Below are 100622 nucleotides of genomic sequence, written 5' to 3'. Positions count from 1 at the left end.
CCCCCCCCCCCCCCCCCCCCCCCCCCCCCCCCCCCCCCCCCCCCGCCCCCCCCCCGCCCCCCCCCCCCCCCCCGGCCGCGCCCCCCCCCCCCCCCCCCCCCCCCCGGCCGGTTTTCAAACCGGGGACAAATGGGAGCGCTCTCCCGACATATCGGGCAACGAGCCCGATGACGACGTTGGCGGAAGCGGATATGCTCCGGGACCAAATGATCACCATTTCGACCGGAGGTCCTGAATGCCCGACGCGACGGCACCACCTCCCCCAGGGCCGTCCCGGCGGTCGGAGATCAACACGAGCGTCGCGCATCCCGCGCGGATCTACGACTACTACCTGGGCGGCAAGGACAACTTCGCCGCCGACCGGGTCGCCGGCGAGGCGATGATCGCCGCCACCCGGGGTGGAGTGCGCGCCGGTGCGCGGCAGAACCGCGCGTTCCTGGTGCGCGCTGTGCGCGAGCTCGCCGAGGCGGGCGTCGAGCAGTTCCTCGACATCGGCACCGGCATCCCGACATCGCCGAACGTGCACGAGGTGGCGCGCGCCGTCCGGCCGGGGGCCAGGGTCGCCTATGTGGACAACGACCCGATCGTCCTGGTCCATGCCCGCGCGCTGATGAGCGGCGGGGGCGCGGCGAGCATCATCCAGGCCGATCTCCGGCGGCCCGAGACGATCCTGGACGACACACGGGTGCGCGACACCATCGACTTCCGCAAGCCGGTCGCGGTGCTGTTCGTCGCGGTTCTGCAGTTCTGCACGGACGCCGAGGATCCGCACGGCGTGGTCGCCCGGCTGATGGACGCGGTGCCGTCCGGCAGCCACCTGGCACTCTCCCACTTCACCGCCGACTTCAACCCCGAGGCGGCGGCCAAGGGGGCCTCCTCCGCGTACGACAAGGCGACGGCCCCACTGATCGCCCGCGACCACGCGGAGGTCTCCCGGTTCTTCGACGGCCTGGACCTGCTTCCCCCGGGCGTGGTGCAGGCGTCCCACTGGCGGCCTGACGGCGAGGTGCCCGAGATCCCCGGCGGTCACCCGTGGGTGTGGGCGGGCATCGGCGTCAAACCCTGAGCGCGGCGCGATCCCCTCGGGCGCTCAGCCGGGATCGGCGACGCGCGCCAGCACGACGCCCCCGACGATGAGGGACAGCGCGGCCACTCTGACCAGGGCGACCGGGTCACGGTGGACGACGATGCCCAGCGCGATCGCGCCCACCGCGCCGATCCCGGTGAAGACCGCGTACGCGGTGCCCACCGGCAGCGTCCGCATCGACAGCGACAGCAGGTAGACCGCGGCGGCGGCCAGCGCGAAGCACAGCAGCGTGGGCAGCGGGCGGGTGAAGTTCTCCGTCGGCTTGATGCTCTGCGACCAGGCGATCTCCACGATCCCGGCCAGCACCAGCAGCACCCAGTTCACGACGGTTCACCCCCCAGTTCGGCCGCGACGCGCAGGGCCGCCGCGTAGGACGCGTCGTGGGCCTCGCGCAGGTGCGCCAGCAGGGGGTCGATCCGCGAGTTGGCCAGCTCCGCGTTGACGAAGACGGTGTCCTCGACGGCGAAGTGGCCCGCGAAGAAGTCGCGCAGGAAGCTCTCCTGGTGGTCGAAGCGCTCCTTGGGCGTGCCCGGGCCGTACGCGCCGCCCCTGGCCGAGGCGACCACGAAGCGGCGGCCCGCCAGCGACATCTTGGGGAACGTGACCTGGTCGATCCACGCCTTCACGGTCGCCGGGACGCCGTAGTTGTACATGGGCGTGGCGATCAGCACCACGTCGGCGGCGACCAGCTCGGCCAGCAGCGGCTCGACGATCGCCCAGGCCGCCGCCTGCTCCGGGGTGCGCACCGCCTCCTTCAGGCGGTCGATCTCGGTGATGCCGTGTTCCATCACGTAGTCGCACAGTTCGGTCCACGCCTCCCCGATGAAGGGCACGGGGTTCTCCCCCAGGTCGCGGTAGGTGTACGCGCCGCCGGGGTTCGCGGCCTTCCACGCGTCGGCGAACGCCTGTCCCAATCGGCGGCTGACCGAGCGACGGCGGGCGCTCGCGTCCAGGTGCAGCAGTGCGGCCATGCGACTCACTCCCAAGGGATAAGTGGACATTCTGTCCGCTTAATTGGAGCATACAGTTAAGCGGACATAGCGTCCACTTAGCTCATTCGGTTACAGTCACCGGCATGGATCGCCGTACCGACCTGCTGACGGGACGCCCCGCGAGCGAGGACGACAGGCCGCCCGAGCGCGCCGACGCCGCCCGCAACCGGGCCAAGGTGCTGCGCGCCGCCGCGGGCCTGTTCGCCACCCGCGACCCGCGCACGGTCACCATGGACGACATCGCCCGGGCCGCCGGGGTGGGCCGGGGCACGCTCTACCGCCGCTACCCCGACACGGGCTCGATCGCCGTCGCGCTGCTCGACGAGCACGAGCGCGACCTTCAGGAACGGCTGCTGCGCGGCGAACCGCCGCTGGGCCCCGGCGCTCCGCCCGGGGAGCGGCTGGCCGCCTTCTACGCCGCCATGGTCGCCCTGCTGGAGGCCCACGGTCACCTGCTCCTCGGGGCGGAATCCGGCAGCTCCCGGTTCACCACGGGCGCCTACGGCTTCTGGCGTGCCCACCTGCGCGCACTCCTGGTCGCCGGCGACGTGCCCGACCCCGACGCGATGACGGACGCGCTGCTCGCCCCCCTGTCGGCGGAGGTCTACGCGCACCAGCGCGAACGCGGTCTCTCGCCGGAGCGGATCGCCGCCGCGCTCGCGGAGCTGACCCGCCGTACCCTGCCCGGCGCGACCCCCGAGGCGTAAAGTCGGAAGTGTTGACCAACGCTGTCAGAAAGCGGGGGATTTCACGATGCTGACGGTTGTGGGTGCGGGCTTTCCCCGCACCGGAACCACATCGCTCAAGGCCGCGCTGGAACGACTCGGCTTCGGCCCCTGCTTCCACATGTGGGAGCTGCTCGCCCACACCGACCAGGTGGACCACTGGCTCCCGCTGGCCTCCGGCGAGGCGGTGAACTGGGACGACCTGTTCACCGGCTACCGCTCGGCGGTGGACTATCCGGCCAGCCACTACTGGTGGGAACTCGCGGCCCGGTATCCCGACTCCAAGGTCATCCTCACGATCCGCGACCCCCATCGGTGGTACACCAGCTTCCGGGCCATGGTGCCCACGGAGGAGCCCGAGCGGTTTCCCCCCGGCTGGGAGACCATGAGCAGGCTGTTCCCCCTGCTGCAGCGGATCGGCCGCGAGACCTTCGGCACCTTCGGCCGGAATGAGGGCTTCCCCTCAGAGGAGCTGGCGGTGCGGGTGTTCGGCGAGCACATCGAGACCGTACGGCGGAGCCTCCCCGCCGACCGCCTGCTGATCTTCGAGGCCCGGCAGGGCTGGGAACCGCTGTGCGACTTCCTCGGCGCCGAGGTCCCAGACGAGCCCTTCCCCCACCTGAACGACGGCGGGTCCTTCCCCGCCAACCTGGAACGGGCGCTGCGCCACGGCGACATTCCCTCGTGAACCTGGCCCTCGCGTGTCGAGAACGCGGTCTCTGATCCGACCGACGGGTGAGGGACCGCACCACGACGGAGGCCAGGATGGCAAAAGTGATCACCGGAATGACCGTCTCCCTGGACGGCTTCATCGCGGACGCGAGCGGCAGCGCGTCGCCCGTCTACCCCGACTTCGCCGAGATGGTCCGGGACCCGTGGATGGCACGCACGATCAGGGAGACCGGCGCGGTAATCATGGGCCGGCGCACCTTCCAGATGGGCGACTCCGACTCCTACCTCGGCCAGTACGAGTTCCAGGTGCCCATCTTCGTCCTCACCCACCAGCCGCCCCAGATCCCCCCGAAGCAGGACGACCGGCTGACCTTCACCTTCCTTGAGGGCGACATCCACGAGGCGGTCACCCGCGCCAAGGCCGCCGCAGGCGACCTGGACGTCCAGGTCGTCGGCGGAGCAGACGTCTCCCGCCAGATCCTCACGGCAGGCCTCGCCGACGAACTACGCCTCGACATCGTCCCCGTCGTCCTCGGCACCGGCCTCCCCTTCTTCAACGGCCCCCTCCCGGGCATCACCCTCCGCAAAACCACCGTCCGCGAAAGAGGCATCCGCACCTCCCTCACCTTCGCCGTACAGCGCACCACCCCCTAACCCCCTCTCTGCGCGGAGCACACGCCGCCGCGTCCTCCCCACCGCCGAAACCCCCCGGCCGTGTTCGGCATCGCCTCCACGCCCGGCCGGGCAGTGGGTGCGCCATCGCACGCAGGCGCAGGCGCAGTCCTCCCGGGCACGTCGGTCACGCCGACGATGGAGATGGACTGCGGCCCGTCGGCGTACGTCGCGACGATCTTCCAGACGTCCTCCTCGGCGCCGACCAGCGCGGGCAGGCCGACCAGGCCAAGCGCGACCCGCGCCTGCTGGCCGACCTGCGCGCCCGCTGGGAGAAGATCGACAAGACCCTGCCGCCCTACCCGGGGTGATCCCGGCGGCGGCTCACCGCCCGGGGCGGGGCCGGGGCCTCAGTCTCTCGTCTGATCACTGGAGGAGGGCGCGTCGATGCGCAACCACGGTGGCAGCAGCCGCTGCACACTGCTCAGTGCCATCACCCGGGAGAGGACCCCGGCCACCGCCAGGGCGAGGGAGCCCGCCAGCCACGGAATCGACTCCCTGACGCCGACCGCGTCGAAGATGCCGGGCAGCGCGACGGCGACGCCGATGAAGGTCTGAAAGGCGGTGCGGATCGCGCGTTTGTTGTCGTCGCTCAAAATGATCACCTCGGGGTCTTGGGCGACGACGGCCCGGCGTCGCGGCCCATCGAATACGGGGTTGCTGGTTACTTACATACCGTAACCTTAAGTAGCGACGCTCGCACGATTAGTAGTCGATCGATCCCTTGAGACGGCCATAACAACAGGCCAGCGCCGCCGCCTGGAAGGGCGCGAGGAGCACGCCCCCGGCCAGCCGGATGAGGTCGCCGAGCGACAGGCCGAGCACGAGGGGCCATGACCCGGCCAGGGCCCACAGCCCGAGGTGGATCAGCGTCGGCAGCAGGACGAACCCCAGGCCCGGGTTCATGAACGCCGAGGAGGCGTCGCCCCGCGCCATCCGCAGCGCGGTGCGCAGCGGCGGCTCGCCGTCGGCCAGCGCGGCCCAGGAGGTCAGCGCGGGCAGCAGCAGCACCCCGCCGCACAGCGCCAGCACGGCTCCGGCCGCGAACGAGTCCAGCGCCACCGCGACCGCGACCGCGAGGCCGGCGATCAGGGTGATCGCCAGCGTGAACTGCCCGGCGAGCAGGGCCAGCGCGGGCCATCGGCGCAGTGCGCACCGCAGTGCCCGAGCGGGTGAGACGGGCCCGCCGTCCAGGTCGTCCAGCACGATCCGGCAGCCCGCGACCAGGCCCACCATCTGGATCAGGCCGGAGACCACCGGGGTCAGCACCGGGACCACGGGGATCGCCACGAGAGGGAGGCCGTCGATGCCGATGGTCCGGTCGTCCAGCCACGTCTCAAGGGCCGACGAGGCGACCGCGCCGGGGATCATCGTCACGGCGGCGACCAGCAGCAGGCGGCGGTAGAGGCGTCCCGCCATGCCGTAGGCGGCGAGCACCGCGTCGGCGTGCTCCCGCGTCCGCCGCGTCCAGGAGGGACGTGGAGCGGGCGCGGGCCTCGGCGCTCCCGCCGATGCCGCCGGCTTGCGGGGACGGCGGCGCGGCAGGCCCCGCGACGGGGACCGCCGCGAGACGCCCGGCAGGCCGCGGTCGCGGACAGTGCCCTCAATGGCCTCGATGGCCTCGATGCCCTCGATGGCCTCAATGCCCTTGACGTCCTCGATCGACATCCACCCCTCCTCAAGACGGGCCACACGGTGGGATCGGCCGCCGGGCATGCCGAGGACAGCGGCCTGAACTGGGTGTTCTCTCCCAGACAAGCATCGGGGCCCCTAGTTGAGAACCCCTATCTGCCCGGCGGCGCCGCCATGGGGATGTGCCACCGTTGCGGCCTGGCCCCCGTGCGGCGAGGGGCGCACGCTTACGGAGGAGACGGCGATGGACGACCGGCCGAGGCGGATCAAGGCGGTGATCATCGGTGACGGCCTGGACGACGGCGAGCTGGACGAGCTGACCGGCCGGCTGCGTAGCGAGCTGCTGAACCTGGACGTGCGGGCGGACGTCGCGGCGGCGAGCGCGGCGCCGTCCGGCGCCAAGGCGGTGGAGGGCGCGCCGCTGGGGACGCTGTTCATCACCCTGTGGCAGTCGCCGGTGATGGCCGCGACGCAGGACCTCAGCCGGCGGGCGGCGGATCGGCCAGCAGCGCGTAGGCGAGTTGGCCGGTCGTCCACGCCGCCCACTCCCCGGTCTTCCAGCCGCACTCGCGGGTCAGCACCAGGAACAGGTCGGGTGAGAGCAGGCCGACGGTGACGTCGGTGGCCCGTTCGACGCCGAGCCTGGGGCGCAGGGCGCCCAGGCCGGTGAGGATCGCCACGAAGGCCCCGTGCGCGCTGCGGCGCTGGCCGCCGTTGACCTCCCACTGCGCGGCCATGTCGGCGTCGCCGGGCGCGGCGTCGCGGACGACGGCCAGGATCGGGGCCACCCGATCGAGGATGACCCCGCTGGCGGTGACCCAGCCCGCGACCACCTCGCGGGGGTCGCTCGACTCCCGCAGCGCGGTGAACCAGTCGCGTTCGAGCAGCGGGACGGGGGCGTCGTCGCCCGCCGACGCGACGTCCATCACGTGCTTGAGCAGCCCGCTCTTGTTCCCGAAGTGGAAGTAGACGGTCTGCACGGAGACCCCCGCGGCGTCGGCCACCTGCTGGAAGGTCGTCGCGGCGTAGCCGTGCTCGACGAAGAGCCCGTGGGCGGCGGCGATGACGCGCCGCCTGGTCGGGGCGGACCTTCGATTCGATCCCTTGACGTCCGGCATGTATTTAGAGTATCACTCTAGAGTAAAGCTACAAAAACTGGAGGGGCGATGACCGCGCTGGGCGGTTTCCACCACGTCAAGCTCCCCGTATCCGACGTGCGCAAGAGCGTCGAATGGTACGGCAGGGCGCTGCGCCTGGACGTGGCGATCGAATTCAACGAGGACGGCGTGCTGCGCGGCGTGGCACTGCGCGACCCCGGCCGCACACTGATGCTCGCGTTACGCGAGGAGCCCGGCGTCGCCGCCGGGCTGCACGGTTTCGACCCGGTCGCGCTGGGCGTCCCGACCCTTGCCGACCTGCGGATGTGGGCCGATCACCTGGACACCCAGCAGGTCGCGCACTCGGGAGTCACCGAGGGCTCGATCGGCTGGCTGATCGCCGGGGTGACCGACCCGGACGGCATCGAGATCCGCCTCTACACGCTGCAGGAGCGCGCGGACGGAGACGCCGGATGAGGCCCCGCACCGCCGCCGCGCGGGCCGCCGCCGTCCTCGTTCCCGCCCTGGCGCTGCTCGTGTCCGCGCCGCAGGCCCAGGCCATGACGGCCGAGCGCGCCTGGGGCCCCTACCGCGCCCCGGCGGGCAAGGCCGTGGTCTCGGGCGACCTGCGGGTCTCACGGCTGGACACCGGCACGATCCCGCCCGTGGCGACCGTCCGGATCCGGGGCGTGCTGCGGGACCGCGTCGCCGGGCCCGCCTGCGGATACGCGGTCTTCCGGATCACCTACCTGAAGTCCGACGGCTCGCTGCCCTTCGTGCATCGGACGATCCGCGCGTGCGGCGGCCCGCCGAAGAGATTCGCGTTCACCGGGAACCGGGTCCATCTGGTCGGACTGAAGGTGTGCGGCGAGGCCAGGCGCGCCACGCCGTCCCTCACCTGCCTGTACTCCGGCACCTGGAAGTCCCTGCACATCACCCGCTGAAGCGGCGTCGCGCGGGGACGAGCCAGCCTCGCTCACGCGCCGGCCGTGAGCCGGCGGCCCGCCGTCTCGGCCAGGACGAGCCTGGCCAGGGCGTCCGCGTGGCGGAAGAGGGGCGCGTCGAAGCGGGGGCGGGCGAAGCCCGCGGCGGCGCGGCCCGCGACCGTCCAGGCGTTGCAGCCCGGCGGAGTCGCCGAACCGGATCCCGCGCAGCGGGCGGTCGAGCCGGTCGAGGTCGAGCCGGTCGGCGAACCGGGGGGACGGCCCGCCTGATCAGCGCGCGCCCGGGCCGGCCGGCCCGCCAGATCCGGTCCCCGCCGGGCGGGTGCGGGTCGATCACGTGCACGTCGAGGTCCCCGGCCGCGCCGTCGCCGAGGACCTCGGACGCGTTGGCGCAGATCCGCTCGACCAGGCACGTACCCGTGGGGCCCGCACCGATGACCGCGATGGCTCCGCTGCCCATGCGGTCAACCTACGACCGTTCGATCACTAAGTCAATTTTTCCTACTTGTTATACATGGAAGCCGTTCAGGCTACGCGGACGCAGGTCGGTCCAGTTGGCCGTGACGTAGTCCAGGCAGGCGGCGCGGTTCTCCGGGCCGAACACGCTCGCCCACCCGTCGGGCACTCCGGCGAACGACGGCCACAGCGAGTACTGACCCTCGTCGTTGACCAGCACCCGGAAGTCGGCCGCCGTGTCGTCGAAGGGGTTGGTCACCGGACTGCTCACTGCTGTGCTCCCTCGGGTACGCGTGCGGAACGGCGGGCGATCGACTGCACGATCTCCCCGGTTCGCACGGCGGTCATGGACAACAGCGACGAGGCGATGCCGTGCGTGTCCTCGGTCGCGCCCTGGAGGTAGATGCCCCAGGTGTGGTCGGAGTCGGTGGCGATCCGGTAGTCGCGCTCCACCACCGGGCCGCCGCCCTCGCGGACCCGGCAGTGCGCCCGCGCCTCGCCGAGCAGGTCGAGCGGGTCGCGCTCGCGGTAGCCGGTGGCGTAGACGACGGCGTCGGCCTCGATGGCGGTGACCTCGCCGGTGGGCAGGAAGTGGACCTTGACCCGGACGGCGTCCGCGTCGGCCCGCACGTCGAGCAGGCGGGAGGCGTTCAGGATGCGCAGCCGCTCGCGGCCCGCGACCTTCTCGGCGTAGGAGCGCCGGTACAGCTCGTCGATCAGGTCGAGGTCCACCACCGAGTAGTTGGTGTTGCGCGAGTAGGCGAACAGCATCCGCTTGACCTCGTCGGGGGCGGCGTAGAAGTGGTCCACCGCCAGCGGGTCGAAGATGCGGTTGGCGAAGGAGCTGTCATCGGCGGGCGAGTAGCCGTACCTGGTGAACACCGCGCAGACCTCCGCCGAGGCGTAGGTGCGGTGCAGGTGCTCGACGGCCTCGGCGGCGCTCTGGCCCGCCCCGACCACGATGAACCGGCGCGGGTCGGGCCCCCGCAGGGCCGACAGGCGGGTCAGCAGGTCCTCGGTGTGCCAGATCCGTTCGCCCGCGCGCACGCCGTCCGGCAGCACCGGCTCCAGCCCCACGGCCACCACGATGTTGCGGGTCAGGCAGGTGTGCAGCTCGCCGTCGCGCTGCACGACGACCTCCAGCGTGTCGTCATCCGCCGGGCGCACCGACACGACCTCGGAGCCGTAGCGGACCAGCCCCTCGAATGAGGCGGCGACCCATTCCAGGTAGTCGTGGAACTCAAGGCGGGTGGGGAACATCGTCTTGTGGTTGATGAAGTCCACCAACCGGCCGCGTTCGCGCAGGTAGGAGAGGAACGAGTAGCCGCTGGCCGGGTTGCGCAGGGTCACCAGGTCCTTCAGGAAGTGCACCTGCATGGTCGCGCCGTCGATGAGCATGCCACGATGCCAGCCGAACCCGGGCTGCCGCTCGAAGAAGACCGCGTTCACGCCGGAGCCGTACTCCTCCTCAAGCGCCACCGCCAGCGCCAGGTTGGAGGGGCCGAAGCCGATGCCCACGACATCATGGACCGGGCCGTGCACAGGTATCGACATGTTCGCCTTTCGATGCTGCCGGAGCGGGGGATTGTCAGGAGGCGGACGAGGAGGCCGCCTTGGCGACCTTCGGGACGATCTGGTCGATCACGTACGGCACGGCCAGCGGCGTCGGCGTGCGCAGCGGCCAGAACGACTTCAGGTCCAGCGGCACGTAGGAGCCCCGCTTGACCACGTCGAGCCCGGCGAACAGCTTGTTCGCCTCGATCTTCCGCTGGGTGGCCGGATCGTCGTTGTAGTGGCTGAGCAGCACGTCGACGTCGAGGATCTTGACCTTCTCCATGCTCAGCTCGGCGGCGAAGCCCTCCCCCGGCAGCGCCTTGACCTGCTCGGGGAGCACCAGCCCGAATTCGCCGAACAGCTTGACGCTGGTGTCGGCCGCGGACTTCAGCACGCCGATGTTGCCCGAGGGGAACACACTGGTCAGCGCGAACGACTTGCCGGCCAGCTCGGGGTACTCCTCCTTGACCGCGCCGATCCGCCCCTCCACGTCGGCGACCAGCTTGTCGCCCTCGGCCGGCTTGCCGACCGCCTTGGCGACCTGGCGGGCCACCGACTGCCAGGTGTCCTCGGCCGGGCCGGTCTCGTACGCGACGGTCGGGGCGAGCTTGCTGAGGTTGGCGTACTCCTTGTCGATGTAGTAGTCGCCGGCGGCGAGGATCAGGTCGGGCCGCAGCGCGGCGATCTCCTCGATCGAGAACCCGGCCTCCCCGGCCTTCAGCAGCTTCGGCGGGGTGCCGCTGATCTTGGGGGCGCTCCAGGGGGTGAGGCCGTCCGGCTGGATCCCGGTCAGCTCGGCCATCCCGACCGGCTGCACACCCAGGGCCAGGAGCGTGTCCTGGTCGGTCTCGCCGAGCGCGACGACGCGCTTGGGCGGCGCGGGGACCGTGGTGGTGCCGAGCTTGTGCGTGATCGTCACGGGGAAGCCGGAGGCGGGGGAAGCGGCGGCCTGGGAGGAGGCGGGCGCGTCGGCGGGCTGTCCCCCGCCGCCGCAGGCGGCCGTCAGGCCGAGGCCGAGGGCGACCACGGCGTACGCGGCCAGCCGGCGCTTCAGGTTGGACATACTGTTCCTCTCTTAGGTAAGGCTCACCTAACTTAGCAGTGCTTTTGCCTCCCCGTGAAGCTCCCTGGGAACCGGCTCGCCACGCCCGCCGGGGTGGGGGCCGTCATCAGCGCCGCGATCTTCAGGTCCGCGCAGCCGGGCACCTGCCTGATCCGCCGCACCAGGCGCATGGCCAGCAGCGAGTGGCCGCCGAGGTCGAAGAAGTCGTCGTGCGGCCCGACCGCGTCCACCCCGAGCACGTCGGCGAAGATGCGGCACAGCAGCGCCTCGCGGTCCCCGTCGCCCGCCGGACCCGGCTCCGTCTCCACCCCCGTGCCCGTGCCCGTGCCGGTCACGGGCCTGGCCGTGAGCCCGGCGGGCAGTTCGCGCATCCGGATCGACGGGTCGGCGGCCACGGTCTCCAGCAGCGCGGCCAGCGCGGCGATCACGCGTTCCACGGTGCCCGCGTCGAACAGCTCGGCCGAGTAGTCCACGATGAGCCGCAGGCCCTCGCCCTGCTCGCGGAAGATGAAGTCCAGGTCGAACTTGGCGGCCGGCGGGCTGAACAGCGCCGCGCGCTGTTCCAGGCCCGGGAAGACGACCTCGCCGGCGTCCTGGTTCTCATAGCCCACCATGACCTGGAACAGCGGGTTGCGGCCGGGCACCCGGCGCGGGCGCAACGCCTCCACCAGCGCCTCGAACGGCAGGTCCTGGTTGGCCAGGCCGTGCAGCACGGTGTCGCGCACCCGGGCCAGCAGCTCGGTGAACGCCGGGTCGCCCGACACGTCCGCGCGCAGCACCAGGGTGTTGACGAAGAAGCCGATCAGGTCGGCGGCGGCCTCGTCGGTGCGCCCGGCGACCGGGCTGCCGAGCGGGATGTCCTCGCCCGCGCCCGACCTGTGCAGCAGCGCCGCGACGGCCGCCTGGCAGACCATGAACAGGCTGGCCCCGGACCCCCTGCCCACCGCCCGCAGCCGGGTGACGAGCGACGGCGGCAGGTCCCGGCCCATCGTCCCGCCCCGCTGCCCGACCGTGCCCGGCCGGGGACGGTCCACCGGCAGCGGGATCTCCTCGGGGACGCCGGCCAGCGCGGTCGCCCAGTAGGCGAGCGCGCGGGCATGCGCGCTGCCCGGGTCCAGCGGGTCGCCGAGCAGCTCGCGCTGCCACAGCGTGTGGTCGGCGTACTGGACGGCGAGCGGCTCCCAGCCGGGGGCGGCGCCGTCCAGGCGGGCGGTGTAGGCGCGCGCCACGTCCCTGGCGAAGGGGCCGAAAGACCACTCGTCGAACGCGATGTGGTGGAAGACCGCCAGCAGCAGGTGCTCGTCCGGCCCCTCTGTGTTCTCCTTGAAGACCGCGACCCGCAGCGGCGGTTCCGCCGCCAGGTCGAACGGCCGCGCGACGACCTCCTCGGGACCGCTCGCGGTGGTCTCCACCTCGGGACGCGCCTGCCCGGGCGGCAGGATCCGCTGGTAGGGCCTGCCGTCCTCCTCAGAGAACGGGAAGACCGTGCGCAGGCTCTCGTGGCGGGCCACCACGTCGTGGATCGCGGCCCGCAGCGCGGCCAGGTCCAGCGGCCCGCGCAGCCGGACGGCCAGCGGCAGGTGATACGCCTCGCGCGGGCCGTCGTCCTCGCGCAGGATCTGGTCCAGCAGCCACAGCCGGTTCTGCGCGTGCGACAGCGGCACGCGCTCGGGCCGCGCCGCCGCCGCCAGGGCCGGGCGCAGTTCCGCCTTGGCCCGCTGGTGCACCCGCGTGGCCAGCTGGGCGACCGTCGGCGCCTCGAACAGGTCGCGGATGGCCAGCTCGGTCCGCAGCGCCGCGCGCGCCCTGCCCACCAGCCGGGTGGCGAGCAGCGAGTGGCCGCCCAGGTCGAAGAAGTCGTCCTCGACACCCACCCCCGGCACGTCGAGGACCTCGCCGAACAGCGTGCACAGCACCCGCTCCACGGGGGTGCGCGGCGGGCTGCCCGCGCCGCGCGGGCCCTCCTCGCCCGGGGCGGGCAGCGCCCGCCGGTCCAGCTTGCCGTTGACCGTCAGCGGCAGCGCGTCCAGGGTGACGATCGCGCCGGGCACCATGTAGCCGGGCAGGCGCGACTTGAGTCCTTCGCGGACGCGCGCGGCGAGCCCGCTCCGGTCGCGGGCCGCCGCCGGGTTGCTCGCGTAGGCGGCGGGCGGGCGGCCCGGTTCGGCCGCCAGGCAGGCGGCCCCGCCGCCGAAGACCGCGTCGTAGTGGCCGGGAAGGTCGGACGGCGTGGTCACCACGGCGGGGTCGAGCGCATAGAGCAGTTCCGGTTCGACGCCGGTCGGGGCCGCGTCGAGCAGCGCCCGCGCCTCGGCGGGGCTCGCGCCGTCCTCCAGCGCGCGCAGCGCGGCCAGCTCGCCGGACAGGCGCGGGTCGGGGATGCCGCGCACCCGCAGCGGGCCGGGGAGCCGCGCGGCCAGGTCGCCGAGCCCGGCCCACTCGATCACCTCCGGGTCGGCGGCGGGGACGGCGGCCGGGTGCTTCCAGAGCGTCACGTCGTAGCGGTGCCTGGTCAGCTCGTTGTGCCCGGCGCCGCGCTTGGTCCGGATCTCGACGCGCGCCGGGCCGGGCAGGGCGGTGAAGAAGGCCGGGTGCACGAGCAGTTCCTTCTCCATCCGCACCGCGCGGTCGATCTCGGCGAGGTCGCCGCCGCCGCGCCCGAGCTGGATCGCCGCGTGCAGCGCGCGCACCGTGCGCAGGTCGCGGATGTCGCCGAGGAACAGCGCGCCGCCGGGGGCGAGCAGGTCCATCGCCTTGCCGATCACGTCGAGCAGGTAGCCCGCGCCGGGGAAGTACTGCGCCACCGAGTTGATCACGATGGTGTCGAAGTGGCCCTCCGGCAGGCCGGTGGTGTCGTGCGCGGCGCGGTGGTTCAGCCGTACGGCGGGCGTTCCCCCCTCGGGCAGGTCCGCGGCGAGCTTGGCGATGACCGGGGCGGCGAAGTCGGTGCCCCAGTATTCCTCGACGGCCGAGCCAGGCCCGTAGGCGAGCCCGGACAGCAGCAGGCCGGTGCCGACGCCGATCTCCAGGACGCGGCGGGGCGACAGCGCCGCGACGCGGGCCAGCGTGGTCTCCCGCCACTCGCGCATCTCGGGCAGCGGGATCGGCCGCCCGTCGTAGCTGCTGTTCCAGCCCGCGAAGTCCTCGGTGTGGACGGCGGTGCCGATCTCGGTGTACTCGGCGTCGTAGATCTGCCTCCACTCGGCCACGTGCTCGTCGTCGGCGCCGGTCCTGGCGGTGCCGTCCGGCACGACGTACCCGATCAGACGGCGGATCCCCGGGACCTCGGTGTCGGCCGCGATCACGGCGGCCTGCCCGACGCCCGGCTCGGCGGCCAGCGCCTTCTCCACCTCCTCCAGCTCCACCCGGTAGCCGCGGATCTTCACCTGGTCGTCGGTGCGCCCCAGGAAGTCGATGTTGCCGTCGGGGCGGACCCGGACGAGGTCGCCGGTGCGGTACATCCGGCCGCCGCCGAAGGGGTCGGCCACGAAGCGTTCGGCGGTCAGGTCGGGGCGTCCCAGGTAGCCCCGGGCCAGGCCCGCGCCCGCGATGTACAGCTCGCCGGGGGTGCCCGGCGGGACCGGGCGCAGCCAGCCGTCCAGCACGTAGCCCCGGGTGTTCCAGATGGGTTTGCCGACGGTGGGGGTGGCGCTGTCCTCGGTGCCGCCGCCCAGGGTGTTGATGGTGTACTCGGTCGGGCCGTACAGGTTGTAGCCGAGCACGCCCTCGGCCTCGGCCAGGCGGTCCCACACGGAGGCCGGCACCGCCTCGCCGCCGAGCAGCACCAGCGGGGGCCGGTGCCCGCCGTCGAGCAGGCCCTCCTCCAGCAGTTGCTGGGCGTAGGTGGGGGTGACGTTGATGACGTCGATCCGGTGCTCGCGCAGGTACCTGGTCAGCGCCTCGGCGTCGCGCCGCAGCTCCTCGTCGCAGACGTGCACCTCGTGGCCCTCGATGAGCCACAGCAGTTCCTCCCACGACATGTCGAAGGAGAAGGACACGGTGTGCGCGATCCGCAGCCGCCGCCCGGCGGTGGCCACGACCGGGTCGAAGATGTTGGCCCGGTGGTTGTACTGCATGTTCGTCAGGCCCCGGTATGGTGTGACCACGCCCTTCGGCAGTCCCGTCGAACCGGAGGTGTAGATCACGTAGGCCGGGTGGTCCATCCGGTCCGGCCCGGTGAAGGCGGGCGGCCCGGTGTCGGGCCGCCCGGCCAGCGCGTCCTGCACGGCCGGGTCGTCGAGCAGGATCGCCGTCGCGCCGCCGTGGTCCAGGCCCTCGGCGATCGCGCGGTGCGAGACCAGGCACCGGGGGGCGGCGTCGGCCAGCATGTAGTTCAGCCGGTCGGCGGGGTAGTCCAGTTCCAGCGGCAGGTAGGCGGCGCCGGTCCGCAGCACCGCGAACAGCGCCACCACCATCTCCGCCGAGCGGGGCAGCGCCAGCGCGACGACCTGTTCCGGTCCGGCCCCGTGCTCGGCGAGCAGCGCGGCCAGCCGGTTCACCCGGGTGTTCAGCTCGGCGTAGGTGAGGCGCACGCCAGGGTGGGAGACCAGCGCGATCTCATCGGGGATGCGCCCGGCCTGCTCTGCCAGCAGTTCGGCGATGGTCAGATCGGGCACCGGCCGTTCGGCGGCGGCCCACTCGGCGCGCAGCGCCTCGTGCTCGGCGGGCAGCAGCGGGTCGAGCCGGTGGCAGGGGGTGTCCGGGGCGTCGGCGAGCGCGGCCAGGATCGCCACGTACCGGTCGGTGAGGCGTTCGATCTCGGCGGTGGTGAAGGCGTCGCCCCGGTGCATGACGCGCAGGCCCGCGCCCGGGTCCACGACCATGGTGACCGGGTAGTGCGTGGCGTCGCGCACCTCGCGGCCGAGCACCCGCAGGTCGCCGTCCGGGCCGAAGGCGCGATCGGTGGGCATGCCGGGAAAGTTCTGGTAGACGAACAGCGTGTCGAACAGGGTTCCCGCGCCGGTGGCCCGTTGCAGGTCGGCCAGCGCCACGTAGGAGTGGTCGAACAGCTCGGCGGTGGTGTCCTGGACCTTCCCGAGCACGGCCCCGAGCGGGTCGGCGGGGCCGGCGGTGACCCGCAGCGGGATGGTGTTGAACAGCAGGCCAACGATCGACTCCACGCCCTCGACGTCCGGGTGGCGGCCCGACACCGACACCCCGAAGACGACGTCGTCGCGGCCGGTCAGGGCCATCAGCAGCAGGCCCCAGGCGGTCTCGTAGAAGGTGGCCGCGGTGGTCCCGCCGGATCTGGCGGCCCGGTCGATCCGGGCGGCGAGGTCGCCGGGCAGGGCACGGTGGATCTCCCCCGCAGTGGCCAGGTCGGCGGGGCGGTCGGCCAGTTCGGGCCGCAGCAGGGCGGGCTCCTCGAACCCGTCCAGACGGCGGCGCCACGCCTTCAGCGCGGCCTCGCGGTCCTGGGCGCCGACCCAGTCCAGATAGGCGCGGAACGGCGTGACCGGGCGGGCGCGCTCGGCGGCGGGGTCGGTGTAGAAGCCGAGCAGGGAGGTGACGAGCAGGCCGCCGGACCAGCCGTCCAGCAGGATCAGCTCGGAGGTCAGCACCAGCCGGTGGTCCTCCGGCCCCAGCCTGGCCAGCCCGAACCGGATCAGCGGCGGCTCGTCCGGCGAGAACGGGCGGGCGCGCTGCGCCTCGGCGAACGCCTCCAGGTCGTCCACCTCGGCGAAGGTCCAGTCCACGTCCCACTCATCGGGGACGAACTGCGTGGTCCGCGCGCCGTCGGAGCGGAACCCGGCCCGCAGGTTGGGGTACTTGCCCAGCACGTCACGCGCGGCGGCGGCCATCCGGCCGGGGTCCACGGGCCCGGCGAGGGTGACGACGGCCTGCTGCACGTACACGTCGCGGCCGTCGCCCGCGAGCAGCAGGTGGAAGAGCAGCCCCTCCTGTAGCGGGGAGAGCGGCAGTTCGGCGGGCTCGCCGGCGGGCTCGGTCACGGGCGCGGGCGCGTCCTGGCGGACGGCGGCGCGGGCGAGCGCGGCGACCGTGCGCAGCCGGAACACGTCACGGACGCCCAGCGCGAACCCGGCGCGGCGGGCGCGGGCCACCAGCAGGGCCGCGCCGATGCTGTCGCCGCCCGAGCGGAAGAAGTCGTCGTCGGCGCCGAACTCGCGGTGCCCGGTGATCTCGGCGGCCAGCGCGGCGAGTTCCCGCTCGGCGAGGGTGCGCGGCGCACGGCCCGCGCGGATCTCCGGCTCCGGCAGCGCCCGCCGGTCGAGCTTGCCGTTCGGGTTGCGCGGCAGCTCGTCCAGCGCGACCAGGACGGAGGGGACCAGGTGCGCGGGCAGGACCTCGCCGAGGGCGTCGCGCAGCGCGTCGAGGTCGAGCCCGGCCTCGCCGGTGACGTAGCCGACCAGGCGCGGGCCGGAGCGCAGGGCCACGGCGGCTCGCCGTACCCCGGGGAGGGCGGCGAGCGCGGCCTCGACCTCGCCGGGCTCGACCCGGAAGCCACGGATCTTGATCTGGTCGTCGGCCCGGCCCAGGAAGTCCAGCGCGCCGTCACGTCGGCGGCGCACCCGGTCGCCGGTGCGGTAGAGGCGTCCGCCGGGCGGCCCGAACGGGTCGGCGACGAACCGTTCGGCGGTGCGGGCCGGATCGCCCAGGTAGCCCCGGGCGACGCCTTCGCCCCCCAGGTACAGCTCGCCGACGGTGGACTCGCGCAGCGAGGCGTCCAGCACGTACGCGGTGGTGCCGGTGATCGGCACGAGCCCGCCGTTCTCGGCGATGAGGCTGTCCCCCGCCGCCTCCGAGCAGCCGTACAGGTCGACCAGCCGGGCCGGGACCCGTTCGGCGAGCCCGGCGGGCAGCGCCTCGCCGCTGCTGATCCAGGTGGTCACCGACGCGAGGGGGCCGGTCTCCAGCAGGGCGGTGAGCAGGCTCGGCACGACGGTCACCAGGTTGACGCCGTGACGGTCGATCAGGGCGGCCAGGGCGACGGCGTCGGTGGCCGTGTCGTCGTCGGCGACCACGACCGTGTCGCCCGCCACGAGCCCGCCGAGCAGTTCGGTGGTGCCGTCGATGAAGGACGGCGAGCTCTTGGCGACCCGCACGCCCGGCGCCGCCAGCCCCCTCCCCCAGGCCAGCCGGTTGGCCAGCGCCCGCTGGGTACCCGCCACGGCCTTGGGCGTCCCGGTGGACCCGGAGGTGAAGATCACGTAGGCGAGGTTCCCCGGGAGGACCAGCGGACGGGGACGCGGCGCGGACGGCGCGGCGGGCAGCTCGTCGCGCCCGATCACCAGCAGCGGCCCGGCCACTGCGAGCATCAGGTCCACCCGCGCGGGCGGGTAGGTCACGTCGATCGGCAGGCAGGCCGCGCCTGTCTTGAGCACGGCCAGCAGCGCCACGACGAAGTCCGCCGAGCGGGGCAGGGCGATGCCGACGACCCGTTCGGGACCGGCTCCGGCGGCGGCGAGCCGGGCGGCCATCGCCTCGGCCAGGCCGTTCAGCTCGGCGTAGGTCAGCGCGGTGTCGCCGAAGATCACGGCGGTGGCGTCCGGGGTGCGCGCCACCTGGGCCTCGACCTGCGCGGCCACCGTGGGCAGGTCGGCCGCCGCGACGGCGGCGCGGGCCGAGGACGGCGCGGTGAGCGCCGACAGCCTGGTCGCAGGGTCGCCGGTCACCCGCCCGAGCAGGTCGGCGAGGTCGCCGAGCAGCCCCGTGACGGTCTCGGCGTCGAACAGGTCCGTGGCGTAGGCGGCGAACCCCTCGATGTGCTGCTCGCCCTCGGCGAAGTAGAGGTCGAGGTCGAACTTGACGCCGCCGGTCTCCGGCAGGAACGGCTCGGCGCGCACGCCGGGCAGGCTCAGCCGCACGTCGTCGAGCCGCTGGTGGACGATCATCACCTGGAACAGCGGGCCGCGCGCCAGCGTCCGCTCGGGGGCGAGGCGTTCCACCACCCGCTCGAACGGCACGTCGGCGTTGGCGAACGCGGCCAGGTCGGTGCGCCGGACGCGCTCCAGCAGCTCGGCGAAGGTCGGGTCGCCGGACAGGTCGGCCCGCAGCACCAGCAGGTTGACGAAGACGCCCACCAGGTCGGCCAGGTCGTCGTCGGCGCGCCCGGCGATGGGGGTGCCGAGCGCCACGTCGTCGCCCGCGCCCGCGCGTCCGATCACCGCCGCGACGGCGGCGTGCAGGACCATGAACACGCTCGTGCCGGTCCGCCGGGCCAGGTCGCGGATCCCGCCGAGGGGCAGCCGGAACGGCACGAGCCCGCCGCGATGGGTCGCCTCCGGCGGCCGTGGGCGGTCGAGCGGGAGCGTCGTCTCCTCGGGCAGCCCGGCCAGCGCGCGTTCCCAGTACGCCAGGCGGTCGGCGGCGACGCCCTCCTCCCGCTGCCACACGGCGTAGTCGGCGTACTGCACGGGCAACGGCGGCCAGGCCGGTGCGGTGCCCGCGAGCCGCGCGGCGTAGGCACGGGACAGGTCGGCGAGCAGCGGGGTGAAGGACCACTCGTCGGCGGCGGCGTGGTGCAGCAGGAGTACCAGGACCGACTCGTCCTCGCCCGCGCGCAGCAGGGTCGCCCGGATGGGTACGTCGGCGCCGATGTCGAAGACGTGCGAGGCTGCGCGGGTCTCGGCCGTGCGCCGCTCCTGGGGGGACATATCCGAGGTGTCCACCTCGGTGAAGGTGACGGCGGGGTCGGTGAGCACGCGTTGCGCGGGCAGGCCGTCCGGGTCCTCGACCAGCAAGGTGCGCAGCGCCTCGTGCCTGGCGACCACGTCGGACAACGCGGCGCGCAGCGCGGCGGCGTCCACGGGGCCGGCCAGCCGCAGGCCGAGCGGCAGGGAGTAGGAGGCCGACGGGCCGCGCAGGCGCTCCTCGAACCACAGTCCGCGCTGGGCGGGCGAGGCCGGGACGGTGTCCGGCCTGGTCACTTCGCGGACCCGTTTCCGGGCGGGCCCGGTGACGAGGCGGGGCGCGAGGGCGGCCACGGTGGGGGCCTCGAACACGTCGGCGATGGTGAGGTCCGCGCCGAGTACTGCGCGGATCCGCCCGGCGAGCCTGGTGGCCAGCAGCGAGTGCCCGCCGAGCGCGAAGAAGTCGTCGTGGACGCCGACCCCCGGCAGGCCGAGCGTCTCGGCGAACACCGAGCACAGCGCCTCCTCCCGCGCGTCCCGAGGCTCCCCGCCGGCCGCGCCGGCCTCCGCCTCGGGCGCGGGCAACGCGGCCCGGTCCAGCTTCCCGTTGACGGTCCTCGGCAACGCGGGAACGACCACCAACGCCGCCGGAATCATGTACTCCGGCAACGCCGCGGCCAACGCCGCCCGACAAGCCGCCGAATCCGGCCCCACCCCACCCTTGTCCTCGGGGGTGGATGGGACCAGGTAGGCGACGAGGCGGGGGTCGCCGGGACGGTCTTCGCGGACCACCACGGCGGCCTGGGCCACATCGGGGCGGGCGGCGAGGATGGCCTGGGCCTCACCGGGCTCGATCCGGAAACCGCGGATCTTCACCTGGTCGTCGGTTCTGCCCAGGTATTCGAGCGTGCCGTCGCGGCGCCACCTGGCGAGGTCGCCGGTGCGGTACATGCGGGTCCCGGGCGGGCCGTAGGGGTCGGCGACGAACCGCTCGGCGGTCAGGCCGGGCCTGCCGGTGTAGCCACGGGCGAGTTGCACGCCCGCGAGGTACAGCTCGCCGGGCACGCCGGGCGGCACGGGACGCAGCCGGGCGTCGAGCACGTGGGCGCGCGTGTTGGGAAAGGGACGGCCGATCCCGGTGGAGGGCAGCGGGGCGTCGGTCGCCCAGACGGTGACCTCGGTCGGGCCGTACATGTTGACGGCGCTCGCCGCCGTGGCGGCCAGGGCGTCGCCGAGCGCCGGGGGCAGCGCCTCGCCGCCGACCAGGACGCGCAGCCCCCGGAACGCCTCCGGGTCGAGGGTGCCCAGCAGCGAGGGGGTGCCCTGCACGGCGGTGGCGCCCTTCAGCAGCCCGGCCAGGACGGCGGGCTCGCGGACGGCCTCCCGCCCGGCGAGCACCACGGTCGCGCCGCAGGTCAGCGGTGCGAGTAGTTCCAGCGCGGCGATGTCGAAGGCGATCGTGGTGACCGCGACGAGCCGGTCGCCTGGCGCGAGCGCGAGCCGGTCACGCGCCGTGCCCAGAAACGCGGCCAGCGCCGAGTGCGGCACGCCGACCCCCTTGGGCCGCCCGGTCGATCCCGACGTGTAGATCACATAGGCGAGGTCGCCCTCCGAGGGCCGCGCCATGCTCTCCGCCCCCTGATCCCCGGGATCGACGACGGGCGTCCCTGGTGGGAGCAGGGTGGCGGTGGCCGGGGTGGCGATGGCGCACAGGGGGGCGGCGTCGGTCATGGTGTAGGCGAGGCGGTCCGCCGGGTGGTCCAGGTCGAGGGGCAGGTAGGCGGCTCCGGACTTCAGGACCGCGAGCAGGGCCACGAGCAGGTCGGGGGTGCGTGGCAGGGCGATCGCGACGACCTGGTCCGGACCCGCGCCCCGGGCGCGGAGCACACCCGCGAGTCCCGAGGCGCGGCGGTCCAGCTCGGCGTAGGTGAGGGTGCCGGAGTCCCCGGTCACCGCCACCTCGCCAGGGGTGCGGGCGGCCTGCTCGGCGAGCATGGCCACCGCCGTCGTGTCCGGTAGGGGCTGGTGGGTGGCGTTCCACTCGCTCAGCCGCGCCTCCTCCCCCGCGGACAGCAGGGGCAGGTCGCCGATCGGGGTGTCCGGGTGGGCCGCCGCCGAGGCCAGCAGCGTCTCCAGGTGGCCGAGCAGGGCGTCGATCCGCTCGTCGTCGAACAGTTCGCGGCGGAAGGTGGCCTCCACCACCATGCCGTCCGGGCGGGCGAACGCCTCAAGCGACAGGTCGAAGTGCGTGGTGCCGTTGTGCACGTGGGTCCAGTTGGTCCGGACGCCCGGCAGGTCCAGCTCGCCGATCTCCTGGGCGAGGAACAGCAGCATGGTGTCGAAGTACGGCGAGCGCCCCCGCCCCCGGGCGGGCCGCAGCTCCCGCACGATCGCGTCGTAGGGCAGCGCCTGGTGCGCGAACGCCTCCGCGCAGGTCTCCGCCGCGCGGCGCAGCGCCTCGCGGAACGTCGGCGAGCCGGACAGGTCGGTGCGCAGCGCGAGCGTGTTGCCGAAGTTGCCGGCCAGCCGCTCGACCTCGGCGTGCCCCCGGTTCATCACCGAGGAGCCGATGGAGACGTCGGTGGCTCCGGTGTAGCGGTGCAGCAGCACGGCGTGGGCCGCGAGCATGACCGTGAAGGGGGTCACGTTCTCGCGGGCCGCCAGGTCGCGCATCGCGCGGGTGACGTCGTCGTCGAACCGGCGGGCGCGCCGCCCGCCCCGCTCGGACGGCGTGCCCGCGCGCGGCCGGTCGGCGGGCAGGTCCAGGGGCGCGGGCGGCGGGTCGAGGCGGCGCCGCCAGTGCGCGAGGTCCTCGGCGTCCAGCGGTCTGGCCTGTTCCCAGGCGGCGAAGTCGGCGTACTGCGCGGGCGGGGCGGGCAGCTCCGGGGGCTCCCCGTTCACGGCGGCGCGGTAGAGCGCCGACAGGTCCCGGGAGAGGGAGCCCCAGGTCATGCCGTCCCAGGCGATGTGGTGGACGACGACGACCAGGGCGTGTTCGCCGGGGCCGGTGCTCAGCAGTTCCAGCCGGATCGGGCGGTCCACCCGCAGGTCGAACGGGGTGGCGGCGAGTTCGGCGGCCCGCCGCGCGGGGTCGGGGTGCGCCAGCGGGGGCAGGTCGAGGGAGTCGTCGCCGCTCACCCGCTGCACGGGACCGGCGTCGGTGTCGGCGTAGACGGTGCGCAGCACGGCGTGGCGGCGCAGCAGTCCGCGCAGCGCCTCGCGCAGCGCGTCGGTGTCGAGCGGGCCGGACATGCGGACCAGCAGGCACACGTTGTAGGCGGGGCTCTCCGGGAAGGATCGGTGGTGCAGCCACATGCTCTGCTGGGCGTACGAGAGGGGTGCGTCGCCAGGAGGTCGGGGGGTTATCCGGTCTTCGCGGTCGCCGGAGCCGAGGCCCGCTTCCGCCATCATCCGCCGGATCAGTTCGCGCCGCGCTGCCGTCTGCTCCTGCACCCTCAACTCTTCCGTTGTGGCCCGGATCGGGCGTGATGACCGCAAACGGAACTTAGGTTAGCCTTGCCTAATTCTATATGCAAGGTTAGCCTAACCTAAATTCCTTTATCCCGGATTTTGCGGCTCTTGTCAGCATCCTGGAGGTTTCCTTGTCGCTCGGTGTCCGCGCAGTCACGGATCTGACAGTCGAAGTCACAGCGGATCCACTGCATGTGGTCGCCCGCCTGGCGGCGTCCGGGCCGTTCGAGGACTACGTGGTCTATGAACGGCCGGGGCGCTGGACGTACGCCGGTGGCACGCTCGGGGAGGTCGTGCTTGAGGGCGATTCGGTGATCCGCCGGTGGGGCGGTGAGCCCGAGACGCGGACCCCGTGGTCGGGCCGTCCGGCCGCGGCGCTGCGGGCCGCGTTCGCCACCGCGCCCTGGCCCGCCTGGAACGCCTACGGCTGGATCGCGTTCGAGTTCGCGGCGGCGTCGGCCGCGCCCGCGCCGTCCTCGGCGCGCCTGGCCCACCTGCTGGTCCCCCGCGCCGAGGTGACCGTCCAGGACGGCAGGGCGCGGGTCACGGCGGTGGACGCCGACCACGCCGCCCAGATCGTCAAACTCCTGTCGGACCCGGTGATCGGGCGGGTCCCCCCGTCCTCCCCCGTGGACGTGCGCCCGGGCGGCGAGCCCTACCGGGAGCGGGTCGCCCGCGCGGTCGCCGAGATCGGGGCCGGCCTCTACCAGAAGGTGATCGTCTCCCGCCGCCTGCCGATCCCCTACCCCGTGGACGTGGTCTCCACGTTCGTGCGGGGCCGCGCGGCCAACACCCCGGCCCGCTCGTTCCTGCTCGGCCTGCGCGGGTTCCAGGCCGCGGGGTTCAGCCCGGAGGTGCTGGTCGGCGTGGACGGGTCCGGCACGGTGCTGACCCAGCCGCTGGCGGGCACCCGCGCCTTCGGCAGGGGCGCGGACGCCGACGCCGCGACCCGCCGGGAGCTGGAGAGCGACCCGAAGGAGATCTTCGAGCACGCGGTCTCGGTGCGCGCCGCCCAAGACGAGCTGTCCGGCGTGTGCGCGCCCGGCTCCGTCAGGGTCGCGGGGTTCATGACCGTCAAGGAGCGCGGCAGCGTGCAGCACCTGGGGTCCAGCGTGAGCGGGGTGCTGGCGGCGGGCCGTACGAGCTGGGACGCGCTGGACGCGCTGTTCCCCGGCGTGACCGCCTCCGGCATCCCCAAGGCCGGGGCGGTCGAGGCCATCGCCCGGCTGGAGGAGCCGCGCGGCCTGTACGCGGGGGCGGTGCTGTCGGTCTCCCACGACGGCGAGCTGGACGCCGCGCTGGTGCTGCGCGCCATCTACAGCGACCGCGACGGCGCCTGGCTGCGCGCCGGGGCCGGGATCGTGCCCGGCTCCACCCCCGAGCGGGAGTACGAGGAGACCTGCGAGAAGCTGTCCAGCATCGCCCCCCACGTGGTGCCCCTGGGCTGAGCCGGGGGCACCGGCCCGGCTCATCCGAGCCGGGCCGCGAGATCCTTCTTGCTCACCTTCCCGACCGGGGTCCGGGGAAAGGAGTCCACCACCTCGGCCCGGTCGGGGAACTTGTAGGCGGCCACGCCCCGCTGCCGCAGGAACTCCTTGATCTCCCGCAGCTTCGGCGCCTCCCCCCTGACGACCAGGAAGGCGCAGGTCCGCTCGCCCATCACCGGATCGGGCAGGCCGACCACGGCGGCGTCGTGGATCGCCGGATGGGCCAGCAGGTGGTTCTCCAGCTCCTCCGCCGAGATCTTGTCGCCGCCCCGGTTGATCTGGTCCTTCTCCCGGCCCTCGACCACCAGGTGGCCGGAGGGCAGCACGCGCACCAGGTCGCCGGTGCGGTAGAAGCCGTCCGGGGTGAAGGACCGCGAGTTGTGCTCCGGCGCGCGGTAGTAGCCGCGCAGCGTGTACGGCCCCCGGGTGAGCAGCTCCCCCACCTCGCCTGGCGCCACGTCGAGCCCGTCCGCGCCGACCACCCGGATCTCGTCCGCCGGGGACAGCGGCCTGCCCTGGCTGATCGCCACGATCTCCGGCGGGTCGTCCGTCCGGGTGTAGTTGAGCAGCCCCTCGGCCATGCCGAACACCTGCTGGACGGCGCAGCCCAGCACCTCGGGCACCTGCGCGGCCCGCTCGGCGGCGAACTTGGCGCCCCCCACCTGAAGCAGTTCCAGCGACGAGAGGTCTTCGGAAGACCAGGTCGCGGCGTCCAGCCAGAGCAGCGCGATCGGCGGCACCGCCGCGCACACCGTGACGCGTTCCCGCTCGATCAGCGGGAACGCCTCGTCGGGCGAGCCGGAGGGGGCCAGCACGACCGTGCCGCCGCACGCGAAGACGCCGAGGACCCCCGGGCAGGCCAGCGCGAAGTTGTGCGCCACCGGCAGCACCACCAGGTAGACGGTGTCGCGGGTGAAGCCGCAGACGCGGGCGCTGGCCTCCAGGTTGTAGACGTAGTCGCGGTGCGTGCGCGGGATCAGCTTGGGCAGCCCGGTGGTGCCGCCGGACAGCAGGAACACCCCGATGTCGGCGGGTTCCGGCCGGTCGTGCTCGACCGGCTCGGCGTCGAGCACGACCGCGAGGGGGGTGAACTCCTGGGCGTCGCCGTCCACGACGACGTGCTCGACCGCGAGGCCCCGCGCCAGTTCGCGGTGGTCGAAGCCGCCGTGGACGGCAGGGATCACGTAGGCGCGGGCCTCGGACAGCTCGCACAGGTAGCCGATCTCGCTGGCCCGGTGCGCGGGGAGGGCCAGGACGGGCGCGACGCCGATCCGGGTCAGCGCCAGGAACACCACGACGAAGGAGACCGTGTTCGGCAGTTGCACCACGACGCGGTCCCCGCGCCGCAGGCCCAGTCGCAGGAATCCGGCGGCGGCGCGCTCGGCGCGGTGGTCCAGCTCGGCGTAGCTCAGCCGCTCGTCGCCGACGACCAGCGCCGTCGCGGCGGGGTCTCCGCCGCGCGGCACGTCACCGAGCAGCCGGTCGCTCCAGTAGCCCTCGCGGACGTATCGCTCGGCCAGGTCGTCCGGCCAGGGGGTGAAGCCGTCCGGCATGGTTCACCGCCCCGCGAGCTGGGACGGCGCGCCGGGCACCGGCTCGGCCGGGTCGCCGCCGAGCGCGACGATCCGGTTGGCGGCGTCCACGTGGACGACCCTGGGCAGGTGGCCGTCCACCTCCGACTCGTCCAGCGCCGCGTAGGTGATGATGATGACCAGGTGGCCGGGGTGGACCAGGTGGGCCGCCGCCCCGTTGACGCCGATCACCCCGCTGCCCGCCGGGCCGGTGATCGCGTAGGTGATCAGCCGTTCACCGTTGTCGATGTCGACCACGTGGACCTGCTCGCCGTCGGCGATGCCGGCCGCGGCCATCAGGTCGGCGTCGATGGTGAGCGACCCCACGTAGTGCAGGTCCGCCTGCGTCACCGTGGCACGGTGGATCTTTCCGTTCATCAGCGTCCGCTGCACGGAGGTACCTTCCACTCGGGATTGACTTGAGTTCGCCAAAGAAGCTTGCGAATGTGCGTCCGGGAGAGTCCCCGCGTCTCATCCGGCCGGCGGGCCGAGCCGGGCGGCCACCTCGCCGTCCGACATGCCCTCTACCGCGACCCAGATCCCCGCGACCGCCTCCAGCCTGCCGGGGACCGGCTCGGCGGCGGCGAAGGCGGTGGCCGCACCCGCCGGGGTGCGGCCGGTGAACAGCGCCCGCAGCGGCAGCGACGCGGTGTCCAGCGCCCCGCGCAGCCGCGCGAGCACGGTGGTCGCCAGCACCGAGTCACCGCCCAGGGCGAAGAAGTCGTCGTGCGCGCCCACCCGTTCCAGGCCGAGCACGTCGCCCACGACGCGGGCGATCACGGTCTCCAGCGCGCTGCCGGGCGCGGTGTACCGGCCCGCGCCCCGGTCGAGCTCCACGAGCGCGGCCAGGGCCTTGCGGTCCACCTTGCCGTTGCCGGTGAGCGGGAGCTCGGCCAGCGGCAGCAGCGTCTCGGGCACCATGTACTCGGGCAGCAGGGCCCGCGCGTGCTCCGGCAGGCCCTCGACGCCGCCGCCGTCGAGCACCAGCGCGGCGGCCAGCCCGCCGCCGACGGGCAGGACGACCGCCCGGCGCACCCGGGGGTGGATCTCCAGCGCGGCCTCGACCTCGCCCGGCTCCACGCGGAAGCCGCGCACCTTCACCTGGTGGTCGCGACGGCCGAGGAACTCCAGCGTGCCGTCCGGGCGGTAGCGGGCCAGGTCGCCGGTCCGGTACCAGCGGACGCCGCCGTGCACCACGAACCGGTCGGCGGTGCGCGCGGGATCGCCCGCGTAGCCGTCGGCGACGCCGTGGCCGCCGATCCACAGCTCGCCCTCGGCCCAGTCGGGGCGGTCGCGGCCCGCCTCGTCCACGACGCGGCAGGCGACGCCGCGCAACGGCACGCCGTAGGGGACGGCGGTCCAGTCGCCGGGGACCTCATCGCCGACCTCCATGACGGTGGAGTGGATGGCGGTCTCCGTGGTGCCGCCGAGCGCCACGAAGCGGCATCCGGGCACCCGCTCGCGCAGCAGGCCGGGCAGGTGCACGCCCACCCAGTCGCCGCCGAGCAGCACCAGCCGCAGGTGCGGGGCGTTCCCCCCGGCGAGCAGCATCTCCAGCACCGAGGGTACGCAGTTCAGCACGGTCACCCGCCACCGCGTGGCCAGCTCCGCCCAGCGGGCGGCGTCGCGGCGCTCGTCGTCGGCGGGCAGCACGACCGCTCCGCCCGCCGACCAGAGGGCGAACAGGTCGAACACCGACAGGTCGAAGTCGAGCGCGGAGATCCCGAGCGAGACGTCGTCCGCGCCGATCGAGAACCGCTCGATCAGGTCGGTGATCGTGTTCATGGCCGCGCGGTGGGAGACCTCCACGCCCTTGGGCTCGCCGGTGGAGCCGGAGGTGAACAGCACGTAGGCGACCTGGCCAGGGGTGACGGGCAGCGGCGCGCGGAGCGGCTCGGGGTGGGTCACGGCGGAGGTCAGCGAGGTCACCACGCCCGCCGCCTTGAGGATCTTCTCCCGGCGCGCGGCGGGCTGGGCGGGGCCGACCGGCACGTAGGCGGCGCCCGCCGCCAGCACACCGAGCACGGCGGCGGCCTGGTCCGGGCCCTTGGGCAGCTCGACGGCCACGCGGTCGCCCGGCTCCACCCCTTGCGCGGCCAGGTGGGCGGCGGTGGCCAGGGCGCGAGCGGCCAGCTCGCCGTACGTGAGGACGCCGTCGTCGCCCCAGTGCAGCGCGGGCCGGTCCGGTTCGCGCCGGGCGCGGGCGAAGAACTCCTCGTGCAGGGTCCGCGGGGACGGCGGGGGCGTGGCGTTCAGCCGGTGGCGCAGCCGCAGGCTCTCGGCTGAGGCCCCGATCCGAAGCGGCGCGGACCAGTCGGCCCCCTCCGCGCCGAGCCGGGTGATCGCGCCGGTGTAGGCGGCGAACATGTCCCTGGCCACCCCTTCGGGGAAGGCCGGGTCGCGGACGTCCCAGTTCAGCAGCAGCCCGCCGGACACCTCGGTCACCTGGGCGTCGAGCAGCACCTGCGGGCCCTGGGAGACGATCCACCCGGGTTCGCCGAACACCCGGCGCACCCGCTCGCCGAACAGCTCGCCCAGGTTGAGCGCGCTGGTGTAGACGATCGGCGCGAGCACCTGCTCGCCCCTGAAACGCGACAGGTCGCGCAGCACCTCCACGCCGGAGTAGTCGGCGTGCGCCCCGGCGGCGTGCATCCGCGCCTGGACGTCCCTGGCCCGCTCGGTGAACGGCGCCTCGCGCGAGACGTCGGCGTCCAGCATGATCGAGCCGGTGAAGTCGCCGACCAGCGCGTCCACGTCGGGGTGCACCGGCTCGCGGTTGAACAGCGGCAGGTTCAGCAGGAAGCGCGGGGTCGCGGACCAGCCGCCGATCACCTCGGCGAAGATCGCGGCCAGCGCCATGGCCGGGGTGACACCCTCGCGGTGCGCCCTGGAGATCAGCCGTTCCCGCTCGCGCGGGTCCAGCCAGTGGTGCAGGCGGACGACCCGGCCGCCCGGCCGGGGCACCACCGGCAGCTCCGGCGGCCCCGGGAGGTCGCCGAGCCGGTCGGCCCACCACGCGCGTTCCCGTTCGCGGGCGGCGGCCCGCGGGTCGGCCGCCAGGTAGCGGGCGAAGCAGTAGCCGATCGGGGGCGGGGTGTCCCCCTCGTAGAGCGCGGCGAGGTCGGCCAGCATGGTGCGGTAGCTCATCGCGTCGGCGGCCACCATGTCCACGTCCAGGTGCAGCCGGGCGGATCCACCGGGCAGCAGACTCAGCCGCAGGTCGAAGACCCTGCCGGTGTCGATCGGGAGCCGCTGGGTCGACATCTCCTCGCGGACGCGCAGCAGCGCGGCCTCGGCGTCCGGGACGGATCGCAGGTCGTGGACGGTCACCGGGTCGCCAGGCCGTTCCGGCAGTACGCGCTGGGTGCCGTCGTCGCCGATGGCGACCCGCAGCATCGGGTGCCGCCCGGTCAGGGCGGTGACGGCCCGCGCCAGGAGGTCAGGGTCGATGTCCCGGCCGTCGAGCTCGACGTAGAGGTGGGCGGCGACCGATCCGAGCGCCTGACCGGCGTCCCTGCCGATCCAGTAGGCGTGCTGCATCAGCGCGAGCGGGAACGGGCCGTCCGGCTCGGGGGTCTCAGAGCCGGGCTGGATCTCGACCAGGGTCTCAACCGGGGTTTCGGCCGGGGTTTCGGCCTCGATCGCGCCGCGCTCGGCCAGCAGTTCCCACCACTCGGCCAGCGTGGGGCGGCCCGCCAGCTCGGCGAAGCCCACCTCGATGCCGCGCCGCCGCAGGCGGCCGGTCAGGCCCATCAACTGGATGGAGTCCATGCCCAGCTCGATGAGGTTGTCTCCGGGCTCCACCCGCTCACCGAGCAGATCCGTCAGCGAGTCGCGCAGTTCTTCCCTCGTCAGCACTCTGAGATCTCCCTAAGTCAGGTAAGGCTAACCTAAATTAGGGTCCAAGGAGCAGTCAATGGAGAGGGGAGCGCGGGCCGGTCACACCCGGCCCCTGCGCTCCTCTCCGGCCAGCAGCCAGATCAGGTAGACGCCGCCGAGCACGCCGGTCACCACGCCGACGGGAACCGGGATGGGCAGGCGCAGCGAGATCAGGTCGCCGATCACCAGCAGCGCCGCGCCCATCAGCCCGGCGGGCACGAGCTGCGGGCCGGTCCGCCGTACCAGCCGGCGGGCGAGCTGCGGCGCGGCCAGCGCCACGAACGGCACCGGCCCCACGGCGGCCGTGGCCGCCGCGACCAGCCCCACCCCGACCAGGACCAGCGCGGCCCTGGTGCGCTGCACCGGCACGCCGAGCGCGTGGGCGGCGTCGTCGCCGAGCTCCCCCATCCGCAGGTGCGGGCCGAGCACCAGCGCCATCGGCACCAGCACGGCCACCCCCACGGCCAGCGGCGCGGCGTGGTCCCACCCCCTGCCGCTCAGGCTGCCGGTCAGCCAGAACGCCGCCTCGTACGCCTCGCGCAGCTCGGCCCGGGTGATCAGGTAGCCGTTCAGCGCCTCCAGCATCGCCGCGGCCGAGATGCCCACCAGCAGCAGCCGGAAGGCGTTCACCCCGCCCCGGTAGGCGATCAGGTAGACGATCAGCGCGGTGGCCAGCGCGCCGAGCAGCGAACCGGCCGCGACGGCGAGCGCGCCCCCGCCCAGCACCAGGATCTGCACCAGCGCGCCGGTCGCGCCGCCCGTGGTGAAGCCGATGATGTCGGGGCTGCCCAGCGGATTGCGGGTGATGGTCTGGAAGATCGCCCCGCTGATGCCCAGGGCCATGCCCGCCGCCAGCCCCGCGACGGCCCTGGGCAGCCGCAGGGTGGTCACGATGAACTCGGTGGCGCCGCCGCCCTGCCCGGTCAGCGCGCGGACCACGTCGGGCACCGGGATCGGCAGGTCGCCGGTGCCCACGACCAGGACCGCCGCGCCGAGCGCGAGTCCGAGCAGCCCCGCGCACACCAGCACCGCCCTTGGCTCCCAGCGCAGGGAGAGCGCGCCCGCGCGCAGCACCCGGCTCACAGCGCGGGCACCTTTCCCCTGCGCACCATGAACGCCAGCAGCGGCGCGCCGAGGAACGCGGTGACGATGCCGGTCTCCAGCTCGCCCGGCGCGGCCACGACGCGGCCGATGATGTCGGCGGCCAGCAGCAGCACCGGCGCGGCCAGCAGCGAGTAGGGCAGCACCCACCGCTGGTCGGAGCCGACCAGCCCGCGCACCACGAACGGCACCGCGAGCCCGAGGAACGCGATCGGACCTGCCGCCGCGGTGGCCGCCCCGCACAGCACCACGATCGCCAGCGCGCCCAGTGCCCGCGTGCGCCCGGCCCGCGCCCCGAGCGCCCGCCCGGCGTCGTCGCCCAGCGCCAGCGCGTTCAACGGCCGGGCCAGCGCCAGCGCCAGCAGCGTCCCGGCCAGCAGGAACGGCGCCACCTGCCAGAAGACGCCCAGCTCACGGCCGGACAGCGTGCCGATCTGCCAGAAGCGGAACGCGCCGAAGTCGTGCGGGGCGAGCAGCATGATGCCCGAGGTCAGCGCGCTGAACACGGCGTTGATCCCGGCGCCGGCGAGCACCAGCCGGGCCGGGGTCGCCCCGGACCGGCCGCGCGAGCCGATGGCGTAGACCAGCGCCGCCGCCCCGGCCGCGCCGAGGAACGCCGCCCAGACGTAGACGAGCGGCTGGTCCACCCGGAACAGGGCGATCACGGTCACCACCGCGACGGCGGCGCCGCCGTTCACGCCGAGCAGGCCCGGCTCGGCCAGCGGGTTCCGGGTCAGCGCCTGCATCAGCGCCCCGGCCAGGCCGAGCGCGGCCCCGACCGCCAGCCCGAGGAGGGTGCGGGGAACGCGCAGCTCCCAGACGATCAGCGCGCTCTCCGAGCCGTCGGGGGACAGCAGCCCGGCCAGGGCCTCGGCGGCGGGGATGTGCTGGGTGCCGATCATGACGCTGGCCAGCCCGGTGAGCACCAGCAGCACGGCCAGCGCCCCGAGCCCGGCCGGCCGGCCGACCGGGAGTAAGCCCCTCACGCGGAGCGGCCGTCTTCGGAGGGAGACACGGATCTGAGGTTAGCCTAAGCTAACGAAGGCCGACATGTCCCTCCAGATCATTCGCGATCGTCCGCAACAGGGCATCGCGCCCCGGCACAAGATAGAAGTGGTCGCCCGGCACCCGCCGCAGGCTGAACGCCCTGGCCGTGGCGCGCTCCCAGTTCGCCATCCCGGCGGCGTCCACCGTGTCGTCGTCCTGCGGGCAGAACGCGGTCACCGGCACCGGCAGAGCCGTCACCTCGTCGGTCTCGTAGGTCTCGATCAGCCGGTAGTCGTTCCTGACGACGTCGAGCACGATCTCGCGCAACTCGGGGTCGGCCAGTACCGCCGGGTCGGTCGCGCCCTGCCGCAGCAGGTCGGCGGCCAGCCCGTCGTCGCTCAGCTCGTGCAGCGCGCTGTCCATCCGGGGGCCGGGCGCCGGGCAGGCGGACACGTACAGCGCGACGGGCGCGACGGCCGGATCCCGCGCCAGCCTGCGGGCCGTCTCGTAGGCGACCGCCGCGCCCATGCTGTGACCGAACAGCGCGACCGGCCCCACGCAGGTGGCGGCGACCGCCTCGGCCACGCCGTCGGCGAGCGCGCCGATCTCGCCGATCAGCTCCTCGGCCAGCCGGTCCTCCCTGCCCGGGTACTGCACGGCGCGCAACTCCACCCACTCCGGCAGCCGGGGGCCCCAGTCGCGGAAGAAGCTCGCCGCCCCTCCGGCGTGCGGCAGGCAGACCAGGCGTACCATCGCGTCCGGCCGCCGCCGGTGGACGCGGATCCACGGATTCACGGGGTGAGTGCTGATGCTCATGCCCCCATCGTTCCGCAGCCGCCCGGCCACGGCAGAATATGGGCGTGGGCTTACCCTCGTCCCGCTGGGCGACCCCGCTGCTGTGGGGCGGAGCGCTGCTGCTCGGCGCGTGCCTGGGCGCGCTGACCCTCGCCCTGCGGGACCGGGGGCTGGAGACCGCCGCCGTCGTGGCTCAGCTCGTGTCGCTGCCGCTGACCGTGGTACCACTCGCGGTCACCCTGGTCGCCTGGTGGCGGCGCACCCGGCACGAGGTCACCACCCCCGCCCAGCTCGCCGAGGCCAAGGAGATCCTGGCGCGGCTCGTGCGCGAGCAGTGGGAGGCCGAGGCGCGGACCCGCTCGCTCGGCCGTCCGGAGCCGATGCCGGTCGTGTGGCGGCTGGCCGGGCCGGAGGTCATGGACCTGCCTCGGTGGATCGGCACGGCCACGCTGCGCGGGCGCGGCGACCGGATCGAAGCGCTGGTGCGGGAGTTCGCCGCGCTGCGCAGGCGGCGTCTGGTGATCACCGGTCCGCCCGGCTCGGGGAAGACGACGCTGGCCGTGCAACTGGTCGTGGAGCTGCTCCGCCCTGCGGGCCGCGACCCCGACGAGCCGGTCCCGGTGCTGCTCACGCTGACCGGCTGGGACACCGTCGAACATCCGCGGCTGCACGACTGGCTGGCGGCCCGGCTGGCCGAGACCTACCCCGCGCTGCGCTCCCCCGCCTTCGGTCCCGGCGCGGCCAGGGCACTGGCCGCGCGGGGCGAGATCCTGCCGGTGCTCGACGGGCTGGACGAGTTGCCGCCCCAGGCCCGCGAGCGGGTGGTGACCGCGCTCAACCGGTCGCTCGGCGAGGCCGACCGGCTGGTGCTGACGTGCCGCACGGCCGAGTACCACGAGACCGTGCGCGGCGAGGTGATCGCGGGCGCGGCGGTCATCGAGCCCGAGCCGCTGACCGCCCCTGCCGCGGCGGGCTACCTGGAAGGATGCCTCGGCGGGCGGACCGGCGGGCCCTGGGAACGCGTACTGGCCGAGCTGCGGGCCGGGCGGGCTCCGGTCCTGGCCGCCGTGACGGCCGGCCCGCTGGGCCTGTGGCTGGTCCGCGCCGTCCACATCGACGGCCGCCGCGACCCGGCCGTCCTGCTCGACGGCACGCGCTTCGCCTCCCCCGCCGAGCTGCGCGCGCACCTGCTCGGCGAGCTGGTCCCCGCCCTGGTCGAGATCCGGCCGCCGTCCACCGACCCCGCCGTGCCGTTCCGGCCCCGCCGCGCCCACGACACGGCGACCCTGGACGACGGCCTGACCCGGCTGGCCCGCCACCTCTCAGCGGCCGGTACCCGCGACTTCGCCTGGTGGCACCTGGCCCGCCGGGTGCTGTCGCCCCGCCTGCTCGGCGCGATGCTCGGCTTCGTGACCGGTGCCGCGTTCGGCCTGACCGCCGGGCTGACCGCGGGGCCGGCAGGCGCGGTGCCGGGCGGCGTGGCCGCCGGTCTGCTCGCCGGCATCGTCGCCCCCGGCTGGCTCAGGCAGCGGCCCGGCTACGCCGACCTGCGGCTGCGCGGACGGCTCGGCCCGCTCGCCGCCCGGGTCGGCGAGGGCGTGGCGGCCGGGGCCGTCTGCGGTGCGGTGGGAGGGGCGATCCCCTGGCTGGGCACCGACTTCGGCGGGATCATGGCGGGAGCACTGAAGGGACTGCGGATGGACCTGGTGGTCCGCCTGCCCATCGGCGGCGAGCCGCCGGGGATGGCCGGCTCTCCCGTCCGGGACGCCGCGTACCTGACGCTGCTGGCACTGGCCGGCGGCCTGCCAGGCGCGATGACGGGGGCCCTGGCCACCGCCCTTCGCCCCGCCAGGACGCGCACCGCCGCCCGGCTCGGGCGGCTGCCGGAACCGCTCGTCTACCGGGTCACGCTCGCCCTCGCCTTCGGCGTGGCCTTCGGCATCCCGGGCGGCATCGCGGCCGGGGTCGCGCTCGGCGTGCTGAACTGGGCCGACCGGCCCGCGCCGCTGACGGAGGCGGGCACGCCCGCCTCGACGCTGCGCGCGGACGGCCGCCTGGCGCTGCTGCGCGTGGTATCCGTGGGCGTCGCCGCGGCGGTCGCGGCGCGGGTGTCCGGCGGCCTCACGGTGGTGGTCCCGCTGGGACTGGCGGTCGGCCTGCTCGCGGGCGACCGCCACGCCGCCGTCTGCTACGCCGCCTCGTTGGCGACCAGGTCGCGCCGGCGGCTGCCGTCGCGGCTGACGGCCGTCCTCGACGACGCCCACCGGCTCGGCCTGCTCCGCGTCGTCGGGCCGGTCTACCAGTTCCGGCACGCCGAGCTGCAGGACCACTTCGCGGCGGGAGGAAGGCCGGGCGGCCTTCCTCCCACGGGGGTCAGCTGACGGGGCTGTTCATGTCGGCCTGGATCTGCGCCGCCGACAACGCACGGTCATAGATCCGGACCTCGTCGATCAGCCCCTCGAAGTGATCACCCCAGAACTCGTTCCCGCCGATGAACACCCGCCCCGACGACACCCGGATGTCACCGGTCACCGGCCGCGAACCCACCTGAACACCGTTCACGAACAACCGCAACGCCGACCCGTCGTACGTCGCCGCCAGATGCGACCACACACCCGCACCCAACCCCGACGAACCGAACGTCTCCGTCTCACCCGACACACTCACGACCGACGACGGCCGAGAACCATCCGTCGAAGAGAACAACGCGTACGACAACCCGCTCGGATGCTCCTTCAACACCACCGTGTCATACGAACTCCCCACAGCCACCGGACGAACCCACGCCTCCACCGTCATCCCACTCGTCAGCCGCAAGCCCGCCGCATCCGCCACCCGCACCCAGCTCGACGACCCGTTGAAGGAGAGCGCCTGGCCGTAGCGCCCGCTCGCCGTCCAGGTCACGTCGCGGGCCGTGCCGCCGTGGCCGTTGCCGGAACCGTCCGCCACCGAGGTGCCGGCGCCCTCGTTCATGCCGTACGCGGCGACCAGGCCGCTGTTGACCGGGGGCTCGGTGACGGTCGCCGTGGCCTCACCGGACGGCGGGCCCTGGTTGGGCACGGCGTCGAAGGCCACCACCCGGTAGTAGTAGGTGCCGGGGGCGACGCCCGAGTCGGTGAACGCGGTGCCGGGCGTGGAGCCCACCTGGTTGGCGCCGGACGGCGTGAAGCCCGCGGTGGCCGAGCGGTGCACGTTGTAACCGGAGACGCCCACGTTGTCGGTGGCGGCGGTCCAGGTGAGCTGGGCGCTGCCGGGGCCGCCGATCGCGGTGAGCGAGCCGGGCGCGGTGGGGGCCTGGGTGTCCGGCTCCGGCGGCGGGCCGACCGGGGTGTTCATGTCGGCCTGGATCTGCGCCGCCGACAACGCACGGTCATAGATCCGGACCTCGTCGATCAGCCCCTCGAAGTGATCACCCCAGAACTCGTTCCCGCCGATGAACAGGTCCCGCCCCGACGACACCCGGATGTCACCGGTCACCGGCCGCGAACCCACCTGAACACCGTTCACGAACAACCGCAACGCCGACCCGTCGTACGTCGCCGCCAGATGCGACCACACACCCGCACCCAACCCCGACGAACCGAACGTCTCCGTCTCACCCGACACACTCACGACCGACGACGGCCGAGAACCATCCGTCGAAGAGAACAACGCGTACGACAACCCGCTCGGATGCTCCTTCAACACCACCGTGTCATACGAACTCCCCACAGCCACCGGACGAACCCACGCCTCCACCGTCATCCCACTCGTCAGCCGCAAGCCCGCCGCATCCGCCACCCGCACCCAGCTCGACGACCCGTTGAAGGACAGGGCTCCGCCGTGGCGGCCGGTGGCGACTCGGGTGGCGTCGCGGGCGGTGCCGTTGTGGCCGTTGCCCGAGGCGTCGGTGACCGCGGCGCCCGTCGCCTCGTCCATGCCGTAGGCGGCGACCAGGCCGGTGGGCTGCTGGACGGTCTGGAAGGTCGCGGTGTAGGTGGCGGCGGTGGCGGGGGCGGTGACGTTGTGGCCCGCCGCGCCGCCGTCCGACCAGGAGACGAAGCCCTGGTCGCCCTGTGGCGATGGGGCGGCCACCGAGTTGCTGGAACCGACGATCACCGTCCGGGTGAACGGCGCGGTGGTCTGTTCGCCGTTGAAGCCGAGCCGCAGCCCGGACGGCACGGTCTGGAAGGTCAGGTTCACCGTGCGCGGCTGGAGCAGGACGCTCTCGGTGTCGGTGAGCCCCTGCGTGTCGGTGACGGTGAGCCGTAGTTCCAGGTGGGCCGGGTACTCGTGGTCGGGTGCCTGGAAGGACCCGCTCTGCCCGGTGAACGTGGTGATCTGATGTTCGTGGCAGGTGCTCGGGCAGTGGTGCATGATCAGCGTCCAGCTCATCCGGGAGCCGGGGATCGTGCCGTCCTCGGCGTCGGTGCCGCTGCCGGAGAAGCCGACGGTCTCGCCCACCGCCCAGTCCGTGCTGGTCGTGGGGGTGGTGATCTGGGCGGTCGGGGCGGTGTTGTTCACGTTGACGGTGACCGTGGCGTCGCCCTGCCCGCCCCTGCCGTCGCTCACGCGCAGGCGCACCGGATAGGAGCCCGGCTGAGTGTAGGTGCGCGAGGGCGTGGCCGAGGTGGAGTCGTCGAGGTCGCCGTCGCCGTCAAGGTCCCAGGCGTAGGTGAGCGGGTCGCCGTCGGCGTCGGTGGAGCCGGTCCCGGAGAAGTTCACCGTCAGCGGGGCCGCCCCGGAAGTCGCGCTCGCCGAGATCACGGCCACCGGCGGGGTGTTGTTGTAGATGTAGCGCAGGATCCGCCCGCCGTTGAGGTCCACGGCGAACAGGTCTCCCTCGGGGCCGGTCTCCAGTTCGACGACCGGGGTGGCGGAGTCGAAGGTGGCCACCGAGCCGGTAGCGGGCAGGCCGTTCGCGCCCCGGGGCATGACCCACACGCACCCGCGGCTGTAGTCGGAGAAGAACAGCGCGCCGTCGTAGGTGTCGGGGTAGTCTCCGCCCTCGTAGAAGGCCACCCCGCTCGCGGACGAGCCACCGGAAGGACAGGGCTCACCGGGGACCACTCGCGCGTTGTGGTTCCAGGCGAAGTACGGCGCGGCGTGCGCGCCCGCGCCCTGGGCGTAGAGGTTCTCGCACAGCGTCAGGTTGAGGTTGTCGTAGCCGCCCTGCCGGTTCGGGCCCTCGTAGCAGGGCCAGCCGAAGTTCTGCACCGAGCCGGTGGGGTTGACGACCCTGCCGATCTCCTCGTAGGTGCTCCAGCCGACCTCGCCGTACCAGATCTCGTCGGTGCCCGGCCGGTTGGTGATGCGGAACGGGTTGCGCATGCCGTTGGCGACGATCCGGGCCACGTTGGCGTCGGCGCTGCCCGCGTTGGGGTTGCCGGTGGCGGCGGTGCCGGTGTCGGGGTCGATCCTGATCAGCGCGCCGTCCAGCCCGGCAGGGTCGTCGGCGGTGCGCACGTCCTGGGCGCGCAGCGCGCCGCCCTCGGCGGTCGGCGGGGTCAGCGCGGTGCCGGTCGGGGACGGCGGGTCGCCGCACGGGTTGTCCGGGGTGACGTCGGAGCCGGTCAGGTTGTCCTGGCCGTAGTCGGCGAAGTTGAAGCTGGCGCCGTCACCGGCGGACGCGTAGAGCGCGCCGTCCCTGCCGAACTGCAGGTCGCCCACGGAGTGGCTGGGGTACTGCTGGCACCAGTCGGTGATCAGCGGGGTCTCCGCGCCGGTCGGCGAGATGACCGACAGGCGTCCGGTCACCAGGCATCCGTCGCCGGTCGGTCCCGGTGGGGTGGGGCAGGGGTCGGCGGAGACGCCCGCCGTGCCCCAGCGCGGAGCGTTCCCACCGGGGACGGCGTCGCGGGTGTAGAGCACGTAGATCCGTGGATCGTCTGGGAAATCCGGATGTAAGGCCATGCCGAGCAGGCCGCGGTCCCAGAAGTTGTGCACCTGGGTGCGCAGGTCGGCGTACACCGTCGCGGTGGTGTCGGACAACGAGTCGAACACCTTGATCAGCCCGCTCTTCTCGGCCACGAACACCCGGCCGTCGGCGGCGAACTCCACGTTGGTCGGCTGGACGAGGCCGCTGAAGGCGACCTGTTTCTCGAAGTGCGCGGGCAGCGCCGCGGCCGGTGCCGCGGTGAGCCCGACCAGGCCCGTCATCAGCAGCACGATGGAAAGGACGGCACGGCGAACACGCGTCACGAGAACTCCCCACAGGTGAACCGGCGCAACCCGTGGTGCCCCCTGATCACCTCGGGACTTATGACGATTAATGCTTTGAAAACGGTCCAATGCCACACCTAGCGCCACAAATGGCCGCATGTGGTCATCTAGCGCCGGTGGGCCTCGGGTGAACACGACGATGGGCCCGGAGGAGGAGCGGCCTCCGGGCCCACCGTCAAGGTGCTCGTCAATGTGTCCGTCAATGTGCCTGCCAATGTGATCGTCAAGGTGCCCGCGGGGGTCTGGTCACGCCCCCCAGTCCCACTTGCGGTTGCCGAACTTCGTCCCGAGCGGACTGTGGTCCAGGGCCGCGCCGTGGAAGATCTCCAGCGCGCCGCCGCCCGGCGTCTGCAGGGTGATGCCCACCTCTACCCGGCACAGGTCCGCGTCCTCCTCGCCGGGGCGCGGCCTCCCACCCGCGAGGACACGGACAGGGCGAACCGCCCGCCGACCTTGTCCAGGTAGAAGACCTCTGATCCAGGATGCGGTGGGCCGTGGAGCGCGGCAGGCGGGTGCACCGGGCCACGTCCTCCAGCGTGAGATGTGTGAAACGCCCTTCGAAGGCGTCGATGATCAGTGTCACCCGTTCGACCATCGAGGCCGTCCACGATCACTGCTGTCACCCGGAGGGCTCCCAGCCGCGGCGGGGCGCGCGGGCTCCCGCGCGCTGCTCGTCGCGGCTGCGGTAGACGATGTACGGCCTGGTCAGATAGCCCACGGGCGCGGTCAGCATGTGCACCAGCCGGGTGAACGGCCAGATCGCGAACAGCGCCAGCGCGCTCAGCGCGTGGAGCTGGAACAGGATCGGCGCGCCCGCCATCAGCGCCGGATCCGGGCTGAGGTAGAACACCGAGCGGAACCAGGGGGAGATGGTGGTGCGGTAGTCGTAGCCGCCGCCGACCACATTGGCCGCCACCGTGGCCGACAGGCCGAGCACGATGGTCAGGCCGAGCATCGCGTACATCAGCTTGTCATTGCGGGTGGTCGCGGTGAACACCGGCCCGACCGTGCGCCGCCGGTAAATGAGGATCGCCAGCCCGCCCACCGTGGCCACGCCCGCGACGGTGCCCAGCACCACGGCCACCACGTGGTAGGTCTCCTCGCCGACGCCCACCGCCTCGGTCCAGCTCTTCGGGACGACCAGCCCGCCGATGTGGCCGAGCAGCACGACCAGGATCCCGAAGTGGAACAGCGGGCTGCCGACGCGCAGCAGCCGCGACTCGTACATCTGCGACGAGCGGGTCGTCCAGCCGAACTTGTCGTAGCGGTAACGCCATACGTGTCCCAGCACGAACACCGTGATCGCCACGTACGGTGCCACCACCCACAGCACGACGCTCATCGCGACGCCTCCATGACCGCGTAGGGTTCCAGTCCGACCTCTTCGGCGGGCGGCCCCTCGGCCGCCAGGCGCAGCGCCGCCTCGCGCTCGCGCGGCCCGGCGGCGGGCAGCGTCGCCGTCACGGCGGCCACCACGTCCGCGTACGGCGAGCGCTCCGCCGTGAGCGCCGTGCGCAGCAGCTCCAGCCCCGCCCGGTGCTCCCGCAGCAGACGGCGTGCCTCCCGCACCGCGCCCCGCCCCGACAGTTCGCAGACCACGGCCAGGTGGTCGGGCAGCTCGCCGTCGGCCGGTTCGAACCCCGCCGCCCGCAGCGCGTGCTTGAAGCGCAGCAGCGCCCCGCCGCGCTTGCGGGTGTCGCCGTAGGCGTAGTAGGTCAGGTAGAGGCAGCACCGTCGCTTGAGGTCGAAGGTCGCCACGTAGTGCGCGGCCAGCTCGCCCTGACCCGTGACCTCGACGTGCCGCAGGAAGGCGGCCAGCCGGTCGCGCACCTGCCCGGCGGGCAGCCCGGCCACCGCCTCGGCCAGCACCGGGCGCGCGCCGTACAGGCGTTCGTCGGGGTAGCCGAGCAGCACCGACGCCACCATGTGCGCGGTCCGCACGTCGTGTTCGCCCATCATCACCGCTCCCGGTCGCGCTTGGGGAACAGGCCGTCGGGGGTGCCCTTGCCGTCCCAGTTGAGCAGATTCACCCGGCCGCGCAGGTCGTGGGCGTCGCCCTCCTGCCGTTCGCGCAGCGCGTGGAAGTTCTCCACCGCGACGGGGGCGGGCGTGCCGGACGCCTCCCCGAACGGCCCGCCCATGCCGGGGCCTCCCTCGTAGTCCAGGGAGCAGCCGGTGGCGGTCTCCTCCAGTTGCCTGCCCTGCTCGGCGTGGGCCTTGGGGATCACGTAACGCTCGGCGTAGGGGGCCAGCGCCAGCAGCCGGTGCATCTCCTCGATCCCCCGCCCGCTCATCCCGACCGAGGCGGCGATCGACTCGTCGGGGTCCTGGCCGAGGTTGATGCGGCGCATGTAGGAGCGCATCGCGGCCAGGCGGCGCAGCACGCCGCGCACCGGCTCAGGGTCACCGGCGGTGAACAGCTCGGCCAGGTAGCCGATCGGGATGCGCAGCGCGTCGATCGCGCCGAACAGGTTCCCTGCGTCCTCGCCGTCGTGGCCGGTGCCGGTCAGCACGTCCACCACCGGCGACAGGGGCGGGATGTACCAGACCATCGGCATCGTGCGGTACTCCGGGTGCAGCGGCAGCGCCACGCCGTACTCGAAGATCAGCTTGTGGATCGGGGACTCGCGGGCCGCCTCCAGCCAGTCCTCCGGGATGCCCTCGGCACGGGCGGCGGCGATCACCTCCGGGTCGTGCGGATCCAGCAGCACGCCGCGCTGCGCCTCGTACAGGTCCTTCTCGTCGGCGACGGAGGCGGCCTCGGCCACGCGGTCGGCGTCGTAGAGGATCAGGCCGATGTAGCGGAGCCGTCCCACGCAGGTCTCCGAGCACACCGTGGGGATGCCGACCTCGACCCGCGGATAGCAGAACGTGCACTTCTCGGCCTTGCCGGTGCGGTGGTTGAAGTAGATCTTCTTGTAGGGGCAGCCGGTCACGCACATCCGCCAGCCCCGGCAGCGGTCCTGGTCGACCAGCACGATGCCGTCCTCTGACCGCTTGTAGAGCGCGCCGGACGGGCAGGAGGCCACGCACGACGGGTTCAGGCAGTGCTCGCAGATGCGCGGCAGGTAGAACATGAAGGCCTGCTCGAACTCCAGCTTCACCTGGTCCGACAGCTTGCGCAGCACCGGGTCGGCGGACGCGAGCTGTGGCGAGCCGGCCAGGTTGTCGTCCCAGTTCGCGCTCCAGGTGATCTTCGTCTCCCGGCCGGTGATGAGCGACCTGGGGCGGGCCACGGGGGTGTCCTCGGTGGCGGGGGCGGAGAAGAGCCGGTCGTAGTCGTAGGTCCAGGGCTCGTAGTAGTCCTTGATGGACGGCATGAGCGGATTGGCGAAGATGGTGAACAGCTTCTTCAGCCGCCCGCCCGCCCGCAGCCGCAGCCGTCCGCGCCCGTTCAGCTCCCAGCCGCCCTGCCACTTCTTCTGGTCCTGGTAGGTGCGCGGATAGCCCTGGCCGGGACGGGTCTCGACGTTGTTGAACCACACGTACTCGACGCCGGCGCGGTTGGTCCAGGCCTGCTTGCAGGTGACCGAACAGGTGTGGCAGCCGATGCACTTGTCCAGGTTCATCACCATGGCCAGTTGCGCCATGATCCGCATCAGTAGTCGACCTCCTGGGAGCGGCGGCGGATCACGGTGACCTCGTCGCGCTGGTTGCCGGTGGGCCCGAGGTAGTTGAAGGCGAAGCTGAGCTGGGCGTACCCGCCGATCAGGTGGGTGGGTTTGACCAGCAGGCGGGTCAGCGAGTTGTGGATGCCGCCGCGCCGTCCCGAGGTCTCGCTCTTCGGCACGTCCACCACGCGCTCCTGGGCGTGGTACATGTACACGGTCCCCTCGGGCATGCGGTGCGAGACCACCGCGCGGGCCACGACGACGCCGTTGCGGTTGACGGCCTCCACCCAGTCGTTGTCGGCGACCTTCGCCCTGGCGGCGTCCGCCGGGCTCATCCAGATCGTCGGCCCGCCGCGCGACAGGGTGAGCATGAGCAGGTTGTCCTGATACTCCGAGTGGATGGACCACTTGGAGTGCGGGGTCAGGTAGCGCACGGTCACACCGTTCTCGCCGCCGTCGCCCAGGCCGGGCTCGCCGAACATCGCGGTCATGTCCAGCGGCGGCCGGTAGACCGGCAGCGCCTCGCCCGCCTCGTGCATCCAGTCGTGGTCGAGGTAGAAGTGCTGGCGGCCGGTGAGGGTGTGCCATGGTTTGCGGTGCTCGACGTTGATGGTGAAGGCCGAGTAGCGCCGTCCGCCGCTCTCGCTGCCCGACCACTCCGGCGAGGTGATCACCGGCACCGGTCCGGCCTGGGTGTCGGCGAAGGTGATCTGCTTGTGCTCGTCGGCCAGGCCGTCGAACGAGGTCCCGGTGCGGCGGCCCAGCGTGGCGAACCCCTGCGCGGCCAGGTGCCCGTTCGTGGTGCCCGACAGGGCCAGGATGGCCTCGCACATGTCCGTGTCGCGCGCCAGCGACGGACGCCCGTCGGCGGTGGCGCCGTTGACGCGGCGCAGCCGGTCGATCTCGCCGGACACGTCGAACGTCAGCCCCTTGGTGGTGGCGCCCAGCCGTTCCAGCAGCGGGCCGAGCGCGGCCATCTTCCGCGCCACCGCGCCGTAGTCCCGCTCCACCGTGACCAGCTTGGGAAAGTCGCGTCCGGGCGTGGGCGCCCTGCCGGTGGCCCGCCAGTCGTGCACCCGGCCCTGCGGGCAGGCCAGCTCGTCGGGGGTGTCGTGCAGCAGCGGCACGGCGACCACGTCGGTGCGCGTCCCCAGGTGGGTCTCGGCCAGCGCGCTGAACGCCTTGGCGACGGCGTGGAAGGCGGCGAAGTCGGTGCGCGTCTGCCACGGCGGGTCGATCGCCGGGGTGAACGCGTGCACGAACGGATGCATGTCGGTGGACGACAGGTCGTGCTTCTCGTACCAGGTGGCGGCCGGGAGCACGATGTCGGAGAACAACGTGGTGGAGGTCATCCGGAAGTCCAGCGACAACAGCAGGTCCAGCTTGCCCTGCGGCGCCTCGGACGGCCAGGCCACGCTCTCCGGCCGCTGCCCCGGCGCGGCCTCCTCGGCGCGCACGGCCGCGTCGGTGCCCAGCAGGTGGCGCAGGAAGTACTCGTTGCCCTTGGCCGAAGAGCCGAGCAGGTTCGCCCGCCACACCGTGAGCACCCGCGGCCAGTTGGCGGGCGCGTCGGGGTCCTCGCAGGCGAAGCCGAGCCGGTTCTCGGCGATCTGGCGGGTGATGTACGGCCCGGCCTCCTCCCCCGCCTCGGCGGCCTCGTCGGCCAGGTCCAGCGGGTTGCGGTCGAACGTCGGGTACGAGGGCATCCAGCCGAGCCGCGCCGACTGCGACAGCAGGTCGGCGGTGGCCTTGCCGGTGAACGCCCCGTCGGCGAGCGGGGAGGAGACCACGTCGGCGCTGTAGGTGTCGTAGCGCCACTGGTCGGTGTGCAGGTACCAGTAGGCGGTGCCGATCATCTGCCGGGGCGGGCGCGACCAGTCCAGCCCGAAGGCGAGCTGGGCCCAGCCGGTGATGGGGCGGCACTTCTCCTGGCCGACGTAGTGCGCCCAGCCGCCGCCGTTGACGCCCTGGCAGCCGGTGAGCGTGGTCAATGCCAGGAACGAGCGGTAGATCGTGTCGGAATGGAACCAGTGGTTCGTCCCCGCGCCCATGATGATCATCGAGCGCCCGCCGGACTCCTCGGCGTTGCGGGCGAACTCCCGCGCGATGCGGGCCGCCGCCGCGGCGGGCACCCCGGTGATCGCCTCCTGCCAGGCCGGGGTGTACGGCTCGGCGGCGTCGTCGTAGCCGGACGGCCAGGTGCCCGGCAGGCCGTCGCGGGGCACGCCGTACTGGGCGAGCATCAGGTCGAACACGGTGGTCACCAGGTGGCCGCCGACGCGGCGTACCGGGACGCCGCGGGTGAGCACGCCCCCGGCGTTCCCGCCGTCGTCGAAGCGGGGCAGCGCCACCGGCACCGACTCCTCGCCCAGCGCGGACAGCAGCGGGTCCACCTCGCCGAGGTCGAGGTTCCAGCGGCCCTGGCCCCGTTCGGAGAAGCGGAAGCCGAGCGAGCCGTTGGGGACGACCGGCTCGCCGTCGCGCGCGTCGAGCAGCACGGTGGCGAACGCCGCCTCCTCGCCCTGCTGGCCGAGGTCGGCGGCGGTGAGGAACTTGTCGGGGACGTACGAACCGTCGCGCTCGCGGAGCCGTACCAGGAACGGCAGGTCGGTGAATCGCTTGACGTAACCGGTGAAGGCGGGCGTCGGCCGCTCGGCGAAGAACTCCTTGAGGATGACGTGCCCCATGGCCATGGCCAGCGCGCCGTCGGTGCCCGGACGCGGCGCGAGCCACTCGTCGGCGAACTTGGCGGCGTCGTTGTAGTCGGGCGCGAGGACGACCACCTTCTGGCCCCGGTAGCGGGCCTCGGCCATGTAGTGCGCGTCGGGGGTGCGGGTGACCGGGACGTTGGAGCCCCACAGCATCAGGTAGGCGGCGTCCCACCAGTCGGCCGACTCGGGCACGTCGGTCTGGTCGCCGAAGACCTGCGGGGACGCCACCGGCAGGTCGGCGTACCAGTCGTAGAAGGACAGCATCGCCCCGCCGAGCAGCGAGACGAACCGGGCGCCCACCGCGTGCGAGGCCATCGACATCGCCGGGATCGGGGAGAACCCGGCGACCCGGTCGGGTCCGTAGGTCTTGATCGTGTGCACGTGTGCGGCGGCGATGATCTCGGTCGCCTCGTCCCAGGCGACGCGGACCAGGCCGCCCTTGCCCCGGGCCTTCTGGTAGCGGGCGCGTTTGTCCGGGTCGGTGGTGATCTCGGCCCAGGCGGCGACCGGGTCGCCGCCCAGCCGGGCCTTGGCCTCCCGGTACATCTCCACCAGCACGCCTCTGGCGTAAGGGAAGCGGACACGGGTCGGCGAGTAGGTGTACCAGGAGAACGCCGCCCCCCGGGGGCAGCCGCGCGGCTCGTACTCCGGCCGGTCGCCGCCCACGCTCGGGTAGTCGGTCTGCTGGGCCTCCCAGGTGATGATGCCGTCCTTGACGTAGACCTTCCAGGAACACGAACCCGTGCAGTTCACGCCATGGGTGGAACGCACCACTTTGTCGTGGCTCCAGCGGTCACGGTAGAAGGCGTCGCCCTGCCGGCCGCCGATCTGGTGCAAGGTCCGCAGGTCCGCGGAGACAGCACCGGATCGCAGGTGGCGGCCCAGTTTCAGGAGGGCGTCACCGACCGGCCCGTCCATACCCGCCATAGGTCTGACTCCTCACTTCGATGGCGTACCGGACATATCCGCTATTCACGCCTTTATGGCCAAAAATCTTGACGGGTAACCCAGGACACGGGGCCTTCAGGAACCGGGCAGGGCGGTCGCCACCAGCACCACTCCGACCGAGCCGGCCAGCGACGCCACCGCCATGCCCCGGGCGAACCCGGCGCGCCCGGCGCCGGTGGCCCACCCGTGCAGTGCCGCCGCCACCATGACCGCACAGAACAGCGCCATTTTGATCGCGAGCAGCCGTCCGTACCCGGGCCCGGCGAGCGCGGCCCAGGTGACCCCGTTGTGCCAGGCCAGGGCCACGCCCGTGGCGAGTTGCACCGGCAGCAGAGCCGCGACGGTGAGCAGGCCGAACCGGCGGCCGACCGCGTCGAGCACCCGGCGGCGTCCTCGCTCGTCCAGCAGTCGCCGGGCCGGCGGCAGCACCACCAGGGAGACGGTCAACTGGCCGCCGACCCACAGCATCGCGGAGAGCACGTGGGCGAAGCGCACCGCCGTCCACCAGGTCACCGCACCGCCCTGTGGTGCGGCGTCCCGGCCGTGTCGTGTTCCATGCCGCCAGCCTGTCAGCGTCCCGGGCCGGCGGGCAGGGACCAAAGTCCCGATCCGGCGGGCCCGTATCCCCTGATATGTGAATTTTCACCGCAGGGACGGCGCCGGCATCGGCCGCGTGACCTCGCGGCGGCGCGCCGTGGCCCGGACCACGGTGGCGGTCAGCGCCAGCGTCAGCGCCGACACCGCCGCCAGCAGCGCGAGCCCCAGGCCGTAGGAACCGAAAAGGCCGTAGACGAACCCCATCACCAGCGGCGGCACGAACCCGCCGAGCCCTCCGGCGGCACCCACCAGTCCCGTCACCGCGCCCACCTGGTCGGCCGGCGCCACCGCCGCCACCAGGGCGAACGTGGCCCCGCTGCCCGCGCCGAGCGCGGCGGCCATGGTCAGGAACGCGGCCGTGCCCGCCATCATCAGCGGCGGGGTGAACGCCTGGACGACGGCGCAGAGCGCGACCACGCCGAACACCGCGCCCAGGACGGGAACCGACCCGAACCGATCCGACAGCCAGCCGCCGACCGGCCGCAGCGCGACCGCCAGGACGACGAACCCGGCCATCCGGTTGGCGGCGTCGGCCTGCTCCAGCCCGTAGGCCGACTGCAGGTAGACCGGCAGATACACGGAGAAGGCGACATATCCCCCGAACGCCACCGCGTACAGCACGCACGCCTGCCAGGTGATCGGCAACCGCACCGCCGCGACGAGGCGTGCCGTCGTCGAGCGGGCCGGTGCCGTACGGCCGGGCGCGTCGCGCAGCAGGAGCCAGGCCACCACCGCGTAGAGGGCGAGCACGCCCGCCGTGATCAGGAACGGGGCGGCCGAGCCGCCGGTCCTGATCAGCCGCACCGTGGTCAGCGCGCTGATCGCGGTGCCGCCCATGCCCATGCCGAACACCCCGAGCGCCAGGCCACGTCGTTCGGGCGGGAACCACGCGCTGACGAACGGCACACCGACGGCGAACACCGTCCCGCCGATGCCCAGGAAGAACCCGCCCGCCAGCAGCGCGGGCAGCGATCCCTGCCCGGCCACGCCGATGAACGACACCGGCACGATGGTGGCCGCCGAGACCAGCGGCAGCATCACCCGGCCGCCGTACCGGTCGGTGAGCGCCCCCACCGGGATGCGTCCCAGCGAGCCGACGATCACCGGGACCGCCACCAGCAACGCCTGCTGCGCGGCCGACAGGCCGAGCAGCTCCTTGAACCGCGGCCCCAGCGGGCTGAGCAGCGCCCACGCCCAGAAGTTCACCGCGAACCCGACGGTGGCCACCGCCAGCATCAACGCCGGCCGACGGGTGCCGCCGGTGCCGGTCTCAGTACTCATCTCATCCGCCTCGTCACGCCGATCACGCCCGCCGGAAGTGCCGCGACACGCCGCACCGCCTCGCCGCGATCTCCTCCCCTGATTCGTCACCACATCCCATCGCGGGCCTCCGCCCCCTCCCAGGGGCGAAGGTCCCGCCAACCCCATGCCAAATGCCCGATCTTTCCCACATGTCCACCCCGCCGGCGCGGCCGGCTGAAATCCTGCCGCCGCCCGCTGACACGTAAGAGATGCAACCCACAACGATCGGAGAGGTCTGACGAGGATGACCCGTGAGTGAACAAGACGACCGGCCTTCCCGGTTCGAGACGGTGTACCGGCAGACCTATGAGCAGATCCTCGGATACGCCGTGCGGCGGTGCTCCTCTCCGGAGGACGCCGCCGACATCGTGGCCGAGACCTACACGATCGCCTGGCGGCGGATCGCCGACCTTCCCCACGGCGAGGCCGGCAAGCTGTGGCTGTACGGCGTGGCCCGGCGCGTCCTGGCCAACCACCGCCGCGGCGAGCGGCGCAGGCTCACCCGGCACACCGAACTCACCGCGGAGATCGAACACCTCTACGCCCGCCCCTCGCCACCGGACGGCCCCGACGACGTGGACGACGCCATGGACCTGCTCTCCGACCGCGATCGGGAGGTGCTGGGCCTGGCCCTCTGGGAAGGGCTCGACCCCGGCGAGATCGCCGAGGTGCTGAACTGCTCGCGCAACGCCGTCCGCGTCCGCCTGCACCGGGCCCGCGGGCGCTTCGCCAAGGCCCTGGCGAAGACCCGCTCATCGGCCCGCTTCGCGTCACGACCGCTCATCGAGGAGACACGGTGAACAACGACCAGCTCTTCCAGGACCGGGCGCGGGTACGGGACGAGGACCTGGCCGGCCGGGCGTCCGCCGCGGGGGCCGACGCCCTGCTGACACGGATCGTCGCGCTGGAACACGATCCCGCCCCGCGACGGCGCGCGTTCTCTCCGCGCCGCGTGTTGATCGGCATGGTGTCGGCCGCCGCCTTGGCCACGGCCATCGTGGTCGGGCCGTCCTTGCTCAGGGTGTCCGAGCGGGTGTACGCCGGCCAGGCCGTGACCATCGACCGCGTGGGCGACGAGTACGCCTTCTACTTCACCGAAGGAGATCCCGACCCGGCCGAGTTGCAGCGGGCCTTCCGCAAGGTCGGCCTGGACAACCTGACGGTGACGCTCATCCCCGTGTCGCCGCGGCAGCCCGGCGCCGTGTTCGGATTCGACAAGGCGGATCCGGGCGACGACTCGCTCGCGACCTTCGTCGGCGGCGACTGCCCCACGGATGTCAACGGCTGTGTCGCCGCCTTCCGCGTCACGGCCGACATCAAGACGCGCGCGGAGGTCAGGCTGGCCCGTCCGGCGAAGCCCGGGGAGAAGTACGGCTTCCCCGCGGACGCCGAGTGGCCGGGAGAGGCGCTCGCCGGGGTGCGGCTCCAGGGGCGTTCCGTGGCGGAAGCGGTACGGGTGGTGCGCGAACGCGGCCTGGCCGTCGCCTACGGCCTCGACTGGCCGTCGCACGGCGCGGGCGGAGGCGAGGGCTACGAATTCGAGGAGAACGTGCCCGCCGCGCGCATCGATCCGACCTGGAAGGTGGCCAAGGGGGACACCTACAACGACGGGGTGATCGTCCTGCACGTCGTACCCGGCCCCGGCGCGTCCCCGCCGCCCGGATTCTGACCGGGAAGCCCGCAGGGCCGGTGCCGAGGGGGACCGCCGCAGCGACGCGACGCTTCCCCGGCCGCTGCCGGGTCAGCGGCCGGGGCCGGTGAGGCGGCGGTCACCCTCGGTGGTCACTACAAATACGGACCAGTTGTAGTACGCGTAGTAATTACGCACGTCGCGTTTGATCTGACCGGCGTGCAGCAGGACCGCGTTCACGTAGCGGCGGGAGTGGTTGTAGGCGTAGAGCGCCTTCTCGTAGTCGCGTGGAGCGCCCGAGGCGTGCAGGTAGTTGGCGGCGGCGAGGATGGCGTCGCCGGTGTCGTTGACGTCGCCGCCCATGCCGTACGCGGCCCAGGTGCCCGGCATGAACTGCATCGGGCCCTTGGCCCCGGTGTGGCTCGGCGAGCGGACCCGGCCGAACTTGGTCTCGACGAACATCACGGCGGCCAGCACCTGCCAGGAGACGCCGAACCGGCGCTCGGCCCGTTTGAAGTGCCGGATCAGCGCTCCGGCCGGTTCGGCGGCGCGGACCCGGAGGGTCGATCCGCCCTTGAGCGGACGCACCAGGGAGAGCAGGTCGCGGGCCGCGGTGACGTTGTCCTTGGCCTCCTTGGCCAGAGGGCGCGACAGCCGGGCGTAGGTGCGCGTGGCGGTGCCGGGGTTCCTGGCCAGGTGGCGGTAGATCCGCTGCTGGTGCAGGGCGAGCAGTACGACCCGCTCGGGCGGGCGGGACTCGTCGTCGGTTCCGGCCCACTCGCCGACGGCCGCGCGCAGGTCCCTGGTGGTGCGGGTGAGTGCGTCGGCGAGGTCGGCCGGGGCCTTGGGCAGGGCGACGCCCGGGGCGGGCGGCGGATCCTCGGCGGGAGCGGGCGTGGCGGGGGTGGTCTGACGGTCTTCCGGGGTGGCCGCCCGCGTCGTCGGGGCGGGGGTACGGCTCGCCGCGTCGGACGGTGCCGTCACGCCGCACCCGGCCGTCGCCAGGGCCACCGCCGCGAAGACGGAGACGATGACCCGCCGGGGAGTTCGGTTGTCCGCTGCCTGCTCGCTCATCCGCCCCAACGTACCGAACTCCGGCCCGGCGGCCGGGTCATTCGACGCCTGTGTCGTCTTCCTCGGCGAGGGTGGCGAGGGCGTCGAGGGCGGTTGAGAGGACGGGGAGAGGTGGAGAGGCCAGGGCCAGGCGGACGGCGTTGGGGGCGTGGCCCGGCCCGGTCGCGAACGCGGCCGCCGGGGTGACCGCGATGCCGCGCCGGGCGGCGGCGGCCACGAAGGTGTCGGCACGCCAGGGTTCGGGGAGACGCCACCAGCAGTGGTAGGCGGCCGGGTCGGCCAGCAGGTCGAAGCCCGCCAGGTGTTCGGCGGCCAGGCGCTGGCGTTCGGCCGCGTCGGCGCGTTTGGCGGCCTCCACCACGGCGGTGACGCCCTGGGTCATCCATCGGGTCGCCGCCTCCAGCGCGAACGGCGAGGCCGCCCACCCGGCCGATCGCAGGGCGGCGGCGATCTTCGGGGCCGGCGGCCCCGGGGGCATGATGAATCCGGCGCTGAGGCCGGGCGCGATCCGCTTGGACAGGCTGTCCACGACCACGGTGCGCTCGGGCGCGAGAGCGGCGAGCGGGGCGAGGTCGTCGCGCAGGAAGGCGTAGACGGCGTCCTCGATCGCCACAAGGTCGTGGTCGCGCAGCAGCCGGGCCAGGTCGAGGCGGCGGTGTTCCGGCATCGTGACACCGAGCGGGTTGTGCAGGGCGGGCTGCAGGTAGAGGGCGCGCAGGGGCAGGGCGGCGCGGACGGCGTCGGGGTCGAGGCCGTGTTCGTCCATCGGCAGCGGGACCAGGGTGATCCCCAGGCGGGCCGCGACGCCCTTGACGATCGGGTACGTCAGGGCCTCGACGCCGAGCCGCTCACCCGACGGGACGAGCGCGGCGATAGTGGCGGCGATGGCCTGCCTGCCGCTGCCCGCGAACAGCAGGTGTCGCGGGTCGGGGGACCATCCGCCGCGTGACAGCGCCCCGGCGGCGGCGTCGCGGGCGGCCGGGGTGCCGGCGACGCCCAGGGGGCCAAGCGCGGCGGCGAGGGCGGCGGGGCGCAGCATGCCGTCCAGCGCGGGGGCCAGCAGCGCGGGCTGCTCGGGCAGCACGGAGAAGTTGAGCTCCAGATCGACGCGGGCGGCGGCGGGCTCGGCGAGCGGCGGATCGGACGGGGCGCCCGCCGCGCGGACGAAGGTGCCCCGCCCGACCTCGCCGACGGCCAGGCCGCGCCGGATCAGCTCGCCGTAGACGCGGGCGGCGGTACTGCTCGCGATGCGATGGGCCCTGGCGAACGCACGCTGGGCGGGGAGCCGCTCCCCCGGCCGCAACTCGCCCGACGCGATGCGCGCGGCGATCGCGTCGGCGACGGCCCGGTAATCCTCTGCCATACCGTCGGTTATATTGCACCGAGAGCATTTTCGCAATTGCTATGAGATATTGCACCGAATAGCATCGGAGCATGCCTACTGCGAAGACCATCACCATCAACGGGATCACCATCGCCTACGACGACGAGGGCGACCCGGCCGCGCCCGCGGTCGTGCTGGTCCACGGCCATCCGTTCGACCGGACGATGTGGCGCCCGCAGGTCGAGCGCCTGCGCGCCGAGGGGCTGCGGGTGATCGCCCCCGACCTGCGTGGCTACGGCGGCAGCGCCGTCGTGCCGGGCATCACCCCGCTGTCCGGCTTCGCCTCCGACATCGCCGCCCTGATGGACCACCTGGGCATGGAGCGCGCGCTGCTGGCGGGCCTTTCCATGGGCGGGCAGATCGTCATGGAGTTCCACCGGTCCTTCCCGGCGAGGGTCCTCGGTATGGTGCTCGCCGACACGACGGCTCAGGCCGAGACCCCAGAGGGACGGCGGGCCCGCGAGGAGATGGCCGAACGCCTGCTGCGCGAGGGGATGGACGGCTACGCCGACGAGGTCATCGCCAAGATGGTCTCCCCGGCCAACATCCAGCGCCTGCCGGAGGTCGCCGAGCACGTGCTGGGCATGATGCGACGCACCTCCCCCGAGGGCGCCGCGGCGGCGCTGCGCGGCCGGGCGATCCGTCCCGACTATCTCGGCTCGCTCTCCCAGGCCGACGTGCCGGTCCTGATCGTGGTGGGCGACGAGGACGAGTACACCCCGATCTCCGAGGCCCGCCTGATGCACGACGCGATCCCCGGCTCACGCCTCGTGGTGATCGAGGGCGCGGCACACATGCCCAACCTGGAACGCCCCACCGAGTTCAACGCCGCCCTGACCGCCCACGCCACGACGGCGACCGGCAGTGGGGTCATCGAACTCCGTGGGGGCGGAATTGGATGCTGATGCGTGGGCCGGCGGGGCGGGCGGTCTTGGGGATGGCGTGTTCCCAGGTGCGTTGGCAGGTGCCGCCCATGACGAGGAGGTCGCCGTGGCCCAGTTCGTAGCGTAGGGCGGGGCCGCCGGTGCGGGGACGGAGGTGCAGGGCGCGCGGGGCGCCGACGCTGAGGATGGCGACCATGGTGTCGTGGGTGGCGCCCCGGCCGATGGTGTCGCCGTGCCAGGCGACGCTGTCGCGGCCGTCGCGGTAGAGGCACAGCCCAGCGGTGCGGAACGGCTCGCCCAGTTCGGAGGTGTAGTGCGCGTTGAGCGCCCGCATGGCCTGGGCGAGCGCGGGGTCGGGCAGGGGCTCGCCGTCCTCGTAGAACTTCAGCAGCCGGGGTACGTCGACCACGCGGTCGTACATGCGCCGGCGTTCGGCGTGCCATGGGACGGCGTCGCGCAGGCGGTGGAACAGCGCGTCGGCCCCGGCGAGCCAGGCGGGCCGGTGGTCGATCCAGGCGCCGTGGGCGAGGGCGGTGCGCCGCACCGACGGGCCGAGCGCGCGGGGACCGGCCTCCTGGCCAAGATCGAGCAGAGACTCTTGGAAAGCGGCGGTCATTCGCCCACTATAGAGCACTGATTCAAACGCACGTTCGGTCATGTGCGCGACACGTATGCAAAGAGCGCACCTTCCGATCGCATGCCCCGCCTGTTGGGGCCATAATCCGGGTGGTTCTTCGTTTCACTCCGGCCGAAACGGCTCCCGGGCCACGCGGCGGAGCCCCCACGCCCGCGGAAGGAGACTGCGCATGAGCGGCTGCCCACCCCTGCCGGCGTGACACCCGCTCTTCGCGCTGACGCCGCCTGTGGTTAACGATCAATCGCTACACTCCCGCCGACCCTCCAGATCGAAGCGGAGCCAATGAACGACCTCTCCCCCACCCGCCGTGCCTTCCTGGCCGGGGCCGGCGGACTAGCCACCACCTCGGCCATGGGCGCGCTTCCCGCCGCCGCCCATGCGGCCGCCGGTGTCGCCGGCCGTGCCGCCGGGTTCCCCGACAGGCCCAACTTCGTGATCATCCTGGCCGACGACCTCGGCTGGGGCGAGCTGGGCTGCTACGGCCAGAAGAAGATCGTCACCCCGCAGCTCGACCGGCTCGCCGCCGAGGGGATCCGCTTCACCAGCGCCTACTCCGGCGCCCCGCTGTGCGCCCCCTCGCGCGCCTCGCTGCTGACCGGGCTGCACACGGGCCATTCGACCGTGCGGGAGAACCCCGAGGGCGGGCCGCAGTTGTCGATGACCTCCGCCGACCTCACCTTCGGCGGGCTGCTCAAGCTGGGCGGCTACCGCACCGCGTGCATCGGCAAGTGGGGGTTCGGCCCGGAGCAGCCGCACCAGCCCTCGCACCCGAACACGCGCGGTTTCGGGGAGTTCTTCGGCTTCATCGGGCACCGCCACGCCCACCAGTACTGGCCGTCGTACCTGTGGCACAACCGCGAGCGGGTGCAACTGGGCGGCAAGCACTACGCCCCCGACCTGTTCCTCGACCGCGCCAAGCGCTTCATCAAGGGGTCGGCGAAGTCGGGCGATCCGTTCCTGCTCTACTTCCCGACGACGCTGCCGCACGCTCCGAGCGAGGTGCCAGGAACCGCGGGCCGTTACGAGAAGGAGCCGTGGACCCGCCCCAACCGCAGGCACGCCGCGCAAGTCACCCGGCTCGACTCGCACGTGGGCGAGATCATCGCGACCCTGCGCGAGGCGGGCGTGGCCGATTCCACGATCGTGCTGTTCGCCGGTGACAACGGCCCCCAGCGGGAGAAGGGCGTCACGCCCTGGCTGTTCGACTCCAACGGCCCCTACCGGGCGGACAAGCGCGACGTGTACGAGGGCGGCATCCGGATCCCGATGATCGCCTGGTCGCCCGCGATGATCCGCAGGGGCGGCGTGGAGAGCGAGCCGGTGGCGTTCTGGGACGTGCTGCCCACCCTCGCCGACCTCGCCGGCCTGCCAATGCCCGACCACCTGGACGGCCTGTCCATGCGCGGGCTGTTCACCGGGGCCGGGTTCGCGGGTCACAAGCACCTGTTCTGGAACCGTCCGCGCAAGGCGCAGGCGGTGCGGCGCGGCCGCTGGAAGGCCGTGCGGTTCTCCCCCGGCATCGCGGGCGCGGGGCCGGACGGGCGGCTGGAGCTGTACGACCTGCGCTCCGACCGCGGCGAGCGGCACGACCTGGCGGCCAAGCGGCCGAACATCGCCTCGGAGCTGAACGCGCTGATGGACGCCTCGGTCGGCCCCGACCCGCGCGTCCCGTACGGCATGCGGCTCATCGAACGGCCCGACACCCCTGCCGGTGAGCCGCACGAGCTGGTGGTCACCCTGCACAACGGCTCCAAGGTCGCCTGGAGCGGCCTTCGGGTGCACCTCGACGCCCCCGACGGCTGGCGGGTCCGCGGCAGCACGCGCGGCAAGACCCTCCAGCCCGGCGCGTCCACCCGGCTGGTCTTCAGGGTCACCCCGCCGTCGCGCGAGGCGGCGCCGAGGCGGTTCACCTCCACCGCGCACTTCACCGCGAACGGCAAGGCCGTCCGCTTCCTGGCCCGCCGTCAGATCGGCGTGGCCCCGGACGCCCGCCGCTGAGCGGCGCTCCCCGAAAACCGCCCCGGACGACTCCGTCCGGGGCGGTTTCGCTTCGGGCGGGCGAACCTTCGGCGAAGGGCCGGCCGGGCTTTGCCGGGCGGTCGGGAAGGCTTTGCCGTCCCGTGTCGGCTGGCCGGACATAAGACCCGAAAAGCACTTCCGGCACTGGCGCATATGCGGTACGGATCGCAGACTGGAAGGTGACAACACTGGGCAAATACGCATGGAGTGTGCCGTGCACAGTCAGCAGACTCAGATGCCCGTTCTCGTTCCCGTGCTGTCGCGGGGCAGGCACAGAAACCCGCGCAAGGGTGCATGTTTCATGGAGATGGCCTCCTATCTCGCGGGGGAGCGCTGGAGCGACCACCCCGCCTGCACGCACCCGTTGCTGGCCGCCCTGGCACGGCTCGTCAACGACTTCACCTCTGACGAGGCCAGGCACCGGCTGGCCCCGCTCATCCCGTCCGTCATCGGCCTGAACGGCGACGACCTGCGGGTCGACGCCCGGATCGCGCTGCGCGCCGCCTGCACCGCGCTACCCGTCGTGGCCGCGGACCTGCAGCTCGCCATGGCGGTGTCGGTGCTGGCCGCCGAGCAGATCCTGGCCGAACTGGACGGCCGCCCGCAGGACGACCTGAGCGAGATGAGCGCGCGGGCCCTCGAACAGGCCCCGCTGGCCGCCGAGGGCGCCCGCAAGCTACGGCGCGGCATCCGCGTCTCCTCGCGCGGCTTCCGCAGGTTCGCCGCGCCGAACACGGTCCAGCTCGCGGCGCGCGGCATCGCCAACGCGTGCGTCGCCGATCCGAACCGGCTGCTGCGCGAGCTGCTCGAACACTCGATCGCGGACAGCCGCGCGACGCTCGGGGCGGACTCGCCCGCCGAGACCGTTGAGACCGGACGCGAGAACAGACGCGAGACCGGACGCATGTCCGCCGACGCGGACGCCTGAGACACAACGCCTCGACTTTAGCCTTGCCTAAACGTTTAGGTAGAGCTAAGCTCGAAGTACGAACCGTCGATGGGATTTGGGGGGCTCGTGGTGGCCTTCAGGCGCAGGACGGGCGCCCTCGCCCGCGAGGAGCACGACGACCCCGGCGGCCTCCCCGTCGAGATCATCGACGAGATCACCTGGTACATGCGGGAGCACAAGATCTCCCGTGCCGAGCTGGCGTCCACGATGGGCGTCTCGGCGGGCCGGGTGAGCCAGATCCTGTCCGGCGAGGAGAATCTGACGCTGCGCACCCTGGGGTCCGTGGCTGATGCGCTGGGCGCGCGGTTCGAGATCGGGCTGCGGCCGGTCGAGGAGCCCACCGAACTGGTGGACGACCTGTAGTTCGCGGCCCCCGGCTCAGGGGTGCGTGCCCATCGGCTGCCCGTCGCGCGCCGGGTGCCGGTAGAGCGGCAGCGCGCGGATCCGGCGGCGATAGGCCACGTCGAGCAGGCGGCGCAGCTCCTGCTCGGCGTCGTTGCGCAGCACGCCGTGCAACCGGCCCATGTCGCCTAGATAGCGCTCGTAGCGCACCTTCTTGGTGTCCCTCGATCCGTTGAGCGCACCGACGATCTTGGATCTGGAGGCCCCGTCCTCGATCAGCGCGGCCACGTCCAGGCGGCGCTCGATGGCCTGCAGCCGGGCCTGGACGCGCTCCTGGCGGCGCTCCTCCGGCGGCAGGAGCCGGTGGATCCGTTCGTGGTAGTGCCCGGCGGCCATGCTCAGCCGGTGCACGTCCCAGGAGGGATCGACCCGCGCCTCGCACCAGCGCTCGCGGTCCAGGGCCATCTCCTGGTGCAGGCGTTTCAGCAGCGAGGACAGCCACACGGTGGAGACCTCCCTGGCGATGCCGCGCTTGCCGTCCTCGGCGCCACGCACGTGTCCCAGCCAGATCCCGCAGGGCACGATCAGCCCGATCAACTCCTGGAGGGTCGCGCTGACGATCGTGCTCACCACCACCGTCACCACGGTGGAGGCCACGCCGGTCAGGGCGATCACGGCGAGGGCCGTCCAGCGGCTCGTCCTCCCGAACGGCCGGCCGACGCGCTGGCAACGTAACAGGAGGAACACCGTCGCCGAGACCGTGGCCAGTAAGAAGGTCGCGGCCCAGCTCCATGGGCCGTCGGGGATGAAACCAGATGGCATTGCGGAAGCCTCCCGTCTGCCCGTACCCAATCGTCGCAGGCGATGCCCATATCATCCAGTGAATAGAAATGGGTATGGCTTATTCCTGTTTGCCCAGGGACGGCCGCCCGGCGTGACGAGTAGACGAAACGGGAACGCATGCCAGCAGTGCGCTGGCACGGCACGAGATCTCCGGATGGGTCGAGAGGGCAGGGCCCGGCGTCACCGGCCTGGCCGAGGGCGACCTCGTCGTGCTGAACGCCCTGCTGCCCTGCGGCGTGTCCTCGTAGCCGATCTGCGCGCCGTCCCCGTCCACGTACACCATGGCGCCCGAGATGTTGAAGAACGTGATCATCTCATGGCAGTCGTCCGGCACCGCGAGCGTGTGGATCTCCCCCGGCGGCTCGTACATGCTCACAGCCGCCCTTTCCCGAACGCGGTCACGACGGTGCCGATTCAACCCGCCGCCGCGCCGCGCGGGCACCGATCATGCGCCAACGGGATGACGCCCATTCGAATGGCGGCTCGCCTCAGCCGGGCTCCGAGCGGTCCTGCATCTCCCACAGGTGGTCCAGCACGTGCCAGGCGATCCGGTGGACGGCGTAGCGCGGCGGCCAGCCGTTCGGCACGGGCGGCTCGCCGCCGGACGGCCGCGCCAGCACGTCCGCGATCTCGTCGCGCATCGCCGACAGCGCCGCGAGGTCGTCCGGCGCGAACGGGCGGTGCCGGACGCCGATCTTGCGGGCGTAGGCGCGCTCGGCCTCCACCACGTGCGAGACCATGCGGTCGCGGTCCCGGCCCCCGCCGCGCGGCCCCTTGCGCAGTTCCTCCGGCGAGACCGCCGCCACCTCGCCGAAGGTGTCCCAGGCGGCGCGCAGCAGCGCGACCGAGCGCCGCGCCCCGGCCTCGTCCTCAGGCTCCCCGTGCAGAGCGGCGACCGCCTCCGGCGCGCCGAAGTCGGTGGTGGTGCCGCCCCGCACGCGTTCGGCCACCGCCGGGTCGCCGGGCTCGAACCCGAGCCCGGCGCGCTCGGCGATCACGCGGTACCTCGGCGCGTAGTCGGCCAGCGCCGCGAGCGCCGCCTCCTCCGACCGCCCGATCCTGGCCCAGCCCGGCCAGTCGGCCGAGCAGGCGAACACCTTCTTCGGACCCAGTTCCAGATAGACGCGATGCATGCGTACAGCCTGGCATCCGGACCTGACAGCACCTGGCAGGTATCCGGCGAGTCGCCCCTCAGTCGGAGGTCTTCACCTGGGCGTCCACTGCCCGGCGAAGCTCCTCCGTTTGATCGCGGGCACGGCCTCGCACAGCCGCAGCCACGCCTTGGTGCCGGATCTGGCCGGCACGCTCGGCGTGCTCAGGTCGCCGCTCATCAGGCTCGCGGGCACAAGGGTGAGGGTGCGCAGCCGGTGCGTCCAGAAGCCCATGCCGGGCCCGGCCGGGCTCGCGGAGGCGACGAACGCCTCCCACAGCGGGCCGGGCAGGCAGGCGTGCAACGCCCCGACGCCCACCGGTTCGTGTGGATGCGGTAACCCTGCTCCCACCCGGAGGGCTCCCGGTCGCGCTCGTACGCGCCAGGAGCGCCCGCCGGAGGGGGAAATCGGGGAAGCAGGTTCAGTCGAGGAGCGGGATGAGATCCGCGATCGAGTCGACCACCAGCGACGGGCGGAACGGGAAGCGGTCGACCTGTTCCTTCGGCGTCACGCCGGACAGCACCAGGATCGTGTAAAGGCCGGCCTCCATGCCGGAGACCACGTCGGTGTCCATCCGGTCGCCGATCATGGCGGTGCTCTCGCTGTGGCCGTCGATGGCGTTGAGCGCGCTGCGCATCATCATCGGGTTGGGCTTGCCCACGAAGTACGGCTCGACGCCGGTGGCCCGCGTGATCATCGCCGCGACCGACCCGCAGGCCGGCATCGACCCCTCGGGCGAGGGCCCGACCGGGTCGGGGTTGGTGGCGATGAACCGCGCCCCCGCGTCGATCAGCCGGATCGCCCGGGTGATCTGCTCGAAGCTGTAGTTGCGCGTCTCGCCGAGCACCACGTAGTCGGGTTCGAGGTCGGTGAGCACGTAGCCGACCCGGTGCAGGGCGGTGGTGAGCCCGGCCTCGCCGATCACGTAGGCCGAGCCTTCGGGCCGCTGGTCGTGCAGGAACTGCGCGGTGGCCAGCGCCGAGGTGTAGATCGACTCCTCGGGTACGTCCAGGCCCGCCACCCGCAGCCGCACCGCGAGGTCGCGCGGCGTGTAGATGGAGTTGTTGGTGAGCACCAGGAAGGGCCGCCCGGACGCCCGCAGCCTGCCGACGAACTCGTCGGCGCCGGGCACCGGCGCACCCTCCTTGACCAGCACGCCGTCCATGTCGGACAGCCAGCTCTTGATGGGTCCCCGATCGCTCACCCGGCCATCCTAGCCAGGTGGCGCACGGCGCCTGCGCACCCACCTCCCGCCACCGAAATGTGGCGGTTCGGATACTCACGGTACCGTGCCGACTGCACAGAATTAGGGCTTACGCGGTTTTGCGTCGGGGGCCGGAGTAACGCTACCGCGGTAAATGAAAGGGTCAGCTCAATGAGCGTCGAGGTCACCCGCAAGGTGCTCAGCATTTACGCCGACACGAAGGTCGCGAATCCGGTCAGCGAGACGCCGAACATGGAGAAGATAAAGGCCGCCGGGGAACTCGAACGCAGGATCGCGCTGGTCCGGCCCTCCGACACCGACAACCTCACCGTGTCCGCGCTCAAGACGTGGCCGTCCACGCCCGAGTACTGGATCGCCGGTGGCGAGATCGTCGCCGCCGCGCTGAAGAAGGACGCCACCCGTCCGCTGACCTGCGTGCTCTTCGCCCACCTGTGCGTCTACGCACTGAAGGCCAACGCCGCGAAGTTCGCCGTGCCCATCGAGGTCGTCGAACTGAAGAAGGGCGGGTTCGACAACCACTACATTCTGGTGGCCGGGCGAAATTCCGGCGAACTCGGCGGCAAATTATCCGAGTGGAACGAAGACGCCTTCGTCATCGACCTGTGGGGCGCCTGCCAGGAACTCGGTGACGTCGTCTCCCAGCCTCCCGCCATCATCGTGAAGGATATGAAGGACTATTCGCGCAGGCTCGCGAGCACGATTCCGGCCTGGGGCGAATAGCGCGTAGGCCGCCGGGCGGCCGAACCCCCCGCCCGGTGGTCCCGCCGCCCGCGCCACGCTGATCGGACGCCGCCTCGTCTGGGAACCCGCGCGCGCTTCCTAGGATCGAGGCGTGGAGACCGAGATGGACGCCTGGGTGGTGGCGCGCCCCGGGCCGATCGAGACGCGACCGCTGGAACGCGTCCGGCTGCCGATGCCGCGTCCCGGCCCCGGCGAGGTCCTGGTGCGGGTCGAGGTGTGCGCGGTCTGCCGTACCGATCTGCACCTGGCGGAGGGCGACCTGCCGCCCCGCCGTCCCCGCACCGTGCCGGGGCACGAGGCCGTCGGCCGGGTGGTGGAGGCGGCGGAGGGCACGCTGCCGGTGGGCACCAGGGTCGGCGTGGCCTGGCTGCGCTCGACCTGCGGCCGGTGCCGGTACTGCCGGCGCGGCCTGGAGAACCTCTGCCCCTACTCCACCTACACCGGCTGGGACGCCGACGGCGGATACGCCACCCACCTGGTCGCGCCCGCCGCCTACGTCTACCCGCTGCCCGGCGACCGCCCGCCGGGCCCGCTCGCGCCGCTGCTCTGCGCCGGGATCATCGGCTACCGGGCGCTGCTGCGCAGCGAGCCGCCCCCCGGCGGCAGGCTCGGCATCTACGGCTTCGGCGCGTCCGCCCACCTGACGGCCCAGGTCGCCATCGCCCAGGGGGCGACCGTCCACGTCCTGACCCGCTCCCCCGCCGCCAGGGAACTGGCCCTGGCCCTCGGCGCGGCCTCCGCCGCGGGCGCCCGCGACGAACCGCCGGAGCCGCTCGACGCCGCGATCCTGTTCGCCCCGGTCGGCGACCTGGTGCCGGTCGCCCTGGCCGCGCTCGACCGGGGCGGCGTGCTCGCCGTCGCCGGGATCCACCTCACCGACATTCCCGAGCTGAACTACGAGCGCCACCTGTTCCAGGAGCGCACACTGCGCAGCGTGACCGCCAACACCCGCGCGGACGGCCGGGCCTACCTGGAGGCCGCCGTGGCCCGCCCGCCCCGCGTGACCACCGTGGACTACGCCTTCGAGGACGCCGACCGGGCCCTGGCCGACCTGGCGGCCGACCGGATCAACGGCGCGGCGGTGCTGCGCATGCCGTAGCGGCGGCCTTCAGGTTCGCGGGTCAGGGGCCAGCTCCACGAGCATCTCCTCCGCCAGCCGCATCGCCTCGGCCGGATCGGCGTCCGGCGCGACCACCTCGGACACGAAGTTCAGGTCGTGGAAGACGTCGGTGACGCCGCTGGCCGCGAGATCCGCCACGTCGCGGCGGATCTCGTCATAGGAGCCGGTCAGCGGGGCCCGGCCCGGTCTGCCCGAGGGCCTGGGGGTGGTCACGCCCCGGCAGACGAACCGCAGCGACTCGGGGTCGCGCCCGGCCTCACGAGCCGCCTCCTTTACGATGTAGATCTTCTCGCCGATCGTCCGCAGGTCCTCCCGGCTGGCGCTCACCCATCCGTCGGCCAGCCGTCCGGCGCGGCGCAGCGCGGCGTCCGCGCCTCCGCCGAGCAGGATTCGCGGCGGCCCGGGAACCGGCCGGGGCTCCTGACGGGCGGCCGGAATCCGGTAGAACTCCCCCTCGTGCTCGACGACCTCGTCGTTCCACAGCTTGCGCAGCACGTCGAGGTACTCCTCGGCGCGCGCGCCACGGCGCTCGAACGGCACGCCAGAGGCGGCGAACTCCTCGGGCATCCAGCCAAGGCCCAGCCCGGCGGTGAGCCGTCCCCCGGAGACCGTCTGCAACGTGCCGAGCTGCTTGGCCAGCAGCGCCGGGGAGTGGAAGGGCATGTTGAGCACCGCCACGCCCAGGCCGATCCGCCGGGTCACCCCCGCCAGATACGCCAATGTCACCACGGGGTCGGCCACACTGCGGTAGGTCGTCCCCATCTCACGGCCGACCGGGGCCAGCAGGCGCTGGAAGGTCCACAGGTCGCTGTAGCCCAGTTCCTCCGCGCGCGTCGCGACGCGCCCGATGTTCTCCGGCGTGGCCCAGGGGCCCGACACGGGTACCGCGTATCCGATCCTCATGCGGGCCAATCTAGATTGGCCCGCATGCGTAGCTCCCCCACGACCCCCCTGGAGCACAGGCTCGCCGAGATCGGCATGGCGCACGCGGAGCGCGGCGCCGTCGCCGAGGTGGTGCCGACCCGGCCCGACGTGCTGATCGTCCGAGTCGGGACGATCGTGGTCAAGGCGCACGCGCCGGGTATGGAGGCCGCGCTGCTGCGGCCCCGCGTCACGGCGTCGGCGTCGGCCCGGTTGGGCGGCGTCATGCTGCCGCCCGCCGCCACGACGGTGGAGACAGTGGACGGCCGGCTGGTCACGGTGTGGCCCGCCGGGCGGCCGGTCGATCCCGCAGACCCCGACGCGGCTCCCTGGGAGGACGCGGCGCGGCTGCTGGCCGCGCTGCACGCCGTGCCGGCGAGCGCGCTGCCGCCGCTGCCCGCCGCCGGAGGCCCCGGCCGGGTCGCCCAGATGGTGGCCCGGCTGACCGGCGACGACCTGGAGGAACGTGCCGTGCGGGCGGCGGCGGCCTCGCTGCCGCCGCCCGCACGCGTCCCGGCGGGGCTGACCCACGGCGACTGGCACATGGGCCAGCTCGTCCGGCATCCACCGGACGGCGGCGCGTGGGTGCTGATCGACGTGGACGACCTCGGCCTGGGCGACCAGGCGTGGGACCTGGCCCGCCCTGCCGCCTGGTTCGCCTGTGGGCTCCTCGCGCCGCAGATCTGGCACCGGTTCCTGGCGGCCTATCTGGAGGCCGGTGGCCCGGCGCTCGCCGGGCTCGCCGACCCCTGGGAACGCCTGGACGGCCCCGCCAGGGCGCTGACCGTCCAGCTCGCCGCGGCGGCGGTGGCCACCGCCAGGCGCGAGGGACGACCGGTGGACGAGGTCGAGGAGATGCTCTTGGACGCCTGTCACCGGATTGCCGGGATCGATCCACGCCCGCGGCAGGTCCGCACGCAGTAGGTTGTGGACGGAACCCCTGAGCCCGAGGGCAAGGAGACGATTGATGCAGTGCCCTAAGTGCCGCGGCAACATGCGCACTTACGAACGCAACGGCGTGCACATCGAGCAGTGCGAGAACTGCCGCGGAATCTTCCTCGACTACGGCGAGCTGGAGACCCTCACCCGTATGGAGACCCAGTGGTCTCAGCAGCACGCGGCGCCTCCGCCGCCGCCTCCGGTGCACGGCTCGCCCTCCTGGGGCGCCCCGCACGGCGGCTACCACCATGGCCACCACCGCCAGCGCAGCTGGGTGGGCATGCTCTTCTCAAGCTGAGCCAGGTCGCGCGGGCGATCCCGGTGTCACGCCAGAAATCGGCGGGATCAGCGGGAATCGCCGGGATCGCCCGCGCGCCTGTCATTCGGCCTCGACGGCGTCGGTCGTCTCGCTCAGTTCTCCGTCCGGGCCGATACGCAACGTCCTGGTGATCCCGATCTCGGCGAGAAACGCCAGATCGTGGCTGGCCACCAGGAGAGCCCCGCGATAGCCGGACAGCGCCTCGACCAGCCGGCGCACGCTGGCCAGGTCGAGGTTGTTGGTCGGCTCGTCGAGCATCAGCAGCCGGGGCGGCGGCTCGGCGCACAGCAGTGCCGCGAGCACCGCCCGGAACCGCTCGCCGCCGGACAGCGTCCCGGCGAGCCGGTCGGGCCGGTCGCCCTTGAACAGGAACCTCGCGAGCTGCCCGCGAATCGCGTTCTCACCGGCAGAGGGCGCGTGGTCGCGCACGTTGTCCAGCACGCTCCGCGAGTCGTCGAGCAGGTCGAGGCGCTGGGGCAGGTAGCGTACGCCGTCCACGCCGAGCGTCACCGACTCCACCGGCACCCCGTGCGTCACCTCGCCGGGGGCGATCTCCCCCGCCACGATGCGCAGCAGGGTGGTCTTGCCGGAGCCGTTCGAGCCGAGCAGCGCGATCCGCTCGGGCCCGCGCACGATCAGTTCCCGGTCCTCGGCCAGCCGCAGGGTGAGCACGGTTCGCCCGGCGGGCACCTCGGTGCCCGGCAGGTCGATCCGGATCTCCTTGGTCTCCCTGACCGCCTCCTCCGCCGCGTCGAGACGGCGGCGCGCGTCGTCCAGGCGCTCGATGTGCATGTTGCGGTGCTTGCCCGCCGACACCTGGGCCTGGCGTTTGCGCAGGCCCATGATGATCTTCGGTTCGCGCTTGTTGGCCTCCATCTTCTTGCCGTAGCGCACCCTGCGATCCAGTTTCGTCCGGGCCTCGACCAGTTCGCGCTGCTGCCTCCGGACGTCGGCCTCGGCGGTGCGGACCATCCGCTCGGCGGCCTCCTGCTCGGCGGCGAGCACGTCCTCGTAGGCGGACAGGTTGCCGCCGTAGACGCGGACCCCCGACTCGGTCAGCTCGGCCACCCGGTCCACCATGTCGAGCAGGGCCCGGTCGTGGCTGACGATCACCAGCACCCCGGTCCACGCGCGCACGGCGGCGTAGAGCCGCCGCCTGGCCGCGAGGTCGAGGTTGTTGGTCGGCTCGTCGAGCAGCAGGACGTCGGGCCGGCGCAGGAACTGCGCGGCCAGCCCGACCATGATGGTCTCGCCGCCGGACAGGGTCGCGACCGTGCGGTCCAGTTCGACGTCGGCCAGGCCGAGCCGGTCGAGTTCGGCCCTGGCCCGTTCCTCCACGTCCCAGTCGTCGGCGAGCGCGGTGAAGTTCTCCTCACCGACCTCGCCGCGCTCGATGGCGTGCAGGGCGCGCCGTCGCTCGGTGATGCCGAGCAGGTCGGACACGGTGGCCGCGGTGCCCAGCGGCAGGTTCTGCGGCAGGTACCCGACCTGCCCGGCCACGCTGACGGTGCCGGAGCGCGGGCGCAGCTCACCGGCGATGATCCGCAGCAGGGTGGACTTGCCCGCCCCGTTGACGCCGATCAGGCCGGTGGAACCGGGGCCGAGCGCGAGGTCGAGCCCGTCGATCACGGGCGTGCCGTCGGGCCAGGCGAATGAGATGTCATCACAGACGATGGCGAATGACATGATGGCGGCTCCCCACGAGGTATCGCGAAAGATTCGGTACCGAATGGACACCGCGGGCAACGGAAGCCCGACGTGGGAGATCTCCGCCGATATCAGGAGGATTCCACTGAGGTCAGACGCGCTCGGGCCGAACGAATGGGCCACCGGCGCGGTGTCCGAACCTCAGATCCTCACTGACTCCCCCTGGAGACGGCAATAAGACCCACACACGCTACCCGATGTCCCGCAGCACCACAAGCGCCCGGGGACGTTTGCCGAACTCGACGGGGCCGGGGGCGGTGAAGGTCTCGCCGTCGCAGGTCAGCCGCACCCGACCGGACGGCGTGTCCAGGCGCAGATGGTCTGCCTTCCACTGCCGGTAGTGGCGCGAGAGGCCGAGGCGTCCGCCGATCACGCTGGTGAACGCCCGCAGCCGGGGCAACCGGGACGCGGCGGTCAGCAGCCGGATGTCGAGCAGGCCGTCCTCCAGCCGGATCCGCCGGGTGGGGGCGGCGCCGCGCGCCTCGTAGCGGCAGTTGCCGACGAACACCAGCCAGGCCCGGTACGGCGTGCCGTCCACCTCCACCTCGACCGGCCGCGCGCCCGCGCGCAGGACCTCGGCGAGCCCCCACAGCAGGGCGGGCCACTTGCCGATCCGGTGCTCGCGGGCCTCGCGCCGCTCCGCCAGCGCCGGGTAGTGCCCCAGCCCCGCCTCGTTGAGGAACACCTGCCCGCCGACCTCCGCCACATCGACGGCGACGGCCCCGCCCGACCGGTAGGCCGAGACCGCCTCGTGGGCCGTCTCGATGCCGAGGGCCCGCGCGAACCGCCCGGCCGTACCGGTGGGCACCACCAGCATCGGCCTGCCGTGGCGCAGCGCGGCGGCGGCGGCACGCGCCACCGTGCCCTCTCCCCCGGTCACCGCGAGCACGGTCGCGCGGGCGGCGGCGGCCTCGGTCGCCTCGGACATGGCGGCGCCGGGGGCGGGCTCCACCAGCTCGGCGTCCGGCAGTTCCCCGCGCAGCGCCCCGGCCGTGCTCCCGGCCGCCGGGTCGATCACCGCGACCACCCCGCGCCCGCGCGGGTCGAGGTCGAGCAGCGGCGCGGTGGCAACGGCCCGCGCCCGCCCCGCTTCGGCCGCCTCGGGCCACAGCCTGCGGGTGAGCAGCCCGGTAGCGATCCCGATACCGGCCCCGGCCAGCACGTCGCCCGGGTAGTGGACGCCGGTGTAGACGCGGGAGAAGCAGACCGCCGCCGCGACCACCGCCACCGGCAGCGCCACCTGGCGGGGGGCCTCCATCGCCACCGCCGTGGCGAACGCCGCCGCCGACGCCGAGTGCCCCGAGGGGAACGACGTCGAGGTGGGCATGGCCAGCAGCCGGGCCAGCGGCAGGTTCACGTCGGAGGGACGGCTGCGGCCGAACGCCTGCTTGGTGGCCAGGTTGACCAGCGGGCTGGCCAGACTGACCGCGAGCATTCCCCTGGTGGCCGCCCGGCGCAGGCTGCGCCGCCCGCTGATCGCGAACCCGGCGGCGAACCCGGCCCACAGCAGCGAGTTGTCCGCCGCCTTGGACAGCCTGGGCAGTACCTGCTCACCGCCCGGCCAGTGCGCCCGCGCCACGGCGGCGAACAGCCGCCGGTCCAACGCGCCCAGCCGGGACCGTATCCCCATCCTCCGCATACCCCGACTACTTCCCGCCTCGCAGGCGGCTAACTGTCAGTGTCCCGGGAGCCGGGAGCGGTAGACCGCCCTGGCCCTGTCGTAGAGCGCGAGATGATCGCTGAGCTGCACCGGACCGGCGAGCCCGCCCTCCGTCCTGATCAGCGTTTCCAGCCGGTCCAGCCAGGCCAGGCACCAGCGCAGGTCCTCCTCCCTGGCCACGGACCGCCCCGCCACTTCGATGTGGACCGGGCTGGTGCAGGCGTAGGCGTCGGCGCGCATGGCGCGCGGGTGCGGCCCGCCCGAGGCGACGGCCAGCACGTAGGTCGGCTCGGTGACGTCGAGGACGACGGACAGCTCGCCGGGCGGGCCCTCGGCGGCGATGCCGTCGGCCGTGCGGATCTCCAGCCGCTCCACCTCGGGGCCGATCGCCCGGACGGTCACCCCGACCCGGCCGCCGCCGCCGGGAAGCCGGAGGGTGTCGCCCGGCCCGGCGTCGGCCACGCTCAGCTCCAGCCACGGGCCGGTGGTGGCGAACGTGCGGCCCCTGCGGATCGCGTCGGCGAAGGACGCGGCGCTGAGCGGCCCGTCCACTTTGGCGTAGACGCGGCCCCAGCCGGGCGGCGCGGACTGGCTGCCGCGCCGGGTGAAGGAGAGCATCGTGTCGGTGCCCGCCGTGGCGGCCAGCCGGTTGCCCGCGCCGAGCAGCCTGCGGTAGATCACGGCGGTGCCGGTGATCGAGGAGTGGTTCACCACGTCCAGGGCGTCGATCAGGCCGAGCGCGGCGTCCGCCACGATCTCCCTGGCCGAGCAGCTCCGGCCGGAGCCGAACTGGTGGTCCAGCTCGTCGAGGGACGAGCAGTGGAACGGGTGGCTGTAGCCGGTGACCGCGCCCAGGCCGCGCAGCTCCGCGCAGGCGGTGTGGTTCGGCGGCCAGTCGCGGTCGCCCGTGAAGCCGCTGTGGAACCGGCGCGGCGGGGCCGTCACGCCGAAGGCGAAGAAGTGGCCGAGCAGGTCATTGCGGTACTCCACGCCCATCCTGCCGATGTGGGTGGCGTCGGACCACGGCAGGTCGCGGCCCGCCCAGTGCCGCAGCGCCTCGGCGTCGTAGACGCGGTCGGTGGCGACGTTGCCCGCCACCAGGTTGAGCACGTGCAGGTCCTCGCCGTGCTGGACGGCGGCGGCGTCGGCGGGCGTGCCCACCACGTCGCCCGCCCAGTTGAGGTGGACGTGCATGTCGCCGCCGTACCAGCCGCGCGCGGGGGCGTCGTAGATCCGCTCGGGGGTCATGTCCACCAGCGTCTCCCTGCCGGGGGACGGGAACACCACGGTCTCGGCGACGCCGTACTCCATGCCCCGGGTGACGCGCACGGTCAGCGGCTCGGCGGGCACGTCCAGCACCATGTCGTCGCCGTGGAAGTACGGCATCCGGTGGTAGTCGCGGCGGTGGGGAGCGCCCGGCGGGTACCAGCCCTGGCCGTTGCCGCCGACGACCGTCCAGCGGCAGGGGAAACCGGCCCGCACCCGCAGGGTGGCCGCCTCCGCCCGGCGGGTCAGCGCCCCGAGCCGGACGGCCTCGCCGTCCACCTTCACCGTGGCGTCGGATGTGACCCGGAGGATCCGCGCCCCGCCCGCCCTGACCTCGTGCTTCTCGCCGTCCACGGTCACCACGACCGGGCGCTCGCGCGAGGAGTCGACGAGCAGATCGGTGGCGAGCGTGCCGCCGTGCAGCACCGCCCGCGGCAGCGCGTCCACCACGGCGCGCTCGTGCGAGATGCGCAGCACGGCCAGGTTGTCCATGACCTGCCCGTGCAGGGCGTCGCGGATCACCTCGTCCATGTCCACCGCGGCCACCCCGGGGTCGGGCCCGGGGTGCGCGCCCGCCGCGGCGGCGCGGAGATGATCGACCAGCACGCCCCAGAAATCGTGCTCGGCGGTCAGGTACGGGCTCGTTCTGATCTGCTGGACGTAGGCGATCGGGTCCTCACCCCAGGTGAGCCCGTGCTCGGCGAGCAGTTCCCGGTATTCGTCATGCTCCCGCGCGACCTGCCCGGGCAGCAGTGGATCCTTCTCCACACCGGCCTCCCGTGATCGGTTCGCCGGTAATCGTCACATAGTGCGGGCGAACGGTTACGGGAGCGGGATGCGGAATACCACTTCGCGGATGCCTTGCCTTCTACCCTGGGAGGGGCAACCCCTCCCCAGACGAGCAGCAGGCGAGCGGCGGCCGATCAGCGGCCGAACGCCGCGAGGATCCGGTCGGCGGCCAGTGCGGGGGTGAGCGTGCCGGCCAGCACTTCGCGTTCCACCTCGCCGGCGACGGCGGCCACGCCGGGATGGTCGCGCAACCGCCCGAGCAGGCGGTCGCGCACGAGGGTCCAGGTCCATCCGACCTGCTGGCCCCGGCGCTTGGCGGCCAGGTCGATCCGCTCCTGGTGGGCGACCACCTGGGCCCACACCTCGTCGAGCCCGGCGCCGGTCATGCCGCTGCAGGTCAGCACGGGCGGGGGCGGGCCCTCCGAGCGCAGCATGCGCAGTGCCCCGGCCAGCTCGCGGGCGGCCTTGCGGGCGGCGAGCTCGTGCTCGCCGTCGGCCTTGTTGACCGCGACCACGTCTGCCAGCTCGACCACGCCCTTCTTGATGCCCTGGAGCTGGTCGCCGGTGCGGGCCAGGGTCAGCAGCAGGAAGGTGTCGACCATGTCGGAGACGGCGGTCTCGGACTGGCCGACGCCGACCGTCTCCACCAGCACCGTGTCGAATCCGGCCGCCTCGACCACCACCATTGCCTCGCGGGTGGCCTTGGCCACGCCGCCGAGGGTGCCCGCCGTGGGCGAGGGGCGGATGAAGGCCGACGGGTCGGCGGCCAGGCGCGCCATGCGGGTCTTGTCGCCGAGCACGCTGCCGCCGCTCCTGGTGGAGGAGGGGTCGACGGCCAGCACGGCCACCCGGTGCCCCTCTCCGGTCAGGCGGACCCCGAGGGCGTCCACGAACGTGGACTTGCCGACGCCCGGCACCCCTGAGATGCCGACCCTGCGGGCCTGACCGGCCAGCGGGGTCAGCTCCACCAGGAGCCGCTGGGCGAGCTCCTGATGGTCGGACCGGGAGGACTCGACGAGGGTGATCGCCCGCGCGATCCAGGCCCGCGAGCCCTCCTTGATCCCCGCCACGTAGTCGTCAAGCGTCATGACCCAGCCGATGTGACAGCTCACGGAGCAGGTCGAGGGCGGCGTCGGAGATGACCGTGCCCGGCGGGAAGATCGCCGAGGCCCCGGCGGCGCGCAGCTCGTCGTGGTCGCCCGGCGGGATCACCCCACCGACGACGATCATGATGTCGGCCCGGCCGGCGTCGGCCAGGGCGGCGCGCAGCGCGGGCACCAGGGTCAGGTGCCCGGCCGCCAGGGACGAGACGCCGACGATGTGCACGTCGGCCTCGACCGCCTGGCGGGCGACCTCCTCCGGGGTCTGGAACAGCGGGCCCACATCGACGTCGAAGCCGAGGTCGGCGAAGGCGGTGGAGATCACCTTCTGGCCCCGGTCGTGGCCGTCCTGGCCCATCTTGGCGACCAGGATCCTGGGGCGCCTGCCCTCGGCGCGCTGGAACTCGGCGCAGGCCGTACGGGCGGTCTCGACGCCGGAGCCCGCTTCCTCGCGATACACCCCGCTGATCGTACGGACCTGACCGGCGTGCCGTCCGAAGACCTTCTCCAGCGCGTCGGAGATCTCGCCCACGGTGGCCTTGGCGCGGGCCGCCTCGACGGCCAGCGCCAGCAGGTTCTCGCCGCCCGCCGCGCCCGAGGTCAGCGCGTCCAGCGCGGCCCGGACGGCCTGCGGGTCCCGCTCGGCCCGCAGCCGGGCCAGCTTGTCGAGCTGGCGGCGGCGTACCTCGGTGTTGTCCACCTTCAGCACGTCGATGACCTCGTCGGCCTCGGCCCGGAAGACGTTGACGCCGACGACCGGCTGACGGCCCGCGTCGATCCGCGCCTGGGTGCGGGCCGCGGCCTCCTCGATGCGCAGCTTGGGCAGCCCGGCGTCGATGGCCTTGGCCATGCCGCCCGCCGCCTCCACCTCGCCGATGTGCGCCCACGCCTTCTTGGCCAGCTCGTAAGTGAGGCGCTCGACGTAGTAGGAACCGCCCCACGGGTCGATGACCTGGGTGGTGCCCGACTCCTGCTGGATCAGGAGCTGGGTGTTGCGGGCGATCCTGGCGGAGAAGTCGCCGGGCAGCGCCAGGGCCTCGTCCAGGGCGTTGGTGTGCAGCGACTGGGTGTGCCCCTGGGTGGCGGCCATCGCCTCCACGCAGGTGCGCGCCACGTTGTTGAAGACGTCCTGGGCGGTGAGCGACCAGCCGGAGGTCTGCGAGTGCGTGCGCAGCGACAGCGACTTGGGGTTCTTCGCGTCGAACCCGGCGACCAGCCGCGACCACAGCAGCCGGGCCGCCCGCAGCTTGGCGACCTCCATGAAGAAGTTCATCCCGATGCACCAGAAGAACGACAGGCGCGGCGCGAAGGCGTCGATGTCCAGCCCGGCGTCGACCCCGGCCCGCAGGTACTCGACCCCGTCGGCCAGCGTGTAGGCCAGCTCCAGGTCACAGGTGGCCCCGGCCTCCTGGATGTGGTAGCCGGAGATCGAGATGGAGTTGAACTTCGGCATCCGCGCGCTGGTGTAGGCGAAGATGTCGGAGATGATCCGCATCGACGGGGCGGGCGGGTAGATGTAGGTGTTGCGGACCATGAACTCTTTGAGGATGTCGTTCTGGATGGTCCCGGCGAGCTGCTCGGGGGCCACCCCCTGTTCCTCGGCGGCGACGATGTACAGCGCGAGCACCGGCAGCACCGCGCCGTTCATGGTCATCGAGACGGTCATCCGGTCCAGCGGGATGCCGTCGAAGAGCTGGCGCATGTCGTAGATGGAGTCGATCGCCACCCCGGCCATGCCCACGTCGCCGGCCACGCGGGGGTGGTCGGAGTCGTAGCCGCGGTGGGTGGCCAGGTCGAAGGCGATCGACAGGCCCTTCTGCCCGGCGGCCAGGTTGCGCCGGTAGAAGGCGTTGGACTCCTCGGCGGTGGAGAAACCGGCGTACTGGCGGATCGTCCAAGGCTGGTTGACGTACATCGTCGGGTACGGCCCGCGCAGGAACGGCGCGCGCCCCGGGTAGGTCGCCAGGAAGTCGAGCCCCTCCAGGTCGGCGGCGGTGTAGAGCTGCTTGACGCCGATGCCCTCCGGGGTCTCCCAGAGCAGGTCGGACGGGTCCTTGCCGGTCTCCTCGCGCACGGCCTCGACCCAGCCCGGCAGGTCGGCCGCGGTCTGCCCGGAATCCAGCTCGATTCCGGTGAAATCTGGAATCATCGGCTCACTCCCAGGTGGTCGAAGGTGGTGCGGAGGACGCCGAGCGCGTCGCATCCGGCGTAGAGGTTGCCGTCCACGCCCTCGTGCTCTCCCTTGCCGGCCAGCCAGACGTACCGGGCGCCCGCGGCGCGCAGGGCGGCGGCGACCTCGGCGGCGTGCTCGCCGTACAGGCGGTCGCTCGCGCACAGGCAGGCGACCGGCGATCCGCTGCGGGCGAAGCCCTCGGCGATCGCCGCCGGGTCGGTGCCCGGCCCCGCGGACGGCGTGGCGAGGCCGCCCGCCTGGAACAGGTTCGCGGCGAACGTGGCGCGCGCGGTGTGCGCGGCCACCGGCCCGATGGTGGCCAGGAACACCGACGGGCGCTCCGGCCGGGCGTCGGCCAGGTCGCGCAGTTCCTCGAAGTCCTGGGCGTATCGCACCCGGGGCAGCCCGCCCTCCGATACGGCCGGGGCCGCCGCGCGGACCACCGGCTTCTCGCCGATGTTCGGGAACTCGCTGACGCCGGTGATCGGGGCGCGCCGACGGGCGATGTCGCGCCTGCGCCGGGCCCAGGTCTCGCCCAGCCGGGTCTCGACGAGCCCGGTGCGCAGCGCCCGCGCCATGCCGCCCGCGGCCTCGATCTCCTGGAACCACGCCCACGCGGCGCGGGCCAGGTCGTCGGTTCGCCGCTCGACGTACCAGGAGCCGCCGGCGGGGTCGGCCACCCGGCTGACGTGGGCCTCCATCTGGAGCAGCGACTGGGTGTTGCGGGCGATCCGGCGGGCGAAGCCGTCGGGCAGGCCCAGGCACGCGTCGAACGGCTGGACCGTCACCGCGTCGGCGCCGCCCACCCCGGCCGCGAAGCAGGCCAGCGTGGTGCGCAGCATGTTCACCCATGGGTCGCGGACGGTCATCATGGCCGAGGAGGTCACCGCGTGCTGCCGCTGCGCCGCTCCCCTACCCGCTCCGGCACCGCTCGCCTCGGCCACGCGGTCCCACATCCTCCGGGCGGCGCGCAGCTTGGCGATGGTGGCGAACTGGTCGGCGGTGGCCGAGTAGCGGAATTCGAGCTGGCCGAGCGCCTGCTCCACGCTCAGCCCGGTGTCGGTCAGCGCCCGCAGGTAGGCCACGCCGGTGGCGATCGAGCAGCCGAGTTCCTCGGCGTCGGATCCGCCCGCGTCGTGGTAGGGCGTGGCGTCCACGGTGAGCGCCCGCAGGCCTGGGAAGGCGTCCACGCAGCGGGCGGCCAGTTCGGCGGCGGTCGCGGTGTGCCGCGCCACGGCGGCCTCGGAGGCGTCGCCGGTGCGGGCGGCCAGGCCGAGCGGGTCGGCGCCCAGGTTGCCGGACACACCTCCGCCGCCCGCGATCGCGAACAGCGCCTCGGCGGCGGCCCGGGTGTCGGCGCCCGCGTCGAGGACGACGGGGGCCAAGTCGAGGTAAACGCCGTTCAAAACCCGGGGAAGGTCGGCGGGGGTGATGCCGCCGGGGCTCAGCGTGAGCCAAACCGAGGAGACGCCGTTCTCCAGGTCGGCCAGCACCGCCTCGGGGTCGGCCACGGCGTGATGCTGGCGGATGTCCCAGCCGGGGAGCGGGCGGCCACCCCTGGTGTGCGGCTTCGCGCCGGGAATCCCCTGTTCGCCCGGGGAGTCGGAGGCGTCGTACAGCGGAAGCAGCCGCACGCCGTCGTAGGTCGTCGTGGCCAGCGCCTCTTCCGGATCGTCCGGCTCGGCACCGGACTTGCGCAGCACCGCGAGCGCGGCCTCACGCCATTCATCCCGGGAGGCCGCCGGGAAGTTCGCGGCGAGCGCGAGTTCCTCGGTTGTGTACTCCTGCGGTGGCACCGTCATGTTCGGATGGTATGCGGTGACCTTTCGGCGATTCCCCTCGGGATCGGCATAATAACGGTGCGCTAGGGGCTGCCCGCACCCCCGACCGGCCCCGATCACACCCCGATCAGCCGGGGATGCGCGGGACCGCAGGGCGGGCGGCGGGCTCAGGTGATGGGCTTCTCCCAGGTGGCCGCCCAGGTGGCCTTGTTGACGGTGCCGGTGGAGGACAGGCCCTTCTCGCTCTGGAACGCCTTGCAGGCGTCGCGGGAGCGGGCCCCGTAGGCGCCGTCGGTCTCCAGGCTCCAGCCGCGCTTGCGCATCTGCGCCTGCCACTTGCGGACGTCGTCGCCGCGCATGATCGGCGGGTACTTCAGCACGCGGCCCGGCCACGCGGGGGCCTTGTCGGTCTTGGGCGGGTCGGGGGTCTCCTCCTCGTCGCCGCCGGGGCGGGGCGCGCCCTTCCTCACCCAGGCGTAGAGCTTGTCGCCCGGGCAGGAGGTGGCGAAGCCGTCGCGGTGGCCCTTGATCTCCTTACCGGCCCCGCCCTTGGCGCGCAGGTGGTCGATCGCGTCGAGGATGGCGAGGAGCATGTCGTCGGGCGGCGTGAGCAGCCCCGACGAGCCCACCAGGCCGAGCACCGCGTAGTGGCCCGAGTTGAGCCCGGCGCCGTTGGCCGCGGGCAGGTGCTTCGGCCCCCGGCCCTCGAAGACCTTCCGGTGCGGGCAGGCGACCATGCTGTAGCCGATGTCCATCCAGCCGTTGCCGTCCATGTGCTGTTTCTGGATGGCGCGGACCATGGCGACGCACTTGTCGTGATCATCGGCGATCGCGGGCTCTACCCGGCCACCGGTGTAGTGGACCTTGACGCCCTTCGTGGAGCTCAATGCGGTGTAGGACCCGCTCGGCTTGCGGGCACCCCATTCTTCGCGAGACACGAGATCGATAGGCACGGGGGTCTCCTGAAAGTAATCGAGGTACAACTCAGCGTAACTCTGGTGCGCCACCGGTCATCGGCGTTTCGCCGAGAAAGGTATGACTATCGCAGACCAGAGCCCTCCACCGCCCGCGATCCCGGCGAAACGGTCGCCAGCGTCTCGCCCCGGTCGAGCCGGATGACACGGCGGTCGGTCACGATCGCGGTGATGAGGTCGTGGGGAGTCACGTCGAAGGCCGGGTTGAGGGCGGCGGCCCCGTCGGGCGCGAGCCGCACCCCGCGGATCTCGGTGATCTCCCCGGCCGGGCGGTCCTCGATGGCGATGGCCGCGCCCGTGGGGGTGCTCATGTCGATCGTCGTCTCCGGCGCCACCACGACGAACGGCACGCCCGCGCGGCGGGCCCCCAGGGCGAGGGCGTAGCTGCCGATCTTGTTGGCGGTGTCGCCGTCGGCGGCGATGCGGTCGGCGCCGATGACGACCGCGTCGGCGTGGCCCCTGGCGAGCAGGAACGGCCCCGCCGAGTCGGCGACCAGCCGGTACGGCGCGCCCATCCGCGCCAGCTCCCACGCCGTGAGCCGCGCGCCCTGCAGCAGCGGGCGGGTCTCCATGGCCAGCGCCTCGGCGAGAGCGCCGCGTTCGTGCAGGGTCTGGATCACCCCGAGGGCCGTGCCCCGCTCGACGGCGGCCAGCCCTCCGGTGTTGCACACCGTCATGACGGCGAGGCGGTCGCGGGCGGGGGCCAGTTCGGTCAGCAGCGCGGCGCCGTACACGCCCATCGACACGCAGGCCGCCACGTCGTCGTCGCGGATCTCCAGCGCCCGCGCGAGGACGCCGGGAAAGCCGCCGGGCAGGCACGCCGCCGCCTGGTCGACGCCCCAGGCCAGGTTGACGGCGGTCGGGCGGGCGGCCCGCAGCCGCGCCACGGCGGCGTCGCGTTCGGCCGGGCCGGGCTCGGAGGAGGCGGCGAGGGCGACCCCGAGGGCCCCGGCGACGCCGAGCGCGGGCGCGCCGCGCACGGCCAGCCGCCGGATCGCGCCGATCAGGGCGTCGACCGTCTCGATCCGGGCGATCTCCAGCCGTCCGGGGAGGAGGGTCTGGTCGATCAGCTCGATGCCGCCGTTGATCCAGTCGATCGTCCGCACGCATCAGACGGTACAGGCGTCACGGCCACTCGGCCCCACCAAACCACCACTATCTGTAACGTATCCCGCATGCTCGTGCCGCTCACGCCCGACGATCCGACCTCCCTCGGCGAATTCCGGCTCACGGGAAGGCTCGGGGAGGGCGGGCAGGGCGTCGTCTACCTCGGATACGCCCCCTCCGGCGAGGCGGCGGCCGTCAAGCTGCTCACCAGGGTCGATCCGGAGTCCCGGGCCCGCCTGACCAGGGAGCTGTCGGCGCTGGAGAGCGTGGCCTCATTCTGCACGGCGCGGGTGCTGACGGCCGACGTCCAGGGGCCGCGCCCCTACGTGGCGAGCGAGTTCGTCGACGGCCCGGCGCTCGACCGGCGGGTCAAGGAGCGCGGGCCGCTGCGCGGCGGCGACCTGGAGCGCCTGGCCGTCGGGACGGCCACCGCCCTGGCCGCGGTGCACGCGGCCGGCGTCGTGCACCGCGACTTCAAGCCCGCCAACGTGCTGCTCGGCCCGGACGGCCCCCGCGTGGTCGACTTCGGCATCTCGCGCGCCGAGGGCTCGGCCACGATGACCTCGGGCCTGATCGGCACGCCCGCCTATCTGTCCCCGGAGCAGATCGGCGGCTCCCCGGCGGGTCAGGCGTCCGATGTGTTCGCGTGGGCCGCGACGATGCTCTACGCGGCCACCGGCTCGTCGCCGTTCGGCGCGGACACCGTGCCCGCCGTCCTGCACCGGATCGTCAGCCACCAGCCGGACCTCTCGGCGCTGCCGCCCCGGCTGCACGGCCTGATCGCCGCCTGCCTGAGCAAGGACCCGGCCGCCCGGCCGACGGCGCGGGCGCTGATGGTCAGCCTGGTGGACCCCTCGGGCGCGAGCGTTCCCCCGGTGGCCGCGGAGCCGTTGCCGAGGGACCTGGCCGAGCGCGGCAGCCGGATCGCCTCGGGCGTCACGCAGCCGGGCGGCGGCCATCCCGCCTCCCCGCTGGCCACCCAGGGGTCGCGGCGCGGGCGCGGCGCGCTGCCGGCCGGGATCGCGGTGGTCGCCGCGCTGCTGCTGACCGGCGGCGTGGTCGCCTGGCTGTCCCTCCGCGACGACACCCTCGCGGACCCCACCCGTTCCGCGTCGCCTCCGGCGGGGATGGCGACCACCACGACCGAGGTCCCCTCGGCACCCGCGACCGTCGCCCCGCCGGTCAAGGCGACGGGACCGAAGGAGATCCCGTCCACCGTCGCGGGCACGTGGACGGGCCACATCGTGCCGAGCGTCGCGCTCGGGCTCAAGGAGCACGACGTGCGGCTGGAACTGCGCGCCGGGCGCGACACCGGCAAATGGTACGAGCCCAGCTCCGGCTGCGAGGGCACCCTGCACGCCACCGGGTCCGGCACCGGCATGGTGGTCATGGACCTGCGCGACGTCGGCGAGTGCGTCCCCGGCACGGTGACGCTCGTCCGCCAGGGCGACGGGCTCTCCTATACCTGGCTCGACGGCCTCGGCCTCGGCACGACCTACACGGGCACCCTCAGCAGGCGATGATCCCCTGGTGAGACGCCTGGCCGGGGGCCGACAGGTCGGATACGTAAACCATCCGATGTGCCATGAACCATGCGAAACCAGAATCGGCGAGGTGGTCACCGTGTTGCCTGCCGATCTGAGCCGTGTCGTGCTGCACCGCTTCTCCCCGGTGCGGCCCGGCGAGCGCGGCACGGCCGACTACCTCGACCCGTTCGGCGACGGCACGGCCGCCTACCCGTTCCGGCGGTGGGTCTCCGGCGAGTGCGAGATCGGCTTCCCGGCCACCGAGCTGGTGCCGTCCTGGGACGCGGTGACGCCGCCCGGCACCTGGCTGGAGGTCGAGCTGAGCGGCCGGACCGCCGACGGCTCCCGCACCAAGTGGTACGTGATGGGCCGCTGGGCCCACGACGAGGACGCCATTCACCGGACCTCCCTGCCAGGGCAGGGCGACGACGACGCCGAGGTGGCGGTGGACACGCTGGTGGCCAGGCGGCCGTGGACGGCCTTCCGGCTGCGCCTGACCCTGTACGGCGACGGCGACGCCGAGGTGCGCGCGGCGGAGGTGATGGCCTCCGCCGTACGGGCCGGGCCCGTGCGCGACGGCACGGCGGGCCCCGGCGAGGCACCGGGCACGGAGCTGCCGGTCCCCCGCCGTTCGCAGAACGTGCACGCCGGGCACCACCCGCAGTGGGACGGCGGCGGCGAGTCCTGGTGCGGCCCGGCCGCCGTGACGATGCTGCTGGAGTACTGGGGACGCGGCCCGGGCCCCGAGGAACTGTCGTGGGTGGACCCCGCCGACCCCTGCCCCGCCGTGGACCACGCGGCCCGGCACATGTACGACCACAGCTACCAGGGCACCGGCAACTGGCCGTTCGGGATCGCCTACGCCTGCCGGTACGGCCTGACCGGGTTCGTCACCCGGCTGCGCTCGCTGGCCGAGCTGGAACGGCTGATCGGCGCGGGCGTCCCGGTGATCACCTCGCAGTCCTTCAGGGAGCACGAGCTGCCCGGCTCCGGCTACTCCACCAGCGGGCACCTGATGGTCGTGGTGGGCTTCACCGAGGACGGCGACGTCGTCGCCAACGACCCGGCCGCCCCCCGCGACGAGACGGTGCGGCGGGTCTACCCGAGGGCCGCGTTCGAGAACGTCTGGCTGCGCGGCTCCAGCAGCGGCGGGATCGTCTACATCGTCCACCCGCCCGACGTCCCCCTTCCTCCCTCCGACGGCAACTGGTGAGCGATGTCGAACCCCTCCCCCATCCGTCCCGTCGACGTCGCCCGCGTGGACGACCGCCCGCTGTGGGTGGAGATCCACGGCGACGAGGTCTGGTGGGACGAGCCGCGCCCGCACGAGGGCGGGCGGCGCTGCGTGGTGCGGCGCGGCCCGGACGGCCGGATCCGCGACGCCCTGCCCGCCGGGTGGAACGCGCGCAACCGCGTGATCGAGTACGGCGGGCGCTCCTGGCGCCCCACCCCTGACGGCTCCGTCGTCTTCACCGACTGGGCCGACCAGCGCGTGCACCTCTACAGCGGCCACGGCAACCCGGTCCCGCTCACTCCCGAGGGGCCGTACCGCTACGCCGACCTCTACCTGCCGCCGGGCCGTGACGAGGTCTGGGCGGTCCGCGAGTCCGCCCTCCCAGGCGAGGGCGTCCGCCGCGACCTGGTCGCGGTGCCGCTGCGGCCGGGCGGGCGGGTACGGGTCGTGATCACGGCCCATCACTTCCTGATGAACCCCCGCGTCTCCCCCGACGGCCGCCACGTCTCGTGGATCGGCTGGGATCACCCGAACATGCCGTGGGACGGCACGGAGCTGTGCGTCGCCCCGCTGGACGCCGGCGACGGCACGGCGGGCCCGCACCGGGTGATCGCCGGAGGCCCCCGCGAGTCGGTCATCCAGGCGGAGTGGCGCGACGCGGCCACGCTCTACGCGATCACCGACCCGGACGGCTGGTGGAACGTCCACCTGGTCGGCCTGGACGGCCGCCCGGCGCGCAACCTGGCCCCGCTGCCGCTGGAGTTCGGCGACGCCCCCTGGAAGCTGGGCGCCTCGTGGTTCGCGATCGCGGGCGACCGGCTGGTGGTGATGTACGGCACGGCCGACGGCCGTCACCTGGGCGTGCTCGACCCGGAGACCGGCCGGATAACCGACATCGGCGGCTCGGCCACCTACTGGGCGCCGACCGTCTCGGCGGACGGCACGCGGGTGGTGGGCGTGGCGGCCTCGCCGTACACGCCGTTCGAGGTGACCGAGATCGCCCTGCCCGACGGCACGCGCACGGTCCTGTCCCCGGCCAAGGCGCTGCCCGCCCGCGCGGTGCTCCCCGACCCCGTCGCCGTCACGATCGACGGCGTCCACGCGCACGTCTACCCGCCGCTCGGCGCGGGGCAGGGCCCCTCCCCTTACGTGGTCTTCGTGCACGGCGGCCCCACCGGGGTCAGCCCGCTGACGCTGGACCTGGAGATCGCCTACTTCACCAGCCGGGGCATCGGCGTCGCCGACGTCAACTACGGCGGGTCCACCGGGTACGGCCGCGCCTACCGCGAGCGGCTGCGCCACCAGTGGGGGGTCGTGGACGTCGAGGACTCCGCGCGCGTCGCGCGCGGACTGGTGGCGAGCGGCCACGCCGACGCCTCCCGCGTGGCCATCAGGGGCGGCAGCGCGGGAGGCTGGACGGCTCTGGCCGCCCTGGTGCACAGCGACGTGTTCCGCGGCGCGGTCGCGCACTACGCGATCACCGATCCGGAGGCCTGGGCCGCCGAGACCCACGACTTCGAGTCCCGCTACCTGGACGGCCTGATCGGGCCGCTGCCCGAGACGCGCGAGCGCTACCTGGCCCGTTCCCCGCTGCTGCACGCCGCACGGGCCTCGGGCCCGGCGCTGCTGCTGCACGGCCTGGAGGACGCCATCGTCGCCCCGGCCCAGGCGGAGCGGTTCGTCCGCGAGCTGGACCGCCACGGCGTGCCGTGGGCCTACCACGCCTTCCCCGGCGAGCAGCACGGCTGGCGGCGCGAGGAGACCATCGTAGCCGTGCTGGAGGCCGAGCTGGCCTTCTACGGCCTGATCTTCGGCATCCCGACCCCGGAGGTGCCCCCGCTGGAGCTGAACCGCCCCGGCGGCGGGGTGACCGGAGGGTAAGAGAAGGGTAGAGCCCGGTGACATCGGGCATGCCCGCAGGTGACCCCCCGCCGCCCGCACCCGAAACAAGGAGTGGTCGCCCACCATGAGCGAGGTCGCACGGATCTGTTCCGATCTCATCAGGATCGACACGACGAACCCCGGCGCCGGCGAGCGACGCGCCGCCGAGTACGTCGCCGGGCTGCTCGACGAGGTGGGGATCGAACCCGTGGTGTTCGAGTCGGCCCCTGGGCGCACCAGCGTGGTGGCGCGTGTCCCCGGCGACTCGCCCGACGCGCTGCTCGTGCACGGGCACCTCGACGTGGTGCCCGCCGACCCGCTGGAGTGGCGCGTCCACCCGTTCTCCGGCGAGATCGCCGACGGCTGCGTGCACGGCCGGGGCGCGGTGGACATGAAGGGCACGCTGGCGATGACCCTCACCGCCGTCCGCGGCTGGGCGCGGCGCGGCGTACGGCCGAACCGTGACGTGGTCCTGGCCTTCCTGGCCGACGAAGAGGCCACCGGCGAGTACGGCTCCGGCTACGCGGTGACTTACCGCCGCGAGCTGTTCACCGGCTGCACCGAGGCGATCAGCGAGTCGGGCGCGTTCAGCGTCCAGGTCCCCGGTGACCCCGGGACGCGGATCTACCCGGTGGCGGTGGGCGAGCGCGGCACGGCGTGGCTGAAGGTGACCGCGAAGGGCGTGGCCGGGCACGGGTCCAAGCCCGCCGTGGACAACGCGGTGGCCGAGCTGTGCCGGGCGATGGCGCGGCTGGCCGACCACCGCTGGCCGGTGCGTCTCATCCCGGCCGTGGCCGACCTGGTCAACGGACTGTCGGAGATCATCGGCGAGCCGATCGACCTGGACCGGCTGGAGGAGGAGTCGCTGCGGCTGGGCCGGATCGGCGCGCTGTTCCGGGCGCAGATCCGCAACTCCGCCAACCCGACCATGCTGAACGCCGGGTACAAGGTGAACGTGATCCCCGGCAGCGCCGAGGGGCACGTGGACGGGCGTTATCTGCCCGGCTACCGCGAGGAGCTGCTGGAGACCGTGGACAAGCTCCTCGGGCCCAAGGTGACCAGGGAGTTCGTGAATCTCAGCGGCGCGCCGTCCGCGCCCTACCCCTCGCCGTTCTTCGACCGGATGTGCGCGGCGCTGGTCGCCGAGGACCCCGGGGCGCGCCCGGTCCCGTACGTGATGGGCGGCGGCACCGACGCCAAGTCCTTCTCCCGGATCGGCGTCCCGAGCTACGGCTTCGCCCCGCTCATGCTCGATCCCGGGCTGGACTACTTCGGCATGTTCCACGGCGTGGACGAGCGGGTGCCGGTCGAGGGCCTGGAGTTCGGCGTGCGGGTGCTGGACCGCCTGCTGGGCTGAGCGGGTGCATCGAAGGATGTAGCCGGGTTATCCTCCGCCGCGACGATGAGCGCGCGGGCCCCGCCGGACAGTATCGAAGGTATGCGCCCGAATCCCTTCTCCCCCTGTTCCCGCACGTGAGCGCCGCCCTGCTCGGCTCGCTCGCCGTGCTCGCGCTCATCGACAGCACCAGCATCGGCACCCTGGTCGTACCGATCTTCCTGATGCTCTCGCGGGACCGCGCCCTGGGCCGGCGCGTGCTGGTCTACCTGCTGACGGTCGCGGTGTTCTACTTCGCGGTCGGGGCCGCGCTGATGCTCGGGCTGATGCCGCTGATCGAGTCGATGGGCGGGGCGGTCGGCGGGCCGGCGCTGTGGTGGGCCGAGGCCGTGGCCGGAGTCCTGCTGTTCGGGCTGAGCTTCCGCTTCGACCCCAAGCGCCGGGCGAAGCGTGGCGGGCCCGACCGGTCGTCGTGGGCGTCGGACCGGGTGGCCGGGGTCGGCGGGTCCACGGCCGGGGTGGCGCTGCTCGGCGTGACGGCGGCGGGCATCGAGGTGGCCACCATGCTGCCCTACCTGGCCGCGATCGGGCTGCTGCTGAACGCGGCGCTCTCGCCCGCCGTGTGGGCGCCCGTCCTGGCCGCCTACAACGTGGTGATGATCCTGCCCGCGCTGCTCCTGCTGCTGGCGCGGCTGGCCCTGCGCGACCGCCTGGACGGCCTGCTGGGCCGCCTCGGCGCCTGGTTCTCCCGCCATGCCGCGAGCATGCTGAGCTGGGCGATGGCCATCATCGGCTTCCTGCTGGCCCGCGACGGCCTGACGAACCTGTTCCTGTCACGCTGAGGCGGGCCGGGCTCAGCGCAGCCGGGGGTCGAAGGCGTCGCGGGCCACGTCGCCGAGCATGAGGAAACTCAGCACCGTGGCGGTCAGGAAGAGCGACGGGAAGATCAGCAGGTGCGGGTGGTCGGCGAAGAACGCCCTGGCGGTGTTGAGCTGCAGGCCCCAGGACACCTCGGGGTACTGCAGGCCGACGCCGAGGTAGTCCAGCGTGGCCTCCCCCGCGATGACGTTGCCCACGTTCAGCATGGCCAGCACGAACACCGGGGCGATGGCGTTGGGCAGGATGTGCCGGAACATGATCCGCAGGTGCCCGGCGCCCAGCATGCGCGCGGCGGTCACGAAGTCGGCGTCGCGCACCGCGATGACCTGGGCGCGCATCAGCCGCGTCATCGTGGTCCAGCCGAGCACCACCAGAACCAGCGTCATCGCCCATATCCCCCGGCCGGGGAAGGCCACCAGGACGACCGTGGCCCCCAGCACGAAGGGGATGCCGAAGAAGACGTCGGTGATCCGGGAGATCAGGCCGTCCGCCCAGCCGCCGAAGTAGCCGCCGAGCAGGCCCAGGACGACGGCGATGAACAGCGCGAAGACGGTGACGGCCAGGCCGATCAGGATGGAGGCCCGCGCGCCGTGCACGATCTGCGACCAGTAGTCGCACCCCTGCAGGTCGTAGCCGAACAGCGCGCCGCCCGCCGGGGGCAGCTTGGACATCCGCAGGTCGCAGGGGCGCTCCGGGCCGCTGAGCGCGGCGAACGGGCCGGGGACCACGGCCATCGCGACGGCGAGCAGGAGGATGACCGCCGACAGCCAGAAGACCGCCCGGCGGCGCAGCTCGTGCCAGGCGTCCGACCACAGGGAGCCGCCGCGCGTGTTGGCCGCGACGGGGACCGCCTCGGTCTCGGGGACCGTGGTGGGGCCGGGGATGGTGTCAGGCACGGCGAATCCTCGGGTCGAGCACGCCGTAGAGCAGGTCCACGACCAGGTTGACCAGGATGAAGATCATCACCAGCACGGTGACCACCCCGACGACGACCACGCCCTCCTGGAGCTGGATGGACTGGAACACCTGCTGGCCGACGCCCGGCAGGTTGAAGATCCCCTCGGTGACGACGGCACCGGCCATCAGGTTCCCGAAGTCCACCCCGAGGAAGGTCACCACGGGGATCAGCGAGTTGCGCAGCGCGTGCCGTCCGACCACCCGGCGTCTTCGCATGCCCTTGGCCGTCGCCGTCCGCACGTAGTCGGCGCGGAGGTTCTCCGCCAGGCTGGTGCGCGTCAGCCTGGCGACGTACGCCAGGCTGAACGACCCGAGCACCATGCCGGGCAGCACGTAGCTGTACGGCCAGCCGTGCTCGGTCCCCGCCGTCGGGAACAGCCCCAGGTTGAGCCCGAACACGATCTGCGCCGCGTAGCCGATCACGAACACCGGCACCGCGATCACGAACGTGGTGCCCGCCAGCACGGCGGTGTCCGCCAGGCCGCCCCTGCGCAGCGCGGCCACCACGCCGAGCAGCACGCCGACCACCAGCTCGAAGATCCAGGCGGTGAGGGCGAGCTTGAGCGTCACCTCCCAGCGCCCGGTGAGCATGTCGGAGACCTGCTGCCCGGTGAACGACTCCCCGAGGTCGCCCGAGAAGACGCCCAGCATGTACCGGCCGTACTGGACGATCAGCGGGTCGTTCAGGTGGTAGCGCTCACGCAGGATGTGGAGGGTCTCGTCGGAGATCGGCTTGTCGCCCGCGAGCGCCAGGATCGGGTCGCCCGGCAGCGCGAACACCATCGCGTAGATCAGGAAGGTGGTCACGAAGAAGACCGGGACGGCCTGCGCCAGGCGCTGCGCGGCGTATCTCATCTACGGGGCACTCACCGATCGGGGACGGACCAGGTCACTTGACCGTGATCGTGTCGAGGTTGGGGCTGTAGGCGTCGATCCGCACATTGGTGATCTTCTCCGAGTAGCCCGACTGATCCTGCCAGTTCCACAGCGGGGTCATCGGCAGCTCGGCCAGGGCGAGGTCCTCGGCCTTCTGGTAGAGCGGGATGCTGGCCTCCATCGTGGGGGCCGAGTTGGCCTGCTTGATCAGGTCGAGGAACTCGTCGCTCTTCCATCCCATCCGGTTGTCCACCCCCCACATGGACTCCAGGTAGTTCTGCGGGCTCGGGTAGTCCATCACCCAGTTGTTGCGGTACGGCCCGTCCTGCTTGTGCGCCCGCAGCGTGGACAGGTAGTCGGTGGCGGGGATCTTGCGGAACTTGACGTCGGCGACGCCGAGGTTCTGCTTGAGCTGGTTGGCCACGGCGGTCATCCACTGCTCGTAGCTGGGGTCGGCGTTGGAGAAGTAGAGGTTGAGCGTGCCGGTGAAGCCGCCCGCCTTGTCGAAGAGCTGCTTGGCCTTGGCGGGGTCGTAGACGCACGCCTCCCCGCAGGCGGTCTCCCGGTAGCCGGGCACCAGCGGCGCGACCAGCGAGGACATCGGCTTGAAGGTGCCGTTGAAGACCGCGTTCACGATCCCCTGCCGGTCGATGGCCATGGAGATCGCCTTGCGCAGGTCGGCGCTGGCGAACCGCTTGTCGTAGACGGGGAAGCCGAGGTAGTCCATGGTCCCGCTGGGGGTGCTGAGGAAGCGCTCGCCGAACAGCGACCTGGCCTCCGGCGCGCTGGGCGGCGGGATGGTCTGCAGCAGGTCCACGGCGCCGGCGCGCAGGTCGGTGTAGGCGGTCTCCCTGCTGGCGTAGATCTTGAAGTCGATCCCGGCGGACTTGGCCGGGCGCGGCCCCGCGTAGCCGTCGAACCGCTTGGCCTTGATCAGCTTGTTGCGCTCCCACTGGCCGTCCATCGCGAACGGGCCGTTGCCGATCGGCGCCACGTCGTACGCCTTGGGGTCCTGGAAGGCGGCCTTGGGCATGGGCGCGAAGCCGGTGTAGGCGAGCGTGATCGGGAACTGGCTGAACGGCGCGGTCAGGGTGACCTCAAGGGTGGTGTCGTCCACCACCTTCAGGCCGCTCAGCTTGTCGGTCTCCGGCTTGGGCGGCTCCTCGGAGCCGTCGGGGGCCTCCGGGTTGAGCTTGTCGTAGCCCTCGACGTTCCCGAAGTAGTAGTTGTTGGTCCAGGCGTTGGGGCCGTAGGCGGCGGCGTTCCAGGCGTCGGCGAAGCTCTGGGCGGTGACCGGCTCGCCGTTGTGGAACTTCTGCCCGGCCCTGAGCTTGATCGTCCAGACCTTCTGGTCCTGGCTGGTCACCGACTCGGCGGCGCGCATCTGGGGACGGCCGTCGGGGTCAATGACCACGAGGGTGTCGAAGAGCGCCTGGATCACCGCGATGGAGTAGCTGCTCGACGTGTTGCCGGGGGTCAGGTGGTCGGGTTCGGTGAGCGCGACCGAGAATCCCTTGGCCGCGCCCGCGGTTCCGCCCGTCGCGGAGCGCTCACCGGGCGTATCGTTGCCTCCGCATGCGCCGAGCGCGAGAACCGCCGACAGGAGGACGGCGGCGCTTCTCGTCCTCGTCAAGACCGTCACGTTATGTCCGCCTCTCCATGTCTCCGGCGTAATGCCGGAGAGGGTAAATAGCAGTTCAAGCTCAGACATCGGAAGGTTTACGTATTCCAGGCGTTCCCGCACTCGGGCACGCTTGGGCGGAAGGGTCTTCGCCGGGGCCCGACCGAACCTTCCGGAGGGGACGGGCACAGGTCCCCGGCCGGTGGCCCGGCGGGAGGAGACCATGGACCAGATCACTCTGAGCCCGCGCCACCTTCACGCCTTCACCGAGGTGGGATTCCAGGTGGCGGGCCAGGGCGGGGCCCAGGGCGCGATGACCGCGCTGCGGCGCGTCGTCCCGATGGACGCCTACGAGTTCGTCGCCTTCGACCCGGCCAGCGGGCGCCACCAGAGCCTCGTCTCCGACGGTTACGCCCGCCTCGACTCCGACGCGGCCGAGGAGTACGTCCGGCTCGACTCCTACCGCGCCGCGATGGCCGGCCGCGAGCCGCTGCTGATGGGCTCTCCCGGCACCGAGCGCTACTACCGGCGGCATCTGGAGCCCTACGGGTGGCGGGCCGGCCTGACCACGCCGCTCTTCCTTGAGGAGGGCCGCTACACCGGGCTGTTACACCTCAACGCGCGCGATCCTGAGGCGCTCTGCGAGCGGGCGGCCGTGCTGATCAACGCGGTGTCGCCCACCCTGGCGCACGTCACCGACCTGCGGCGGTGCCACATCGACCCGATCGGGCTGCCGCCGGGGTTCCACGCGGTCGCCTTCGACCGGGGCGGCACCCGGCGCGAGGTGGCGGGGGTGCCGCCCTCCGAGGCGGTCGCCGCCGGGCCCGGGATGGCGGCGCTCGCCAGGGAGTTCATCGACTCGCGCGAGCTGAACCGGCGCGGGCTGTGGCTCGATCCAGGGGGCACGTGGCGCGAGGTCCGGCTGCTGCGGGCGGGGGTGGGCTTCCAGGGGGCGATCCAGGGCGCGGTGATCGCCGAACGGCCGTGCGCGCCGCCGTACGAGCTGACCGGCCGGGAGCTGGACGTGCTCACCCATGTCGCGCGTGGCGACTCCAACCCGCAAATCGCCGCCGCGCTGGTGCTGAGCGTCCGCACCGTCACCACGCACCTGGAGCACATCTTCGCCAAGCTCGGCTGTGACAGCCGCACGCGCCTGACCACCAAGGTGCTGGCCGAGGGGCTGTGCAGGCTGGACATGCCGGTTCCTCCTAGCGGTTGAAGAGCTTGCCGTTGGGCGGAGCGGAGGAGAGCCCGACCAGGTCGAGGGCCAGTTCGAACCACACCCGGTTCGATCCGGCCTCGCGGCTCAGGCCCCACCTGCGGGCCAGGGCGTCCAGCAGGGGCAGGCCGCGTCCTCCGGAGGCGTAGACGTTGGCCTTGCAGGTGCACGGCGGGTCGAGGGAGCCGTCGTCCTGGACGCTGATCGTCACCAGGTTCGCCGAGTACCTGACGCTGAGGGTGAAGGATCCGCCGCGCCCCGAGCGCGAGTGGACGACCGCGTTGGTGGCCACCTCACTGGTCAGCAGGACGCAGTCGTCGTGCAGCGGGTGGTCGCTGCCGAGCGCCCTGGAGACCAGCCTGCGCGCCCTGGACACCTGGTCCATGGTGCCCGCCAGGCGGAATACGCTGTCTCCCGGGGCCGTGCCCGCCTTGGTCGTCGCCGATGCGGATTCCGAAACCACCCTGCCGCGCTGAACACCGTCCATTGTGACCCTCCCGATCGCCCCCGCCGTACACGAGCCGTCCTCCTATGGACGCCGGGATGACCAGCCCCGATGTCACGAAAAAGTAGGAATCGGATCTCCAGCGGGTAAGCATCCATGACCGGTGACGGTCGCGAGCGCGGTCCCCGGCGGACGAGGCGATCGGGCGCGGGCGCTAGTCTGCGGAGTGTCCGCGAGATGGCGGGGCCGGGCTGCGGGGTTCGCGCGCCGGGCCGCGGCGGAAAGGGGATACGGTTCGTGAGCGGGCTGGAAGCGGTCTGGGTGATGCCCTACGACCGGCCGGGAGCGGCCGTGGTCACGGGGGCGTTCGACATTCTGCACGTGGGCCACGTCCGGTTTCTCCGCGCGGTCAGGGAGCGCGGGCTGCCGCTGGTCGTCGGCGTCGAGGACGACCCCCGGGTGGCCTACTGGAAGGGCCCCGGACGGCCCCTGCACACCGCGGCCGAGCGCGCCGAGGTGCTGGCCGCGCTGCGCTTCGTGGACGGCGTGTTCATCGTCACCGGCCCTCCCGAACGCAACGTGCCCGCCGAGTACATCAAGCTGTTCGCCCCGATGCACCCGGGGGCCCTGGCCCACACGGCGGGCGACCCGCACGCCGAGGGCCGCTGCGCGGCCGCCGGCGCGCTGGCCGCCGAGTGCTGGGAGCTGACCGCCATCCCCGGCCGCTCCACCACCCGCATCGTCAACGCGGTCAGCGGACCACGGCGACCGGGCGGCTGACATTGTGCAGCACGCCGTGCCCGACCGAACCGAGCACGGCCCTGGCGAGCTCGCCGCGATCGCGGGCGCCCACGACCACCAGGTCGGCGTTCTCCGCGGCCTCGCTGATCGCCAGCACCGGGTGACCCGCCGCCACGCTCTCCACGATCTCCAGGCCGGGGTGACGCTCCCGCCAGGCCGTCAGCACCCGGTCCACGGCGCGGGTCTCCGCCTCATGCACGTCCTGGGTCAGGTCGGGGTAGTGGGTCATCATGCCGGGCGCGACCGGAGGCCGCCAGGAGTGCACCGCCCGGATCCGCGCGCCCCGGCGCTCGGCCTGTCGCGCCGCGTAGGCGAACGAGACCTCCGAGTGCGGGGACAGGTCGAAGCCGACCACGATCTCGCCCTTGGGCGGGCCAGGGGGCTCGCGGACCACGACCACCGGGCAGGTGGCGTGCGAGGTCACGCTCAGGCTCACCGAGCCGAGCAGCAGCCCGGTGAGGCCGCCGCGCCCCCGGCTGCCGATCACGATCTCACTCGCTCCCGCCGACTCCTCGATCAGCAGGGGCGCGGTCGCGCCCACGAGGGCCTGGGTGACCACCTCCAGGCCGGGAGCGCGCGATCCGGCCAGTTCGGCCGCCTTGTGCAGGATCTCCTCGGTCTCCCCGGTCAGCGCCTCGGCCAGGCCCGCGATCTCGGCGTAGGGGGCCTCCAGGCCATCCGGCCCGCTGACGTGCAGCACTTTCAGGCCGCGCTCCCACAGGGCCGCCTCCTCGGCCGCCCACTCCACCGCGGCGGAGGCAGCCTCGGAACCGTCGGTCGCTACCACGATCCATTCGTTCATGGACTGCCACTGCCCCTTTACGGTGGCCTGACACCGATGAGAGACGCGGTTCTGGCCAGCCGGAACCTCAGGAGATAAGCTTAATTGTCCCCACAAATAGGACACCGATTGATCATTTACCCTGGTCGTACGGGGTGTGTGGGGAACGGCGAGGAACGCGAGTGGCTACGAGACGCTGGGCAGGAGAGAACGGCGTCGAGATCGAAACGACGATCTTGAAGGGCCGTGAGGCTTTCCGGCTGAGCAAGGACGGGTACTTCATCGCCTACTGCGCCACCATGGACGACGTCGCGAGGATCGTCTCACTGGACAGCCTCGTCGAGATCGTGGACCTGACCGCCCCCGACGAGGAGGACGGGTCCGGGGAGAGCGGCGAGGAGCCCGGCGACGCGAAATAGCGTCAGCGCTTGCGCTTGCGCGGCCTGCCGCCGACTCCCCCGAACACCGCGAACCCCTTGACGACGAGCACCGGCGCGGACGGATCCGGGGTGTCGCCGCCCCTGACGTCGAAGCCGCCGAAGATGCCGCTGCCCTTGGAGCGGACCTCGACCCCCTCGGGCACCGTGATCTCCACCCCGCCGAAGACGGCGATCATGTGCACCTCGATCTGCCGCGACTCGAACACCGCTTCGCTGAAGTCGAGTTCGATGCCGCCGAACATCGCGAGCCCGCGCAGCCGGGACCGCACCCGCCAGGCGCCCTTGCGCACCGCGCCGCCGAAGACCGCGAACATCCGGTCCTCCTGCTCACCGCTCGGGGCGGCGTAGGAGACGGGCGCGCCGGTGGGCGCGGGGACCACCTGCCGGTCGAGCTGCAGGTCGGCGGTGAGCAGGTCCAGCTCGCCCAGGGTCTTGGCGGCGTAGAGGGTGTCCAGGCGCTGGGAGTACTCCTCGTGGCTGAGCTGCCCGGTGGCCATGGCCTCGCCGAGCATCGTGGCCGCCTGCTCCCTGTTGTTGTCGGTGGCGCGCACCTGCGACCGCCGGTCACGGTGTTCGGGGGCATTCTCCATGGAGGTCACGATAGTACGTGTTGACCCGGTATGGCACCGCGTGGTGGGCCACCTGAGGCGTCGTTCTAGGATGCGGTGGTCGTGCATCCGGACAACGAAAGGGGCGAGGGGAGCACATGGCGGAGACCGGCGAGCGCCCGGCGTTCTTCACCGAGCGGAACGGGGAGTTCGTGCCCTTCCCGATCGCGCGCAGCCCCTGGGCGCGGAACATGCTCCACGGGCGGCTGATCGGCGGGCTGGCGGCCCGCGCGGTGGAGCGCGAGCACGCGGCCGAGGGCCTGACCCCGGCGCGCGTCACCGTGGACCTGTTCCGCAACGCGCCGCTGACGCCGCTGCGCGTGACCTCGCGCCGCGTGCGGGACGGCAGGCGGATCCGCCTGGTGGACGTGGAGATCGCCAACGACGACGGCGTGATCGGCCGGGTCTCGATCGTGCTGCTCCGCACCTCGGCGCACCCTCCAGGGGAGGTGTGGATCGAACCGCCCGCCCCGCTGCCCCCGCCGACCGGGCTGTTCGACCCCTCCGGCCCGGTGGGCGGCTGGCAGCCGTCGTTCGCCCTCTGGTGGCCTCCCACGGGCCCCGACGATCGCAGAGCCGCCTGGCTGCGCGAGACCTACGCGCTGGTGGCGGGCGAGCCGCTGACGCCCCTGATCCGCGTGGCGATGGCGGCCGACTTCGCCAGCCCGCTGAGCCACTCGGGCTCCCAGGGCCTCCAGTTCATCAACGCCGACTACACCCTGACCCTCGCCAGGACTCCGCGCGGCGAGGCGATCGGCCTGGAGGCCACCGGCCAGCTCGGCGCCGACGGCGTGGCGAGCGGCCTTTGCGTGGTTCACGATGAGTACGGCCCGATCGGTCACTGCCTGGTCACCGCGATCGCCAACCCGAGATTGGGCGGCTGACGGCCGGGATGCCGTGCGCGGGGCCCCGGATGTGATGGACTCGGGGGTATGAGTCCCAAGAGCCGCGGACGCCCCAAGGGGCGAGGCAGACCGAGACCAGCCCAGCGCACGGTGGCCAGGCTGCGACTGTCGGAGCAGGTCCTGCTCGACGCCCGCGGGATCACCGGACCCGACGCCGACGCGCTCGACGCCGAGGCGTGGGCGAGCCGGTGGCTCGGCGAGGTGTGGCGGGCCGCGCCGCTGGGTGAGACCGAACCCGAGCACCTGCTGTGCACCGAGGTCGCCGGACGTGCCACGGCACGGCACTCCGACCCGGCGATGGCCGCCGTGGCCGCCCTGGAGCGGGTCGCGCCCGTCGCCGAGCGGGAGATGCTGGCCCAGGCCGTCGACATCCTCTCGTCCTCACGCCCCCGGCCCGCGTGGGCGTCCGGGCCCGCCTGGGAGCCCGTCGCCGCGTTCCGGGGCGCCGACGTCTGGCTGGACGAGCGCGTGCTGTTCGTGGAGTACTCGGGCGCCGGGCGCCCGCACACGCTGATGGCCGTGATCGCCGACGACGGCGACGCCGCCGTGGGCGTGCTGCGCCTGGTCGAGCCGGGCACCGCCGCGCGCTGGGAGGAGCTGCGCGCCGAGCACGGCGACGTCGACGACACCACCCCGCCGATGCCGATCGCCGAGGCGGAGCCCTCCGCCGTCCTGGCGGAGCTGGCCATGGCGATGCGCGAGACCGACCTGGTGTGGCCGCGCGACGCCGAGGGCGACTACTCCCACCTGCGCGCGCTGGCGTGGACGCGCTGCCGCGACGACCTCGCGCCCTGGCCCGACTGGACGCCCACCGCGAGCGACGAGCGCGACCGCCTGACCGGCGAGTTCGCCGAGCGCGGCGGCCTGCCCTACGACGACGTCACCCGTTCCCTGGCCGGGCTGTTCCTCGACTACGGCGACGGCTACATCCGCCCGGGGCCGCTGGCGTGGAGTCCGGGCAGGGTGGCGCTGTTCCTGGCCGACCATCTGCCGCGCAAGGTGGTCCTCGACGCCGAGCAGCGCGAGCGCCTGCCTTCGGCGCTGCGCGCGTGGGTGCGTTTCGCGCTGGAAAAGCGCGGCCTCGAACCACGCTGGATCGAGCCGGTCGAGGAGGCGGTGAAGACCTATCACGCGGCCTTCGAGAAGACGTTCGACGACGAATCCGCCTGGGGTCCGGCGAAGCGCATCGTGTCCGGCCTCACCGAACGGCACGATCCCTGATAAACGACTTATCAACCGGTAAAATGAGCTGTCCAATAACCCTGATCGCGCTCATGTATCACAACCTTGTAGCACGCCACTGGATTCCGCCACAAATGCCGACCGGAAGGATATCTTTCTCCTGACAGCGGCGGCTGGACGGCGGCTAAGAGGGCGGTGGCATGCGACGGCTGGGCGCATCGGGGCCGATGATCGTCGTGGTGGTCACCCTCGCCCTGGCCGCCCCGGCCCACGCCGCCGATCCCGAGGAGATCGACAAGCGCCTGGTCTACTGCCTGGGCCAGGAGCGGCGCGCCGGGCTCGCCGAGGCGGCGGTCACGCTGGGCCTGGCCACGCCGGGGGCCCCGCGCGAGCAGGTACGGCTCGCGGGCCGCGCGCTCACCCTGGAGCAGTGGCGCTCGGCCCGGCCCGGCGACTTCGACCGGGCCTGCCGGGCGCTGATGGCCGCCGACCCCGACCTGCGCACGACCGGGGAGCCGGGGCCGTTCGACCTGCTGCTCACCGTGCTCCTGCCGGTCGTGGTGGGCGCGGCGCTGGCCATGGCCACCACCGAGTGGCGTGCCGCCGCCACCGCCGGGGCCCAGGCGGGCGGCGAGCTGAACGACGCGGCGCTGACGTTCGCCGCCGCGCACCGGGAGTTCCTGGCGGCATGGCGCGGCGGCAGGTCCGACACCGGGGCCCTGGAGGCGGCCGGAGACGCCCTGGCCGCCCAGATCCGCGGCGTCGCGCTGGCCCGTCCCTCCTGGCGGGAGCCCGCCCGGCTGCTCGCCGCGCTGGCCGCGGTGACCTCCCGGTCGGCCAACGACTGGTCGAACGAGGCCCTCGCGGACCGCGCCGCCCTGGCGGCTCGCGAGGGCGAGGCGGTCGCCGCGCTGACCGCGCGGGTGGGCGGCGTCGCCGTCCGGCTGCGAAGACCGTGGCTGCCGCATCCGACCATGCGCCGCGCGGACCGGCATGGAAAGCGGGCGGCCACGTGACGGCCGGCGATTGGTGCAATCCATTTCATCCCTCGGGCGTCGCGGGAAGCGCCTCCGATTCGCCGTTGCGGATCTGGGAGGCCGGGATCCCGGACGACCTCTTCGTGTACCTCGACGACACCTCCGCGCAGTTCGAGCTGTTCAAGGCCATGTACGCGGACGGCGGGCGATTGCTGGTGAAAGGTCATGTCGCATACGTGGCGGGCCCCACTGGGTCGGGAAAGTCGAGTTTTACCCACCAGTGCGCCAATCACGTATTGTGCAATCCGCCGCGCGAGCCCGACGACAAGGGACGGCAGACGGCGACCACCGTCAGGATCGTCGATCTCAGCGTTTCCGCGATTCTCCGGAAACAGCCGCCGGTCACGCTCGACGCATTTTGCCGGGAAATATACGACGATATCGTGACAATTATTGCCGTCGGGGAGACCGGACTCTGGCTGACCGACGAGGAATGGGCGAGCCTGCAGGGCGCCACCCCCCGTGAGGGATTCCACCGGCTCAGCGTGATCCTGCAGCGGCACGTCTCGGCTGCGGTCGTCCTGCTCCCCCAGCGCACGCCGCTGCACTGGATCAAGGAATTCCTCCGGATGGCCTGGCCGCGCGTGCTCTTCCTGGCCGAGGGCGACGACGTCGGGAGGGCCGACTTCGACTCGGCCGTGGGGTCGATGCAGTTCCGGACCACCTTCTACGCCAGGGTGGGCGCGCTGCGCGACGGCGACGTGACCGATTTCGTCAGCTCACGCCGCGACCGCACCGACCTGCCGCACGCGTTCCCGGACATCCCCGCGCCGACCCTCGCCTACATCATCGAGACGATGAGCTACCTGCGCGAGCCGGTCATCAAGATCTTCGACAAGCTTTTCAAGATCCTCATCGACACCGCCATCGAGAAGAACGTGCGGTGCATAGACAGTGACTTCTTCAACGCGGTGTTTCACGAGAGAATAATCCCGTGGCCTGATTTGGGGCGCAAACTCCGGGAGGATGAGGCATGAGCGTGTCCGGGGGCGACCACATGGATCTTCCCATCACATTCACCACTCGCCTCGCCGATCAGCAGAGCCTGCGTCAGATAACGGTTGAAACCCCTGCATTCCGCAGCGCACTCGACTATGTCACAACTTATTTGGGAGGCTCTCCGGGCCACTCCCCCGCCGAGGCCGGGCGCGCGCTCGCCGTCGTGGGCGACTACGGCAGCGGCAAGACCCACCTGGCGATCGGCATCAGGGAGACCTCGGCGGAGTTCCCGGACGCCAAGATCCTCGCCATCGACGCCTCCCAGCGCCGCTTCGGCTACCTGTACCGCAACACCATCCTCGACATGCTCGGCAAGGCCGACGTGCGCGACCTGGTGACCGACTACTTCTCCGAGGTCGTCGCCAGCACGCTCGACGAGATCCAGATCTTCCGCACCGTGGCGCCCGGCATCGCCGCCGGGCTGCGCGAGCGCACCATCGACCCGGAGAAGGTCGTGGCGAGCCTGCACCTGTCCGCGCCCGCCCTGCAGAACGACCTGAGACGGCGGCTGCGCACCGAGGTCGAGTACGCCAAGTTCGGCCGGGCGCTCGCGCTGATGGCCACCGACCGCTACGCCGACGCCGTGTGGGAGTGGCTCAGCGGCGAGCCGCCCGCCGAGGAGCTGCGCGCCCTCGGCGTGCGCGACCGCATCGCCAGCGACCTCGACGCCTACGACGCGCTCAGCGTGCTGACCTTCCTGTACGGCCGCAAGAACCGCAGGGTCGTGCTCATCGTGGACGAGTACGAGAAGCTGCTCGGCCATCCCGGCGAGTGGAACGTCAGCTCGGTCAACGCCTTCGAGCAGCTCATCAAGGTCTTCATCGACGTCGGCGGCCTGCTGGTGTTCTGCGGCATGCCGGAGAGCCTGTACAAGCTGCCGCAGAGCATCCACCAGCGGATCGGCATCACCCGGCTGTCGCCGCTCACCGCCGACGAGACGCTGCGGTTACTGCGCAAACGCCGCTCCCCCGGCCAGCCGGACGTCTCACTGGAGATCGCCGACTACATCCGCGCGCTCACCGGGGGCGTGCCCCGGATGAGCCTCACCCTGCACCGCCGGGCGGTCGACCTCGCCGAGGAGCAGGGCTCGGAGCTCATCACCCCCGCCATCGTGCGGGCCGCCGTGCGGCGCCACTACGAGCGCGCGTCGATGGACTACCTGCTCGCGGCGATCCGCCGGCTCATCGAGGCGGGCGGCTGGGACTTCCACACCGACGTCATGCTGGACGAGAACACCACCATCGACTTCTGGCTCTCCAGAGGAGAGGGCGGCGCGGGCGTGGCCGTGCTGACCTCCAGCTCGCTGCTGCGTGCCGAAGACGTCGAGGGGCTGCGGGAGCAGATCGAGGCGGTCCGCGTGGCCACGCCGTCGGCGGAGATCATCGTGGTGGTCAACGGATACGTCTCCACCACCTTGCAGGGCGCGATCTCCCACCTGATCGGGCGGCAGCCGGTGGTCTTCGACGAGGCCCGCTTCGGCGACGACTTCCGCACCGTCACGCACAACGCGGTGCGGCGGCTCGACCGCGGCGAACGTGGCTACACGCTGGAGAGCCTGAGCCGGAACCTGGAGCGGCTCAGCCTCCAGCAGTCGTCCACGCAGAGCATGCTGGAGGCGCTCAGCGGCAGCGTCGGCAGCCTGCACTCGTCGCTGGCCGCGCGGGCGACGGGCGAGGAGGCCCCCCGGTCGCTCGCCCCGGCGCTGCCCCCGCCGGTGGCCGAGCACTTCGACCGCGCCCTGGCCTCGGTGAGCGCGCTGGGCACCATCGACGCCGGGCTGCGGGCCGGGTTCGCCGACCCGGCGGGCGCCGGGGCCCGCCTGCGCCGCCGGCTGGCCTCCCGCGAGCTGTTCGAGGCGGTGGGCGTGGCCGTGCTGCTGCGCAGGCTGGTCGAGACCTTCCGCGACCGCGTCGCCGACTACATCCAGACCGTGCGCCTGGCGGGCGGCCATCTGCCGGTGATCACCCGCGCCCAGGAGGAGGAGCTGCGGCTGATCTGCCGCACCTACGAGGCCACCGCCGAGGCACTGCCCCTGCTCCGCCTGGACAGCCTGGCCCTGACCGCGCCGTCCGCCCCCACGGCCGGTCCCGTCGAGCTGGCCACCCGCGCCCGCCACCGCAGCGACGCGGTCAGCGCCCTCGGCGGCCTCAGCCAGCGCGTCTTCGAGGCGGTCACTTCTTCGCTGCGCGGCTGACCTGCTGGTCGGGCTCCAGAACGAAGATCCACTTCTTGTAGGACCAGAAGCGGAAGACGGTGCCGAGCGCCACCCCGCACAGTTTGGCGAGGTTCAGCAGCAACTGGTCGTCGGTGTCCAGCGTGTACCGCGCGAAACCGACGAAGAGCAGTTCCAGCAACAGGCCGATGCCGTTGAGGGTGAAGAAGACGAAGTACTCGCGGGCCAGCCCCTGGCGTCCCATGCCGCGCCAGGTCCAGTGGCGGTTGGCGAAATAGGCGAACGTCGTCGTCACCACGGTCGCCAGCACGGGCGCGGTCAGGGTTCCCCAATCACCCCATGCCGCCCATAACAGGTTCGTGACCGCCATGTTCAGGACGAAGGCCACACCACCGACGGCTCCGAAACTCGCGATCTCGCGAGCGAGCCGCCGGCCTCTCTGCTCAAGAAGCTTGAACCGCACGCGATCATTCCCTCGATGGGCAGCCGAAAACGGACGTGAGGGCCGGTTTTCGGGGACCGGCCCTCGCCCATTGTGGTGCCTTCAGGCAGTGCGGCTCGCCTCGCGATCACCGAGGACGGCACGGAAGTCGGCGGCGGCCGGGGAGTCACGGTGCTCCTCGGGCACCGCACGCAGCAGGATCAGCCCGGTGTGCCGCACGGTATTCGTCCGGTGCGCGGCGGGGATGTCGTCGAACACCCGCGTGGCCTCTTCCAGCCCTTCCTTGATCCCTCCATTGGCCACCGTGCACAGAGCGGCGTGCAATTGGGCCGCGGCCCGGTACTGATAGTCGCGATGGGCCGAGACCAGCTTCCTGACCTCCGCCGCGCGATCCTCGTCACCGGCACCGGCGTGGACCAGGCTGCCGGTCCACTGGGTGGGGCGGCCATCACGCCAGTAGGAGGGCATGACGCTGGCCGCCGGCAGTCTGGGACCCTGCACCAGGGCCTCGGCCTGCCGGAGCGCGTCCCGCGCCTCGTCGTGCCGCTGGAGCACGGTGGCCGCGCGGGCCCGCGCGCACAACGCGAACACCAGGCTCCAGGAAGGCACCCCCTTGGCGTGATCACACGCCTCCTGGGTCAGCCGCATGACGCTCGCCATGGGTCGCTGGCCGTAGAGCCCGTGCGCCGCTTCCTCGGCACGCACCGCCACCCCCAGATAGGGATCGCGGCACGCGTCGGCGGCGGCGCGCGCGGTGCGCCACCACCGCAGGGCGGCGTCGTGCTCGCTCAGCCGCCCGAGCACGTTGGCGTACAGCAGGCCCAGGGCCGCCTGGACGCGGAGCAGGTCGAGGCGTTCGGCGGCGGCGGCCCGGTGACGCTGCCGGACAAGGGCGGCCAGTTCGATCTCGACCGCGTCGCGAAATCGGGCGGCGGGCCATACGCACAGCCCGTACCGCAAGTCCTCGCAGGTTCGCTCCCACTCGTCCACGGGGCGGCCGTCGTCGCCCGTGTCCATGGTGAGGAGTCGCCGTACCCGCTCGGGGGTCTCCAGCGCGCTCAGGCCGACGCCCACGGCGGCGGCCTGGATCAAGCTGCGGCGTTCCATATCATCATCGTTCCCCGTATCTCCGCCCCTACTTGCCCATTTCCTCTCCTCGACCGCGTATTCCCGCAGGCTGATCACCTCGCCACCGGCACCGAGCGCCCCGTCGAGACGGGCCGCGGTGTCTCGCGGCGGGATGCGCACCCCCTGCTCGAACCGCCAGAGCGCGCTGTGATGGATGTGGGTCGTGCGGGCGAGTTCACGCAGCGGCGTGTCGCCCCGCAGGCGGCGCAGTTCGGCGGCCAGCCGGCGAGCCGCGTCGGGCGGAATCGGATCACTCATCGCGCGCTCCGCTGTCGCCAGGGCGACGCCGCCGGGGTTGGCGGCGGGTAATCGCCGATCAACGCATCGTGACAACGCCACTATGGCAGGGCAGGCCCGCCTGCGTGGGATCTCCGCACTCACTCACACGTCCCTTGCGGAGATCCCACCCCCCGTTCGATGGCGACCCATCGCGTGAGGAGAACCCCAGTTGAACCCGACGTGCGCCCAACGGCCCCTCCCCACCGAGACCCTGCTGGTGGTCTGGCAGGTCCACGACGTGCACCGCGAGGTCTCCGGCGTGACCGACGATCCGGCGAACGCGCTGGTGAGCCTGGTCCAGACGTTGCGCGCCTGCCCCGGCGAGGCGTGGGCCATGATGCGACCGGCCAGGCTCGCGGCGAGCGGCCGTCCCGAGTACGACTACCTCCCGGTACTGCTCACGCTGCACCGCGACCCGGCGACCGGTTCGCTACGGCTCCGCTGAACCAGCTCCCCCGCTCAGAGCTGGGCGGGCTCGGCGCGGCGGTGGGCGCCCGGCCTGTTCTCGCCGGTGATGGTGAACGCCGCGTCCGCGACGGCGACCTTGATGATCTGGCCGGGGCGCAGCTCGCCGTACAGGATCTTCTCCGACAGCGTGTCCTCCAGCTCGCGCTGGATGGTGCGCCGCAGCGGGCGCGCGCCCATCACCGGGTCGTAGCCGCGCTCGGCGAGCAGCCGCTTGGCCTCGTCGGTCACCCGCAGCTCCATGTCACGGTCCTTCAGCCGCTCGTTGACCTGGGCCAGCATCAGATCGACGATCTCCAGGATCCACTCGCGGGAGAGCTGATGGAAGACGACGGTGTCGTCGACACGGTTGAGGAACTCGGGCCGGAAGTGCCGCTTCAGCTCCTCGCCCACCTTGGCCTTCATCCGGTCGTAGTCGCCCTCCACGCCGTCTCCGGCCGCGAAGCCGATCCCGATGCCCTTGGAGATGTCGCGGGTGCCGAGGTTGGTGGTCATGATGATGACCGTGTTCTTGAAGTCGACCACCC

Annotated in this window: 80 protein-coding genes and 1 pseudogene; 33 read left to right on the top strand and 48 right to left on the bottom strand. The window is 72.8% G+C overall.

The genetic code is table 11. From position 1 onward, the window contains the following. Positions 1-235: 235 nt before the first annotated feature. On the top strand, positions 236-1066 hold the full coding sequence (locus P3X83_RS37200; protein WP_277310073.1) for an SAM-dependent methyltransferase: 831 nt from the start codon (positions 236-238) through the stop codon (positions 1064-1066). Positions 1067-1090: 24 nt separating this feature from the next. On the opposite strand, the gene P3X83_RS37195 is transcribed toward P3X83_RS37200, so the two are convergent. Further along, on the bottom strand, positions 1091-1411 hold the full coding sequence (locus P3X83_RS37195; RefSeq protein WP_277310072.1) for a multidrug efflux SMR transporter: 321 nt from the start codon (positions 1409-1411) through the stop codon (positions 1091-1093). Next, on the bottom strand, positions 1408-2058 hold the full coding sequence (locus P3X83_RS37190; protein ID WP_277310071.1) for an NAD(P)H-dependent oxidoreductase: 651 nt from the start codon (positions 2056-2058) through the stop codon (positions 1408-1410). The genes P3X83_RS37195 and P3X83_RS37190 overlap by 4 nt, the downstream gene beginning before the upstream one ends. Positions 2059-2162: 104 nt before the next feature. Here P3X83_RS37190 and P3X83_RS37185 point away from each other — a divergent pair, with 104 nt between their 5' ends. From P3X83_RS37185 to P3X83_RS37175, 3 genes are all read left to right on the top strand, one after another. Then, positions 2163-2786, top strand: a complete 624-nt coding sequence (locus P3X83_RS37185) for a TetR/AcrR family transcriptional regulator (RefSeq protein ID WP_277310070.1) — start codon at positions 2163-2165, stop codon at positions 2784-2786. 46 nt (positions 2787-2832) lie between these two features. Next, positions 2833-3492, top strand: a complete 660-nt coding sequence (locus P3X83_RS37180) for a sulfotransferase family protein (RefSeq protein ID WP_277310069.1) — start codon at positions 2833-2835, stop codon at positions 3490-3492. A gap of 86 nt (positions 3493-3578) precedes the next feature. Further along, on the top strand, positions 3579-4130 hold the full coding sequence (locus P3X83_RS37175; protein ID WP_277310068.1) for a dihydrofolate reductase family protein: 552 nt from the start codon (positions 3579-3581) through the stop codon (positions 4128-4130). A 368-nt stretch (positions 4131-4498) separates the two neighbouring features. Here the strand turns inward: P3X83_RS37175 and P3X83_RS37170 are convergent, their stop codons facing one another. The 3 genes from P3X83_RS37170 to P3X83_RS37160 all read right to left on the bottom strand — a co-directional run bounded on the left by P3X83_RS37170 (position 4499) and on the right by P3X83_RS37160 (position 6898). Continuing rightward, positions 4499-4744 carry a hypothetical protein gene (locus P3X83_RS37170; protein WP_277310067.1) on the bottom strand — a complete coding sequence of 82 codons (246 nt, stop codon included), beginning with the start codon at positions 4742-4744 and terminating at the stop codon, positions 4499-4501. A 109-nt stretch (positions 4745-4853) separates the two neighbouring features. Continuing rightward, on the bottom strand, positions 4854-5816 hold the full coding sequence (locus tag P3X83_RS37165; protein ID WP_277310066.1) for a hypothetical protein: 963 nt from the start codon (positions 5814-5816) through the stop codon (positions 4854-4856). Positions 5817-6259: 443 nt separating this feature from the next. Then, entirely contained in the window at positions 6260-6898 is a 639-nt protein-coding gene (locus P3X83_RS37160) for a TetR/AcrR family transcriptional regulator (RefSeq protein ID WP_277310065.1), read from the bottom strand. Between the two features lie 48 nt (positions 6899-6946). On the opposite strand from P3X83_RS37160, the gene P3X83_RS37155 reads away from it, so the two are divergent. From P3X83_RS37155 to P3X83_RS37145, 3 genes are read left to right on the top strand one after another with little or no spacing between them, the layout of a single operon-like run. Then, entirely contained in the window at positions 6947-7354 is a 408-nt protein-coding gene (locus P3X83_RS37155) for a VOC family protein (RefSeq protein WP_277310064.1), read from the top strand. Continuing rightward, positions 7351-7821 (top strand): hypothetical protein, encoded by a 471-nt coding sequence (locus P3X83_RS37150; RefSeq protein WP_277310063.1) that lies wholly within the window; start codon positions 7351-7353, stop codon positions 7819-7821. Before P3X83_RS37155 ends, P3X83_RS37150 begins: the two co-directional genes overlap by 4 nt. A 45-nt stretch (positions 7822-7866) precedes the next feature. Continuing rightward, positions 7867-8091, top strand: coding sequence for a hypothetical protein (locus P3X83_RS37145; RefSeq protein ID WP_277310062.1), 225 nt, complete (start codon positions 7867-7869; stop codon positions 8089-8091). A 238-nt stretch (positions 8092-8329) separates the two neighbouring features. Here the strand turns inward: P3X83_RS37145 and P3X83_RS37140 are convergent, their stop codons facing one another. The 4 genes from P3X83_RS37140 to P3X83_RS37125 are packed head-to-tail and all read right to left on the bottom strand — an operon-like array spanning position 8330 to position 22938. Continuing rightward, positions 8330-8536 carry an MbtH family protein gene (locus P3X83_RS37140; RefSeq protein ID WP_277310075.1) on the bottom strand — a complete coding sequence of 69 codons (207 nt, stop codon included), beginning with the start codon at positions 8534-8536 and terminating at the stop codon, positions 8330-8332. Between the two features lie 8 nt (positions 8537-8544). After that, a complete protein-coding gene (locus P3X83_RS37135) occupies positions 8545-9831 on the bottom strand; it encodes a lysine N(6)-hydroxylase/L-ornithine N(5)-oxygenase family protein (RefSeq protein ID WP_277310061.1) in 1287 nt (428 codons plus the stop codon). A 34-nt stretch (positions 9832-9865) separates the two neighbouring features. Further along, positions 9866-10894 carry an iron-siderophore ABC transporter substrate-binding protein gene (locus tag P3X83_RS37130; RefSeq protein ID WP_277310060.1) on the bottom strand — a complete coding sequence of 343 codons (1029 nt, stop codon included), beginning with the start codon at positions 10892-10894 and terminating at the stop codon, positions 9866-9868. 32 nt (positions 10895-10926) lie between these two features. Next, the gene (locus P3X83_RS37125; RefSeq protein WP_277310059.1) at positions 10927-22938 is read right to left on the bottom strand and encodes a non-ribosomal peptide synthetase; all 12012 of its coding nucleotides are present in this window, start codon (positions 22936-22938) and stop codon (positions 10927-10929) included. A gap of 212 nt (positions 22939-23150) precedes the next feature. On the opposite strand from P3X83_RS37125, the gene P3X83_RS37120 reads away from it, so the two are divergent. Beyond that, positions 23151-24404: a salicylate synthase gene (locus tag P3X83_RS37120; protein ID WP_277310058.1), complete on the top strand. Its 1254-nt coding sequence runs from the start codon at positions 23151-23153 to the stop codon at positions 24402-24404. A 20-nt stretch (positions 24405-24424) separates the two neighbouring features. On the opposite strand, the gene P3X83_RS37115 is transcribed toward P3X83_RS37120, so the two are convergent. The 6 genes from P3X83_RS37115 to P3X83_RS37090 form a co-directional block, all read right to left on the bottom strand. After that, positions 24425-25996 carry an AMP-binding protein gene (locus tag P3X83_RS37115; protein ID WP_277310057.1) on the bottom strand — a complete coding sequence of 524 codons (1572 nt, stop codon included), beginning with the start codon at positions 25994-25996 and terminating at the stop codon, positions 24425-24427. 3 nt (positions 25997-25999) lie between these two features. Next, a complete protein-coding gene (panD, locus tag P3X83_RS37110; protein ID WP_277310056.1) occupies positions 26000-26407 on the bottom strand; it encodes an aspartate 1-decarboxylase in 408 nt (135 codons plus the stop codon). A gap of 78 nt (positions 26408-26485) precedes the next feature. Beyond that, complete coding sequence (locus tag P3X83_RS37105) at positions 26486-29872, bottom strand: amino acid adenylation domain-containing protein (protein WP_277310055.1); 3387 nt, start codon at positions 29870-29872, stop codon at positions 26486-26488. 81 nt (positions 29873-29953) lie between these two features. Then, positions 29954-30976, bottom strand: coding sequence for an iron chelate uptake ABC transporter family permease subunit (locus P3X83_RS37100; protein WP_277310053.1), 1023 nt, complete (start codon positions 30974-30976; stop codon positions 29954-29956). Beyond that, positions 30973-31980, bottom strand: coding sequence for an iron chelate uptake ABC transporter family permease subunit (locus P3X83_RS37095; RefSeq protein ID WP_277310052.1), 1008 nt, complete (start codon positions 31978-31980; stop codon positions 30973-30975). The genes P3X83_RS37100 and P3X83_RS37095 overlap by 4 nt, the downstream gene beginning before the upstream one ends. A gap of 49 nt (positions 31981-32029) precedes the next feature. Then, positions 32030-32797, bottom strand: coding sequence for an alpha/beta fold hydrolase (locus P3X83_RS37090; protein WP_277310051.1), 768 nt, complete (start codon positions 32795-32797; stop codon positions 32030-32032). Positions 32798-32841: 44 nt separating this feature from the next. On the opposite strand from P3X83_RS37090, the gene P3X83_RS37085 reads away from it, so the two are divergent. Then, positions 32842-35157: an NACHT domain-containing protein gene (locus tag P3X83_RS37085; protein WP_277310050.1), complete on the top strand. Its 2316-nt coding sequence runs from the start codon at positions 32842-32844 to the stop codon at positions 35155-35157. On the opposite strand, the gene P3X83_RS37080 is transcribed toward P3X83_RS37085, so the two are convergent. The 7 genes from P3X83_RS37080 to P3X83_RS37050 form a co-directional block, all read right to left on the bottom strand. After that, positions 35150-38956 carry a LamG-like jellyroll fold domain-containing protein gene (locus tag P3X83_RS37080; protein ID WP_277310049.1) on the bottom strand — a complete coding sequence of 1269 codons (3807 nt, stop codon included), beginning with the start codon at positions 38954-38956 and terminating at the stop codon, positions 35150-35152. The genes P3X83_RS37085 and P3X83_RS37080 overlap by 8 nt on opposite strands. Positions 38957-39596: 640 nt before the next feature. Further along, on the bottom strand, positions 39597-40319 hold the full coding sequence (gene narI / locus P3X83_RS37075; RefSeq protein WP_277310048.1) for a respiratory nitrate reductase subunit gamma: 723 nt from the start codon (positions 40317-40319) through the stop codon (positions 39597-39599). Next, positions 40316-40933: a nitrate reductase molybdenum cofactor assembly chaperone gene (gene narJ, locus P3X83_RS37070; protein ID WP_277310047.1), complete on the bottom strand. Its 618-nt coding sequence runs from the start codon at positions 40931-40933 to the stop codon at positions 40316-40318. The genes narI and narJ overlap by 4 nt, the downstream gene beginning before the upstream one ends. 2 nt (positions 40934-40935) lie before the next feature. Next, positions 40936-42576, bottom strand: a complete 1641-nt coding sequence (narH, locus tag P3X83_RS37065; protein ID WP_277310046.1) for a nitrate reductase subunit beta — start codon at positions 42574-42576, stop codon at positions 40936-40938. Further along, the gene (locus P3X83_RS37060; RefSeq protein ID WP_277310045.1) at positions 42576-46226 is read right to left on the bottom strand and encodes a nitrate reductase subunit alpha; all 3651 of its coding nucleotides are present in this window, start codon (positions 46224-46226) and stop codon (positions 42576-42578) included. The genes narH and P3X83_RS37060 overlap by 1 nt, the downstream gene beginning before the upstream one ends. 96 nt (positions 46227-46322) lie before the next feature. Then, a complete protein-coding gene (locus P3X83_RS37055; RefSeq protein WP_277310044.1) occupies positions 46323-46760 on the bottom strand; it encodes a hypothetical protein in 438 nt (145 codons plus the stop codon). Positions 46761-46889: 129 nt separating this feature from the next. Beyond that, on the bottom strand, positions 46890-48125 hold the full coding sequence (locus tag P3X83_RS37050) for an MFS transporter (protein ID WP_277310043.1): 1236 nt from the start codon (positions 48123-48125) through the stop codon (positions 46890-46892). A gap of 272 nt (positions 48126-48397) precedes the next feature. Here P3X83_RS37050 and P3X83_RS37045 point away from each other — a divergent pair, with 272 nt between their 5' ends. Both P3X83_RS37045 and P3X83_RS37040 read left to right on the top strand, forming a co-directional pair. Beyond that, positions 48398-48946: a sigma-70 family RNA polymerase sigma factor gene (locus tag P3X83_RS37045; RefSeq protein ID WP_277310042.1), complete on the top strand. Its 549-nt coding sequence runs from the start codon at positions 48398-48400 to the stop codon at positions 48944-48946. Continuing rightward, complete coding sequence (locus tag P3X83_RS37040) at positions 48943-49815, top strand: hypothetical protein (RefSeq protein WP_277310041.1); 873 nt, start codon at positions 48943-48945, stop codon at positions 49813-49815. Before P3X83_RS37045 ends, P3X83_RS37040 begins: the two co-directional genes overlap by 4 nt. 72 nt (positions 49816-49887) lie before the next feature. On the opposite strand, the gene P3X83_RS37035 is transcribed toward P3X83_RS37040, so the two are convergent. Both P3X83_RS37035 and P3X83_RS37030 read right to left on the bottom strand, forming a co-directional pair. Further along, positions 49888-50850, bottom strand: a complete 963-nt coding sequence (locus P3X83_RS37035) for a lytic transglycosylase domain-containing protein (RefSeq protein WP_277310040.1) — start codon at positions 50848-50850, stop codon at positions 49888-49890. Positions 50851-50887: 37 nt separating this feature from the next. Continuing rightward, entirely contained in the window at positions 50888-52213 is a 1326-nt protein-coding gene (locus P3X83_RS37030; RefSeq protein ID WP_277310039.1) for a PLP-dependent aminotransferase family protein, read from the bottom strand. 71 nt (positions 52214-52284) lie between these two features. On the opposite strand from P3X83_RS37030, the gene P3X83_RS37025 reads away from it, so the two are divergent. Further along, positions 52285-53139, top strand: coding sequence for an alpha/beta fold hydrolase (locus P3X83_RS37025; RefSeq protein ID WP_277310038.1), 855 nt, complete (start codon positions 52285-52287; stop codon positions 53137-53139). Here the strand turns inward: P3X83_RS37025 and P3X83_RS37020 are convergent. Then, the gene (locus tag P3X83_RS37020) at positions 53105-53734 is read right to left on the bottom strand and encodes an alpha-ketoglutarate-dependent dioxygenase AlkB (RefSeq protein WP_277310037.1); all 630 of its coding nucleotides are present in this window, start codon (positions 53732-53734) and stop codon (positions 53105-53107) included. The genes P3X83_RS37025 and P3X83_RS37020 overlap by 35 nt on opposite strands. A 303-nt stretch (positions 53735-54037) precedes the next feature. On the opposite strand from P3X83_RS37020, the gene P3X83_RS37015 reads away from it, so the two are divergent. The 3 genes from P3X83_RS37015 (at position 54038) to P3X83_RS37005 (ending at position 57086) form a co-directional block, all read left to right on the top strand. Then, positions 54038-55753 carry a sulfatase-like hydrolase/transferase gene (locus tag P3X83_RS37015; protein ID WP_277310036.1) on the top strand — a complete coding sequence of 572 codons (1716 nt, stop codon included), beginning with the start codon at positions 54038-54040 and terminating at the stop codon, positions 55751-55753. Positions 55754-56075: 322 nt separating this feature from the next. Then, on the top strand, positions 56076-56702 hold the full coding sequence (locus tag P3X83_RS37010; protein WP_277310035.1) for a hypothetical protein: 627 nt from the start codon (positions 56076-56078) through the stop codon (positions 56700-56702). A gap of 69 nt (positions 56703-56771) precedes the next feature. Further along, a complete protein-coding gene (locus tag P3X83_RS37005; RefSeq protein WP_277310034.1) occupies positions 56772-57086 on the top strand; it encodes a helix-turn-helix transcriptional regulator in 315 nt (104 codons plus the stop codon). Between the two features lie 15 nt (positions 57087-57101). Here P3X83_RS37005 and P3X83_RS37000 read toward each other — a convergent pair whose 3' ends face one another. The 5 genes from P3X83_RS37000 to P3X83_RS36980 all read right to left on the bottom strand — a co-directional run bounded on the left by P3X83_RS37000 (position 57102) and on the right by P3X83_RS36980 (position 60263). Further along, a complete protein-coding gene (locus tag P3X83_RS37000) occupies positions 57102-57887 on the bottom strand; it encodes a hypothetical protein (RefSeq protein ID WP_277310033.1) in 786 nt (261 codons plus the stop codon). A 79-nt stretch (positions 57888-57966) separates the two neighbouring features. Continuing rightward, the gene (locus P3X83_RS36995) at positions 57967-58284 is read right to left on the bottom strand and encodes a hypothetical protein (RefSeq protein ID WP_277310032.1); all 318 of its coding nucleotides are present in this window, start codon (positions 58282-58284) and stop codon (positions 57967-57969) included. Between the two features lie 112 nt (positions 58285-58396). Then, on the bottom strand, positions 58397-59041 hold the full coding sequence (locus tag P3X83_RS36990; RefSeq protein ID WP_277310031.1) for a hypothetical protein: 645 nt from the start codon (positions 59039-59041) through the stop codon (positions 58397-58399). Positions 59042-59113: 72 nt separating this feature from the next. Beyond that, positions 59114-59410 carry a hypothetical protein gene (locus P3X83_RS36985; protein ID WP_277310030.1) on the bottom strand — a complete coding sequence of 99 codons (297 nt, stop codon included), beginning with the start codon at positions 59408-59410 and terminating at the stop codon, positions 59114-59116. Between the two features lie 70 nt (positions 59411-59480). Next, positions 59481-60263, bottom strand: a complete 783-nt coding sequence (locus P3X83_RS36980; protein WP_277310029.1) for an HAD-IIA family hydrolase — start codon at positions 60261-60263, stop codon at positions 59481-59483. Positions 60264-60434: 171 nt separating this feature from the next. Between P3X83_RS36980 and P3X83_RS36975 the strand changes: the two genes are divergently transcribed. Both P3X83_RS36975 and P3X83_RS36970 read left to right on the top strand, forming a co-directional pair. Further along, entirely contained in the window at positions 60435-61004 is a 570-nt protein-coding gene (locus P3X83_RS36975; RefSeq protein ID WP_277310028.1) for a hypothetical protein, read from the top strand. A gap of 124 nt (positions 61005-61128) precedes the next feature. Further along, complete coding sequence (locus P3X83_RS36970; protein WP_277310074.1) at positions 61129-62124, top strand: zinc-binding alcohol dehydrogenase family protein; 996 nt, start codon at positions 61129-61131, stop codon at positions 62122-62124. A gap of 9 nt (positions 62125-62133) precedes the next feature. Here P3X83_RS36970 and P3X83_RS36965 read toward each other — a convergent pair whose 3' ends face one another. After that, the gene (locus tag P3X83_RS36965) at positions 62134-63048 is read right to left on the bottom strand and encodes a TIGR03619 family F420-dependent LLM class oxidoreductase (protein ID WP_277310027.1); all 915 of its coding nucleotides are present in this window, start codon (positions 63046-63048) and stop codon (positions 62134-62136) included. A gap of 24 nt (positions 63049-63072) precedes the next feature. Between P3X83_RS36965 and P3X83_RS36960 the strand changes: the two genes are divergently transcribed. Next, positions 63073-63990 (top strand): phosphotransferase, encoded by a 918-nt coding sequence (locus P3X83_RS36960; RefSeq protein ID WP_277310026.1) that lies wholly within the window; start codon positions 63073-63075, stop codon positions 63988-63990. 43 nt (positions 63991-64033) lie between these two features. Then, positions 64034-64303, top strand: coding sequence for a zf-TFIIB domain-containing protein (locus P3X83_RS36955; protein ID WP_277310025.1), 270 nt, complete (start codon positions 64034-64036; stop codon positions 64301-64303). An 81-nt stretch (positions 64304-64384) separates the two neighbouring features. Here the strand turns inward: P3X83_RS36955 and P3X83_RS36950 are convergent, their stop codons facing one another. The 8 genes from P3X83_RS36950 to mtnA form a co-directional block, all read right to left on the bottom strand. After that, positions 64385-66010: an ABC-F family ATP-binding cassette domain-containing protein gene (locus P3X83_RS36950; RefSeq protein WP_277310024.1), complete on the bottom strand. Its 1626-nt coding sequence runs from the start codon at positions 66008-66010 to the stop codon at positions 64385-64387. A gap of 211 nt (positions 66011-66221) precedes the next feature. Beyond that, positions 66222-67661 (bottom strand): phosphatase PAP2 family protein, encoded by a 1440-nt coding sequence (locus P3X83_RS36945; RefSeq protein ID WP_277310023.1) that lies wholly within the window; start codon positions 67659-67661, stop codon positions 66222-66224. Positions 67662-67706: 45 nt separating this feature from the next. Further along, complete coding sequence (locus tag P3X83_RS36940; protein ID WP_277310022.1) at positions 67707-69725, bottom strand: CehA/McbA family metallohydrolase; 2019 nt, start codon at positions 69723-69725, stop codon at positions 67707-67709. A gap of 155 nt (positions 69726-69880) precedes the next feature. Then, positions 69881-70834, bottom strand: coding sequence for a methylmalonyl Co-A mutase-associated GTPase MeaB (gene meaB, locus P3X83_RS36935; RefSeq protein WP_277310021.1), 954 nt, complete (start codon positions 70832-70834; stop codon positions 69881-69883). Continuing rightward, positions 70824-72995, bottom strand: a complete 2172-nt coding sequence (scpA, locus tag P3X83_RS36930; RefSeq protein WP_277310020.1) for a methylmalonyl-CoA mutase — start codon at positions 72993-72995, stop codon at positions 70824-70826. Before scpA ends, meaB begins: the two co-directional genes overlap by 11 nt. Beyond that, positions 72992-74821: a methylmalonyl-CoA mutase subunit beta gene (locus P3X83_RS36925; protein ID WP_277310019.1), complete on the bottom strand. Its 1830-nt coding sequence runs from the start codon at positions 74819-74821 to the stop codon at positions 72992-72994. The genes scpA and P3X83_RS36925 overlap by 4 nt, the downstream gene beginning before the upstream one ends. A 146-nt stretch (positions 74822-74967) precedes the next feature. Then, complete coding sequence (locus tag P3X83_RS36920) at positions 74968-75753, bottom strand: N-acetylmuramoyl-L-alanine amidase (RefSeq protein ID WP_277310018.1); 786 nt, start codon at positions 75751-75753, stop codon at positions 74968-74970. Positions 75754-75839: 86 nt separating this feature from the next. After that, a complete protein-coding gene (gene mtnA / locus P3X83_RS36915; protein WP_277310017.1) occupies positions 75840-76880 on the bottom strand; it encodes an S-methyl-5-thioribose-1-phosphate isomerase in 1041 nt (346 codons plus the stop codon). Positions 76881-76949: 69 nt separating this feature from the next. Here mtnA and P3X83_RS36910 point away from each other — a divergent pair, with 69 nt between their 5' ends. The 5 genes and pseudogenes from P3X83_RS36910 to P3X83_RS36890 all read left to right on the top strand — a co-directional run bounded on the left by P3X83_RS36910 (position 76950) and on the right by P3X83_RS36890 (position 83700). Then, complete coding sequence (locus tag P3X83_RS36910) at positions 76950-78404, top strand: serine/threonine protein kinase (RefSeq protein WP_277310016.1); 1455 nt, start codon at positions 76950-76952, stop codon at positions 78402-78404. 100 nt (positions 78405-78504) lie between these two features. Continuing rightward, complete coding sequence (locus P3X83_RS36905) at positions 78505-79620, top strand: C39 family peptidase (RefSeq protein ID WP_277310015.1); 1116 nt, start codon at positions 78505-78507, stop codon at positions 79618-79620. Between the two features lie 3 nt (positions 79621-79623). Further along, positions 79624-81522, top strand: a complete 1899-nt coding sequence (locus P3X83_RS36900; protein WP_277310014.1) for a prolyl oligopeptidase family serine peptidase — start codon at positions 79624-79626, stop codon at positions 81520-81522. A 67-nt stretch (positions 81523-81589) separates the two neighbouring features. Next, positions 81590-82879, top strand: a pseudogene (locus P3X83_RS36895) (M20/M25/M40 family metallo-hydrolase); the annotation flags it as partial. A 116-nt stretch (positions 82880-82995) separates the two neighbouring features. Then, entirely contained in the window at positions 82996-83700 is a 705-nt protein-coding gene (locus P3X83_RS36890; protein WP_277310013.1) for a GAP family protein, read from the top strand. Between the two features lie 12 nt (positions 83701-83712). Here P3X83_RS36890 and P3X83_RS36885 read toward each other — a convergent pair whose 3' ends face one another. The 3 genes from P3X83_RS36885 to P3X83_RS36875 are packed head-to-tail and all read right to left on the bottom strand — an operon-like array spanning position 83713 to position 87203. Beyond that, positions 83713-84633: an ABC transporter permease gene (locus tag P3X83_RS36885; RefSeq protein WP_277310012.1), complete on the bottom strand. Its 921-nt coding sequence runs from the start codon at positions 84631-84633 to the stop codon at positions 83713-83715. Further along, positions 84626-85549, bottom strand: coding sequence for an ABC transporter permease (locus tag P3X83_RS36880; RefSeq protein ID WP_277310011.1), 924 nt, complete (start codon positions 85547-85549; stop codon positions 84626-84628). Before P3X83_RS36880 ends, P3X83_RS36885 begins: the two co-directional genes overlap by 8 nt. A 34-nt stretch (positions 85550-85583) precedes the next feature. After that, positions 85584-87203: an ABC transporter substrate-binding protein gene (locus tag P3X83_RS36875; RefSeq protein ID WP_277310010.1), complete on the bottom strand. Its 1620-nt coding sequence runs from the start codon at positions 87201-87203 to the stop codon at positions 85584-85586. 211 nt (positions 87204-87414) lie between these two features. Between P3X83_RS36875 and P3X83_RS36870 the strand changes: the two genes are divergently transcribed. Next, on the top strand, positions 87415-88410 hold the full coding sequence (locus tag P3X83_RS36870) for a LuxR C-terminal-related transcriptional regulator (protein WP_277310009.1): 996 nt from the start codon (positions 87415-87417) through the stop codon (positions 88408-88410). Here the strand turns inward: P3X83_RS36870 and P3X83_RS36865 are convergent. Next, positions 88400-88897, bottom strand: a complete 498-nt coding sequence (locus tag P3X83_RS36865; RefSeq protein WP_277310008.1) for an ATP-binding protein — start codon at positions 88895-88897, stop codon at positions 88400-88402. The two genes, P3X83_RS36870 and P3X83_RS36865, sit on opposite strands and share 11 nt — an antisense overlap. A gap of 255 nt (positions 88898-89152) precedes the next feature. Here P3X83_RS36865 and P3X83_RS36860 point away from each other — a divergent pair, with 255 nt between their 5' ends. Beyond that, the gene (locus tag P3X83_RS36860) at positions 89153-89635 is read left to right on the top strand and encodes an adenylyltransferase/cytidyltransferase family protein (RefSeq protein WP_277310007.1); all 483 of its coding nucleotides are present in this window, start codon (positions 89153-89155) and stop codon (positions 89633-89635) included. Here the strand turns inward: P3X83_RS36860 and P3X83_RS36855 are convergent. Then, positions 89607-90458, bottom strand: coding sequence for a universal stress protein (locus P3X83_RS36855; protein ID WP_277310006.1), 852 nt, complete (start codon positions 90456-90458; stop codon positions 89607-89609). The two genes, P3X83_RS36860 and P3X83_RS36855, sit on opposite strands and share 29 nt — an antisense overlap. Before the next feature lie 161 nt (positions 90459-90619). On the opposite strand from P3X83_RS36855, the gene P3X83_RS36850 reads away from it, so the two are divergent. After that, complete coding sequence (locus P3X83_RS36850) at positions 90620-90856, top strand: hypothetical protein (protein WP_277310005.1); 237 nt, start codon at positions 90620-90622, stop codon at positions 90854-90856. Between the two features lie 2 nt (positions 90857-90858). Here P3X83_RS36850 and P3X83_RS36845 read toward each other — a convergent pair whose 3' ends face one another. Continuing rightward, the gene (locus P3X83_RS36845) at positions 90859-91467 is read right to left on the bottom strand and encodes a DUF1707 domain-containing protein (RefSeq protein WP_277310004.1); all 609 of its coding nucleotides are present in this window, start codon (positions 91465-91467) and stop codon (positions 90859-90861) included. Between the two features lie 116 nt (positions 91468-91583). On the opposite strand from P3X83_RS36845, the gene P3X83_RS36840 reads away from it, so the two are divergent. The 5 genes from P3X83_RS36840 to P3X83_RS36820 all read left to right on the top strand — a co-directional run bounded on the left by P3X83_RS36840 (position 91584) and on the right by P3X83_RS36820 (position 97802). Then, the gene (locus tag P3X83_RS36840) at positions 91584-92369 is read left to right on the top strand and encodes an acyl-CoA thioesterase domain-containing protein (RefSeq protein ID WP_277310003.1); all 786 of its coding nucleotides are present in this window, start codon (positions 91584-91586) and stop codon (positions 92367-92369) included. Between the two features lie 111 nt (positions 92370-92480). After that, the gene (locus tag P3X83_RS36835) at positions 92481-93611 is read left to right on the top strand and encodes a hypothetical protein (RefSeq protein ID WP_277310002.1); all 1131 of its coding nucleotides are present in this window, start codon (positions 92481-92483) and stop codon (positions 93609-93611) included. A 161-nt stretch (positions 93612-93772) separates the two neighbouring features. Next, positions 93773-94588, top strand: a complete 816-nt coding sequence (locus P3X83_RS36830) for a hypothetical protein (RefSeq protein WP_277310001.1) — start codon at positions 93773-93775, stop codon at positions 94586-94588. Continuing rightward, on the top strand, positions 94585-95586 hold the full coding sequence (locus P3X83_RS36825; RefSeq protein ID WP_277310000.1) for a hypothetical protein: 1002 nt from the start codon (positions 94585-94587) through the stop codon (positions 95584-95586). Before P3X83_RS36830 ends, P3X83_RS36825 begins: the two co-directional genes overlap by 4 nt. Positions 95587-95717: 131 nt before the next feature. Next, complete coding sequence (locus tag P3X83_RS36820; RefSeq protein WP_277309999.1) at positions 95718-97802, top strand: hypothetical protein; 2085 nt, start codon at positions 95718-95720, stop codon at positions 97800-97802. On the opposite strand, the gene P3X83_RS36815 is transcribed toward P3X83_RS36820, so the two are convergent. Continuing rightward, positions 97780-98244 (bottom strand): GtrA family protein, encoded by a 465-nt coding sequence (locus P3X83_RS36815; RefSeq protein ID WP_277309998.1) that lies wholly within the window; start codon positions 98242-98244, stop codon positions 97780-97782. The genes P3X83_RS36820 and P3X83_RS36815 overlap by 23 nt on opposite strands. Before the next feature lie 81 nt (positions 98245-98325). After that, positions 98326-99609 carry a helix-turn-helix transcriptional regulator gene (locus P3X83_RS36810; RefSeq protein WP_277309997.1) on the bottom strand — a complete coding sequence of 428 codons (1284 nt, stop codon included), beginning with the start codon at positions 99607-99609 and terminating at the stop codon, positions 98326-98328. A gap of 190 nt (positions 99610-99799) precedes the next feature. Between P3X83_RS36810 and P3X83_RS36805 the strand changes: the two genes are divergently transcribed. Further along, positions 99800-100075: a hypothetical protein gene (locus P3X83_RS36805; protein ID WP_277309996.1), complete on the top strand. Its 276-nt coding sequence runs from the start codon at positions 99800-99802 to the stop codon at positions 100073-100075. A 14-nt stretch (positions 100076-100089) separates the two neighbouring features. Here P3X83_RS36805 and P3X83_RS36800 read toward each other — a convergent pair. Continuing rightward, the coding region (locus P3X83_RS36800) for an AAA family ATPase (RefSeq protein WP_277309995.1) at positions 100090-100622 on the bottom strand (533 nt) is incomplete at its 5' end.

It is taken from the genome of Spongiactinospora sp. TRM90649, assembly GCF_029382225.1.
Taxonomy (GTDB): domain Bacteria; phylum Actinomycetota; class Actinomycetes; order Streptosporangiales; family Streptosporangiaceae; genus Spongiactinospora.
This window is presented reverse-complemented; position numbering and strand designations above follow the sequence as displayed.

Bases quoted from the DNA above. Each gene is read 5' to 3' on its own strand.
- P3X83_RS37130 (WP_277310060.1), bottom strand. From the start codon at position 10,894: ATGTCCAACCTGAAGCGCCGGCTGGCCGCGTACGCCGTGGTCGCCCTC.
- P3X83_RS37030 (WP_277310039.1), bottom strand. From the start codon at position 52,213: ATGGCAGAGGATTACCGGGCCGTCGCCGACGCGATCGCCGCGCGCATC.
- P3X83_RS36810 (WP_277309997.1), bottom strand. From the start codon at position 99,609: ATGAGTGATCCGATTCCGCCCGACGCGGCTCGCCGGCTGGCCGCCGAA.
- P3X83_RS37020 (WP_277310037.1), bottom strand. From the start codon at position 53,734: ATGACCGCCGCTTTCCAAGAGTCTCTGCTCGATCTTGGCCAGGAGGCC.
- P3X83_RS36900 (WP_277310014.1), top strand. From the start codon at position 79,624: ATGTCGAACCCCTCCCCCATCCGTCCCGTCGACGTCGCCCGCGTGGAC.
- narJ (WP_277310047.1), bottom strand. From the start codon at position 40,933: ATGGGCGAACACGACGTGCGGACCGCGCACATGGTGGCGTCGGTGCTG.
- P3X83_RS37190 (WP_277310071.1), bottom strand. From the start codon at position 2,058: ATGGCCGCACTGCTGCACCTGGACGCGAGCGCCCGCCGTCGCTCGGTC.
- P3X83_RS37025 (WP_277310038.1), top strand. From the start codon at position 52,285: ATGCCTACTGCGAAGACCATCACCATCAACGGGATCACCATCGCCTAC.
- P3X83_RS36870 (WP_277310009.1), top strand. From the start codon at position 87,415: ATGGACCAGATCACTCTGAGCCCGCGCCACCTTCACGCCTTCACCGAG.
- P3X83_RS37005 (WP_277310034.1), top strand. From the start codon at position 56,772: ATGGGATTTGGGGGGCTCGTGGTGGCCTTCAGGCGCAGGACGGGCGCC.
- narH (WP_277310046.1), bottom strand. From the start codon at position 42,576: ATGCGGATCATGGCGCAACTGGCCATGGTGATGAACCTGGACAAGTGC.
- P3X83_RS37060 (WP_277310045.1), bottom strand. From the start codon at position 46,226: ATGGCGGGTATGGACGGGCCGGTCGGTGACGCCCTCCTGAAACTGGGC.
- P3X83_RS36990 (WP_277310031.1), bottom strand. From the start codon at position 59,041: ATGCATCGCGTCTATCTGGAACTGGGTCCGAAGAAGGTGTTCGCCTGC.
- P3X83_RS37000 (WP_277310033.1), bottom strand. From the start codon at position 57,887: ATGCCATCTGGTTTCATCCCCGACGGCCCATGGAGCTGGGCCGCGACC.
- P3X83_RS36945 (WP_277310023.1), bottom strand. From the start codon at position 67,661: ATGGGGATACGGTCCCGGCTGGGCGCGTTGGACCGGCGGCTGTTCGCC.
- P3X83_RS37135 (WP_277310061.1), bottom strand. From the start codon at position 9,831: ATGTCGATACCTGTGCACGGCCCGGTCCATGATGTCGTGGGCATCGGC.
- P3X83_RS37160 (WP_277310065.1), bottom strand. From the start codon at position 6,898: ATGCCGGACGTCAAGGGATCGAATCGAAGGTCCGCCCCGACCAGGCGG.
- P3X83_RS36975 (WP_277310028.1), top strand. From the start codon at position 60,435: ATGAGCGTCGAGGTCACCCGCAAGGTGCTCAGCATTTACGCCGACACG.
- P3X83_RS36865 (WP_277310008.1), bottom strand. From the start codon at position 88,897: ATGGACGGTGTTCAGCGCGGCAGGGTGGTTTCGGAATCCGCATCGGCG.
- P3X83_RS37165 (WP_277310066.1), bottom strand. From the start codon at position 5,816: ATGTCGATCGAGGACGTCAAGGGCATTGAGGCCATCGAGGGCATCGAG.
- P3X83_RS37015 (WP_277310036.1), top strand. From the start codon at position 54,038: ATGAACGACCTCTCCCCCACCCGCCGTGCCTTCCTGGCCGGGGCCGGC.
- P3X83_RS36840 (WP_277310003.1), top strand. From the start codon at position 91,584: ATGGCGGAGACCGGCGAGCGCCCGGCGTTCTTCACCGAGCGGAACGGG.
- P3X83_RS37155 (WP_277310064.1), top strand. From the start codon at position 6,947: ATGACCGCGCTGGGCGGTTTCCACCACGTCAAGCTCCCCGTATCCGAC.
- P3X83_RS37115 (WP_277310057.1), bottom strand. From the start codon at position 25,996: ATGCCGGACGGCTTCACCCCCTGGCCGGACGACCTGGCCGAGCGATAC.
- P3X83_RS37150 (WP_277310063.1), top strand. From the start codon at position 7,351: ATGAGGCCCCGCACCGCCGCCGCGCGGGCCGCCGCCGTCCTCGTTCCC.
- scpA (WP_277310020.1), bottom strand. From the start codon at position 72,995: ATGATTCCAGATTTCACCGGAATCGAGCTGGATTCCGGGCAGACCGCG.
- P3X83_RS37010 (WP_277310035.1), top strand. From the start codon at position 56,076: ATGGAGATGGCCTCCTATCTCGCGGGGGAGCGCTGGAGCGACCACCCC.
- P3X83_RS36845 (WP_277310004.1), bottom strand. From the start codon at position 91,467: ATGGAGAATGCCCCCGAACACCGTGACCGGCGGTCGCAGGTGCGCGCC.
- P3X83_RS36830 (WP_277310001.1), top strand. From the start codon at position 93,773: ATGCGACGGCTGGGCGCATCGGGGCCGATGATCGTCGTGGTGGTCACC.
- P3X83_RS37180 (WP_277310069.1), top strand. From the start codon at position 2,833: ATGCTGACGGTTGTGGGTGCGGGCTTTCCCCGCACCGGAACCACATCG.
- P3X83_RS37035 (WP_277310040.1), bottom strand. From the start codon at position 50,850: ATGAGCGAGCAGGCAGCGGACAACCGAACTCCCCGGCGGGTCATCGTC.
- P3X83_RS36960 (WP_277310026.1), top strand. From the start codon at position 63,073: ATGCGTAGCTCCCCCACGACCCCCCTGGAGCACAGGCTCGCCGAGATC.
- P3X83_RS36970 (WP_277310074.1), top strand. From the start codon at position 61,129: ATGGACGCCTGGGTGGTGGCGCGCCCCGGGCCGATCGAGACGCGACCG.
- P3X83_RS36965 (WP_277310027.1), bottom strand. From the start codon at position 63,048: ATGAGGATCGGATACGCGGTACCCGTGTCGGGCCCCTGGGCCACGCCG.
- P3X83_RS36950 (WP_277310024.1), bottom strand. From the start codon at position 66,010: ATGTCATTCGCCATCGTCTGTGATGACATCTCATTCGCCTGGCCCGAC.
- P3X83_RS36855 (WP_277310006.1), bottom strand. From the start codon at position 90,458: ATGAACGAATGGATCGTGGTAGCGACCGACGGTTCCGAGGCTGCCTCC.
- P3X83_RS37200 (WP_277310073.1), top strand. From the start codon at position 236: ATGCCCGACGCGACGGCACCACCTCCCCCAGGGCCGTCCCGGCGGTCG.
- P3X83_RS36955 (WP_277310025.1), top strand. From the start codon at position 64,034: ATGCAGTGCCCTAAGTGCCGCGGCAACATGCGCACTTACGAACGCAAC.
- P3X83_RS37050 (WP_277310043.1), bottom strand. From the start codon at position 48,125: ATGAGTACTGAGACCGGCACCGGCGGCACCCGTCGGCCGGCGTTGATG.
- P3X83_RS37185 (WP_277310070.1), top strand. From the start codon at position 2,163: ATGGATCGCCGTACCGACCTGCTGACGGGACGCCCCGCGAGCGAGGAC.
- P3X83_RS36910 (WP_277310016.1), top strand. From the start codon at position 76,950: ATGCTCGTGCCGCTCACGCCCGACGATCCGACCTCCCTCGGCGAATTC.
- P3X83_RS37090 (WP_277310051.1), bottom strand. From the start codon at position 32,797: ATGAGCATCAGCACTCACCCCGTGAATCCGTGGATCCGCGTCCACCGG.
- narI (WP_277310048.1), bottom strand. From the start codon at position 40,319: ATGAGCGTCGTGCTGTGGGTGGTGGCACCGTACGTGGCGATCACGGTG.
- P3X83_RS36925 (WP_277310019.1), bottom strand. From the start codon at position 74,821: ATGACGGTGCCACCGCAGGAGTACACAACCGAGGAACTCGCGCTCGCC.
- meaB (WP_277310021.1), bottom strand. From the start codon at position 70,834: ATGACGCTTGACGACTACGTGGCGGGGATCAAGGAGGGCTCGCGGGCC.
- P3X83_RS36880 (WP_277310011.1), bottom strand. From the start codon at position 85,549: ATGAGATACGCCGCGCAGCGCCTGGCGCAGGCCGTCCCGGTCTTCTTC.